The following is a 103759-nucleotide window of genomic DNA, read 5'->3' as shown; positions in this document are numbered from 1 at the left end:
ACCAAGCCGGGCAGCACGAACTCGTTCATGCGTTGAACCTCCCAAATTCCGGGAGATTTTAGGGTGGTAGCCGCGGCTACGCGCGGGGCCGTGAGGTGTGACTGCTACCGAATACCGGAGAGGTCGGCCGTGTCGGTCGCCCCGCCCGCCGCGGCCAGCACGGCATCCAGGCCGGTATCGTTCAGGATGGGATAGAGGCCGGGCTGCCGCACCTCCCCGGTCAGCAGCACGCTCTGGTCCAGCAGGAAGGGCAGCAGCGTCGGGTAGTCGAGGAAGATCTGCGGGCAGGCTTGCCGCCCGTAATCCGGGAAGCCGGCGGCGCGGGCATGGGCGAAGCGCTGGCGGGAGGCCTGGGCGGCGACCGTCAGCTGCGTCAGGGCCGGGCAATCCGTGGCGGGCTGGCCAGGCGGGGGCGCCGCGGCGCCGGGCGGCGCGCCCGGCATGCCGGCGGCGGCCGGCAGCGGCTGGGCGGCGACCGGCGACGCGCCCAGCTCCGGCGCGTCGCCGCGCAGCGCCTGCTGCACGCCGGGGCTCGCCAGGAACAGCACATCCGCAAGGCCGAGCAGGATGACCTCATCCCCCTCCGCCAGCGGCAGGTCCGCCTGGCCCTGCAGCGCCCGGCCGAGGTCGAAGGGGAGGAATTGCCGCGTCCGCGTCCGCGGATCGGTCCGCCAGACCACACCGAGCCGGGCATAGGGGTCCGCCCGCACCAGCCGCGGGTCGGAGAGCAGCCCGCGCAGCGTCCGCGCCCGCCCACCGGCCGAACGCAGCACCGGCGCCACCACGTGCCCGGCCAGCCGCAGGTCCTGCGCCATGACATCCGAGCCGGGCTCCACCCGCAGCGCGTCACCGCGGTGCAGCGCGTCCCGCGGGCCGATCTCGCGCAGGCTGCGGCGCCCCTCGGCATCCGTGCCGTGCAGCAGGAAGCGGTTGCCGGCGGGGCGCAGCGGCTCCCCGGCCAACCGCAGCAGCGCGGCGAGCGGCGCCTGGCCGGCGCCCGCGGGCAGTTCGTAGATGCCAGGGCGCGTCACCTCCCCGCCGATCGCCACCACCCCGCCGAGCGGCGGCACGAGGATCCGCTCCCCCTCCCGCAGCCGGAGGTCCGGGGCCGTGCCGTCGCCGGCGATGACGGGGTAGAGGTCGATGCTGCGGCGGCCCCCGGGGCCCTCCACCCGGATGGCGCGGAGCGAGCCGGTGCGGCGCACCCCGCCGGCCGCGACCAGCGCATCCAGCACCGAGGCCATGGAGGTCAGCGGCTGCAGCCCGGGCCGCGCCACCTCCCCGCCCACGAAGACCGCGATCTGCCGCACCTGGCCGATGGAGACGAAGACCTCGGAGCCGCCGAGTTCGCGCTGTGCGCGGGCCTCGAGATCGGCGCGCAATTCCCGGAGCGTCCGGCCGGCGGCGGGGACGGGGGCGAGGTCCGGGACCAGCAGCATGCCGTCGCGCCCGACGCGCAGGCTGAGGGTCTGCCGGGCGCGGCCGCGGAAGGCCAGCACCACCTCGTCGTCCCGGCCGAGCAGGTAGTCCTCTGGCAGGGCGCCGAAGCCGATCCCGGCGGGCTGCCCGGCCGGCAGCCCGCGCAGGCTGTCATAGCCGAATTGCCGCAGCGGCGCGGGCGAGCAGGGGGCGGGCTGGCAGGTGGCGGCGGCGCCGCGGGCGGTGAAGAAGGCCTCGGCCGGGGAGAGCGGCTCCTCCGGCATGGATGGCGGCAGGCCGGGCAGGGGGGGCGCGACCGATGGGGCGAGCGGTGGCGACGGCGCCGGGCTCGGGACCGGCCGGCCGGCACCGGCATCCAGGATGCGCTGCAGGATGTCGTGCTGGCTGGCCTGCGGCAGGCTCGTCACCGGCAGGCCGCCCGGCAGGGTCGAGGGCAGGGAGGGTGGGGAGAGGAACGGGCTGGGGGCAGGCGCCTGCGCCGCCGCCGGGTGTGGCAGGAGGAGGAGTGGCAGCAGCATCGCCAGGAGGCGGCGAGACAGGGGAGAACCGGGGCGGCGTGTCAGGGTGACCCCCCTTCTTCTGGGTCCGTGACCGAATCGACGATGCTTGGTTGCATCCACCCTACATGATTCTCTACTCGTATGCGAAATGGCATATCGGGTCCCGATCCCAGCCCGCGCGAAGCCTGACCGGCGGCCAGGACTGACGGCTGAGGTCGCGCAGGCGGCCGGCACCAAGCAGCGCGCTGCCGGGCCCCAGGGAACGGCGCCGGTGCTTGGGGCCGCAGGCATGCGTCAGCATTGATGCGGGACAGCATGACGGCCCGCCTGGTGGATGCCGCCTGGCGGCTCGGGCCACGGCCAGTGCTGCTGGCGGCGTGGCATCGCGGGCCGGGGCGGGCGCTCGCGCGGCGGGCATTGGCCGATGCCGCGCGACCGCAGGGCCCCGTCCTGCCCGCGGCCGCGCCAGCGCCGCCGGACCTGCCGGCATGGCACCGCGCTGCGGTGCTGGGCCGTGCCGCGGGGGTTGCGCCGCCGGACTGGCACGGCCCCTTCGCGGCGATGGCGCATGCGCTCGATCTCGATCTCTTCCGGCCCGGCGACATCCGCCCGGTCTGGGAGCGCAACCGCTGGGCGGACCTGCCGCTGCTGGCCCAGGCGGCACGGCTCGAGCCAACGGGCGGGCACCTGGCGCGGGCGGAGGCGCTGCTGGCCGACTGGGTGGCGGCGAACCCTCCCTTCCGCGGACCCAACTGGGCCTGCGGGCAGGAAGCCGCGCTGCGCGTCCTGCATCTCGGCCTGGCGCTGGCGCTGCTCGGGGCGGAGCGCGGGCCGCCGCCCGGTGCCCGGGCGCTGCTCGCCCTGCATGGGCGGCGCATCGCCGCGACGCCTGCCTATGCGCTGGCGCAGGACAACAACCACACCGTCTCCGAAGCCGCCGGGCTGCTGGCCTGCGGCCTGCTGCTGGAGGAGGGGCGCTGGGCCGCGGACGGGGCAGGGCGGCTGGAGGCGGCCCTGCTGCGGCTGGTCTCGCCGGACGGTGCCTTCGCCCAGTTGTCCACCGGCTATCACCGGCTGCTGCTGGACGTGCTGGCGGCCGTCGTCTGGCTGGCCCGGCGCCTCGATGGCCCCCCCCTGGGCGCGGAGGCGCTGGCGCGCGCTGGCGCCGCCACCCACTGGCTGCACCGCCTGGCGGACCCGGGAACCGGCGCCACACCGCGCCTCGGCCACCAGGACGGCTCCGCCTTCGCCGATCTGGCGCTGGCCGGCGCCGAGGATGCGCGGCCGAGCCTGGAGCGGGCGGCGCGGCTGTTCTGCGCCGCCTCGGCCGGCCTGGCGGAGGAGCCGGGCTGCGCCTGGCTCGGCCTGGCGGCCGGCGCTGGCCTGCCACCGCCGCCCGCCGTCTGGGCCGGGGAGGGTCTGCGCGGCTGGCACGCGGCGGGCGCTCGCGCCGTCCTCCGCACCGGCCCGCTGCGCTTCCGCCCCGGCCAGGCGGACCTGCTGCATATCGATCTCTGGGACGGGCCGCGCGCCCTGCTGCGGGATGGCGGCACCGGCGCCTACAACCCGCCGCCCGAGGCCGCCTGGTGGCACGCCCATTTCACCGGCACGGCGGCGCACAACACCATCGCCTTCGATGGCGAGGACCAGATGCCGCGCCTCTCGCGCTTCCTCTTCGCCCGCTGGCCCGCGACGGGCACGCTGCCGGAGGGCGGCTGGCTGCGGGACTGGCGCGGCCGGCGGCATGAGCGCCGGGTCCGTCCCGAAGGCCGGCGCTGGGTGGTGGAGGACCGCATCGGCGGCCCGTTCCGGGAGGCGGTGCTGCGCTGGCGCCTGGCGCCGGGTGAATGGCGCCCGAGGGCGGACGGGGTGGAGGGACCGCTCGGGCACATCAGCATCATCGCCGATGCCTCGGCCGGCATCGCGCTGGTGCAGGGCTGGGAGAGCCCGGCCTATGGCGTGGTCCGGCCCGTTCCCGTGCTGTACGCCAGGGTCACGCCGCCGATCACGAATCTCACAACTGTGATCGAGTTGGTGCCTCAACCAAGGATTGAATAACCATCTTTTGTGTACAAATGACTCCCGCGTGAACCTGCGGAGGTCGTCATGCCTCTGGACCAGCTGCTGCGGGGAGTGTGGGAGAGGCGGTGGCGCGTGGCGCTGCTCTCCCTGTTGCTCTTCGCCCTCGGCGCAGGGGTCCTGTTCCAGCTGCCGCGCCGCTATGTCGCCCAGGCCGTGGTCGCGCCGGCGGAGACCACGGGCATCGCCACCTCCACCCTGCTCTCGCCCGTGCCGCTGATGGCGGGCGGGCTGCTGGATGACCGCTCCTCCGGCAATTTCGCCATCTACCTGGATGCGCTCCGCTCGCCCGAGGCGGCGGCGATGCTGGCGCGGGAGACCGGGCTGCTCGGCCACCTGACCGCGCTGCGCGGCGCCGGGCCCACCGGCTGGGTCCGTCGCACCCTCGGGCTGCGGCTGGAGGCCGACCTGGACGATGCCATGGCCTGGCTGGCACGGAGCCTGGCCGCCACCCAGAACATCGCGACCGTCACCGTGACCCTGACGCTGGCGCACCGGGACCGGGAAGCGGCGCTGGACGCGCTGCGCCGCCTGCATGCGCTGGCGGAAGCGAAGGTGCGGTCGGACTTGGCCGAACTCGCCCGCCGGCGCATCGCGGTCATCGAGGCCCGGCTGGCCGTCGAGCGCGATGTCTTCCTGCGGAACGCGCTCTACGAGTTGCTCGGCCAGCAGCAGCGCGGCGCGCTGGTGGTGGCGGCGGATGAGGCGGTGGCGGCGCGGCTGGTCTCGGCGCCGATGGTGGAACTGCGCCCCTCCCTGCCGAACCGGCCGCTGCTGCTGGTGCTGCTGGCCATCGCGGCGCCGCTGGCGGCCTTCGCCGGCGTGGCGGCGCTGGTGCTGCTGCGGCTGGCGGGGCGGGAGCGCCGGGAGGCGGCGCCGGCCCTGCCGCTCTCCCACGCCATGCGGATGGGGGCGGATTGATGCCCTCCCGCCGCCTTGCCGCCCTTGATGGCCCCGCGCTCGGGGCGGTGAAGCAAGCGGCAGGCGCCCGGCCCGCCGCCCTGCTTCCGATGGGTCCTCCTGGGCAGGGGAGCCGGGGTGCCGCGCCGCTCGCGGCCGGTGCCGGGCTGCTGGCCGCGACGCTGCATTTCGCCGGCGCGCTGAAATCGGTGCCGGGTCTCGCCGCGCTGCCGATCGATCTCACCCTCCTCGCCGCCCTGCTGCTGCTGCCGGTGCTCGGCCTGTTGCTGTTGGCCAGGGCCTGGGAGGTACGGCCGGCCCTGGCCGGGCCGCTGCTGGCGGCCGCCCTGCTGCTGCTCTGGCTGGTGCTGGCGGGCGGCTGGAGCGCCTCCCGCGCCGTGCTGGCGGAGAAGCTGCCGCAGCTTGTCCTGCTCGGCCCCGCCATGCTGCTGGCTGGTGTCCTGGTCGGGGCGGATGGCCCGACCCTGCGGCGCTTCTCGGCGGCCGTCATCCTGATCGGGCTCACGGTTGGCGCGGCGACCGCCTGGGGGCTGCTGACCGGCCAGGTGGTGCTGGGCGGCGCGGTGGGGGCGGATCCGGCGAAGCTGCGCGTGCAGTACCAGCTCGCCGGACTCGCCATCGCCTGCGCGGCCGGCCTTGCCGCGCTGCGGGCGATGGAGGCGCGGGGGGCGGTCCGGCTCGGCTGGGTCCTCGTCACCCTCGCCCTCGCCCTGGCCGTGTTGCTGCCGGGCGGCCGGGCGGCGCTGCTCGGCCTTCTGCTGGCCGTTGCCGGGGCGCCGGCGGTGCTGCTCTGCCTGCGGGGGCGGCCGGGGGCGGCGCTGGCCTGGCTGACCCTGGCCGCGGCGCTTGGCCTCGCCGGGCTGGTGGCGCTGCGGTCCATGCCGGGGGCCGATCTCGGTCTGCGGACGCTGGAGCGGCTGTTCGGCGACCCCGCCACCGCCACGCCCGCCCGGCTGATCCTCTGGGGGGAGGCGCTGCGCTGGGGCGGGCTGGCGGCGCCCTTCGGGCTCGGCACCGGGGCCTTCACCCTGGCGGCCGGCAGCGGCGATGCCCGCGCGCTGCATCCGCACAACCATGCGCTGGAGGCGCTGGCGGAGGGCGGCCTGCCCGGCCTGCTGCTCTGGGGCGCGGCCTTCGGCGGCGGCGTCGCCGTCGCGCTGCGGGAGGCGCGGCGGGTGGCGCCGGGGCGGGTGGCGCGCATCGCGGCGCTCACCCTGCCCATCGCGCTGACCACCATGGTCTCGACCGATCTCGGCAACCGGATGGTCTGGTTCGGCCTCGGCCTGCTGCTGTCGCTCGCGGTCGAGGCGCGGCCGCGCGGCGCGGCGGAGGGACGCCGGCCTTATGTATGAACGCTGGGGCAAGCGGGCCTTCGACATCACGGGCGCGGTGCTGCTGCTGCTGGTGACGGCGCCGCTGCTCGCGCTCGCGGTGCTCGGCGTGCTCTGCGTGCTCGGCCGTCCCGTGCTGTTCCGGCAGGTGCGGACGGGGCGGGACGGGGCGCCTTTCCTGCTGCTGAAGCTCCGCAGCCTGCGCGAGGGGCCGGGCGATGACGCGGCGCGGCTCGGCCGTTTCGGCCGGGTGCTGCGGGCGAGCGCGATGGACGAACTGCCGCAGCTCGTGAATGTCCTGCGCGGGGAGATGAGCCTGGTCGGGCCGCGGCCGCTGCTGCCGGACTACCTGCCGCGCTTCACCCCGGCGCAGCGGGCGCGGCTGCGCGCGCGGCCGGGGCTGTGCGGCTTGGCCCAGGCGGCGGGGCGGAATGCGGTGCCCTGGGGGGCGCGGCTGGCCCTGGATGCGCGCTATGCCACGGCACGGCCGACGCTGCCGGGCGACCTGCTGATCATCGCGCGCTGCGCCCTCGTGCTGCTGCGCGGCGAGGGTGTTTCCGCGCCCGGCCATGCGACGATGCCGGCCTTCCCTGGCCCGGCCGGGCGGGCCATCGCGGTCCGGGCCGGGGCCAGGAAGGCGCGGCGCAGGACGGCGGATTGCATTCATGTCTGACCGCCGCACCGCCTCGGATCCTTGTGTGTGGCGCGGAGTCTCGCTCCCCGAGGACGGGGGCAGCGCTGGCTTATGTCCTGCAAAGCCCGCGAGGTGCCCCGTTCCCGCCCTTTCGCGATCCGCTGGTGCTCTTTAATTTTCGAGCGGATTCATCCTCCCGGGCGTTCACGCCCGTCCGCGATCCGCTCTACCCGCCGCGCGCGATGGCGCGCAGTGCCTCGACCTGCACCTTCCCGAGCGCGGTCCGCGGCAGCGCCTCGACCGCCACCACGTCCCGCGGATGCTTGAAGCGGGCGAGCTGCCCTTCGAAATGGCGCAGCACCGCCGCCGCATCGAAGCCCTCGCCCGGCACCACGACGGCGACCGGCACCTCCCCCCAGCGCGGGTCGGGCCGGCCGCAGACCGCGCCCTCCAGCACCCCCGGCGCCGTGCGCAGCACGCGCTCCACCTCGGCCGGATAGATGTTCTCGCCGCCCGAGATGATCACGTGCTTCAGCCGGTCGGTGAACCAGAAGCGGCCATCGGCATCGCGCCGGCCGACATCGCCGGAGGCGAACCAGCCATCCCGGAAGGCGGCCGCCGTCGGGTCCGGCGCCCCCCAGTAGCCGCGCGCCAGATGCGGGCCGCGGAGCTGGATCTCCCCGGCCTCGCCGGGCGGCAATTCGCGCCCGGCCGGATCGACCACCCGCGCCTCCCCGTGCAGCGCCGGCTGGCCGAGGCTGCCGGGCGCGGCCAGCGCCTCGCCCCGCGTCTGGCAGATCGCGACCGGCCCGGTCTCGGTCGCGCCATAGACCTGCTGCACCGGGATGCCGCGCGCGTGGAAAGCCTCGATCAGCGGCAGCGGCACCTCCGAGGAGCCGGCGCCGATGGCGCGGAGCGAGGAGAGGTCGGCCGCCTGCCAGCCGGGATGCGCGACGAGGGCCTGCATCACCGCCGGCACCAGCAGGGTGAGCGTCGGCCGGTGCTCGGCGATGGCGGCGAAGAAGGTGGCCGCGTCGAAGCGCGGCAGCAGCACCACCTCGGCGCCCGCCAGCAGCGCCGGCATGGTCTGGATGTTGAGCCCGCCGACATGGAAGAGCGGCAGCAGGGTCAGGACCCGGTCGGCGGCCGTGAGGCCGAAGGCGTGGATGGCGTTCAGCGCGTTGAACAGCACCGCCTGCTGGTCCAGCACCGCGCCCTTCGGCCGGCCCGTGGTGCCGGAGGTATAGACCAGCAGCACCGGATCATCGGCCTCTCCGGTCGGGGGCGGCATCGGCGCGGCGGGCCAGGTCGCCTCGGCCTCCAGCACCGTGCAACCGGCGGGCGCGGCGAAGCGGGCGGCCTCGCGCATCTCCTGCGTCGCGGCGAGGGCGACGGCGCCGCTGTCCTCCAGGATGAAGCGCAGCTCCGGCGCGGCCAGGCGCCAGTTCAGCGGCACCTGGATGGCGCCGAGCCGGGCGCAGGCAAAGAGCAGGATGAGCTGGGCCGGATGGTTCAGCCCGAGGAAGGCGATGCGGTCGCCATGGCCGATGCCCTGCGCCGTGAGCATCGCGGCGGCCGCGGCGATGCGCCGGTCGAGCGCGGCATAGCTGAGGCGCTGCGCCTCGAAGCCGAGGGCGGGGGCATCGGGCGTATGCGCGGCATGGCCCTGGATCCAGCGGCGGATCATGACCTGCCACGGTCCGGGCGCGCCGGTCCGGCCCGCCGCGACCCGCGGCTTTCCAGTCTGCCGCGGCGCCGCGGCCGGCGGGCCGCCTCAATCATCCGCCTCGCCCTTCTCATAGAGCGCCTCGCGCCCGAGCCGGTCGATGCAGAGCTCCGCCGTCCAGGGCAGCATCAGGCTGCCGCAGCGGGCGTCGCGGTAGATGCGCTCGAGCGGCAGGGACTTCAGCATGGACTGGCCGCCGCAGGTGCGGACGGCCTTGGCCGCCAGCGCCGCGGCGTTCTCCATCACGGTGTGCTGCGCCGCCCAGGCGCGCAGCACCTGTTCCTTGCTCGGGTCGAGCCCCGCATCGGTGATGGCCTGGAACCAGAGCGCCTTGGTCTGCTCCAGCATGACGCGCATCTCGGCGACGGCGATCTGCTTGGTGGGGTACATGCGGCGCTTCACCGGCGGCATGCCCGGCCATTCGCCGCGCAGGTACTTCACGGTGAAGTCGTAGGCCGCCTGCGCCAGGCCCATATAGGTGGGGCTCAGCGTCATGAACATGTGCGGCCAGCGCAGCGCCGCCTGGAAGTAGAGGCCGGGCGGCATCAGCGCCGCGTCCTCCTCGACGAAAACATCGCGGAAGACCAGGTTGCGGGAGACGGTGCCACGCATGCCCAAGGGGTCCCACTCCCCCTCCACCGTGACGCCCGGCGCGTCCTTCGGGATGGCGAGGTAGAGCGTGTCGCGCCGGGAGAGCTTCTCGTCCCCCTCCCGCACTTCCGTGCAGAGCACGCCGTAGAAATCCGCATGGCCGGCGAGACTTGCGAAGATCTTCTTCCCGTTGATCAGGAAGCCGCCCGGCACCCGCTTCGCCGTGGTGCCGAAGGCGACGCCGCCCGCCGCCGCCGCGCCGCCCTCGGAGAAGGGCTGCGAATAGACTGCGCCGTCCCGCAGGATGCGGTCGTAATGCCGCTGCCGGCGCGCGCGGTGCACGGCCCGCGCGACCGGGGCCAGGTCCAGGTCCTCGGTCAGCGCGCCGGTCCAGAGCGTGCTGCAGACATGCATGTTCCAGGTGAGCGCGGTCGCGCCGCAATACCGCCCCATCTCGGCCGCTGTCAGGCAATAGGCGCGGAAGCCGGCGCCGAGCCCGCCTTCCTCGGCGGGGATGCAGATGCCGAGCAGCCCTGCCCGATGCATGTCGCGGTAGTTGTCGGTCGGGAAGCTCGCCTCCCGGTCCCAGCGCGCCGCGCGCGGGGCGAGCACGGCCTGGCCGAAGGCGCGGGCGCGGGCGGTCAGCGCCGCTTCCTGTTCCGTCAGCCGGAAGGCGGCGGGGTCGAAGATCGGCGCGTCGGTGCCGGCGGCGGCAGGCAGCGCGTCCATCCTCAGCCCTCCTTCACGCCGCGCAGGAAGCCGCGGACCGCGGCGTTGAAGCCGGCAGGGTCCTCCAGATGCGCCAGGTGCCCGCAGCCGGGCAGTATCGCCAGCCGCGCGCCGCGGATGGCATCGCGCATCCGCTCCAGCGTCCTGGGCGGGGCCAGCGGATCCGTCTCGCCGCCGATGACCAGGGTCGGGGCGGCGATGCGGCCGAGATCATCGCGCCGGTTGAAGGTGGTCAGCGTCCGGACGGTGGCGCGATAGGCGGCCTCGGGCACCGCCGCCATGGCCGCCACCGCCTCCCGCACCAGGGCCTCCGGCGTGCCGGCGCGGAGCATGGGCGCGATGCTCTCCTCCGCCAGCGCCGCCATGTCCCGCCCCTCGTCGAGCGGCGCCAGGCGGTCCCGCAGGAAGGCCTCGGCGAAGGAGGGATCGCGCCCGCCGAAGGCCGGCGTGGTGGCGTAGAGCACCAGGGCGCGGACGCGTTCAGGGAAGCGCAGCGCGAATTCCTGCGCCAGCATGCCGCCGATGGAATGCCCGAGCAGGTCGATGCGCGGGATGTCCTCCCGGTCCAGCCTCTCGCGCAGCGCCTCGGCCCAGGCGGCAAAGCTCGTCCCGGCCAGCATCGGGCTGCCGCCATAGCCGGGCAGGGGCCAGTCCAGCACGGCGGCGGGGGCGAGGGCGGGGAGCACCGGGCTCCAGCTGGCGCCGCCGATGCCGTGCAGCAGGGTGATCGTGGTCACGAAGCGAGCCTCCCCTCCACCACCACCGGCTCACCGTCCAGTGCGATGGTGCAATTGCGGACCGGAATGTCGAAATGGCCCTCGGTGAAACGGCCGGCGAACTCGTTGGCGCCGGTCGAGAACAGGAAATTGCCGGCGAAGGCGCGCAGCTCCGTCCCGTTGGTGTCGCGCCTGTCGTACATGGCCAGCGCTTCATACCGCGCCCGGGGGTTCATGCCCCAGCCGACATGGGAGACGGCATAGGCCGCGCGGTCACCCCAGGCGGCGAGGTAGCGGCGCATCAGCTCCGCATCGGTGCCGTCGCCCTCGATCGAAACGATATGGTCGTCCTGCAGGGTGAGCCGGACTGGACGTTCCAGGTAGCGCTTGAATGTCAGGTTGGCGTCGCCGGCATCCAGGACCAGGGTGCCGTTCACGCTGCCGGCACGCGGAAAGGACACCACGACCCCGCCCGGCCAGTGGGCGACGGTGCCCGGCCGGTCGGTCCAGCCCCAGACGCCGGCGGTCGCCGCCCCTTCCATCGCAATCGTGAGATTGGTGCCGGCCTCCGAGACGACGGTCATGCGTTTCGCGGCACGGGCCCGCTTCACCGCGGCCTTCACCGGTGCTTCGTCCTCTGGTCGCGGCACAAGCCGGGCGAGCGCCTCGGGGTGCTCGTTCGAGACCATCATGACGCGGCTGCCGGCCTTGAGAATTCCAGGCAATTCCGGCGCGTGCAGCAGCCCTTCCAGAGTGAGGTCGAGGATGAGGGGAGAGGCCTGCAGCGCGGCGAGCGCGCCCGGATGGCCCTGCAATGCGCGCGAGGCGCCGGTGGAGCGGACCGGCACCGGGGCGCTCTGCGGCGGGGTCGGGACCACCACCCGGAAGGGGCGGCAGCCCAGCCGGAGCGCGGCCAGTTCCGCGAGATCGAGGTTCACCGCGCGGGACTGGCTTTCCGCCAGGAGACAAACCGGCAGCCCCGGCTCCGCCCGGCAGAGCCGCAGCACGGTCTCGAAAGCCTCGATCCAGGGGGCTTCGATGCGGTCGCTCAACATGCCTCGTCTCCTCTCGCGGGAGCCTAGCATGGCCGAAGTTTATATGAAAACGCATTAATCCCTTGCACGATATATTTTGAGAGCATTCAGAAATGGATTCGCATATGATGCCAAAAAGAGCCATGTGACCGGACCGCTGCCGTGATGCCCCAACCTCCCGCCTCGACCGCCCAGCGCTTCATCGACGACTACCTGCTCTACCTCATGGCGCGGGCCTCCCATCTCATATCCTCGGAATTCCACGACCTGCTGCGCCGGAGAGGGATCAGCGTGCCGGTCTGGCGGGTGCTCGCCAGCCTGGTCGGCAGCCAGGGGGAGACCGTGACGGGCCTTGCCGAGACCTGCCTGCTGCAGCAGCCTACGATGACCAAGCTGCTGGACCGCATGGTGCGGGACGGGCTGGTGAAGCGGATGCAGGATACCCGCGACCGCCGCGTGGTCCGCGTCGCGCTCACCACGCGCGGGGAAGTCATGGCGACCGAGCTGGTGCAACTGGCCAGGCAGCATGAGGCGGAGGTGCTGGCCCGCCATCCGGAGGCAGAAGCCATGGCGATCAAGTCCCTGCTGCGCGGGATCGTGGCCCGGCAAGCCAAGCCTCGCCGGGGGTGAGCCGGGCCATGCCGTCCCCGCACACCCTGCAACGCATCATCCTCGTGCTGCTGGCGGTCGTGCTGGTGGTACAGGTGGTCCGTCTCATGCTCGGCTAGAGCGGATCACGGACGGGCGTGAACGCCCGGGAGGCTGATTTTGCTCGTTCTGCTCAAAAAACAAGAAGCGGATCGCCGGGGGGCGTGAACGGCCGGACGCATGACCTCGCCGGTCGGAGCAAGGCCAGCCGGCTTGCGCCCTGACCTGCAGCCTCGATCGGTGGCCGAGGCCGCGCACAGGCGCCGGCATGTCCACGGGGCAGCCAAGGCCGGCTGCCGATTGCTGCGCAGTCGGGCCGGGAAAGCCCGCCGCCCCGGACACGCTCCGCCGCCGGCCTCGTCCTGGCCGAAGCTGGCCCTTGGAGCCTGGCCACGGCCCGGGGGCCAGGCGCGCTGCCCGCGGCGGCCGGATTCGCCGCCCTGCCCTGGCGCCGCGCCGCAAGGCGCCTCGGCCGGAGCCGCCACCGACGCGATTCTCGCGTGCCGGCCGCGAAGCGCCGCGCCTTGCGCGCCGACGCGCCGAACCGTAAGGCCGCCGCGAAGGAGCCCGCCCCGATGTCCGAGACCCCGCCCGTCCCGAACGGCGCCGCCGCTGCCGGCCAGGCGCTGCCGCCGCTCTACCGGTCGCTCGACCCGCTGACTCCGGAGCGGCATGGGCGGCTGCGGGTGCGGGATGCCGGCTATGGCTTCGCCGCCACCGCCAATGCCATCCCCCTGGCAGCCGAGGAATTCCCCGCGGCGGCGCGCAGCCTGCCGATCGTCTTCGGGGCGCAGGCGCCGCACCTGCCCGTGGCCCTCACCGGCCTCGCGCCCGGGAGCAACCTCTATGTCTCGGAGACCGGCACCTGGCGGCCCGGTGCCTATGTGCCGGCCTATCTCCGCCGCGTTCCCTTCTTCCTGGTGCGCGCGGCGCAACACTCGGACCAGCTCGTCCTCTGCATCGACAGCCTCGCGCCGCAGGTGAGCGAGACGGAGGGCGAGCCGCTCTTCACCGCCGAGGGCAAGCCGACGCCGCAATTGGAGCGTGCCCTCGCCCTCACCCGGGCTGTGGAGGAGGCGATCCTGCGCACCCGGGCGATCACCGGGCGCCTGCACGAGCTCGGCCTGCTGAAAGCCGCGGTGGTGCAGTTCCCCCATCATGGCAAGGCGCTGCGGGTCGACGGGTTCTTCGCCGTCGATCGCCCGGCCTTGGCGGCCCTGCCGGCCGGGGAGCTGGCGGAACTGCGCGACAAGGGCTGGCTTGAGGTCATCTACGCCCACCTGCTCTCGATCGGCGGGCTGCCGGGCCTGGCGCGCGACCTATCCGTGCCGGCCTGAGGGCAGCCGCGCGCGGAGCCGCCTTCGGGCGAGGAAGTGGGGCGGTTGCGCGGGGCATGACCGGTCCCCGGGCGCCCCGGACGACATTGACCCCTGCGGGAGGAACCCATGCCGCAACGCCGTCACCTGCTGGCGGCCCTGGGCGGCCTTGCCATCGCCGCCCGCGCCGGCGGCGCCGTGGCGCAGCAGCGCGTCCAGAGCCTCTACATGTTCATCCCGGCCGGCCCCGGCGGCGGCTGGGACGGGCTCGGTCGCGCCATCGAGCAGGTGGCGCGCCAGGCGGGCCTCGTGGCCAATTTCCAGTTCGAGAATGTCGGCGGCGCCGGCGGCACGGTGGGGCTGCCGCGCTTCGTCGGCCAGCGCCGCGGCCGGCCGGACAGCCTGATGGTGGCGGGCTCCGTCATGGTCGGCGCGACGCTCACCAACAGGACGCCGGTCGGGCTGAAGGACGTGACGCCGATCTCCCGGATGACGGAGGAGGTGGGCGTGGTCGTGGTGCCCGCCAGTTCCGAGATCAAGGACCTGCAGGGCCTGCTCGACGCGCTGCGCGCCAATCCCGGCGCTGTCTCCGTCGCCGGCGGCTCGGCCGGCGGGACGGACCACATCACCCTCGGCCTGATCCTGAAGGCGCTCGGCCGCTCGGCCAGGGAAGGTTCCTATGTCGCCTTCGCCGGCGGCGGCCCGGCCAATGCCGCGATCCTCGGGGCGCAGGTGAAGGCCGGCATCTCCGGCATGTCCGAATTCGCCGAGCAGATCCGGGCCGGCCGGATGCGTGCCCTGGCGACCACCGGGGAGACCCGCTCCGACCCCGGCATCCCGACGCTGAAGGAGAGCGGCGTGGATGTGGTGATGACGAACTGGCGCGGCGTCTTCGCGCCCCCCAGCCTGCGTCCCGATGCGCGGGAGCGGCTGGTGGCGCTGATGACCGAGATCCACGCGCTGCCCGCCTGGAAGGAGATGCTGGAGACCCGCGGCTGGCAGGATGCCTTCCTGACCGGCGATGCTTTCACCGGCTTCCTGGAGAAGGACCAGCAGCAGACCGAGGCGGTGCTGAAGGAGATCGGGCTCGCGTGAACGCCATGCGCACGCGGCCGGGCCGCGGCAAGGAGGCCGACCTCATGGTGGGCCTCTTCGTGCTGCTGCTCGGCGGCCTGGCGCTCTGGCAGGCGGCGGTCATCCCGGCCTCCCCGCTCTATGCCCAGGTCGGGCCGAAGGCGGTGCCCTATGCGGTCGGTGCCGGGCTGCTGGCGCTGGGGGCGGGGCTGACCGTGAGCGCGCTGCGCGGCGGCTGGTCCTGGACGCTGGAAGAGGTGCAGGAGGCGCCGCCGACCAATTGGCGCGCCCTCGGCCTGCTGCTGGCGGGGCTGGCGGCGAATCTCGCGCTCATCGGGCCCTTCGGATTCTCCGTCGCGGCGAGCGCGCAATTCGTGCTGGTGGCGGCCGCCTTCGGCTCGCGGAAGCTGCTGCGCGACCTGGTGCTGGCGCTGGTGCTGACGCTCGCGGTCTGGTTCGGCTTCGTCGAGGGCCTGGGCGTCAATATCGGCGCCGGCCTGCTGGAAGGGCTGGTGCTGCAGGCGCTCGGGAGGGAGGTTTTCTGAATGGATCCGATCGCCGGCCTCTCCCTCGGCTTCTCCCATGCGCTGACGCCCGGCAATCTCGGCTGGGCGCTGCTGGGCTGCTTCCTCGGCACCGCGGTCGGCGTGCTGCCGGGCATCGGGCCGGCGCTGACCATCGCGCTGCTGCTGCCGATCACCTTCCAGGTCCCCGCGACCGGTGCCTTCATCCTGTTCTGCGGCGTCTTCTACGGCGCGATGTATGGTGGCTCCACCACCTCCATCCTGCTGAACACGCCAGGCGAGAGCGGCTCCATCATTACCGCGCTCGAGGGCGCGAAGATGGCGCGCAACGGCCGGGCCGGGCCGGCGCTGGCGACGGCGGCGGTCGGCAGCTTCGTCGCCGGCACCATCGGCACGCTGGGCATCAGCTTCCTCGGGCCCGTCGTCGTCGAACTCGCTCTCAATCTGGGGCCGGCCGAGTATTTCTCGCTGATGGTGCTGTGCTTCGTCACCGTCTCCGCGGTGCTCGGCGGCTCGGCTTTGCGGGGGCTGACGAGCCTGTTCTTCGGCCTGGCGCTCGGCCTCGTCGGCATCGACCTGCAGACCGGCCAGCCGCGCATGACCTTCGGCATCCCGGAACTGCTGGACGGGGTGAATGTGGTCCTCGTCGCCGTCGCGCTGTTTGCGGTGGGGGAGACGCTGCATCTCGCCTGGCGGCATGTGGAGGGGAAGCAGGAGGTGCGGCCGGTCGGGCGCATCATGATGTCGCGCTCGGATGTCCGGCGCAGCCTCGGGCCCTGGTTCCGCGGCTCGCTGCTCGGCTTTCCCTTCGGCGTGCTGCCGGCGGGCGGGACCGAGATGCCGACCATGCTGAGCTACTATGCCGAGCGGAGGCTCGCCTCCGCCGAGGCGAAGCGGGAATTCGGCACGACCGGCGCGATCGAGGGCGTGGCGGGGCCGGAATCCGCGAACAATGCCGCCGCCGCCGGCGTCCTCGTGCCGATGCTCACCCTCGGCCTGCCGACCAGCGCCACGGCGGCGATCATGCTGAGCGCCTTCCAGAGCTATGGCATCAATCCCGGCCCGCTGCTGTTCGAGCAGCAGGGCGACCTGGTCTGGACGCTGATCGCCAGCCTCTACATCGCCAACCTCATGCTGGTGGTGTTGAACCTGCCGCTGGTCGGCCTCTGGGCGCGCATCCTGAAGATCCCGCAGCCGCAGCTCTATGCCGGCATCCTGGTCTTCGCCACCATTGGCACCTATGGCATCAGCAACAGCGTGACCGACCTGGTGCTGCTCTATGCCATCGGGATCCTCGGCATGTTCATGCGGCGCTTCGACTTCCCGACGGCGCCGGTCGTCATCGGCATGATCCTCGGACCCATGGCGGAGCAGGCGATGCGCCAGGCGCTGACCATCAGCCAGGGGGACTGGACGACCTTCCTGACCCGGCCGGTGAGCCTCGTGATCCTGCTGCTGGCGGTGCTGGCGCTGGCGGGGCCACGGCTCTACGGGGCCTGGGTCAGGCGGGCGGCAAGGTAGGATAGAGCAGATCGCCGGAGGCCGTGAACGACCGAAGGCGTGAATCTGCTCGAAAAGACAAAGGTCTGCAGCGGATTGGCGTTCATTTCCGAACGCCAATCCGCTCTAGCCGGACCGCCGGCTGCCTGGCGCATGACGTCCGGACCTGCGGTCCGCCGCCGGTGCGGCGCAGCCAAGGCCCGCGGGGCCGCCGGCGCCTGAGCGCGACACGCGTCAGCATGTCATGAGCCAGGCATCAGCCGCTTTTCCCCGGTGCCGCAGACCTGCCGGGCCGGAAGGCGACAGCGGAAGCGCGTTCAGGACCGGATGCCCAGCCGTTGCAGCCGGCTTGGCTGCCTTCGCGGACGCTGCCTTCACCGCGGACATGCACGACGTGCAGCCGAGGCCTGGCGAGCGGGGGAGGGTTCCCTTCCTGCGGCCATGCAGGGATGGCCGTGCCCATGGCCGGGCATCCCTGGCGCGGCGACTGCACCGGAGGGCGCATGGGGGCGGCAACCGCCGGCATATCGCCCCCGTGCGCCGGAGCACAGAATGCCCTCAGTATTTTTGCGTTTCATGTCCATGCCAGCCGACGGAACAAGCAGAAACGGCCAGAGCGGCCTGATCTGCGGCTTCCGAAGATCAGCCGGCTCCATGGCCTGCAAGCGGGCAGTGGATATTACAGGATTAAGCGCAAAGGATTTGATGAGGATGGCCCCGTAAGCCCACAAAATCACGAACCAACAAACGCCGTCTTGTTCCGATCGCATTGTGCAGGGACACGGACAGCTCTTTCAACGCCGGTTTTTGCATTCGCATTCCAGGAGAGAGACAATGGCCACTGTGCATGGTAGCATCTTCAGCGAAACGCTCAACGGCACCAATGTTCAGGATTTCATCTACGCCTATGGCGGAAATGACGTCATCTATGCCTACAACGGTAATGACTACGTCGATGGCGGCTATGGCAACGACACCATCGTGGGTGGCCTGGGCTCGGATGGCCTGACCGGCGGACCGGGGGCCGACGTCTTCAAGTACAACAGCGCGGCCGAAACCACCGGGGACGCGATCTGGGACTACAAGTGGTGGGAAGGCGACAAGATCGACCTGCGCGGCATCGACGCCAAGGAATCCGTCTGGTGGAACCCGACGACCTGGGGCGACCAGGCCTTCAGCTGGAAGGGCAATGTCGCAACCAAGGCGCTCTATGCGGGTGAACTCGGCTATGTCCATTCCGGCGGCAATACCTATGTCTACGGCAACACCGATGGTGACGGTACCTATGAGGTCAATCTGAAGGTGGCTGGGGTCGTGCACTTCATCGCCAGCGACTTCATGCTTTGAACCTGAACTGCCGCCCTGCGGCACGGCGCGCGGTCGCTGGAATCATCCAGCGGCCGCGCAAGTCTTCGCCGATGCCCTGCGGCGGTCCCGTCAGACGCTGACGCCCAGCGCCTCATGGATAGGCCGCCTGACTTCCGGCGGCAGTTCCAGCGCCGTGGCGAGCCGCGCGAGGTAGTCGCGCTCTGCCACGCTGTCGATCTCGATGGCGGTGAGCGAGGCGGCATAGAGTTCCGCCGCCTCCTGTTGGTCTTGCGCCTCTCGCGCCAGGGCCTCGGTATCGACCGGCCGGTTCATCTCCTGCAACACGATCTGCCGGGCCTCGTCGCTCTCCCCGGCCTCCGCCAGCTTGCCCATGATCCGCTGCATCTCGCGCTCGTCGATCTGGCCGTCCGCCTTGGCCGCCTGGATCATGGCGCGCAGCAGCAGCATGGCCTTGCGCTGCACCGCGGCGGCATCCGCATAGGCCGGCGGTGCCGCCTTTGCGCCCTGTTCCTGCAGCGCCGCATAGGCCAGGCTGCCGAGCACCGCGAGCATCCCGCCGCCCACCGCGCCGCGCCCGCCGCCGAGCAGCGCGCCGGCGAGGGCGCCGAGCCCGCCAATGGCGGCCGGGTTGTTGCGCCGCACCTCCTCCGCCGGCGACTGCGCCGCGCGCTTCGCCATCTCGGTGGCCGATTCCAGCATCTCGCCGAAGCCGCGCCCGCCGCTGCCCTGGCCGAACAGCCCCGCCAGCATCCGGGGCAGGTCGCCGCCGGCCTGGCCCAGCGGCCCGCCGGCGCCGCGCTGCACCGCGCCGCGCAACCGGTCCTGCGCGGAGGGCGTGGCGCCCTGCTGCAGCAGCGACCCGAGGAGCTTCACCGCGTCGATCATGGCATCCCTCCCATTCCCGCCCTCCGTGGGGAGAGCGGGAGCGAGGGGCAAGGAAAAGCGCGCCCTCCCTCCGCTGTTGTGATCCCGCCCGCGCTGCGCCTCTACTCCGCGGCCATACGCGGCTGCCAATCCCCGCGCGTCGCGCGCGCCAGGCCAAGATGGTCGCGCAGCGTCGGCCCCGTGTAGTCCTTGCGGAACAGGCCGCGCCGCTGCAGTTCCGGCACCACGTGCCGCACGAAATCGGCATAGCTCCCGGGCACCACGCAGGCGCCGATGACGAAGCCGTCGCAGGCCCTGGTGGCGAACCATTCCTCCATCCGGTCCGCGACCTCCTTCGGGCCGCCGACCATGTCCATGGGGGGCTTGCCGCGGCCGCTGCCCACCATGAAGTCCCGCACCGTCGGGTTCTTCTTGCCGGTGTTCCTGACGACGCGGTCGCGGATCGCCTGCAGGCCCTGGATGCCGGCCATCTCCTCGTCGGTGAAGGGCTCGTCCATGCCCTTGCTGGCGAAATCGAAGTTCAGCGCCTCGCTCAGCAGGGACAGGGCATCGATCTCGAGCGGCAGCCTGGCGATCAGCGCCGCCTTGTCCTCCGCCTCCGCCCTGGTCGCGGCGCAGATCGGGTAGCAGAGCGTGGCCACCTTCACCGCCTCCGGGTCGCGACCGGCGGCCGCGACCATCGCCTTGAACTCGGCATAGTCCTGCCGGCCGGAGGCGACATCGTGATAGGCGACGAAGACCAGTTCCGCCCAGCGGGCGGAGAAGCGCTTGCCGCGGCCGCTGCTGCCGGCCTGGATCAGCACCGGCCGCCCCTGCGGGCTGCGCGGCACGGTGAAGGGCCCGCGCGAGTGCAGGAAGCGCCCCTTGAAGTCGAGGCGATGCACCTTGTCGCCGTCGCCGAAGCGCCCGCTCGCCTTGTCGATGATGAGGGCGTCATCCTCCCAGGAATCCCAGTGGCCCAGCACGACCTCGACGAACTCGTCGGCGCGGTCGTAGCGCCGGTCATGCTCCATCATCTCGGCATGGCCCATATTCGCCGCCTCCCCGTCATTGAGGGAGGTGACGATGTTCCAGGCCGCGCGCCCGCCGCTCATCAGGTCGAGCGTCTGGAAGCAGCGCGCGACATGGAAGGGCTCGTAATAGGTGGTGGAGGCGGTGGAGCCGAGGCCGAGCCGCGAGGTGACCGCGCCCATCATGGTCAGCGTCACGATCGGGTCGAGCTTCACGCAGCGGATGCCGTGCTCGATGGTGTGGTGGTGGTCGGAGCCGAAGCGGTCCGGCATGGAGAGCCGGTCGTCGAAGAAGCCGAGGTCGAATTTCCCCGCTTCCAGGATGCGGGCGATCTCCTGGAAGTAGTCGGACGTGAGGAAGTCCGTTCGGCTGTCCGGGTGCCGCCAGGAACTGGCGAGGGTGGTGCAGTTCTGCGCCTGCAGGAAGCCGACCAGGTGCATCTGTCGCATGGATGTCTCCTTCCCCTTTGGCGCGAAGCTTCCGCCCCACCCCGGCGCCCGTCAACGCCGGCCCCGGCGACCGCTGATGCTCTTCGTTTTTCGAGCCGATTCACGCCTCCGGTCGTTCACGGGCTCCCTCGTTCTGCTCTAGCATCCGGCGGTCCGGCGCGCAGAGGCCGGCCCGGGAAGGAGACGCCATGACCATCGGACGACGCACGCTGCTCGGCGCCGGACTGCTTGCCGCCCCCGCCCTCGCGCGGGCGCAGGGGCAGGGACCGGCAACGGGCTCCTGGCCGGACCGGCCCATCCGCTACGTGCTCGGCGGCGCGGCGGGCGGCGTCTCCGACATCTTCCTCCGGATCATGGAAAGCCGGCTGCGGGAGAAGCTGGGCCAGCCCCTGGTGATTGACCCGCGGCCGGGCGCGGGCGGCATGGTGGGGGCGGAGGTCACCGCCCGCGCCACGCCGGACGGCTACAGCTTCTATGTCAACCACATCGCCTCGCACGGCATCGGGCCGAGCCTCTACAAGCGGCTCTCCTTCGACCCGCTGAAGGACCTGCCGGGCGTCGCGCGGCTGGCCTTCCTGCCGAACGTGCTGATCGTGAAGGGCGACAGCCCGCACCGGACGGTGGCCGAACTGATCGCCTTCATGCGGGCGAACCCCGAACGCGCCACCTTCGCCTCGGCCGGCACCGGCACCTCCTCCCACCTCTCCGGCGTGCTGCTTGGCCTGCGCACCGGCGTGGAGGTGACGCATGTGCCCTATCGCGGCACCGCGCCCTCCATGGCGGCGGTGATGAACGGGGAGGTGCTGTTCGCCATCGACAATGCCCCGGCCTCGCGCCAGCAGGTGCTGGCGGGCATGCTGCGGGCGCTCGCGGTCAGCACCGCGGCGCGCGCGGCCACCATGCCGGAACTGCCGACATTGCAGGAGGCGGGCGTGCCGGATTTCGACGTCTCCTCCTGGTACGGCATCGCCGCCCCGGCCGCGACGCCGCGGCCGATCCTGGAGCGGCTGGGGGCGGAGATCGTCGCGGCGCTCCAGGACCCGCCGATCGCGCAGCGCATCCGCGACTACGGCGCGGAACCGGCGCCGCTCGGCCCCGCCGAATACGACACCTTCATGCGGGCCGAGGTGGCGAAATGGGCGCCGGTGGTGCGCGCCTCCGGCGCCTCCATCGATTAGAGCGGATCGCGGAAGGCCGTGAGCGACCGGAGGCGTGCCTCTTCTCGAGCAACAAGGAGCGACAGCGGATGGCATTCGGCCTTGAACGCCATCCGCCGCGGGCGGCCCGCATGACGATGCATGCCAAGAGCCGGGCGAGGGGAGGGGAGCCGGGGATGATCTTCGCCTCGCCGCGGGCCTGACCGCATGCTGAAGGGCAAGCCCGCCAACCTCGCCCTCATCGTCGTCGCGCAGGTCCTGGCGCTGGCGCTCTGGTTCTCCGGCACCGCCGCGGGGCCGGCCATGGCGCGGGAGGCAGCGCTGCCGCCGGGCTTCCTCGCCTGGCTCACCGGCGGCGTGCAACTGGGCTTCGTGCTGGGCACGCTGGCGAGCGCGGCCCTGGCCCTGCCGGACCGGCTGGACCCGCGGCGGCTGATCGCCGCCGCCGCGCTGCTGGGGGCGGCGGCGAATGCGCTGATCCTGGCGCTGCCGGTCGGCGACCCGCTCGCCATCCTGGCGCGCGGCGCGACGGGCCTCGCGCTCGCCTGCATCTATCCCGTCGGCATGAAGCTCGCCGCAGGCTGGGCGACACGCGCGGATGCCGGGCTGGTGGTGGGGCTGCTGGTCGGCGGCCTTACCCTCGGCTCCGCCTCCCCGCATCTGGTCAATGGCTTCGGCGGGCTCGACTGGCGGGTCACGGTCGGTGCCGCCTCGGCGCTCGCGGTGGTGGCGGCCGGGCTGATCCTCGGGACAAGGCTCGGCCCGGGCCATGCGCCGGCGCCGCCCTTCCGCCCGGGCTTCGCCCTGCTGCTGTTCCGCACGCGCGGCACCAGGCTCGCGACCCTCGGCTATCTCGGGCATATGTGGGAACTCTACGCCATGTGGGCCTGGATCGGGGCCTATCTGGCGGCGAGCTTCGCGGCCGCCGGGCGCGCCGGCGCGCCGGGGCAGGCGGCGCTGGCCACCTTCGCGGTGATGGGCGCCGGCGCTATCGGCTGCGTTGCCGGCGGGCTGATCGCCGACCGGATCGGCAAGGCCAGGCTCACCATCTGGGCCATGGCCGTCAGCGGCGCCTGCTGCCTGCTGGCCGGGCCGGCCTTCGGGCTGCATCCGGCGGTGACGGTCGCGCTCTGCCTGGTCTGGGGCGCCACCGTGGTCGCGGATTCCGCGCAGTTCTCGGCCAGCGTCGCGGAGCATTCCCCGCCCGGCCTCGCCGGGACGATGCTGACGGTGCAGACCTGCCTCGGCTTCGCCCTCACCCTGCCGGCGATCCACCTGATGCCGGTGCTGGCGGAGCGCTTCGGCTGGGGAGGCGCCTTCGCGGCGCTGGCGATCGGCCCGGCGCTCGGCTGCCTGGCCATGGCGCGGCTGCTGGTGCCCGCCACCGCGACGCGGCCCGCCGCCCGCTGAGGCGCAACCCGCCGCGCATCATGCCGTGCAGGCCGTGTGCCGCTGTTCCGCTGCCGAGGCCGTGCTCACCACATGCGCCGTTCCTGGTCGACCACGGTGTCGAGCCGCGCCGCCAGATGCGGGTGCCCCGCGCTGCGGGCATAGGCGGCCGCGCTGCGGCCGGCGGCGTCGCGCCGCGCGGGATCGGCGCCGCATTGCAGCAGCAGCTCCACCGCCGCCTCGTTCCCGCAGGCGGCCGCGGCCATCATCGGCGTCATGCGGTTGGATGGTTCGAGCGGGCCATCCGCCGCCGAGCCGCCGGCGGGGTTCAGCATGCTCCGCAGTTGCGTGACATCGCCTGCGACCACCAGCGCAAGCAAATCGCCCGTGTCGGCGCGGGTCATGGCCGGGTTCCTCCTTCCCTGGCACCTCTGCCGCCCGGGCGTCGCCCTGCCATCCGTCCGGCCCGGCGACGCCCTCCTTGTGGAGTGTTCGGAGTGGGACGATGCCCGCCGCCGGTGCCGCCCCTGGGGCCGATTCGCCATCCCGCGGGCCTGCGTCATGCTCTCCGATCAGTATAAGACCCGGTGGCCGCGCCTGCTCCGCCGCGCAATGAAACGAGCGGAGCGGTCCGGGCCGCGAGCGGAGGCGGCGAGCCGCCCCGGCCCGTGTCATGCCGGGGCGGTGGGGCCGTTGGGAATACCGGCGCTGTCGCGAGGCATCCCATTGCCTGTGGGCGGCCTGCGACCGCTGCGGCGAAGGGCTGATCCTGGCACCCACAGCGGGCCGTTCTTCAACTGACCCCGGCATAATACCACCGGCCATGATCATCGACCCCTGCAGCGCGGGCGCGAGCCCGTGCCGAAGCGGCTTCTGCCGCCCGCCGCAACTGCGGCGCTCCTGCCCGGACGCGGTCACGCATCCGGACCGATGGCGTAAGCCCTGACGTGCGGCCGCCATCGGCGGCTGAGGCGTGGATGCGGCCCGCGGCCTATGCCGCGCAGTGAAGCCGCCGCAGGCGGCGCCGGCGCCGGCGCCGGATGCAGCAGACCTGCGTCAGCATGTCATGCGCCGGGCATCAGGCGGCGGCGCGCGTGCCGCTGCGGGCGCTGGCCTTGATCATCTCCGCCGCCCGCTCCGCCGTCATCAGCACCGCCGGATGGATGTTGGAGGAGGGCACCAGCGGGAAGACCGAGGCATCGACCACCCGCAGCCCCTCCACGCCGCGCACCCGCAGCTCGGTATCCACCACCGCGCGGTCGTCGGTGCCCATGCGGTTGGTGCCGCAGGGGTGGTAGACCGTGGTGCCGGCGGCGCGCAGGTAGTCCAGGAAATCGTCATCGCTCTGCGTCGCCGGGCCGGGCGAGAGCTCCTCCTCCACCAGATCGGCGAAGGGCCGCGTCACCGCGATCTTCCGCGCCAGCTTCGCCGCTTCCAGCATCACCCGCACATCCGTCGGCGCGGTCAGGTAGTTCGCCAGGATGCGCGGCTTGTCCTCGACCTTGGGGGAGCGCAGGGTCAGCTCGCCCCGGCTGTCCGGCCGGCACTGGCAGAAATTGAAGGTGAAGCCCGGATGCTTCGCCAGCTTGCTCGCCGACATCGCCTGGTTGCTGGTGTCCAGGCTGAAATTGACGAACTGGAACTGCACCTCGGCTTCCTCCGAGCCCGGCAGGACGCGGGCGAAGAGGCTCGCCTCGGAGGCGCCGATGGTCATGTGGCCGCGCTGGCGCAGCGCCCAGTCGAGGCCCATCTTCGCGGTCCTGATCGGGTTCGCCAGCGCCTCGTTCAAGGTATCCGCCGGCTTGGTGCGGAAGGCGAAGCGGACCATGAAGTGGTCCTGCAGGTTCTTTCCCACCTCCGGCGCATGCACGCGCGTCTCCAGCCCCAGGCCCTGCAGCGCCGCGCCGTCGCCGATGCCGGACAGCATGAGCAGCTTCGGGCTCTCGATCGCGCCGGCGGAGACGATCACCTCCCGCCGGGCCTTCCAGCTTTCCTCCCGCCCGTCCGCGGTGCGGACCACCACGCCGGTCACGCGCTGGCCCTCGAAGACCAGCCTGAGGCCGAGCCGCTCCGTCTCCACCCGCAGGTTGGGGCGCTTGAGGGCGGGGCGGAGATAGCCGACCGCCGGGCTCCAGCGCCGCCCCTTGTGGACATTGAGCTGGTTGGGCGCCACGCCCTCGAACCACTCGCCATTGTTGTCGCGGTTGCGCGGGAAGCCGAGCGCCTCGCAGGCCTCGAGAAAGGCCCGGCAGCCGGTGGTCGGCTCCGGCACCTCGGCGATCTGCATCGGGCCGGACTTGCCGCGATACTGGCTGTCCGGGCCGTGGAAGGTCTCCAGCTTGCGGAAGGCGGGCAGGCAGTCCTCATAGCTCCAGCCGCGCGCGCCGAGCTGCGCCCAGCGGTCGTAGTCGCGCGGGCTGCCGCGCAGGAAGACCAGGCCGTTGACGCTGCCCGAGCCGCCGATGACGCGCCCGCGCGGCCAGTAGACGCTGCGGCCGTTCAGCTCCGGCTCGCTCTCGGTCTGGTAGTTCCAGTCGAATTTGCGGGTGACGTAGAGCCGGGCGAAGCCCATCGGGATATGGATCCAGGGGTTCCGGTCCCAGGGCCCGGCCTCCAGCAGGACCACCCTGGTGTTCGGATCCTCCGAGAGCCGCGCCGCCAGCACGCAGCCGGCCGAGCCGCCGCCGAGGATGACGTAGTCCGCCTCTTGCATCCCTGTTTCCCCCCGCCTGGTCGTTCGGGTGCTATCAGGGCATGCGCGGCCGAGGGGAGCAAGACGGAGGGCGGCAAGGCGGCACGGGGAGTGTGGGGCAGGGGCCGAACCTGCCGGGCGGCCGGCCCATGCGCCGCGCGGTGGGAGGAGGCGCTGACCGCCCGGGGCGGCGTGGGCCGCATCGGCGGCGGCACGGCGCAGCAGACGCCTCCCGCGCCTTCGCCGCATGGCGGGGAAGGGCCGGGCCGCCTTGCCCTGCAGCCAGGACAGGTCGTGCAGGGGCGTGAACGCCCCGGAGCGAGGCACTCCTCCGCCAGCCATGGCGCGCCGGGGGTTGGCGTTCAGACCGGAACACGGGACGCCGAAGGGGGGCGCCTGACAGGCGGTCCCGGCGGGCACGTCGCCCCGGCATCCGGCATGCCCCGAACTGCTATGCGGGGTCGGACAGCTTCATGAGCAGCAGGCCGCTCACGATCAGCAGGGCGGCCACCACGCGTGTCCCGTTGGCCGTCTCCCCGAGGAAAAGGATCCCGGCGACGAACGCGCCCACCGCGCCGATTCCGGTCCATACCGTATAGGCGGTCCCGAGAGGGAGCGACCGCATCGACCAGGAGAGCAGGCCGAAGCTCACCAGCATGGCGGCCAGGGTGACGGCGGTGGGCCAGAGGCGCGTGAAGCCCTCCGACTGCTTCATCGAAAAGGCCCAGACGACCTCGAACAGGCCGGCGATGACGAGAATGAGCCAGGCCATGGCAGCCTCCTCCGAACAAGCTGCCGGGCCGTCCCGGACTTATACCCGCGGAGGGGGCAGGACGTGGCCTCGCACGGCTCACTTAAGCCGGGGAAGGGCAAGGGTCAACGCCGCCTTCCCGTTCGAGGCCGGCCTCGGCCCGGGTGCCGCGCATGGAAGCCCGGCCGCTATCCCCGCCAGGGCCGCAGCGTCCACAGCGCGTGCAGCTGCGCATCCACCTGCGACGCCATCTGCCGGTACTCGTTGCCCACCAACGGCCGCAGCGGCATGTGCTGCCGCGCCGCCTCCCGCAGGAAGCCGGGATCGGCCAGGGCGCCGCGGAAGGCCTCCTGCAGCCGTGCGGCGACGGCGGGCGGGATGCCGGGCGGGCCGATGATGCCGCGCGCCGCGGCGGCGACGATGTCGAAGCCCAGCTCCCGGAAGGTCGGCACCTCCGGCAGCTCCGGCAGGCGCTGCAGGCTCGCCACGGCCAGGCCGCGCATCTTCCCCTCGCGCGCGAGGGTCACGAGCTCCGTCGTGTTCCCCACCGCCGTCGCCAGGTGCCCGCCCAGCAATTGTGGAAGCAGCGGCGCGACGCCGGCGAAGGGCACATGCGTCATGGGCGGGATGCCGGACAGCGCCTCGAAGGCCAGCATCATGATGTGGTCGTCGCTGCCGATGCCGGTGGTGCCGTAATCCAGGCTGCCGGGCCGGGCCCTGGCCTGCGCCACCAGCTCGGCGAGGGAGCGGATGGGACTCTCGGCCCGGACATAGAGGCAGTTCGGGTCCTCGACGATATTGGCGAGGAAGGTGAAGTCGAGCGCGCGGTAGCGCGCGGGCCGCTCGATCGGGATGGCGCTGTGCGCGGGGGTGGAGGTGGCGCCCAGCGTGTAGCCGTCCGGCGCCGCATTGAAGGTCGCCTCCAGCCCGATCTGGGAGGCGGCGCCGGGCCGGTTGGTGACCACCACCGTCATGCCCGGGATGCGCGCCGCAACCAGCGGCATGATCAGGCGCGTCATGATGTCCACGCCGCCGCCCGGGGGGAAGGGGACGATGACCTCCACCGGCTTCTCCTGGGGCCAGGCGGGCTGGGCCTGGGCCCGCCGCCGGGCGATGGCCGGCGCGGCGACCGCGGCCGCCAGCAGCATGCGGCGCTGCAGCATGGGTTCCTCCCTGTCCTGTTGCACCCATCTGGCCATGCGTGGGCGGCCGCCGGCAAGCGCCGGGCGCCCGGACCGCCTGCGCAATTTCGCCATCCTGCCCCGCGAGACTGCCCCCCGTGCCCGACCTGCCCCTCGCGCTTCGCCGCCTGCTCTTCGCCCTGCTCGGCCTTGGCCTCACCACGCTGCTGCTCTGGCTGGCGGCGCGGGTGCTGGCGCCCGACGGCTGGACGGTGTGGGAGGTGCTGCTCTTCCTCTGCTTCGCCGGCACCGCGCCCTGGACCGCGCTCTGCGCCGCCAATGCGCTGGTCGGCCTCGGCATCCTGCTGCGGGCGCCGAGCCCGCCGGCCGCCGTGCTGCCGGCGCTGCGCCACGCCCGGCCCGGCGCGCCCGCCGCATGCACCGCCATCGCGGTCTGCATCCGCAATGAGGACATGGCGCAGGTGCTGCCGCCGCTGGGGCGGCTGCTGGAGGGGCTGGCGGCGGCCGGGGCGGCGGACCGCTTCACCCTCTGGTTCCTCTCCGATACCCAGGACCCTGCCCTGGCCGCCATGGAGGCGCTGGCAATCGAGGAGTTCCGCGCCCGTCGCGCCGCCGGCATTCCGGTGGGCTATCGCCGGCGTGCCGAGAACACCGGCTTCAAGGCCGGCAATGTCATGGAATTCCTCGACCGCCATGTCGGCCAGGCGCAGCTGATGCTCTGCCTGGACGCGGACAGCGAGATGACGGCGCCGGCCGTGCTGCGCCTGGTGGCCTGCATGGAAGCGGACCCGCAGATCGCCATCCTGCAGCAACTCATCGTCGGCCGGCCGGCGACGGCGGCCTTCCCGCGCCTGTTCCAGTTCGGCATGCGCGCCGGCATGCGCGCCTGGGCGACCGGCCAGGCCTGGTGGCAGGGGCCGGAGGGGCCGTACTGGGGCCACAACGCCGTCCTCCGCATCGAGCCCTTCCGCCGCCATTGCCGGCTGGAGGCGCTGCCGGACGGCCGGCCCATCCTCAGCCATGACCAGGTGGAGGCCGTCCGGCTGCATGCCGCGGGCTGGAAGGTCTGCTGCCTACCGGTCGAGGAAGGCTCGATGGAGGGCAACCCGCCGGCGCTGCCCGAATTCATGGCGCGCGACCTGCGCTGGGCGGCGGGCAACATGCAGTACTGGGACCTTCTCCGGCTGCCCGGCCAGACCTGGATGGGGCGCTGGCAGCTGGTGCAGGCGATCCTGCTCTTCCTCGGCGCGCCGCTCTGGGTGGGCGTGTTGCTGTCCGGCGCGCTGAATGCCGCGACCGGCGGGGCGGCGGGGACGCCTTCGGGCTGGCTGCTGGCGCTGATGCTGGCGACCTGGGCGATGCTGCATGCGCCGAAGCTCTCGGGCTATGCCGAGGTGCTGCTCAGGCCGCAGCTGGCCACGCGCTACGGCGGGCGCGCCGCCTTCCTGCGGGGTGCGCTGGCCGAGATCGGCTTCACCACGCTGCTCGACCCGATCAGCGTGTTCAACAAGGCGGTCTTCCTGCTGGCGCTACCCTTCGGCGGGCGCCGTGCGGCATGGGCGCCGCAGAACCGGGCGGATCGCGGCGTCGCCTGGGGCGATGCGGCGCGGCTGCTCTGGCCGCATACGCTGTTCGGCCTGCTGGTCTTCGGCCTGCTCTGGGCGGCGGCACCGGAGGCTCTGGCCTGGGCCCTGCCCTGGGCAGGCGGGCTGCTGCTGGCGGTGCCCTTCTGCGTGCTCACCGCCTCGCCGCGCGTCTCGGCGCTGCTGCGCGACACCCGGCTGGCCGCGACGCCGGAGGAACTGGCCGCGGCCTGAGGGCCGCTTCGCCGCGCCGCCAGGGGCCGGGCCTCGCGGCGGGATGCACCTGCCGCAGGCCATCACCAGCCCGAACCGGGCATCTCCGCCATGGCGGCGTAGTCCGGCTCCTCCGTCGCACCCAGCCCCGGCACGTCGAGGGAGCCGAGTTCCAGCACCCCCTCCCGGATCCGCAGCCTTGGCCCGCGCGGGGTGTCGGCATAGAGATCCGGATGCGCCTCGAGAAAGCGCACCGCCTCCGTCTTCGGCCGTCCGGCGAAGCCCGCGACGAAGTGGTGGCCGTTGCGCTCGACATGAGCGAGGCCGAGCAGCGCGGCCAGCGCCAGATCCTGCTGCAGGCAAACCCCCGGCAGCGTCGTCAGGTCCTCGCCCGAGAGGAAGAAGCGCTCCCCCGCCGCATTCCAGGCGCGGCAGCGCGCCAGGTTGATCAGGCTGCGCCAGATACCCTTGCAGGATTTGCTCGAGACGCCGGCGTAGCCGAGCGCGCGGGCCTGCACGAAGGCGTCGAGCGGGCCGTCGCTCTCGTCGATGATGACGGGGCGCGCCGCGGCGAGCGCCGCGATGCCCGCCTCCAGCGCACGCGCCCGGCGCACCGGCTGCTCGACATAGAGGATGGAGGCGGCAAGGCGGGCGAGGCGCGGCTCCGCCTCGATCGCGCGCCAGAGCGCGGCCGCGCCCTCGGCATCCGCATATTGCTCGTTGCCGTCGAGCGTCGCGTGGTAGCCGTGCAGCCGGTCCAGCACCGCAGCGATGCGGCAGAGCCGGTCGAGATCCGCCGCGATATCGCCCGAGACCTTCAGCTTCCAGTACCGATGGCCATAGGTGGCGGCCACCTCCTCCAGCGTCTCCGGCAGGCCATCCCCGACGCGGTCCGCCTGGTCCGCGGCGGTGATCGGATCGACCAGCCCGACCGTGTGGCGGGCATGGATGCGGCGCGCGGGCCGCAGCGCTGCGAGCATCGCGGCGAGATCGAAGCCCGCGAGGTCCGGCGCCACGGTATGTGGCGCGAGGCCGCCGAGATTGGCGCGCATGCCGGCGAAGAACGAAAGGCCGTTGAGCTTCAGCAGCGCATCCAGCGCGGCGCTATCCACCAGCGCGCGGCCATAGCTGGCGATGAGCGGGTTCAGCCCCTCGCGCGCGCAGGCGGCGAGGTGGCCGGCATAGCTGTCGGCGAAATGCCCGAAGGCGGTGTTGTGGCCGGCGACGAGGGAAGCCTCGCAGGCCAGTTCCAGGGCGCGGCGAAGCTGGGCCTCGTTCTGCGCGTCGGTCAGGCCCGGGGCCTTGTCGAACCACTTGGCCGCCAGCGTCTCGGCGGCCACGCCCCAGCCCTCCCGCCCGCCTTCATCCCGGATGCGGACCCGCAGCACCGCCTGCCGGCCCTGGGTGATGGTGACCGCGCCGAAGCGGAAGGGCAGCCGCAGGGTGAAGGGCCATTCGCGGCGTTCGGCGGCGACGATGGTGAAGCGCATGGGCGATCCCCCGTTTGCCGGGGGTGTACCACGATCATGCGTGCCCAGACCCATACCGGTCCAGGCCGGGTTCCGGCCTGGCGGGTGGGGTCCGGGGAGGGCAGGGCCCTCCCCGGTCGTCAGGCCGCCGCCTCGGCTCCCTCGGCGAAGAGCGCCGCGAAGGTCGCCTGCTGGCGGCGCAACTCCTGCGCCAGCGGCGCGTGCACCACGCGGCGGCCCTGCCGCACCTCCATCTCCAGCAGCCCGTTCGGGCAGTAGCGGTCGTCGTCCCAGCCGGGATGGCTGAGCACGGGGTAGAGACAGATGCCCTCCACCGGCGTGCCGGCCTGGATGGCGCCGATCACCTCATCCGCCACGTAGCGCAGCCAGAGGGCACGGCGATGGTCCTCGATGCTGGTCTCCGCGACGAAGACCGGGCGGCGGTAGCGGCCGTGCACCCGCGCCAGCAGGTCGCGCAGCGGCACCCAGCGCTCGTCGAAGACGGAGAGCGGGGCGGCGTCGTGCCCCTCATGCAGCCACCACTGGTTGTTCCAGTAGAAATTCACCCCGATGGCGTCGAGCACCTCCTCCGAGCCGCCGAGCTCCGGGTCCTGCCGGCCGAGCAGCATGTCCCAGGCTTCCCACATGCCGGCATTGCGGCGCTCGGCCGGCTCGATATCGGCATCCACGCCCGGGCGGGGGACCGTGTTGATCAGCGGCTCGACGGCAAAGGCCCGCGTGCCGGGAACCGCCTGCCGCATGGCGCGGATGCCGGCCAGCGTCGCGGCAACCGCCTGGCGCTTCACCTCCGGCCCGCGGCCATTGGTGCAGGGGTTGAAATGGCCGGTCTCCCCGCCGGCCCAGGCGAGGAAGGAGATCTCATTCAGCGGACAGAGGGTCGGCGCCTCGCCGGTCTCGGCCTTGCACAGCCTGGCGAAGGCGGCGGCGTAGTCGGCGAAATGCTTCGGGAAATCGGGGGAGAAGAAGTCCAGCCAGTCCGGCCAGCCATAATGGCAGAGGTCCCAGACCACCTGGGTCCCGGTGCGCGCGGCGGCCCGCAGCAGGGGCAGGACCGGGGTCCAGTCATGCTGCCCGGGGCCGGCGGCCTGCACCAGGTGCCAGCGTACGCCGTCGCGGACTGCGCGGATCCCGTGCTCGGCGACCTGGCGGTAATCCTCCTCGGCCCGCAGGTCATGATGCGTCGAGGCGATCAGGTCGAGCCGGCGGCCATCCTTGCGGACATGCGTCGAGCATTCGAAGCCGCCGAGGAAGAAGCTGCGGAACAGGCTGGGTCGGAAGGTCACGCGGCAATCCATCCTTGGTGAAGGGGGCGGTCCGGAGAAGGGGGCGTGCGGCGCCCGGTGTGGTTTTTCACCCCTCGGTTGCCCATTCCTTGCCCGACAAGGCAGGGTGGTCCGGCTTGGCCGCCGCCCTGGCCGAGGGGGATGCCGTGGCGCACCCGACTGGACCTGCAGGCACGGCCCCCTCTCCCCGCTGTCGTGCAAACCGAAACGGGAAAAGCCTGGGGGCGGCCGGCGTTCCCGCGGGGCGGAGCCACGCCGGCGAGGTTGAGGCGCGGTGGGGAAGGCCCCGGGCGACGACGTGAAGTCAGCGCAGGACTGCACGCCCGGTGGCTGGCGCTGTCAGGCTTGCCGTGACCCGCCTGTTGCGCTGCTGACGCTCTGCCGCGCCGATGCATGGGCCACTGGCTGCGCGCGAGCGATCAGCCCATCCACGGAGGGTGGCCCGAGGGGGCGCCCGCTATCCGAGCAGCCGCCCGATCACCCGTGCTGTGTAGTCCACCACCGGGATCACCCGGCCGTAGTTGATCCGCGTCGGCCCGATCACGCCGATGGCGCCCACGATCCGCTCCTGCCCGTTGCGGAAGGGGGCGACCACCATGGAAAGGCCCGCGGTATCGAACAGCCCGCTCTCGGCGCCGATGAAGATCTGCACGCCCTCGCCGCGCTGGGCGAGTTCGAGCAGGCGCAGCACCGTCTCCTGCGCCTCCAGCCGCTCGAACAGCGCCTGGATCTCCTGCACACGGGCGAGCTGGTCCAGGTTCTCCAGCAGCCGGGCCTGGCCGCGGACGATCAGGCTGCCGGCGCCGCCGCCCGCCCAGGTGGCGATGCCCGCCTCCACCACCTGGTTGGTCAGGGCGTCGAGGGCGGTGCGGTTGGCGGTGATCTCCTCGCTCACCTTGGCGCGCGCGTCTTCCAGGCTGCGGCCGGCGAGGCGGGCATTCAGGTAATTGCTGGCCTGGACGAGGGCGGAGGGCGGCAGGCCGGCCGGCACCTCGATGACGCGGTTCTCCACCTGGCCGTCATCGGTCACCAGCACCACCAGGGCGCGACCGGGGCCGAGGGCCACGAATTCCATGTGGCGGACGCGCCCCTCGCTCTTCGGCGCGACCACCAGGCCGGCGGCGCCGGCGAGGCCGGAGAGCATCTGCCCGGCCTCCGCCAGCGTCTCCTGCAGGGAGCGGCCGGAGGCAGCGCAGCGGGCGGCGATCGCCTCGCGCTCCTTCTCGCCGAGGTCGCCGAATTCCAGCAGCCCATCAACGAAGAGGCGGAGGCCGCGATCGGTCGGCAGGCGGCCGGCCGAGGTATGCGGGGCGTAGAGGAAGCCGGCTTCCTCCAGATCCGCCATCACATTCCGGATGGAGGCGGGAGAGAGGCCCAGGGGAAGGCGGCGCGAGAGGGTGCGGGAGCCCACCGGCTCACCGGTCAGGACATAGAGTTCGACCAATTCCCGCAGGATGGTCGCGCTCCGGCTATCGAGGCCGGCGAAGGAGGCCCCGGCAGCGCCGGCAAGCGCTTTCGGCGAGGTCATCATCGGGCGGCTCGGGTCAAAAAGTGACACCAGTGAAGGCTAGGGAGGGGGTGACCGAGCGTCAACCGCCACCTTGCCTGGAGGGGGCGGGAGCGCCTATAAGCGGGTCACGGCTGCGGGCGTAGTTCAGAGGTAGAACGTCAGCTTCCCAAGCTGAATGTCGTGGGTTCGATTCCCATCGCCCGCTCCAGTTATCCAAGCATCTGGCGCGGATCGGCCTGCTGGGGCGGGGTGCCTCCTGGCATGCGGGGCACGAATCGCCGGTGCTCAAGTGGTGGATGGCAACCCCGGCACGGCGACCATCCCCTGTGCAGCGCTATCGTCGCTTCGGGACGGCTACTCCCCGACTGTTCCCGCCACCTGCATAGGATTGCGCCCCAGGGATGGTCGTCAGCGCCACTCGGCATGCATCAGCGACACCTGTGCGGAACCGGCGCGATGAGGGATCATACCGGCGCGCATCAAACCCTGTTGCAGCGAGAATAGGTCTCGGGCTTTCCCTTTACCTTGGGCGTGTGGGCCGCCGCGGCGTCCTGGGCGTCGGCGGTCCAGAGGCTGGCCGAGGCGATGCGGCGCTGGCCCTTCCCGGCATGGACCAGGGGGGAGTGGGCGCAATGCACGCGGCACCGCTGCCGTTTCGCCCGCAGCACCTCAGCCAGGCGGCCGTCAGACCCTCATGTGCATCGGAGATGACCAGTGCGACGCCAAGGCAGGCCGCGGCGCGCCAAGGCGCGTAGGAAGTCTCGCCAGAACGCCGCCGCCTCGGAGGGGCCGATGGCCATGCTGAGGACCTCGCGCCGTCCGTCGGCATTGACACTGACCGCGATGGGGACGGTGACAGGGATGATGCGGCCCGCCTCGCGCACCTTCACAGAGGTGGCGTCGAGCCAGAGATAGGGCCAGTCGCCCTCGACGAGCCGGACGAGGAAGTTGCGCACCCGCTCGTGGCTGCGTTCGCTGTGCGCGGCGCCGCACAGCCCCTCCGCCTCCAGTTCCAGCAGCCGCTGCGCGGCAGAGCCATCATCTCGCGGAGGAAGGTTGCGTCGGAGCCCTTCTCCAGGAGCTCACGAAGGGCATCCTGTCGTCGGTCATCGCGGTCGTTCCGAGGTTCGAGTTGCTGGTCTCGTCAACCCAACCCGCCCAGGGATCACCGTGAGGGCCACCCCGCTACGGGCGGCCCCCTACGCCACCACCGGGGTACGGCCACGTCTGTTCTTCTGCCATCACCGCCTCTCGCCGGATCAGTCACCGAGCAGACATGAAGTTCGGGATGTGCCTTGAAGTGCCCGGGTAGTAATGGGGCCTGTCTCGAGAGTGGCAGGGCAGAATTCCGCCCGCGAGTTCGTCTCGCGCCTGCTGTAAGGCATTATCCCTGCAGGTGTGCCGATGACCGTCGATGCTCATGCAAGGCCGTCAGGCCGGTATGGGCGACGGGCCAACCCATGAGGGGAGTTCGTGGCTGCGTTGCAGGCTCCCGCGGGCCAGCATCGCCCGGCCGCGGCCGGAAAAGTGATGCGCGTTCTCCTTTCCGTGTCGTTACGTGCAGTACATGTAACATTTACCCTCGCGCAATCTGTCGTCTGTTGATGCAACCGGACCAGGTCCGGTTGCCGAGGGGAAAGCGCAGCATGTCGCTCTCACTGCCCGGCTCGGTGGCAAACCTCCGGCCCGCATCGGTTCTGGGGCATGTCAGCGCTGCATGCGTCACAGTTCTTGCGATGGCGATTGCAGCGTCGTTTTTGCTCAAGGATGATGTCGCGTGGCTGCTCTATGTGGCTGAGCAATGGCTCGACGGCCGCCGTCCCTATGTGGCCCTGATCGAGATCAACCCGCCACTGATCATCTGGCTTTCTGTCCTGCCGGCCGCCATCGCGCGTATCCTGAACGTGCCATCATTGCTCACTGCGCCGCTTTTCTTCGCCACGCTCCTGCTCGGATGTGTCTGGTGGGCGGCAGGTATCCTGCAGCTTCGTGACAGGCGCTACGATCGCAGCCTGACATTCGCGATTGTCTCCGCCGTTCTCCTTCTCGCTCCGGGGGTGGAGTTCTGGCAGCGGGAGCACCTGATCGCCGCTGCGGCGCTGCCGTATCTGGCACTTCGCGTGGGGGAGCGTGCCGAGAAAGGGCAGCGGAAGGCGGCATTCCGGACAACCGCGTTCCTCGCGGGGGTTCTTGTCGGCTTCTGTTGCGCCATGAAGCCTTGGTACGTGCTGCCTTTCGTCCTGGTGGAATGGGTCGCGGTAGCAGGCGGCGCGCGGTTTCTGCGCGAGGCGGTGCTGGGCGCCTGCACGACCGGCCTGCTCTATGTCGCGGCCGTCGCGATGCTGCATCCCGAGTACTTGACGGAAGTGATCCCCTTGGCCCTTGACCTGTACAATTCCGGGGACAGGGCCTGGCATGAGATACTGACAGCCAGCCGCCGCCTCCCGATGGCGCTCGCTGCGGCCGCTCTGCTGTGGTGGATTGCGCCTCGTCCCCTGCCGGACGGTGGAGCAACCAGGATCCTCCTGGTCTTCGCGATCGGCGCGACGATCGCTTACCTGCTGCAGGGCAAAGGGTACTGGTATTATCAGCGCATTCCGGCCGTCGTGGCGGTCCTGCTCGTTCTGTTGAGCCTGGTTGCAGCGCTGCTGCGTGATCCCTCGCTTTCACGCTTCTCGGCAGGCCGCCTTGTCCTATGCTTCGTCGCGGCAATCGCGTTCCTTGGGCTGGCTGCGCCCGGTGCCTTCCAACTGAAGCTGATGGCCCAAGGGGTCGCCGCGACGCCTGCGCAGCGCATACAAGCACATCTCGTGGAGGTGCTGCGGTCCAGCAATGCGCGAAGCTATCTTGCTTTCAGCAGCAGCCTGGAACTCGGCTTTCCGATCGTTAATCAGACGGGGGTGGTCTGGGCATCGCGCTTTCCCAGTACCTGGGCACTTTACAAAGCCCATTCCCATTCACCGGACGATGAATCAGCGAAGAATGTCTCTCGACCGGTGGTCCGCTGGTTCATTGAGGATTTTACCGCGGTTTGCCCCGATATCGTCGCAGTGGATACGCGCGACAGGATGGATTACCTGAGCACATTGCAGGGATTCGATGCAGGTTTCGCGCAGGACTGGGACGCCTATCGACTCATGTCCTCATTCGAAGGCATCCGTATCTATGGACGCATCCGCCCGGCCTCGTCGGTGAATGGGTGCGGCTAGCCTCGCCGGCAACCGTGTCGCCAAGCTGAATGGCGTGGGTTCGATCCCCATTGCCCGTTCCATCCCTTCGTATGGCCTGGTCAGTCCTTGCCGGCCGCCTCGCGGCCCAGGCGGTGGGCGCTTCGGGCAGGCGCCGCCCATGCCCCGGCCCCACCATCGCCGGCCGGCAGGCGCGCCGGACGACGGGCAACCTCCCCGCAGCCAGGATGCCCCGCTCGGCGGAGGCCGCCTTCAGGGAGGCCGTCCTGCTTCGACGGCATACAGGTTCTGACGGGACCTGCCACCCACCGGTTTGCAGGGCCCGGAGTTTCCGGTCGCCGACGCGCGAGCGCCCGCAAGCCCAGGCGGCTGGCCGCTGGCGGATCCGGCGCGACCCGATCGGCGCCGAGCGAGCCTGATCGGCCTTGGAACCACAAAGGTTCCGGCGCGGCGCAACCCCGCTGGGTCCCATAGGTTCTGTTGGTGCAACACATGGGTTGGGAGGGGTCATGCCTGCCGGAAACCTGCTGTATTGGGCGCTTGTTGCCCTGGTCGTGGCCGTCATCGCCGGTGTCCTCGGATTCGGCGGCGTGGCGGGCACGGCTGCGGGCATCGCCAAGATCCTCTTCTGGATCTTCCTGGTGGTGTTCCTGGTCGTGCTGGTGATGAACTTCCTCGGCAGGAGCCGGGGGCCGACGGTCTGACGCGAGGCTCGATCGTCAACATGCCATGACCGGGGCGGCCCGGCGGGCGCGTTGCCGAAGGAACGCCGTGACCCGGATGTCGGTCCAGGTCCGGCGCGGGCGCGCGCCGGCCGGCCAGCGGCGCGGACGAAGCCGTGGCGGCGCTGCCTCTCGCACGGGGGGCGAGCGGCACGGTGCCCAGCCGGGCTGCCGCGCGCCCATCATTGTCCTGGATGCCGGCGGTGTGAAAGGCGCGGCCGCCGGGGCTGCACAGCGTGGTCCTTCTCCGGTCGAGGCGGACATCCCGGTCCGGCCGGATGAAGGTCGGGTCCGGTGGAGGCGGCCGCCTCATGTGCCGGCTGCCCCGGTGCCGGACCGCCTGGCGATGCCCGGCCTGCCGCAGGCGGGAGGCCGGGCGCCCCCCTCGGACCTTGCGCATCGGCGCATGGCCGGCCGCTCGATCCTGGCCTGTTCCGGGGCACTGCTGAAGCAGACCGAACGCCCTTGCCGCGGGAAATTCCACGGCCGGGGATGGCCAGGCATGGAGCCGGCCTGCATCATGGCGCACCAAGAATCGAACCTGCCCGGGAGAGAACGGTCCACCCATGCTACGTCGTCATGCGCTTACGCTCGGTGCCGCGCTCGCGGCCGGTCCCTTCGCCGCGCGCGCGCAGAACCAGGGCGGGGCCGAGGCCTGGCCAGGCCGCCCCATCACCATTCTCGTGCCTTTCGTGGCGGGAGGTCCCTCGGACACCGTGGCCCGGGTGATCGCCCAGTATGCCGGCCCGTCCCTCAGCCAGCCCGTGGTCGTCGAGAACCGCGCCGGCGCCAATGGCGAGGTGGCGGGCCGCCTGCTGGCCCGCGCCCAGCCGGACGGTCACACGCTGCTGGTCGGCTCCATCGGCGTCTTCGCCATCAACGCCGCGCTGCGCCCGAATCTCGGCTATGATCCGTTGGCCTTCACGCCCATCACCCTGGCGGTCACCACGCCCAATGTGCTGGTCGTGAACCCGGACAAGGTACCGGTGACCGACCTGCGCGGCCTGATCGAATGGCTGAAGCAGAATCGCGGCCGCACGAGCTATTCGACCAGCGGCGTCGGCTCCTCGGACCAGATGACGATGGAGCTCTTCAAGCAGCTCACCGGCACCGACCCGACCCATGTGCCCTATGCCGGCGGCGCGGCCGCGGCCACGGACCTGATCGCCGGCAATGTGCAGCTGAGCTTCCAGAATCTCGGGACGGTGGCGGGCCATATCCAGGGCGGGCGGCTGCGCCCGATCGTGGTCACCAGCCAGGAACGCCACCCACTGGTGCCGGATGTGCCGACCGCCGCCGAGGCGGGGCTGAAGGATTTCGTCGTCACCTCCTGGCAGGCGCTGATGGCGCCCGCGGGGATGCCGGCCCCGCTCGTCCGGCGCGTGCACGCGGTGACCGCCGAGGCGATGCGGCACCCGGAGGCGCGGCAGCGGCTGGAGCAGATCGGCTTCACCGTGGTGGCGAACACGCCGGAGGAATACGCCGCCTTCCAGCGCGCGGAAGTGGAACGCTGGCGCGGCGTGATCCGGACCGCCGGCATAACGCCCGACTGATCCTCCCGCCGGACTACGCCGCGCGGCGCCGGAGGGCCGCGGCCTGCTCCGCCGCCTCGCCGGCCGGTCCGACGCCCCAGGCAGGCCGTCGCGTCCCGGGCGTCCGCCGCCCCGGACCAGCCGGTGACGTCCTGCCATGCGCCGGCACGCCGCGGCATCGCACCCCATCCAAGACATCGAGACCCGCATGATCGACCTGTCCGCCAAGCGCCTGAACGGGCCCGTCATCCGATTGCATCCTGCCGACAACCTCGTGGTCGCGCGCCTCGACATGGCGCCGGGCACCCCCATCCCGGGCGAGAACATTATCGCCCGCGACCAGGTGCCGGCGGGCTACAAGATCGCCACGGCGCCTCTGCGCCGCGGCGACCCGATCCTGAAGTACCAGGTGGTGATCGGCTTCGCGGCCGATGACATCCCGGCCGGGACCATGCTGCACAACCACAATATCGCGTTCCGGGAGTTCGACCGGGATTATGCGATCGGCCAGGACTACCGGCCGGTGGAGCCGGTGCCGGAGGCCGCGCGCAAGACCTTCCAGGGAATCCTCCGGGCCGATGGGCGCGTCGGCACGCGTAATTTCATCGCCGTGGTCTCCACGGTGAACTGCTCCGCCACCGTGGCCCATGCCGTGGCCGACTGGTTCACGCAGGAACGCCTGGCGGCCTTCCCCCATGTCGATGGTATCGCCGCCTTCACCCACAGCACGGGCTGCGGCATGGAACTCTCGGGTGAGCCGATGCAACTGCTGCGGCGGACGCTCGGCGGCTATATGCGCCATGCCAATGTGGCGGGCGTGCTGGTCATCGGCCTTGGCTGCGAGCGCAACCAGATCGCCGGGCTGCTGGCGGAGCAGGGGCTGTCGCCCGGCCCGCTGCTGCGCAGCATGGTGATGCAGGAGGTCGGCGGCACTCGGAAGAGCATCGAGGCCGGCATCGCCGCGGTGCAGGAGATGCTGCCCGAGGCGAACCGCGCCACCCGCAGCACCGTGCCGGCGAGCCACCTGATGGTCGGCCTGCAATGCGGCGGCTCGGATGGCTTCTCCTCCATCACCGCCAATCCGGCGCTCGGCGCGGCGGTGGACCTGCTGGCGCGCCACGGCGGCACCGCCATCCTGTCGGAGACGCCGGAGATCTACGGCGTCGAGCACACGCTGACGCGCCGCGCCGCCAGCCGGGAGGTGGGCGAGAAACTGATCGAGCGCATCCGCTGGTGGAAGGACGAATACGCTGCCGGGCGCGACACCCAGATCAACGGCACGGTCAGCCCGGGCAACCAGAACGGGGGGCTCGCGAACATCTTCGAGAAGTCGCTGGGCTCCTCGATGAAGGGCGGCACCGGACCGCTGATGGCGGTGTACCGCTATGCCGAACCGGTGACGGAGCGTGGCCTCGTCTTCATGGACACGCCGGGTTTCGATCCGGTGGCCGCCACCGGACAGGTCGCGGGCGGGGCCAACCTGATTGCCTTCACCACCGGGCGCGGCTCCATGTACGGCGCGAAGCCGGTGCCTTCGGTGAAGCTCGCCACCAACACGCCGATGTACCGCCGGCTTGAGGAGGACATGGACATCAATTGCGGCGAGATCCTGGATGGCACCGCGACCATGCAGGAGATGGGCGAGCGCATCCTGGACCATATGCTGCGCATCGCCTCCGGCGAGCCGACCAAGAGCGAGGCGCTGGGGCTTGGCAAGCACGAATTCGCGCCCTGGCAGATCGGGATCACCGGCTGATACGGGCGGCGGACGCCCCGATCTCTGCCGCCCGGTCTCCGCGCGCAGGGCCGGTAGCGCGGCTGCGCGCCCGGCAGCAGGATCGTGCCTGTCCGTGTCCGGGCAGGCATGATGCCGCGGCTGCGTGACGGTAGCGGCGGCCTGCTCCGGAAGGGTCGCGACAACATGCCCGAGATCCGGTACAAGGTTGCACGCCGGCGTTTCCGGCTGGTCCGGCCGATGTTGCCCGCCAGGACGGGGACGATTATGCCCCCGGCGATTCAGGCAAATATGCCGGCAAATCCAGCGCGTTCCGGTGCCGACCTCTGGCCGCGCGCAGGAAGGCGGCCCGCTGTGCCTAGCCCGGTGCGGCGGGGCTGGATTGGAAGGGCCTGCCGCCAAGCGCGAGCCGCCGCGCGTGACGAGGGTTCACCTTCGCCCGGGCGCTTGTCTTCGGCATCCTCCTCCTCCTGTCGGCCCGCGGTTTCGGTACTTCCTTTCGAACCAATCGGTCCCGCTTGCGTTTGCAGTGCCGATTGGCTCCCCATCCTGCGGACCGCTCGGGTAACGTTTGGTAATCGCCTTCGGCTATTTTCTCCACCGAGCACCGTGCAGGCATGAAGCAACCGGGGCCAGTAAATCAGCGCAGACGGAAACATATGTCCGACGCAGAAAACGTCTTTCCGCGCCATGAGGAAGGCCGGGTACGATCGCAGGCTACCGAAAAGCGCTTCATCGTCGCGTCTCAGCGACGTGGCGGCTTGGGCAGGAACCGTGTCGTCGAGGTCGTGCATGTTCGACGGGACGGGCCGTCAACACGGCAGGAGCAAGCCCGCCCCGCCGCATGGAGTGTGCGGGCCGAGACCTGGCCGGAGGGTTTCGCCGCGAAATCCGCCCCGGCATTTCCGCCAGAGCTTCCTCCGGTTGCCGCGCCGGAACCGGCGCAGCCCGTGACTCATGTCGTCCCGATGTGGACCCCGACCTGCCCACAGCCCGCCGCGCCGGTCCGATCGCCCGATGGCAGTCCGGCGGCATCCGGGGCCAGTGAGCCCCGTCGCCGGAGCGCCCCGGGACGGGGGAAGGGGATTGAGCGCTGTTTCGCCGATCCCTTTGCGGAGGATGACAGCGGCGCCAACTGCCTGCGATGCGGCTATCTCGTCGAGCCAGCCCGTGAGAAACGTGGCCTGATGACCTGCTCGGCCTGCGGCTGACGATCCTGCCGGACCGACAGCGCCCCGCTTCGCATCGGCAGGTCTGCCCCGGGGCCTGGCAGGGCCGCCACCGTTGCCATGGAGAATGGAGGAGGGCAGGGCGCCCTGCGCCGACGGGACCGGCCCCGCAACCCGGCGCCGGTGCATCGGCACCCGGCGGGATCGGGCATTGCTGGTGAAGGCATCACGCCCGGGCCGGAAACAGATAGGGGGAGGCGCAACCGCACCTCCCCCTCGGCGTTGACAGCACACGTCCGATTGGTTTTATATTGCAGTGCAGCAAGTGGTTTTCCCGCGAGCTGCCTTTCTTGGACGTTTCCTCCCTAAACTCGGCGGCGCCATTTGGCGCCGCTTTTTTTTGCGCAGGCAAGGTTTCATGGCCTTGCCTTCCCTGCAATCCATTTTTCTGCGGCGATGGGTGGCCTCGAGCGCCCGCGCCAGAAAGGGCGGGCGGCCGCCATCGGTTCAGGCTTCGCCGCCCGCCCCGCCCGTGAACTCGACCACGAGCTGCACGCGGGGGCGCTGGAGGCCCGGCACCATGCCGCTCACGCGCGCCGTGGCCGAGGCGCCCGTGCCGAGCATATCGGCCACGAACTCGGCATCGCCCGAAGGAAGATAGCCGAGCGCGCGGCCGTCCTCCGCCTGCACCTCGACCAGGCTCCGGCCACCCTGGCCGAGCCGCGGCCGCCGCCCGAGCCGGAGGGCCAACCGCGCACCCACCTGCAGGGAGGTCAGCGCCCCAGGATCGGCCAGTTCGCCTGTACCGGCGAGGAAGGTGCCGATCACTGCCGCGGCTTCGCGCCGGACTTTGCCAAGGCGGGTACGGCAGCCGGCATCCCGAACGCCGCGGCGCCAAGGGATTGCGCCGCGCCGAGCGCCTCGCCGCAGAGGGCCAGGGCGCGCTGCGGGGCGGCCCATGCGGCGGCGCCATCGAGGGTGGAGAGCGCGACCCGGGCGGTGGCAAAGGCCAGATCCTGCTGGCGGAGCGCGGCGCTGCGGATAGCGTCCTGCTGCCGCAGCGCGGCCGCACGGAGTGCCGCGGCCGCCACCTGGTTGGCTTCGAGCATGGCGCGCTGGATCAGCAGGATCCCTTCCGCCGCATCCCGGGCAGCGGCAGGAAGCGGCCCGGCCCTGTCGGCCCATTGCCCGGTCCAGAGGTCGAGCGGGCGGATCCAGGCAGCCGCAAGCCCGGCCAGTGGAGCCCCTGGGGAGGCATCTGCCGTCGGCAGGCCGGGCTCGGTCGCGGCGGGCGTGTCGGGAAGGGCGGTCATGATGTGCTCTCGTCGGTATGCGATCTTGCGGCCAGGCAGGTGAGGCGGGCCTGCTCCGCGCGGATCGCCTTAGCGGGTGTCTTTCAAAATGAAACATCACGAATTTGCGATCTACGGAAACCATGATGAATGCATAATAGCATGCCGGCGCAGCAGGACCGGTTGCATCCTCCCTCACAACCGGATCTGCCCCGATGGTCGAAACCACCCCGCCCCCCGCGCCTTCAGGCAGCGAGCCGCCGGACCGCATCCTTGCCGAGGCCGTCGCCGCCCTGCACCTCCTCGCGCTGCGGCGGCAGTTCGATGCCATCCGGCAGGTCTATGGCGAGGCTCCGCCGCACCGCGCCCGTGAGGCGCTCTGGGTCGCGCTCGAGGTGGTTCTCGCCCATCACCGGGGTGAGCGCATCGCCCTGCGGGACCTGGTGGCGCGTGCCGAGGGGTTGGTCAGCGGGCCGACCCTCTCGCGGGTGGTGGCCGAATTGGAGCGGGATGGCCTGCTGGTGTCAGAGCCGCTGCCGGGAGAGGGCCGCCTGAGGCTGCTGCGCCCGACGGAGCGCAGCCTGCGCGTCCTGGCCGGCCGCGCCGAGGCCGGCTTCGCCGAATTCGCGGGCATCCTGCGCGAAGCCGAGCGGCGGCTGGCTGCCGCGCACCCGCAGGAAGCCGAGCGCTGCGCCGCAGGCCCCGCACGGCCGAACCCCTGAGCCCCTGCGACAACGGGGAGGGCGGCAGCGGATCGGCGCGCGGGTGTGAATGCAGTCGTTTGGCATGACCGTGCCGCCGATATCCTGAATGGCGCTGCTGCCGGCGGCGCCTTGCAGCGGGGCGGGCGATGCGGCGCTCGCCGCTACCAGGTCGGATGCGGGATGACGCCTTCGGCCGTTGCGCCGTGACGACGGTTCGGATTTGTCATTGCAGCCGTCCGATCGCTCGCGTTAGCGTCGCTCTCGCGCCGATGCCGGGAATGCCCGCCGCATGAGCAAGCACGTCGTCGCTACCGTCGCTGACCTGCCGCCAGGAAGCCGCAAGCTGGTGACCGTGAAGGGCCGGCCCATCGCGGTCTTCAACCTTGGTGGTGAGTTCTTCGCCCTCATCAACCGCTGCCCGCATCAGGGCGCCGGGCTGTGCGAAGGCGAGGTCACCGGCCTCGTGACCGCCGACGGGCCCGGTACCTACCGCCTCACCCGGCCCGGGGAAATCGTCCGCTGCCCCTGGCATGGCTGGGAATTCGATATCCGCACCGGCCAGTCCTGGTGCGAGCCATCACGCATCAAGGCGAAGCAGTATCCGGTCGAGGTTGCGCCCGGCACGGCGCTGGTGAAGGGGCCCTATGTCGCGGAGACGGTCGGGGTGACCGTCGAGCAGGACTACGTCGTGGTCGAGGTCTGAGTCGCCGGCCACGCAGGGAAGGAGACGCCCCGGCACGCATCGGGGCGCGCCGAGGGAGGATGCATGAGCGACGGCACGAGGCTCGCTCGCCGACCATTCGCCTTCGCGCCGAGCCCGGCGGGACGCGCCGAGGCGATGCGCGGGCGCAGCCTGTCCCTGGACCGCTGGTTCACGCCGCTCGCCGTGCTGCCGACCTTCGTCGTGATGATCGGCATCTTCGGCCTGCCGCTGCTCTTCTCGCTCTATCTCAGCTTCACCGGCTGGGCGCCGGGGCGGGACCTGCTGGGCGGGGAGTTCGTCGGCCTGGCGAATTACGAGGACCTGCTGGCCGATCCGGTCTTCCTCGGCAGCCTCGGCATCACCTTCGGCTATACCGCCGCCGCCGTCGCGGCCCAGCTTGCGCTTGGCCTCGCCATCGCGCTGCTGCTGAATGTGGACCTGCCGCATATGCGGGCCTTCCGCACCGCGCTGGTCCTGCCGATGATGGTCACGCCGATCGTCGGCGCGCTCTGCTGGAAGCTGCTCCTCGATCCCAGCCACGGGGTGATCAACCACTGGATCGGGGAGCGCATCGTCTGGCTGGGCCAGCCGGGGACCGCGCTGGCCGCGGTCTGGGTGGTGAATGTCTGGCACAGCACGCCCTATGTCGCGCTGATCCTGCTGGCCGGGCTGCGCTCCCTGCCCAGCGAGCCGGGCGAGGCGGCGGCCATCGATGGGGCGAGCCGCTGGCAGATGTTCCGGCATGTGACGCTGCCGCTGCTGCGGCCCTATCTCCTGGTCGCGCTGCTGCTGCGGACCATCTTCGAATTCCGCGCCTTCGACAACATCTACGCCATGACGGGCGGCGGGCCGGCGAATTCGACCATGGTGCTGTCCATGTTCACCTACCTGACCACCTTTGTGCGTTTCGACTTCAGCCTCGGCGCGGCGGCCTCCTGGCTGATGCTGCTGATGGCGATGCTGATCTGCCTGTTCTTCATCGCCGTCATCCGCCGCAGGGACGCGCACTGATGGCCATCGTCACCGGATCCCGCCGCATGCGGCGCGTCGAGGCCGTGCTGGTCTATCTGGCGCTGGCCGCGCTCACCGCCGCCTTCCTCTTCCCGCTGGTCTGGATCCTTGGGCTGTCGCTGAAGTCGCGGCCGCAGATCTTCGCCAGCCCGCCGCTCTATCTGTGGTGGCCGACGCTCGAGCACTATCTGGACGTGCTGGGGCGGTCCGACTTCCTGAGGGCCTTCCTCAACACGCTGATCGTCTCGACCAGCGCCGTGCTGCTCTCGCTCGCCGTCGGCCTGCCGGCGGCCTATGCCTTCGCCCGCTTCCCCTTCCGCGGCCGGTCCTTCCTGTTCTTCTCGCTGCTCGTGATGCGCATGCTGCCGCCCATCGCCGTGCTGGTGCCGATGTATGTGCTGCTGAACCAGGTCGGGTTGACCACCACGCATCTCAGCGTCGTGCTCGCCTACACCACCTTCAGCCTGCCGCTGGTGGTCTGGATCATGCGCGGCTTCTTCGAGGACCTGCCGCGTGAACTGGAGGAATGCGCCTGGATCGACGGCGCCACCCGGCTGGTCACCTTCTGGCGCGTGGTGCTGCCGCTGGCGCGGCCGGGCATGGTGGCGGCCGGCATCCTGTGCCTCCAGCTTGCCTGGAACGATTTCCTCTTCGCCGCGGTGCTGACGAACAACGCGACGCAGACCCTGCCGGTGTTGATGGCAGGGTTCTCCGGCGGGGATTCCGGCGTGGACTGGGGGGCGATGACCGCCTCCGGCATGCTGGTGATCCTGCCGGTCATCATCTTCTCCTTCGCGGCGCAGAAGCATCTCGTCGCCGGGCTCTCCTCCGGCGCGGTCAAGGGATGACGGGCCACGGGGCAGGCAACAACTGGGAGGAATGGCCATGATCGGACTGAACCGGCGACAGGCGCTGCAGGCCACGGTGGCGGCAGGTGGCCTGCTGGCGGCCCCCCGCATCGGCCTGCGCGCGCAGGGCAAGCCCGACAAGCTGGTCTATATCGGCGAGAACCAGGGCGGCTGGAAGCGCGTGCTGATGGAGGAGGTGGCGCCGGCCTTCGAAAAGGAGACCGGCATCCGCGTGGAGTTCACCATGCTGCCGGTGGATGCCTGGCGCGCCCGGCTCAAGACCGAACTCGGCGCGCGGTCGAGCGGCATCGACATCGCCCAGTGGTCGGTCGGCATGGCCGGCTATATGTCGCCGCACCTGCTGGACCACGAGGAGGTGGTGGCGAAGATCAGCGCCCGCGACCCGGACTTCGACTGGGGGGACTTCCTCGGCGGCAGCAAGCGGGCCGCGACCTATGACGGGAAGCTCTCCGGCATTCCCTACCGCATCACCACCGGCATCCTGCATTACCAGAAGCCCTTGCTGGAGCGTGCCGGATTCACCGGCGCGCCGGGCACCTTCGAGGAATTCCTCAAGGTTGCGCAGGCCGTGAACAGCCCGCCGGACCGCTATGCCGTCGGCATCATGGGCAAGCAGGGTTCCGGCAGCTACACCAGCTTCGCCTCCTGGCTCTTCTCCGCCGGCGGGCAGCTGGTGGACTTCAGGACCGGCGAGATCTTCATCAACCAGCCGAAGGCGGTCGAGGCGCTGCAATTCTACGGCGACCTGATGGCGAAGCACAAACTCGTGCCGCCCGAGGCGACGACCTGGGAGTTCGACGAGATCATCGCCGGCGGCCAGCGCGACCGCTACGTCATGGCGCAGACCTTCGCCCCCTATGGCACGCTGATCAACGACCCCGCCAATTCCAGGACGGCAGGGAATTGGGCCTGGGATGTCGTGCCCGGCCACACCGAGAAGGAGCAGAGCCGCACCTGGATCGACGGCCATTTCATGGCCGTGCCGCGCTATACCCGCAATGCGGACTGGTCCATGGAGTTCATCCGCATGGCCTGCAGCAAGGACTGGATGCGCCGCTCCATGGAACGGGGCAATGCCCCGCCGCGCGGCTCCGTGCTGCGCAACCCCGACCTGGTGGCGAAGCTGGGCTGGCCACCCGTCGCGGCCTCGGCCATCGAGACCGGCATCCCGACCCCGGCGCATCCGGCCTGGGACACGCTGGAACATGCGCTGCGCACCGGCGTTTCCGCCACGTTGCTCGGGCAGAAGAGCGCGAAGGAGGCGCTGGACGAGGTGGCCGCCGATTGGCGCCGCAGCCTGCGCCGCGCAGGAGTCGGCCGATGAATGCCTTCACACGCGGCGCCATCGACTGCGACATCCATCCGGGCGTGCCGGGCATCCGCACCCTGCTGCCCTATATGAACAACTACTGGAAGGACGCCTTCATCCGCCGCGGCGCCGATGATTTCGACCTGGCGAGCTACCCGCCCGGCGCCCCCATCACCTGCCGGCCCGACTGGCGCCCGGAGAAGGGCAAGCCCGGCACGGATATGGCGCTGCTCTGCGCCCAGGCGCTGGATGCCTTCGGCACGCGCCATGCCATCTGCAACACGCTCTATGGCGGGCAGGTGGCGGTCAGCGAGACCATGGGGGCGGCGATCTGCTCCGCCATCAATGACTGGATCGCGGCGGAATGGCTCTCGCGCGATGCGCGGCTGCGCGCCTCCATCGTGGTGCCGGCCCAGGCGCCGCATCTGGCGGTGGAGGAGATCGAGCGGCTGGCCGGTGACCGGCGCTTCGTGCAGATCCTGCTGCCGGCGGCGGCCGAACTGCTCTATGGCAAGAGCTATTACTGGCCGATCTGGGCGGCGGCGGAGAAGCACGGGTTGCCGGTCGGCATCCATGCCGGTTCCATGTTCCGCTACGCGCCGACCTCCAACGGCTGGCCCTCCCACTACCTGCATGACTATGTCAGCCAGTCGCAGGCCTTCGAGGACCAGCTCCTCAGCCTGGTCTCGGAAGGCGTTTTCGCCCGTTTCCCCAACCTGCGCATCGTGCTGCTGGAATCCGGCGTGAGCTGGCTGCCCGGTTTCCTCTGGCGTAGCGTCAAGACCTGGCGCGGCGTACGCTCCGAGGTGCCCTGGGTCACCCGGCCGCCGGCCGAGATCATCCGCGACCATGTGCGCCTGACCATGCAGCCCTTCGACAGCCCGCCCGATCCCGCGATCGTCGGGCAGGTCCTCGATCAGCTCGGCTCGGAGGAGCTGCTACTCTTCGCCACCGATTACCCGCACTGGCAGTTCGAGCCGGAGGAGGGCGCGGTGCCGCCCGGCTTCCCGCCGGCGCTGCTGCGCAAGGTAATGGTGGAGAACCCGCTCGCCACCTACCCACGCCTGCAGGAGAGCCTGGCATGAGCGAGATCCTCGAGCGGCCGCCGTCCACCGGACAGGCGACCAAGCTCCGCATCATCGACAGCGACATCCACCCGACGCTGCGCCTCGAATCTGACCTCGACCCCTTCCTCCCGGCGCGCTGGCGGCAGCACATCGCGGAATACGGCAAGCTCGGCCACGGGCCCTATGCGAAGCGCAACACCTATCCGCGCTTCCAGCCCGCCCTGTCGCGGCGCGATGCCTGGCCGCCCAGTGGCGGGCCGCCAGGCTCCGACCTCGACTTCATGCGCGCCCAGCTGCTCGATCTCTACGACATCGAATACGGCATCCTCGAGCCGCTGATGCCAAGCAACCTGGTGCGCAACCTGGAACTGGCGGCGGCCTTGTGCGGCGCCATCAACGATTGGCAGGTGGCCACCTTCACCTCGCGGGAGAAGCGGCTGCGCGCCTCCATCCTCATCCCCTTCGAGGACCCCAAGGCCGCCGTGGCCGAGATCGAGAAGCGGGCAGGGGACCGCAATTTCGCGCAGATACAGCTCACCTCCCGCAGCACGGAGCCGCTGGGCCGCCCGCGCTACTGGCCGATCTTCGAGGCGGCGGCGCATTACAACCTGCCGATCGGCATGCATATCGGCGGCGAGGCCGGGCATGCGCCCACCGCCTCCGGCTGGCCCTCCTTCTACATCGAGGACCATCACGGGCTGATCCATTCCATGCAGTGCCAGGCCACGAGCATGGTGCTGGAGGGCGTCTTCGAGCGCTTCCCGACGCTCAGGATCATCATGATCGAGGGCGGCCTCGCCTGGATCCCGAGCCTCGGCTGGCGGCTCGACCGCAACTGGCGGAAGATGCGGAGCGAGGTGCCGCATCTGAAGCGCCCGCCCTCCGACTACATGCGGCAGAATTTCTGGGTCTCCACCCAGCCGATGGAGGAGCCCGAGAACCCCGAGGACCTGCGCCGCATCCTCTCCTGGATCGGCTGGGACCGCGTGCTCTTCGCCACCGACTACCCGCACTGGGATTTCGACGACCCGCGCTACGCCTTCCCCTGCCAACTGACGGAGGCGGAGCGGCGCGCGATCTTCCGCGGCAATGCGGAGAAGGTGTACCGGCTGGACTGAGCGCGCGCCGCACCGGGTGCCCCGGCCGTGCCATGCGCGACCTGGCCCGGCCGGAGCCCCAGACCTTTCTTGGGGGACGGCGGGTCCCCGGTTTTCAGGCCGCCCGAAGTCATGTCACCCTGGCAGCGATGACCGGCGGCAAGCCGGCACCGACAGGGAGGACAGGCATGGCCGGACAGCTTCACCTCACGCGGCGGGCGGCACTCGCCGCCGGCATCACGGCGCTGGCGGCGCCCGCCGTCGCGCAGGTCCAGTGGCCCGCGGGCCCCATCCGCTTCATCGGCATCTTCCCGCCGGGCGGCGGCACCGACATCCTTTCGCGCATCTGGTGCCAGCGAATGGCGGAGATCACCGGCGAGCAATTCGTCGTCGAGAACCGCAGCGGCTCGGCCGGCAATATCGGGACGGAGGCGATCGCGCGCGCGACGCCCGATGGCCGCACCATCGGCCTCGCCTCGGTGGCGCCGCTGGCCATCGGGCCGACCCTCTACCGCCGGCTGCCCTTCGATGTGAACAAGGACTTCACCTATCTCGGCGGGCTCTGGCAGTTGCCGAACCTGCTGGTCGTGAACAACGAAGTGCCGGCAAAGACGGTGCCGGAACTGATTGCGCTGGTGAAAGCCAATCCCGGCAGGTTCAGCTACGCCTCCTCCGGCTCCGGCACCACCGTGCATCTCTCGGGCGCGATGTTCGCCACCATGGCGGGGCTCGACATGGTGCATGTGCCCTATCGCGGCGGCGCGCCGGCGCATATCGACCTGCTGGGCGGCCGCGTGCACATGATCTTCGACAACATCCCGCAGGGGCTGCAATCGGCGCGGGAGGGCAAGGTGCGCGCCCTCGCCGTCACCAGCACGGAGCGCAGCCCGCAAGCGCCGGAGATCCCGACCATGGCGGAGTTCCTGCCGGGCTTCGAGATCAACTCCTGGGGCGGCGTCATGGGGCCGGCCGGCCTCGCGCCGCCGATGGTGCAGCGCATCGCCGCGCTGACCCGCCAGGCGCTGGAGAGCCCCGAGGTGGTCGCGAGGTTCCGCGACAACGGCGCCACCATCTGGCCGGCCTCGCCGGAGGAACTGGCCAGCTTCCGCGCGGCGAATGAGCGGGCCTTCGCGCCGATCATCCGCGCTTCCGGCGCGCAGGTGGAATAGCGCAGATCGCGTGGGGGCGTGAACGAGCGCAGCGTGAATCCGCTCGCGGGCGAAAAGCCGCAGCGGAGCGACCTTCGGTTCTGGATGTCGATCACTTGTAGAACGGGCGGCGGCAGGCCGGCGGCGCGGCCGGGCCTCTTCTGCCGCGGCCGGGTCGCGCGCTATGCCGGTATGGCCTTGCCATGGGCGAAATGGCAGGCTGCGATCGCCGTCCGGGAACATGGACGGCCGGGAGGACAACACATGACCGAGACAGCCCGGACCGGCACCCCCGGATGCCTGCCGCGCCGCGCCCTGATCGCCGCGGCGCTGGCGACGCCCGCCCTCGCACGCGCGCAATCCGGCCCCGGCGCCGACTGGCCGAAGGAGACCATCCGCTACATCAATCCTTATCCGCCGGGCGGTTCGACCGACATACTCTCCCGCATCTGGTGCCAGAAGATGACGGAGATCACCGGCCAGCAATTCGTGGTCGAGAACCGCGGCGGCGCCGGCGGCGATGTCGGGGTGGATGCGGTCGCCAAGTCCCGGCCGGACGGCACCACCCTCGGGCTCGGCGGCATCGCCTCGCACGCCATCTCGCCGACGCTGAAGGCCAGCCTGCCCTTCGACCCGGCGAAGGACTTCACCTTCGTCTCCGGCCTCTGGCAACTGCCCAACCTGCTGATCGTGAACAACGACCTGCCGGTGCGGAGCGTGCCGGAACTGATCGCGCTGCTGAAGGCCAGTCCGGGGAAATACTCCTACGGCTCGGCCGGGCCGGGGACCACGCTGCACCTCTCGGGCGCCATGCTCGGGCAGCTCGCCGGGCTCGATATCCAGCACGTGCCCTATCGCGGCGCGGCGCCGGCCATGATCGACCTGATCGCCGGGCGGGTGCAGTTCATGCTGGACAACATCCCGGGCGCCATTGCCCAGGCGCGCGAGGGCAAGGTCCGCGCGCTCGCCGTCACCAGCGCGAAGCGCAGCCCGGTGGCACCGGACCTGCCGAGCCTCTCGGAATTCCTGCCGGGCTTCGACATCGTCTCGTGGACCTGCCTGATCGGCCCGGCCGGGCTGCCGCCCGCCATGGTCGCCCGGATGAATGCCCTGACGAAGCGCGCGCTGGAGAGCGAGGACCTGAAGCGCGCCTATTTCGAGCAGGGCGCGCAGGCCTGGTGGACCACGCCGGAGGACATCGCCAGCCACCGCTTGCAGCAATACGAGAAATTGCGGCCGCTGATCCTCGCCTCCGGCGCGCAGCAGGGCTGAAGGGCCAGGGGCGCCGAAGGCCCTCCCCATCGGCGCCGCTTGCTGCGATGCTCCCCGCCGGCACGGAGATGCCGGGAGGGAACGCATGCCAGTCGCAGACCACGCCGAGGGCGGCGTGGACAGCCGCTATGCCTGGATGCGGCTGGCCGCCGCGGTCTTGCTCAGCACGCTCGGCGGGGTCGGGCTCTGGTCCATCGTGGTGGCGCTGCCGGCGGTGCAGGCCGAATTCGGCACGGCGCGGGCCGATGCCGCGCTGCCCTATACCCTGACGACGCTGGGCTTCGCCGCCGGCGGCATCCTGATGGGGAAGCTGGCCGACCGCTTCGGCGTGCTGGCGCCGGTGCTGCTCGGCACGGTCTGCCTGGCGCTCGGCTACATCCTGGCGGCCCAAGCCGGCAGCATGACGCAATTCGCCGTCATCCACGGCGCGCTGATCGGGCTGCTCGGCAGTTGCGCCACCTTCGGCCCGGTGGTGGCCGATACCTCGCTCTGGTTCCGCAGGCGCCGGGGCTTCGCCGTCTCGCTCGCCGCCAGCGGCAACTACTTCGCGGGCGCCTTCTGGCCGCCTTTGGTCCAGGCCGGCATCGCCGAATATGGCTGGCGCCAGACCCATGTGATGATCGGCATCGCCTGCCTCGTGCTGATGCTGCCGCTGGCGCTGGTGCTGCGCCGGCCGGCGCCGCGGCAGGACGCGCCCATGGCGGTCGGGGGCGGTGCGCCCTCCAGCCCGCTCGGCCTCGCGCCCAATACGCTGCAGGTCCTGCTGGCCATCGCCGGGGTCGCCTGCTGCATCGCCATGGCCATGCCGCAGGTCCATATCGTCGCCTATTGCGTGGATCTGGGCTACGGGCCGGCGCGCGGGGCGGAGATGCTCTCCGTCATGCTCGCCTTCGGCGTGATCAGCCGGCTGCTCTTCGGCGTCATCCTGGACCGCATCGGCAGCGTGGCGACGCTGCTGCTCTCCTCCAGCCTCCAGGCCGTGGCCCTGGCGCTGTTCCTGCCCTTCGACGGGCTGGTTTCGCTCTATGTGGTCTCGGCGATCTTCGGGCTGTTCCAGGGCGGCATCGTCTCCACCTATGCGGTGATCGTGCGGGAGAACGTGCCGGCGAAGGAGGTCGGGGTGCGGGTCGGCATCGCCCTCTCGGCCACGCTGGTGGGCATGGCGATCGGCGGCTGGATGTCGGGCCTGGCCTTCGATCTCACCGGCTCCTACCGGGCGGCGGTGGTGAACGGCATCGCCTGGAACGGGGTGACGATCGCGATCGCCGGCTGGCTGGTGCTGCGGCGGCGGGCGCGGCCGGCCTATGCCTGACCCAGGCCGGGGCGGGCGCGGGCCGGAGGAGATCGCGGGAGGCCGTGGGCGACCGGACGCCTGAACCTGTCCGGAAGCGCAAAGAGCCGCCGCGGATTGGCGTTCGCCCCTGAACGCCGGTCCGCTTTGGATCGCCCGCCGCGGAGGCGCAGTCCACCCGCCCCGGCCATGGGGGCTGCCGTCGCATCGCTGCTGCCAGCCCCGCGATGGACGCACATGTAACCGCCGCACGCGGTCCTTGTCCCGCCCAGGCCCGCACCGCACAATATGGCGATGGCCGCCTCGCTTCCTGTCGCCCCAGCCTCCGTCCTGGGCGCCGACCCCGATCCCAGCTTCGCCGAGCTTCTCGCCGCTCGGTCGCATCTCTCCATGCATGCCCATGACGGCCTGATGGTCGAGGAGGTGCCGCTCGCCCGCATCGCGGCCGTCGTCGGCACGCCCACCTGGGTCTATTCCGCCGGCGCCCTCCGCCGCCGTGCCCGCGCCCTCAAATCTGCTCTCGATGGCGCCGGGCTCCGTGCCTCCGTCCATTACGCGGTCAAGGCCAATACCAGCCTCGCCGTCCTCAAGGTGCTGGCCGATGAGGGGCTGGGCGCCGATGTGGTCTCGGAAGGGGAGCTGCGCGCCGCCCGCGCCGCGGGCATCCCGGGCTCCGGGATCGTCTTCTCCGGCGTCGGCAAGACGGAGCGGGAGCTGCGCCTCGCCATCGCCGAGGACATCGCCCAGATCAACCTGGAGAGCGCGGAGGAGGCGGAAGCGCTCTCGGCGCTCGCCACCTCCCTCGGCCGCACCGCCCGCGTCGCGCTGCGGGTGAACCCGGATGTGGACGCCCGGACCCACGCCAAGATCACCACCGGCCGGTCCGAGAACAAATTCGGCGTGGCGATCGAGGACGCGCCCGCCCTTTATGCCCGGCTTGCTGCCCTGCCGGGGCTCGAACCCGTCGGCGTCGCCACCCATATCGGCAGCCAGATCACCAGCGGCATGGCTGCCTATCGCGCCGCCTATGCCCGGCTTGCCGAGCTGGTCCAGGCGCTGCGGGCCGAAGGCCTGCCGGTGAGGCACATCGATTGCGGCGGCGGCCTCGGCATTCCCTACCGGGACGAGCCGGCACCGATGCCCGAAGCCCTGGCCGGCGCCATCAAGGCGACGCTCGGCCCGCTTGGCCTGCCGGTGATGCTGGAGCCCGGCCGCTGGATCGCCGGCCCGCCCGGCCTGCTGCTCGCCTCGGTCGTGCTGCAGAAGCAGGGCACCAACCGCCGCTTCCTGGTGCTGGATGCCGCCATGAACGACCTGGTGCGGCCCGCCATGTACGATGCCTGGCACGGCATCCTGCCGGTCGGCCCGGTGGATTTCGTGGCGCCTGCCTCGCCGGCCGATGTGGTCGGGCCGGTCTGTGAGACTGGCGACACCTTTGCGCGCGGCCGCGCGTTGCCATCTCTGAAGCCCAGGGCGCTGGTCGCCTTCCTCGATGCGGGAGCCTATGGCGCCGTGATGAGCAGCACCTACAACATGCGGCCGTTCGCCGCCGAGGTGATGGTGGACGGCACCCGCTTCGCCGTGGTGCGCGACCGGCAGACCTATGACGAATTGCTCGGCGGCAACCGCCTGCCGGCCTGGCTCGGGGGCGCGCCCTGAGCCCCGCCGGGCCGGCCGCCCCGGGGGGCAACACCCCCCAGGGCCTGGCCGCGGCGCTCCGGCGCCGGCGCCGCCTCGCGCGGCTCGCCCTGTTCTGGGAAGCCGTCTGGCCCCGCGCCTGGCCGGTCCTCGGCGCCCTCGGCCTGTTCCTGTTCCTCGCCCTGCTCGACCTGCCGCAGCGCCTGCCGGGCCTGCTGCACATCCTCCTCCTGCTCGCTGCCGCCGGCGGCATCGGCTGGCTCGGCTGGCGGGCCTTCCGCGGCTTCCGTCCGCCGGATGACGGCGCGGCGGAGCGGCGGCTGGAGCGCAATTCCGGCCTGCGGCACCGGCCGCTCGCCGCCCTGTCCGACCGGCCCGCGGGCGACGACCCGGCCGCCCTCGCGCTGTGGCAGGTGCACCAGCAGCGTGCCGCGGCGCAGATCCGCCGGCTGCAGGTCGGCACGCCGCGGCCCGGCCTGCCGGCGCGGGACCCGCGGGCGCTGCGGGCCGCCGTGGCGCTCGCCGTCCTCGCCGCCTTCGTGGTGGCGGGCGGCGAGGCGCCGGAGCGGCTGCGCCGGGCCTTCACCCCCGCCTTCGCCGGCCCGGCGCCGGTGCCTGCCCTGCGGCTGGAGGCCTGGGTGACGCCGCCCGCCTATACCGGCGCGGCGCCGATCTTCCTCGATGCCGGCGGCGGTGCCGCCACCGTGCCGGCCGGCAGCAAGCTGCAGGTCTCGGTTTCCGGCGGCCATGGCGGCGCGCCCGAACTCCTGCTGGATGCCCAGGCCACGCCCTTCCGCGCGCTGGACGGCACCAGCTTCACGGCCGAGGCGATGCTGGAGCAGGGCGGGCGCCTCGCGGTCCGGCGGCAGGGCTCGGAACTGGCGCACTGGGCGCTGACCGTGCAGGCCGACACGCCGCCGCGCGTCGCCTTCGCCGAGCCGCCGGGACGCGCCCCGCGCGGCCTCGGCACCCGCCTGCCCTGGCGGGCGGAGGATGACTGGGGCCTCGCCTCGCTGCGGGCCGAATTGCGGCTGAAGGCCCGGCCGGAGGCGCCGCCGCTGGTTGTGGACCTGCCGCTGCCCGGCGGCCAGGCGAAGCAGGCGCGCGGCACGGCGACGCCCGACCTCTCGGCGCATCCCTGGGCCGGGCTGGACGTGCAGGCGCGGCTGGTGGCGAAGGATGGGGCGGGACAGGAGGGCGCCTCCGAGACCGCGAGCCTCGGCCTGCCGGAGCGGAGCTTCAACCACCCCGTGGCGAAGCGGCTGATCGCGGTGCGCAAGGCGCTGTCGCTCGAGCCCGAGCGCCGTGCCCCGGCGCGGCGGGAGATCGAGGACATCGCCCGCGCGCCCGAGGCCTTCGAGCACGACGTCACCACCTATCTCGCGCTGCGCGCCGCGCGCTCCCGCCTCATCGTCGACCGGCGGCCGGAGGCGGTGCCGGAGGTGCAGGAGATCCTCTGGCAGGTCGCGCTGGCGCTGGAGGAAGGCCGGGACGGCCGGACGCTGCGCGCCCTGCAGCAGGCGCGGGAGGCGCTGCGCGAGGCCCTCGAGCAGGCCGAGCAGAACCGGGCGCAGGACCCGAACGACCCCGCCACGCAGCAGCAGCGCGCCGAGCTGGAGCGCCGCATCCAGGAACTGCGCGACGCCATCCGCCAGCACCTGGAGGCGCTGGCCGAGAAGCTGCAGCGCGAGAATGCCGAGGCGATCCCCTTCGACCCGCAATCCCGGCTGATGGACCAGCGGGAAATGGAGCGCCGCACCCGCCGGATGGAGGAGGCCGCGCGCGAGGGCCGGATGGAGGACGCGAAGCGCGAGCTGGCCGAGCTGGAGGAGATGCTGAAGGCGCTGGAGGAGGGCCGCGCCCAGCGGGCCGAGAGCCCGGAGCGCCAGCAGCGCCGCGAGCGCGGCCAGCAGCAGATGGGCGTAGTGCAGGACATGGTGAAGCGCCAGTCCGACATGCTGGACCGCAGCCACCAGCGCGCTGAGGGCGAGGAGCGCGACCGCGCCGCGCGCCAGCGCCAGCAGCGCCTCAATCCGCAGGGCTTCCGCTGGCCGCCGGAGCCGCAGCAACCACCCCCGGGCCAGCAGGCGCAGCCGGACCCGCAGGAACAGGCGGAACGCGACCAGGATGGCCGCCGCCAGCGCGCGCTGCGCCGCGCGTTGGGCGAACTGATGCAGCAATTCGGCGACCTGACCGGGGAGGTGCCGGAAGGCCTCGGCCGCGCCGACCAGGCGATGCGGGATGCGCAGGAACAGCTCCGCCAGGGTGGCGATGCGCGGGATGCCCAGCAGCGCGCCTTGCAGGCCTTGCAGGAAGGCGGCCGGCAGATGGCGCAGTCCATGCAGCGCCAGTTCGGCCTGAGCCAGGAGGGTGAGGGGGAGGGCGACCCGCAGGACATGGCCGGCGAGAACCAGCCGGGCGGGGAGGGCCAGGACCAGGCCCAGGGCCAGGGCGAGGGGCGCGATCCGCTGGGCCGCCGCAGCCGCGACGTGAACGGCAACGCCGACAACGGCGCCGATACGCGGGTGCCGGAGGAGGCGGAACTGCTGCGCACGCGCCGACTGCAGGAGGAGTTGCGCCGGCGCGGGGCGGAGCGGGAGCGCCCGGCGGAGGAGCTGGACTATATCGACCGGCTGTTGCGGCGCTTCTGAGCGGGAGGCGGCCATTCTCCTCCCGGCGGATGGGGGGAATGGCGCCGCCACTGAGGACGGCAGGCCCGGCAATCCGGGAATGCGTCCGGCCGGCCTTCGGCAGGAGCGGCTTCCATGGCGGCGGGGCGGCCGATATCCGGCGGCGCCACACCGGAGGACGCGGCCGGGCGGGCCGCATGGCCTGCCTCCCAGGCGGCCTCGCTCTGGCCGGTCGGCCGGCCTGGAGGCGGCTGCCCTTCGCCCAACTCCTGCGGCCCTGGCCGGGCTCTCCCCGGCGGCGGGCAGCCTCTGCGGCCCCGCCGCCGTGGAGCCGGTGATCTGACCGCCTTCACCCTTCCGCAAGCCGCGCTCCGCTAACCCTCTGCCCCAGGGCCCCATCCGGGCTGCGGGCGGAGGGTGATGGCAAGGCTGACCGGCACCGCCGGGCATGACCTGCTGCAGGGTGATGCCGGCGACGACGTCCTGATGGGGCTGGCGGGCAATGACACGCTGCTCGCCGGCGCGGGGCATGACACGCTGGACGGCGGGCCGGGCGAGGACCGCGCGGTGGTCGACCGCAGCGTCGCCGATACGGCGCTGACCGTCTTCCTCCTCGCGCCGACGGAGACCAGCCTGGTCGCCGGCACGCGCCTGACGGGGGTGGAGCAGCTCTGGCTAAGCGCCGGCAGCGGCGATGACAGCCTGGTGGGCGGTGCGGGCGATGATTCCCTCGCCGGCGGGGCCGGCGCCGATGCGTTGCAGGGCGGCGCGGGGCGGGACACGCTGGCGGGCGGGGAGGGGGCGGATACGCTGCTCGGCGGGCCGGGCGCCGATCTGCTGACCGGCGGCGCGGGCGCCGACCGCTTCGCGCTGATGGGCCTGGCGGGCATCGAGTCCGGCCTTTCGGCCATGGACCGGATCACGGATTTCAACGCGGCCGAGGGCGACCGGCTGGTGCTCCGCGCCCAGCCGGTCGGGGCCGCGCTCTGGCTGCTGGCGACGGGAAGCTTCGCGCTGCCCGGACAGGCGCCGCTGCCCCTGGGCTGGGGCGGGACGCTCGCGCCGGTCGCCGCGCCGGTCGTCGGCCTCGCCCTGCCGGACCCGACCGGCCAGGCCGCCTTCCTGCTGCGCTGGCTGCCGGATGCCGCCGGGGCGGGCGGCTGGCTGGTGCTGGACGCGAACCGGAATGGCCAACTCGGCACCGCCGACCTGGTGGTGCGGCTCGACCTGCCCGCGGGCGCCGCCATCACTGCCGATGCCTTCCTGGCCGGGACCTTCGCCCTGGTCGGCACCGCTGGCGCCGATTCGCGGGCCGGGACCGGGGAGGGGGACCGGATCCACGGCCTGGCCGGGGCGGACACGCTGCTCGGGCTGGCTGGCAACGACACGCTGGAGGGTGGGACAGGGAATGACAGCCTTGCCGGCGGCGCGGGCTTCGACAGCCTGCTCGGCGGCGACGGCAACGATACCCTGGCCGGCGGCGATGGGCCGGATGTGCTGATCGGCGGCGCCGGCAATGACCGGCTGGAGGGTGGCGCCGGGGCCGACCTGCTGCAGGGCGGGACGGGAAATGACAACCTGCTCGGTGGTGAGGGCGATGACAGCCTGGAGGGCGGGACGGGTGCCGACACGCTGCAGGGCGGCCCGGGTGCCGACACCCTTCTGCTGCAGGCGATGGGGGAGGCGCCATGGTCCGCCCTCGGCGCGCTCGACCTGATCCTCGGCTTCTCCGCGGCCGAGGGCGATAGGCTGCGGCTCAGCGATGCCTGGTCCGGCCCCGGCGATGGCAGCGGCGCCAATGCCGGGACCTATGCCGGGACGGATGGCATCGCCCGTGCCCTGGTCTGGGGCGGAGTGACGCGGCCGCTCGCGGCGCTGCCGGCGGGCACGGCACTGCCGGCGCAGCCGCTGGGCGCGACCGGTGCCAACCAGCTCTTCTGGGTCCCGGCGCTGGCGGGCGGCACGGTGCCGGCCGGCGGCTGGCTGGTGCTCGACCTTGACCGCAATGGCCGGGTGGACGTGGCCGACCTCGTGGTCCGCATCGGCTCCTCCACCCAGCCGGTCGATATCGGCCCGGAGGATTTCGTCCCCGGCACCTTCCTCTCCCTGCTGCGCCCGGCCCTGCAGCGGGCCGGCACGGCGGGGAACGACACCCTCTCCGGCGGCAGCCTGACGGAGGTCTTCCTCGGCAGCGCCGGCAGCGACCGGATCGTGGGCGGCGCCGGCGCGGCCAACGGGCTGAGCTATGCGGCGCTCAACGGCAGCATCAGCCTGAAATTCACGGCCCATGGGACCGGGAGGGTGACGAAGTCGACCGGCGGGACCGACACCATCACCGACATCCATGCCGTCACCGGCGGCGCAGGGGCCGACCGGCTGGATGCCGCCGCGGCCGGCGCCGGCCTCTTCGTCACCAGCCTGGAGGGGCGGGCGGGCAACGACACGCTGATCGGGGCGACCAGCTCCCCCGTGCAGGCAGCCTATGGCGGCAGCCCGGCCGCGGTGCATGTCGATCTGGCGGCCGGCACGGCGCAGGATGGCTGGGGCGGGACCGACAGGCTCCTCGGCATCCGCCGCGTCGCCGTCACCTCGGCCTTCGCGGATACGGTGCTGGGCTCGACCGGGGATGACGTCTTCCTCTCCGGCGCCCAGGGGAACAAGCTGTTCGACGGCCGCGGCGGGACGGATGAATGGCGCTATGCCGGGGCGGGCGCCGTGACCGTGAACCTCGCCGCCGGCATTGCCCTGAAGCCCGGCGGGACCGACCGGCTGACCGCGATCGAGGTGGCGGCGGGCGGTGCGGGGAATGACAGCATCCTGGGCTCCGCCGGGGCCGACCGCCTGGCCGGCGCCGCGGGGAACGATACGCTGGACGGTGCCGGCGGCCTCGACATCGTCTTCTACGACTTGGTCGCGCCGGGCTCCGACCTGCCGCTGCGCGGCGCGGTGGTGGACCTGACGGCCGGCACCGCCATCGATCCCTGGGGCGGGCGGGACAGGCTGCTGAACATCGAATCCGCCTGGGGCTCCCGGCTGGGCGATGACCTGACCGGCCGCGCCGTCGCCGGCACCACCACCTTCCTGCGCGGTCTTGCGGGCGATGACACGCTGCGCGGGCCCGCGGCCGGGACCAGGGTGATGGCGGATTATGCGGGCGACCCGGCCGGGGTGGTGGTCGATCTCGCCGCCGGCACGGCGCGGGATGGCTGGGGCGGGACCGACCGGCTCCTGCTCATCGCCCATGCCCGCGGCACCCTCTTCGCCGACCTGCTCACCGGCAATGCGGAGGACAATCTGCTGCAGGCCGGCGCCGGGCAGGACACGCTGCGGGGCGGGGCAGGGAACGACACGCTGCAGCCCGGCACCGGTGCCGACCGGCTGGAGGGCGGAGAGGGCGATGACCTGTTCCTGCCCGATCCCGATCTTCGCTTCACCGGTAGCCTCACACTGAATCTCGGCGATGGCCGGTCGCAGGTGCTGGCCTTCGCCGATGTGGCGAGCTTCGCCGATACGCTGATTGGCGGCGCGGGCACCGACCGCTGGCAGGCACCCGCCGGGGGCAGTCTGCTCGATCTGCGGGTGGTGCCCGGCGCGGTCTCGGGAGTCGAGATCTTCAGCGGGGGGGGCGGGCCGGATGCGCTGCTGCTGCCCGCCGGCCTGGGGGCAGCCGTGACCCTGCGCGGTGCCGCCGGCGATGACACGCTGTCCGGCGGTGCCGTCGGCGATGTGCTGGAAGGGCAGGACGGGGCCGACCTGCTCGCCGGGCAAGGCGGCCATGATACCCTGCGCGGCGGGACGGGGAATGACACGCTGCTGGGCGGCGCGGGCAACGACTCCCTGGATGGCCAGTCCGGCCGGGACAGCCTGCTGGGCGGCGCGGGCAATGATACGCTGATCGCTGCCGACTGGGCCGTGCTGCTGGATGGCGGCTCGGGCGAGGATCTCGCCGCCGTCACCCGGACCACGGCGACCCAGGCGCTGCGGATGGAGACGGTCGCAGGAGGTCTGCGCCTGACCGATGGCAGCAGCGCGACCCTGCTGCTTGGCATCGAGCGGGCCTCGATCCTCGGCGGGGCCGGGAATGACGTGCTGGTCGGCTTCGCCGGCAGCGATACCCTGCGCGGTGGGTTGGGGAATGACAGCCTGACCGGCGGGGCGGGCGATGACGTGCTGGATGGCGGCGCCGGTGATGACCTGCTGCGCGGCGGGACGGGGAATGACACGCTGCTGGGCGGCGCGGGCAACGACTCCCTGGATGGTCAGTCCGGCCGGGACAGCCTGCTGGGCGGCGCAGGCAATGATACGCTGATCGCTGCCGACTGGGCCGTGCTGCTGGATGGCGGCTCGGGCGAGGATCTCGCCGCCGTCACCCGGACCACGGCGACCCAGGCGCTGCGGATGGAGACGGTCGCGGGAGGTCTGCGCCTGACCGATGGCAGCAGCGTGACCCTGCTGCTTGGCATCGAGCGGGCCTCGATCCTCGGCGGGGCCGGGAATGACGTGCTGGTCGGCTTCGCCGGCAGCGATACCCTGCGCGGTGGGCTGGGGAATGACAGCCTGACCGGCGGGGCAGGCGATGACGTGCTGGATGGCGGCGCCGGTGATGACCTGCTGCGCGGCGGGACGGGGAATGACACGCTGCTGGGCGGCGATGGCGCTGACAGCCTGATGGGCGGCGATGGGGCGGATGTGCTGACCGGCGGCGCGGGAGATGACATGCTGGACGGCGGCGCCGGCACGGATATGGCCATCCTCGGCGCGACACGCGGCAGCACGGCGCTGTCACGCCTGGCGGATGGCAGTTGGCTGGCGGTGGGGCCGGCGGGGACGGACCGGCTGATCTCCATCGAGGTGGTCCGCTTCACCAACGGGGATGTGGTGCTGTGAGGAGACCTGCGCACAGGTCGCCGCCGCGGCGCCTGGTGTTCGGATGCCTGCAATGACCGCAACAGCCTGTGGCTGATAGCATCCGCGCACAGGTCCCATGATACCCGGCGCATACCGGGCCGCGCCCGGCCGCAGCCTCGCTATTGGCCGGCCGGCCTCTCGCCCGGCTACAGCGGATTGCGGTCATGTCTGAACGCCCATCCGCTGGTGCTTTCTGTCTTTCGAACAAAGGCTCGCTCCCGGGCGTTCACGCCTGTCCGCGCGTCCGCGATCCGCTCCAGCCTCCGCCGGCCTTCAGCCCGGCGCCAGCCGCAGGATCCGCCCGCGCGACTCGTCAGTCAGCAGGTAGAGCAGCCCATCCGGCCCCTGCACCGTCTGCCGAATGCGGGTGCGGATGCCGGGCAGCCTTTCCTCCCCCGTCACCCGGTCGCCCTCCGTCGTCAGCCGCACCAGGCCGGGCGGGTTCAGCGCCGCAACAAAGAGGCTGCCGCGCCAGGCCGGGAAGGCCGCGCCGGTGTAGAAGGCGATGCCGGAGGGGCTGACCGAGGGCACCCAGACATGGATCGGGTCCTCCATGTCGGGGCGCGAGACGCCCTCGCCGATCCGGCTGCCGTCATAATCGACGCCATGCGTCACCACCGGCCAGCCGTAGTTCCGGCCGGGGCGGAGGAGGTTGATTTCGTCACCCCCGCGGGCGCCGAATTCCGCCGCCCAGAGGCTGCCGGTCCAGGGGTTGAAGGCCAGGCCCTGCGCATTGCGGTGGCCATAGCTGAAGATCTCGGCCCGGGCATCGGTGCGGCTGGCGAAGGGGTTGTCCGGCAGCGGCGCGCCGTTCCGCGCCAGCCGCAGCACCTTACCGGCCAGGTCATCCAGCCGCTGCGCCCGCATTTTCGTGACATAGCGATCGCCGGTCGAGAGGAAGAGCGCGCCGTCCCGCCCGAAGGCGATGCGGCAGCCAAAGTGGTTCCGCCCCTGCTCCTGCGCCGGGGTGGCGTCCAGGATCGGCGTCGCCCCTTCCAGCGCCGTGCCGTCGGGCGCGAGCCGCGCACGCACCAACCGGGTCAGGGCGCCGCCCTGCACCACCGCGGAATGGCAGAGATAGAGTTCGCGCGTATCAGCAAAATCCGGGGCGAGGGCGATGTCGAGCAGCCCGCCCTGGCCGCGCGCCTCGACCTCCGGCACCCCGGCCAGCGGCGGGGAGACCTGCCCCTCCCGCCCCACCAGCCGCAGCCGGCCCGGGCGTTCGGTGACGAGCAGCCGGCCATCCGGCAGGAAGGCGGCGCCCCAGGGCCGTTCGAGCCCCGTGGCGAAGTCCGTGACCTGGAAGGAAGCCGGCTGCGCCTGGGCGCCGCCGGCGAGGAGGAGCAGGAGAAGGGCGAGGCGGATCATGCCCCGCCAGATAGGGCGGCCCGCCGCCACCGCCAGCGCCGGGAGCGCTGCCCTGAGGAAATGTGCGCGCTGCGCCCGTGCCGACCCTCCCCCTGGCCGGCGCGGCCAGGATCAGTCGATCAGGCCCCCTCCGGACCGCATGGGCCGGGCGGGCACGGCTCCGAAATCAACCGATCTTGCTGTCGATCCATTGCTGGAGCTGGCCCTTCGGCATGGCACCGACCTTCGTGTCCAGCAGCTTGCCGTCCTTGAACAGCAGCATGGTCGGGATACCGCGCACCGAATACTCGTTCGGCGTCATCGGGTTGTCGTCGATGTTCACCTTGGCGACCGTGAGCTTGCCCTCATACTCCTTGGCGATGGCGTCCAGATGGGGGGCGACCATCTTGCAGGGCCCGCACCATTCCGCCCAGAAATCCACCAGCACCGCGCCGGGGGCCTCCAGCACGTCCTGCTTGAAGGTGTCGTCGGTGACGTTCTTGGTGAGCTCGCTCATGAGGGGTGCCTCGCTGGGCGGGGCGCACTGCCCCGGGATGGGCAGAGAGTCGGGCGGCGGGGCGGCGCGGTCAAGGACAGCGGTGGCGCAGCCCCGTCATGCGTCCGGCGCGTGCTCGTCGAGCAACCCCCCCGGCAGGGACATGAGCCGCGCGCCATAGGTCCAGACCAGCGCGCATTCCACGAGCCTTCCGGGGAAGGCCTGGCGCAGCACCGCGCGATAGGCCGCCATCTGCCGGAGGTAGAGGGGCGGGACCTGTTCCGCGTGCTCGGGCGGGGGGCGGTTGGTCTTGTAGTCCAGCACCAGCACCCGGTCGGGCGTCACCACCAGCCGGTCCACCTGGCCGGCGACAAGCTGGCCGCCGACCCGGCCGGCGATCGGCGCCTCGGCCAGGCTCCCGGGCGCGAAGGCCGCCGCCACCTCGGGCGCGGCGATCAGCCCCAGCACCTCCGCGGCCGTCTCCGCCTGTTCCTCGGGCGTCAGCCCATGGCCGGGGCGGGCGAGGAAGCGCCGGGCGGCCTCGGCCCGCTCCGCCTCCGGCCGGTCGGGCAGATGCTGCAGCAGGGCATGGATCACCCGGCCGCGGCGGAAGCGCCGGCCGCGCGGGTCCTTCTCGCCATGCGGGGCGGCGGCGGGCGTCTCGTTCTCGCCGGGCAGGGCGGAGGGGGCGATCGCGACCTCCGCCGCCTCGGGCGGGGCCGGGCGGGTCGCCCAGTCGGGCAGCGGCCCGGCCTCCCCGGCCGCGGCGGCGACCGCATCCGGGACCGGGTCCACCGCCTGCGGGCAGGTCGCCTGCCACAGCACGGCATCGCCGAAGTCGCAGGCGGCGGGGGCGCCGAAGCGCGCATGGTCGAAGGGCGCCTCGGCCGCGCCCGCCATGCGGCGGAAGCCGGCGGCGACATGCAGGTACCACTCACCCGGCTCCTTGCCCCAGCCGCAGACCAGCAGCCGGTCCTCGGCGCGGGTCAGGGCGACATAGAGCAGCCGGTTCTCCTCCTGCTGCCGCTTCGCCTCGTCCGCGGCCTTGGCGGCGAGGAAGGGGGGCGCGTGGAAGCTCTTGTTCGGCGCCCAGAGCGGCAGGTGGATGCCATCCCCTTCCAGCCAGCGGATCGCCTCCGCCCCGGTGCCGCTGCCGACATCGGGCAGGATGACGATCGGCGCCTGCAGGCCCTTGGCGTTGTGCACCGTCATGATGCGGACGGCATCGCCCGCCGCCTCGGCCTCCCGCTTCACCTCGGCGCCGCCCTGGCGCAGCCAGTGCAGGAAGCCCTGCAGGCTAGGCGGGTGCCTGCGCTCATAGGACAGCGCGGCGTTCAGCAACTCGTCCAGCACATCGGCCGCCTCGGGGCCGAGCCGCGCCAGCAGCCGCGCCCGTCCGGGGCGGCCATCCATGGAGGGCTCGCCCAGCACCTCCGCCAGCAGCGCATGCGGGGAGACGAGGTCGGCCCGTGCCGAGAGCCGCGCCAGCCAGGCGGCGGCCCGCGCCTCGGGGCCGTTCGCCGCCTCGGCCCTATGCGCCATCAGCGCGCCCCAGAGCGGGCCGGTGCGGCCATGGGCGAGGGCGAGCAGCGCCTCCTCCGAGAGGCCGATGAGCGGGCTCGTCAGCAGCGCCGCAAGCTGCAGGTCGTCCTCGGGCAGCAGCAGCACGTCGCAGAGGGCGAGCAGGTCCATGACTGCGATATGCTCGACCAGCTTCACGCGGGTGACGCCGGCGACCGGCACCTGCCGCGCCTTCAGCGCGCGCACCAGCAGCGGGACGAGCGCGACATTGGCCTGCTTGCGCAGCAGCACCAGCACGTCGCCGGCGCGCACCGCCCGGCCGCGGCTCTCCAGCCGCTCGTGCCGGATCATGTGGTCGATACGGGCCGCCAGGGCTTCCGCCATCAGCGCCTCGGCGCTCGCCACGCGCTGCGGCTCCTCCGGCACCTCCCAGGGCTGGGGTGTCGGCGTCTCCGCCGGGCGCAGCAGCGGCCAGAGCTCGACCTGGCCCGCATGGCCGGTGCGGTCGGGCAGGTGGCGCAGCACCTCGCCATCCGCCACCACGCCGTGGCGCGCCGGGCCGTCCTCGAAGACCGCGTCCACCAGCGCCAGCACCGGCGCGGTGGAGCGGAAGGAGACGTCGAGCTGCACCTGGCGGAACTCGCCGCCGCCATCCGCGACATGCCGGCTGTAATGCCCCTGCCAGGTGGCGAAGCCCGCGGCATCCGCGCCCTGGAAGCCGTAGATCGCCTGCTTGATGTCGCCGACGGCGAAGACCGTGCGGCGCGGCGAGAGCGCCTCCACCGCCGCGGCCGAGAGGCTCCGCGCCGGCCCGCGCTCCACCCCGCTGCCTGCGAAGAACTCCGCGGTCAGCGCCGCGGCAATGCCCCATTGCGCGGGGTTGCTGTCCTGCGCCTCGTCCAGCAGGACATGGTCCAGCCCGCCATCGAGCTTGTAGAGCACCCAGGCGCTGCCGGGGTCCTCCAGGATGCGGCGGACATGCTCGATCAGGTCGCCATAGCCGAGCATGCCGGCATTGCGCTGCCGGGCGCGGTAGCGGTCCAGCACCGGCGCGGCGAGGGCGAGCAGCGCGCCGGTCGCGGCGGCCAGGCGGCAGGCGGCGCGCTGCTGCTCCACCTGCAGCAGGCGCTCGCCCTCGGCCAGCAGGGCGGTGACCACCTCCTCCTGCCGCGCGCCGACGCTCTTGGTCGCCAGGTTGCGGGCGGCGCGGACGGTGCCGTCCTTGGTCAGGAAGATCTCGCACCACTCGGCGAAGCGCGCGGCGCGCATCTCCGCATCCGCGCCGATCCAGGCGGCCAGGCGCTCGGCCCGCGCCCGGTCGTTCTCGTTCTTGCTTGCGCCGAGCAGGCTCGCCGCCAGGCGCAGCGGCGCCTCCTCCACCGCGCAGGCCGTGGCCACCACCTCCGCCTCGTCCAGGCTGTCCGGCGCGCCAAGAGCCTGGGCAAGGCGGAGCCGCAGCCCCATCACGCCGTTGCAGCCATCGAGGCAGCGCGTCAGCCTCTCCCGCGCCGTGTCCTGCAGCAGCGCGCGCGTGACGTCGGAGAAGGTGTCGGCGGAGGCGATGCCAGCGAGCAGCGCCAGCTCCCGCGCCATCGCCGAGGCCTCGGCGAGCACCGCCTCCCGCGCCTCGGCCAGCATGGCGGCCGAATCCTGCTCCTCCAGCACCGAGAATTGCGGCGGCAGGTCGGCTTCCAGCGGGAAGCTGCGCAGCAGGGACTGGCAGAAGGCGTGGATGGTGGAGATGCGCATGCCGCCCGGCATCTCCAGCACCTCGACCAGCAGGGTGCGGGCGCGCCGGATCAGCCGCGCATCCGGCTCCTGCCCCGTCAGGCGCTGGATCTGGGCGGCGAGCCTCGCCTCCTCCGCCACCGTCCATTCGCCGAGGCGCCGGCGCAGGCGCGACTGCATCTCCGCCGCCGCGGCGCGGGTGAAGGTGAGGCAGAGGATGCGCCCCGGCACCTGCTCGGGGTCGAGCAGCAGCCGCAGCACGCGGTCGATCAGCACCTTGGTCTTGCCGGAGCCGGCGGAGGCGCCCACCCAGGCGGAGACCAGGGGGTCGGAGGCGGCGCGCTGCTGCGCCTCGGCGCGCTGCCGTGCGATCAGCGACCCGCTCATGCGCCCCCCCGTGCATCCTCCGCGCCCGCCCATTCGGCGAGGCGCGAGAGGTGATCGTAGTCGCTGCCCGCCGGCGCGCGCTTCGGATGCGGCCGGGCGACGAAGGCACGGTTGCCGAGCAGGAAATCGGCGATGAGGCCCATCAGCGCGGTCTGCGCCTGGTCGGCGATCTGCCGCACCAGCCAGGCCTCGGTCACGGCGGCCTTTTCCTCCCCCGGCTTCGGCCCGCCGGAGAGCTTCCAGTAGAGCAGCGCGGCGGCATCCGCGGCCGGCACGCCCTCGAAGCCGCCGGTGGCGGCGATCGCGGCTTCCAGGGTCAATTGCGGCTTGCGGCCGTCCTTCACCGAATCGGCGCTCGGCGGCTCGCCCGTCTTGTAGTCGAGGATGCGCAGACCCGAAGGCAGGATATCGATGCGGTCGGCCTTGGCGTGCAGCACCACCTCCCGGCCGTCCATGCGCAGGGGCAACTCGCCCTTCACCTCCACCACGCTCGGGATCGCGCCGGCGCCGCGGCGCAGCGCCGCCTCCTGCTCGATGACGAAGCCGCCGATGCGGTCGAGCCTCGGGGCCCAGAAGGCGGCGAGGCCGGGACGGGGCGAGGCCTCCTCCAGCGCCGCCCGCGCGGCCTCGGCCCACCATTGCCGCGCGGCGTCATCGCCCGGCCAGGGGCGGTTCGAGAGGCGCCGGACGAAGCCCGCCATCGCCGCATGCACCAGGTTGCCGTAGTCGAGCACGCCGGCATCGGCATCCAGCGGGTCGAGCGGATGGAGCCGCAGCACCTGCCGCGCATAGAAGGCGTAGGGGTCGGCGATCAGCGTCTCGACCTGCGTCACGGAGATGCGGTTCGGGCGCTGCTCGCGCGCCGGGCGCGGCGCGGGGCGGGCGCAGGGCTCGACGCGCGCGGGACGGTCGAGCTGCCCGGCCCAGGCCATGGCCGGGCTCGCCTCCAGCTTCAGCCCGTCCTGGCCTTCCAGGAAGGTCTCGATCCGGGTCAGCCAGCGGGCCGGCACGGTCGGGGCGCCGCCGCGCCGGGCGGCACGGGAGAGCACGGCGACGGGGGCGCTGCAGGCCGCCAGCAGGAAGTCGGCGCAGACACGGCCGATGCGCGCCTCCGGCTCCGGCAGGCCGAAATCGCGCCGCATGGGGCGGCTCATCCAGGGGCCGGGATCGGTCGCCAGCGGCCAGACCGTCTCGTCCAGCGCGCCGAGCACCACCCGGTCAAAGGTCAGCAGCCGCGCTTCCAGCAGGCCGAGGATCTCCACGCGCGGATGCGCCCCGTTGTCGCGCCCCCGCGTCGCCCGCAGGCTGGGGGCCGCCGCGCCCTCCATTGCCGCGTCGAACAGGGACGGCCAGGCCGCGGCGGCGACCGGCGGCATGGCGGCCATGGCCGGCTCCAGCGCCGCGAGATGGGCGGCGAGCGCCTCGCCCTCCTCGCCGGCATACAGACGGAGGCCACCCGGCATCAGGTCGGTCGCCGCCAGCGCCTCGGCGGCGGCGAGATGTGCCGCCAGCAGGTCGGCCGGCGGCCGCGCCTCGCCCTCCGGCAGAGCGGCGAAGTCGCCGAGCGCCGCCTCCAGCACATCGAGCAGCGCCATGACCTCGGCCAGCGCCTCGGCCTGCCGCTCATGCCGCAGCCCGGCGCGGGCCGCAGCGCGCAGGCCCTCGAGGCCGGGCGCCGGCCGCGCCCCGCGCAGCGCCGCCACTTCCAGCCGCCGCACCGCGGAGACCCAGCGCGGCCGCTCCCACCCTCCGGCGCAGAGCGGGTGCTTCAGCGCGGCGAGCAGCGGCACCGGCGCCAGCCCGGCGGCGGCCATGCGGGTGAGCAGCCGCAGGAAGGCGCCGGCCGGCGTCTCGCCCAGCGGCTCGCCGGCCGAATCATCGGCGGTCACGCCATGCCGGGCGAGTTCGGCCGAGACCCGGCGGGCCAGGTCGCGGTCCGGCGTGACCAGGGCGGCACGCGCCTTCGGATCCTCCAGCGCCTCGCGCAGCGTCAGGGCGATCGCCACCGCCTCGGCCTGGGCATCGGGGGCGGTGAGCTGGGAGAGGCCCTCCATCGCCGGGCGCCATTCGGAGGGGCGGCGGGACTGCCAGGCGGGCAGGCCCTCGGCCGGGCGCAGCGCCATGCCGAGCAGCACCGGGCGGCCGGCGGGCGCGGCCAGTGCCACCGCATCCTCCGGCGTGCAGCCGGGCCAGCGCTTCACGTCCTCCCGCGTCGCGCCCAGCCGGTGCAGCAGGCGCTGCTGGCCGCAGAAGGGATGCGTCGGCGCCTCGCGGATGGCGTTCCAGACCCGCTCCTCGGCGCTGCCGGCATCCAGCCCGTGCAGGACCACATGGCCGCGCGGCAACTCGGTCGCGACCACCCGGAGCAGTTCCTCGGCGGCCGGGATGGTGCCGCCGACGCCGATGCCGGCGGCGATGACGGGATCCTTCGGCGGCTCCGCCTGCCAATGGCGGGTCTGCGCCCGCAGCGCCTGTGCCCGGCGCATGCCGATATCGAGCAGCCCCTCCTGCGCCAGCCAGCCCTGCCAGGCGGCCATGACGCCGCGCAGGAAGGTCAGGGTGATCTGCCAGTGCGCCGCATGCGTCTCCGGCACCAGCGCGGCCAGGCGTTCCAGCCAATGGTCGTTCAGCGCCTCGGGCGGGCTTTCCGCCAGCCGGTCGAGGTCGGGTTCCTCGAGGGCGATCTCATCCAGCAGCGTCGCCAGGGCACCGGCCAGCGACCAGGCCTGTTCCGGCGTCGCCGGGCCGCCGCGCTCCTTCGGCAGGCGGGAGATGAAGCCGGCCAGCACCGCCTGGCGCCGCAGCGGATCGACCGCGGGCGGCAGGTCGAGCAGGGCGGGCAGGGCGAGCTCGTCCGCATCCTCGGTGGAGAGGCCGGCCAGCGCCCGCATGCGCGGCAGCAGCAGCGCCCGGCCATGGTCGTGCCCGCGCGCCTCCGGCGCGACGGCCGCGCGCAGGAAGGCGACGCGCAGCGCGCGGGCGGAGCGCCGGGTCGGCAGCAGGATGGTGACGCGGGAGAGCCGCTCCGGCGCATCGCCCGGCACGGCGCGCAGCACGCCGGCGGCGAGGCAATCCAGGAAGGGCAGGTGCGCCGGGATGTCGAAGAGGTTCATCCGCGCGGCACCGCGACAGGTGGGCAGGCGCCGCGCCCTGTCCTCAGGCGCGGGCCCGGGATGGGCGGCGCAGGCGGGGCCGGAGCGGCCCCCGAGGCGGACCGGGGGCCGACCATGACGGATGGGGATGCGACGGGACGCAGGGCGATGACGTGCCTTGTCTCAGAACAGCGCGCGGACCAGGCCCGCCCGCATCGCGGCCTCGGCCCGTTCCAGATCGGCCGGCGTCGAGAGATGGAACCAGACCCCGTCATGCACCAGCGCGTAGAGCCGCCCCGATTCGATGGCCCGATCATAGAGGATGTTGAGACTGAAAGGCCCGTCCGGAACATCGCGCACCAGGGCGGGAGAGAGGATCTGCACCCCGGCGAAGACATAGGGGGCCATCTCCCGCTCCTTCGGCCGCCGGACCCGCCCGAGCGGGTCGAGCAGGAAGTCGCCGCGGCCGATATCGCCCTCGACCTGGGCGCTGCGGACCACCAGCAGCAGCCCGTCCATCTGCTCCGGGTCGAAGGCGGCGGCCAGGCGGGCCAGGGCCTGGCGCGGCCCGTCCAGCCACATGGCATCGCCATTCACCACGGCGAAGGGCCCCTCGCCCAGCAGCGGCAGGGCCCTGGCCACGCCGCCGCCGGTTTCCAGCAGCACCTCTTCCCGTTGCAGGGTGACGCGCGGCCTGGTGCGGCCGGCCACCGCCGCCGCCACCTGGTCGGCATGCCAATGCGCATTCACCACCGCCTGCCCGATGCCGGCCGCGGCCAAGCGGTCCAGCGCATGGTCCAGCAGGCTGCGGCCATCCAGGTGCAGCAGCGGCTTGGCGGTGGTCTCGGTCAGCGGCCGCATCCGCAGGCCGAGGCCGGCGGCGAGGACCATGCCATGGGTGAGCGTGATCACGCGGCGGCACTCCGGCGTCTGGGGGCGGGAATCATGGCGCTCTCCCTACTCCCCGACCGGCCCGCCTGGAAACACCCGCGCGATGCATCGGCCATGCATCCGCCACGGTGGCGTGGCGCCGGGAGCACAGCCGGGCCGGGCTGGCCGACCGATGCGGGCTGCCGTGGCCCCTTCCTGCGTATCCGGCCGGCAGTGGGCCTCCCGGGTGGAGGATGCCCCGGCTCATCGGGCCGCCGCATCCAGGGCAGGCCGATTCGGGCGCCGGGCCAGGGCGGGCTGCAATCCTGATGGGACCTCGCACCGGCCCCCATGACATCCGGCCCGGCGCCGCCACGGCATCGGCGCATGGCGCCGACCTGCGCGCGATGCCAGTCGCAGGAAGGGCCAAGCCGGCTGCGAAAGCACCGGCCCATGAAAGCGATGCCTGCCAGGCGCGTGGGCCATCCGGTCAGCCAGGGGGCGGCCGCGGCTCCATCTCCGCCTGCAACGCCGCGGCCAGGCGCCGGAAGGTCTCCTTGCGGCCGGAACTGCGCCGCCAGGCGAGGCCGATGCGGCGCCAGGGCGCCTCGCCGGACAGCGGCAGGGCCGAGACCTCCAGCCCGCGCAGGATCCCCGCTTCCAGCGCCATCTCCGGCAGCAGGGTCACGCCCAGGCCGTTCGCCACCATCTGCACCAGGGTGTGCAGGCTGGTGCCCTGGAAGGCGGCGCTGCGCCGCCCGCCCTCCAGCGCGCAGGCGGCAAGCGCATGGTCGCGCAGGCAATGCCCGTCCTCCAGCAGCAGCAGATCCTCGGGCGCCATATCCGCGGCGCTGGCGGCCTGTGCCGAGCAGAGCCGATGGCCGGGCGGGCAGACCACCCAGAAACGGTCCCGCGCGATCTCCAGCGTCTCGACATCCTCCGTGGGGAAGGGCAGGGCCAGCACCACGGTATCCAGCTCCCCGGCATTCAGCTGCGCCAGCAGCCGGACCGTCTGGTCCTCCCGCAGGTAGAGCTTCAGCGCCGGGAAGGCTGCCCGCAGCGCCGGCATGGCGCGCGGCACCAGGAAGGGCCCGACGGTCGGGATGACACCGAGGTGCAAGGGGCCGGCCATCGGCTCCTTCGCCGCCTGGGCGGCATCCACCAGTTCCTCCGCCCCGGTCAGCAGGGCCTTGGCCCGCGCCGCGATCTCCCGCCCGAGCGGCGTCGGGACCACGCTGCGCTTCGTCCGTTCGAGCAGCGGCGCGCCCAGCAGTTCCTCCAGTTCCTGGATGCCGGCGCTGAGGGTGGACTGGCTGACGAGGCAGGCCTCGGCCGCCTGGCCGAAATGGCAGCGCTCGACGACGGCCACGAGGTAGCGGAGCTGGCGCAGGGTGGGCAGGACCTTCATGGTCCTAGATTAATCGAATTTTACGATTGATCAGATCGAAATTTTGCGTTTCTCCCGCTCACTTATTCTCGCTACGTCCGGTCCCGCCACGGACCCCGGCGGGGTCCAACCAGCGGAGACCGACATGTCCCTCATCAACACCGAAGTGCTGCCCTTCAAGGCGACCGCCTACAAGAACCGCAAGTTCATCAAGGTGACCGAGGCCGACTTCCGCGGCAAGTGGTCCGTCGTCTTCTTCTACCCCGCCGACTTCACCTTTGTCTGCCCGACGGAGCTGGAGGACCTGCAGAACAACTACGGCACCTTCCAGCAGCTCGGCGTGGAAATCTACAGCGTCTCCACCGACACCCACTTCGCCCACAAGGCCTGGCACGACACCAGCCCGGCGATCGCTAAGATCGAGTACACCATGATCGGCGACCCGACCCATGTGATCAGCCGCAACTTCGGCGTGCTGATCGAGGAGGCCGGCCTCGCCGACCGCGGCACCTTCGTGATCGACCCGAATGGCAGGATCCAGGTGGTCGAGATCACCGCTGGCGGCATCGGCCGCGACGCCAATGAGCTGCTCCGCAAGATCAAGGCCGCCCAGTACGTCCATGCCCATCCGGGCGAGGTCTGCCCGGCCAAGTGGCAGGAGGGCGAGAAGACCCTGGCCCCCTCGCTGGACCTGATCGGCAAGATCTGAGGATCAGGCGACCCCGCCGTCCATGACAGGCCCCGGGCCCGGCCACAGGCCGGGCCCGGCCGGCCGCACTCCCAAGACGCAGCTGAGAGCCATCGCCATGCTGGACGCCAACCTGAAGACGCAGTTGCAGGGCTATTTCGCCCGCATCACGCAGCCGATCGAACTGGTCGCCAGCCTCGATGACGGTGCGAAGTCGCAGGAGCTGCTGGCGCTGCTTCAGGACATCGCCTCCCTCTCGGACAACATCACCTATGTCCGCCGCGACGACGATGCGCGGAAGCCCTCCTTCGCCATCAACCGCGTCGGCACGGAGATCGGCCTCCGCTTCGCCGGCCTGCCGATGGGGCATGAGTTCAACTCGCTGATCCTGGCCCTGCTGCAGGTGGGCGGCCACCCGCCGAAGGAGAGCGCCGAGACGATCGCGCAGATCAAGGCGCTCGAGGGCGAGTTCCTCTTCGAGACCTATTTCTCCCTCTCCTGCCAGAACTGCCCGGATGTGGTGCAGGCGCTGAACCTGATGGCGGCGCTGAACCCGCGCATCCGGCATGTCGCGATCGACGGCGCGCTGTTCCAGGCCGAGGTCGAGGCGCGCCAGGTCATGGCGGTGCCCAGCGTCTACCTGAACGGCCAGCCCTTCGCCCAGGGGCGGATGAGCCTCGAGCAGATCCTGGCGAAGATCGACACCGGCGCCGAGGCCCGCGCTGCCGAGAAGCTGAAGAACGCCGCGCCCTTCGACGTGTTGGTGGTGGGCGGCGGCCCGGCTGGCGCCGCGGCCGCGGTCTATGCCGCGCGCAAGGGCATCCGCACCGGCATCGCGGCGGAGCGCTTCGGTGGCCAGGTGCTGGACACCATGGCGATCGAGAATTTCATCTCCGTCCCCCATACCGAGGGGCCAAAGATGGCCGCGGCGCTGGAGCAGCACGTCAAGGACTATGACGTCGAGATCATGAACCTGCAGACCGCGACGAAGCTCATCCCCGGGACGGATGGCTTCACGCGGGTGGAACTGGCGAGCGGCGCGACGCTGTCGGCGAGGACGGTCATCCTCTCGACCGGCGCCCGCTGGCGGCAGATGGGCGTGCCGGGCGAGGCCGAGTACCGCAACAAGGGCGTCGCCTATTGCCCGCATTGCGACGGGCCGCTCTTCAAGGGCAAGCGCGTGGCGGTGATCGGCGGCGGCAACTCCGGCGTCGAGGCGGCGATCGACCTGGCCGGCATCGTGGCGCATGTCACGCTGGTGGAGTTCGACGGCAAGCTGCGCGCCGATGCGGTGCTGCAGGCGAAGCTCCGCTCCCTGCCGAACGTCACCATCCTGGTCTCGGCCCAGAGCACCGAGGTGCATGGCGACGGCAGCAAGGTCACCGGCCTCTCCTACAAGAACCGCGTGACGGGCGAGGCGCACCGGATCGACCTGGAGGGCATCTTCGTGCAGATCGGCCTGGTGCCGAACACGGAGTGGCTGAAGGGCACGGTCGCGCTCAGCCCGCGCGGCGAGATCGAGGTGGACGCGGCCGGCCGCACCAGCCTGCCGGGCGTCTTCGCCGCGGGCGACGCGACCACCGTGCCCTACAAGCAGATCATCATCGCCATGGGCGAGGGCGCCAAGGCGGCGCTCTCGGCCTTCGACCACCTGATCCGGTCGGTGCCGGCGGACCTGCCGAAGGCCGCATGAAGCGAGGGGGGGCACTGCCCCCCCCCTTGGTCCCCCATCGCCGGGGCCGAACCGGCCCCGGACCCCTGCATGGCGAAACCTTCGCGCCGATGGGCAGGGCCCGGGCTGTTCGGCGCGCGCTCCCTGCCGGACGGGGCGGTTCGCCTCGGTTCCGCCGTCCGGCGGCGTGGTCCGGACAGGTGCGTCCCGGGCAGCCAACCCCATTGGCGCGCTGCAACTACCCCTGCTAGCCTGCCCGAACGAGGAAATCGCCGGTCCGCTTCCCGTCAGGAGAATGCCGTGACCGCACCCCACCAGGACAGCACCCCGTGAAGCGCCGCGACTTCCTTGCGGCCGCCGCGGGCAGCCTCGCTGCTCCCGGCCTCGCCCTCGCCCAGGGCGCCAGGCTGATGCGCTTCATCCCGCAGATCGATCTCTCCGTCACGGACCCGCATGGCTCGCTCGCCTATGTCACGCGCGGGCACGGCCAGATGGTCTTCGACACGCTCTACGGCATGGACAGCCATTACCGCGCCACGCCGCAGATGGTCGAAGGCCATGTGGTCGGGAATGACGGCAGGCTCTGGACCTTGACCCTGCGCGAAGGGCTGTTCTGGCATGATGGGGAGCGGGTGACGGCGCGCGACTGCGTCGCCTCCATCCGCCGCTGGTCGAAGCGCGATGCGCTGGGCGGCGCACTGATGGCGGCGACCGAGGAACTCTCGGCGCCGGATGACCGCCGCATCGTCTTCCGGCTGAAGCGGCCCTTCCCGCTTCTGCCGGATGCGCTGGGCAAGGTCGGCTCACCCATGCCGGCGATGATGCCGGAGCGGCTGGCGAATACCGATCCGTTCAGGATGGTCCCCGAGATCATCGGCAGCGGTCCCTTCCGCTTCCTGGCGCAGGAACGGGTGCCGGGTTCGCGCAATGTCTATGTCAGGTTCGACAAATACGTCCCGCGCGGCAGCGGCACCACGGATTGGCTCGCCGGCCCCAAGGTCGTGCATTTCGACCGTGTCGAGTGGACCACAATTCCGGATGCTGCCACCAAGGTTGCCGCCTTGCAGCAGGGCGAGCAGGACTGGTGGGAGAACCCGACCCATGACCTGCTGCCGCTGCTGAAGCGCGACCGCCGCGTGAAGATCGAGGTGATCAACCCGTCCGGCAACGTCAACATGATGCGCCTGAACCACCTGCAGGCGCCCTTCGACAAGCCGGAGGCCCGGCAGGCGCTGCTCTACGCCTTCAGCCAGACCGACTTCATGCAGGCGATCGTCGGCGACGACGCCGCCATGTACCACGTGCCCCATGGCGTCTTCTGCCCGAACACGCCGCTGGCGAGCGAGGCGGGGCTCGAGCCGTTGAAGGGGCCGCGCGACTACGCCAGGGGCAGGCGCCTGCTGGCGCAGGCCGGCTATGGCGGCCAGAAGGTCGCGATGCTGGTCGCCACGGACTATCCGCAGTTCAAGGCGATCGGCGAGATCGCGGCGGATGCCATGGCGAAGATCGGCATCAATGTCGACTACGTCGCCACCGACTGGGGCACCATGCTGCAGCGGCGCAGCAACCGCGGCCCGCTCGAGCAGGGCGGCTGGTCCTGCTTCAATACCGGCTGGGAGGGCGTGGACCACATCGACCCGTCCAACCACTTCGCGATGCGCGGCAACGGCAATGACCCGTCCTCCTGGCCCGGCTGGTGCGTCGACCAGAGGCTGGAGGACCTGCGCAATGCCTGGTTCGACGCGCCGGACCTGAAGGCGCAGCAGGCGATCTGCCGCGACCTGCAGGTGCAGGCCATGCAGGTCCTGCCCAGCATCCCGCTCGGCCAGTACATCCAGCCGACGGCCTACCGCACCAATGTCACCGGCGTCTCGCGCGGCTTCCCGGTCTTCTGGGGCGTGCGGAAGACCTGACCGCATCGGGGGGCGCGGCAGGCGCCCCCCTTCGCGTCACGCCGCGGTCTGCGCCTTCCCGCGCGCGATGGCAGCGGCCAGCCCGGCTTCCCGCGTGCGGCGGAACTCCTCTGTCACATGCGCCAGCTGGTGCGTGTCGAAATGCGCGTTGATTGCGTCCCGGAAGCCCTGCATGTCGGCAGCGCGGTTCAGGGAGCGCTTGGTCAGCTTGATGGCAAAGGGCGGCGCCGAGGCGATGTCCTCGGCCAGGGCCTGGGTTGCCGCCTCCAGCTCCGCCCGGGGCACCACGCGGTTCACCATGCCCACGCGATGCGCCTCGGCGGCACCCATGCGGCGGCCGGTGAAGAGGAACTCCTTCGCGGCGCGCAGGCCCATGACATAGGGATGCATCAGCACCTCGACCGCCGAGGCGGCCAGGGTCTTGCAGACCGGATCGGCGAAGAAGGCGTCCTCGGAGGCGACGATCATGTCGCACATGTTCGCCACCATGAAGCCGCCCGCGATGCAGGCGCCCTGCACGGCGGCGATGGTCGGCTTCGGGCAGTCCCAGATCCGCAAGGAGTATTCGAGGTAGCGCTTCTCCTCATAGGCCCAGCGCTGCTCCACCGAGAAGCCCTGGCGCTTCTCCTGGCCCTCCTTCAGGTCATGGCCGGCGGAGAAATGCTCGCCCTTGCCGGCGATGACGATGACGCGGACCGCGTCATCCCCGCTCGCCTCGCGCAGCGCCTGGTCGAGCTCATCGAGCAGCACGCTGCTCTCGGCATTGCGCATCTCGGGGCGGTCGTGGAACAGCCAGGCGACGGCGCCGCGCCGCTCCACGGCAATCTGGGTATAGGCCATGGGTCTCCTCCTCGCGGCCGGCAGCGCGGCCGGCTTGCTTGCGGGCCGGAGCCTGCGGCGGCGGCCGGTAATCGTCAACGGATGGCAGCCGGCCCGTTGCGGTCTGCGCCCTGCGGCGCGGGACCGCGCCCGTGCCTGCCGTGACGGGGCAAGGCGGGTAGCGGGGCTGTTCCCAACCGATGGCGCAGGCCAGCCGGGAGGCGATGGTTCCGGCCAGGCGCTGCGGCGGCACGCCGTGACCTACCGCAGTGGCCGGTGCGCGTTTTCCGGCGGCCGGGGTTGGGCCTCCTGCCGCACCGCCGTCACCGCGTTCCGAACATCCTGTCGCCGGCATCGCCAAGGCCCGGCACGATGTAGCCATGCTCGTTCAGATGGCTGTCGATCGCCGCCGTCCAGATCGGCACCTCGGGATGCGCGCCATGGAAACGCTCGATCCCCTCCGGCGCCGCCAGCAGGCAGACCAGGCGCAGGTCGTGGCAGCCACGCTCCTTCAGCCGGTCGATCGCCGCGACCGCGCTGTTGGCGGTGGCAAGCATGGGATCGAGCACGATCACCAGCCGCTCCGCCACATCCGGCGGGGCCTTGAAGTAGTACTCCACCGCCTGCAGCGTCTTCGGATCGCGGTAGAGGCCGATATGCGCGACACGGGCGGAGGGAACGAGGTCCAGCATGCCGTCCACGAAGCCCATGCCGGCGCGCAGGATGGGCGCGAAGACCAGCTTCTTGCCCGCCAGCAGCGGCGACTTCATGGGCGTGAGCGGCGTCTCGATCTCCACATTTTCGAGCGGCAGGTCGCGCGTGACCTCATAGGCCAGCAGCATGCCGATCTCGTTCAGCAGGCGGCGGAAACCCTGGGTCGAGCGTTCCACCTGCCGCATGAGCGTCAGCTTGTGCTGCACCAGCGGGTGGCGGACGACATGCACTTCCCTCATCGCGGGTCCTTCCGGGCTGGGTAGGTCAGTAAGGCATGCTGATCTAGCACCAGGGAGGAGGGAAGGGCGCGGGATTTGCCGCAGGCGCGAGGACCGAAAGAGGCCCGGAAGAGGCGTGACCTGCCCGACGAACGAACCCCGGCAGCAGAATCGCTGGCACGCGATTGCCCCCTCTCCCGGCGACAAGCGGTTGCATCCCGGTGCGTCGGCGATCAGACCCGCGCTAGGACCCGGTCCACGAAGGCCGCCGCGGCGCCGAGATAGCCGGCCGGGTCGGTCAGCCTTTCGATCTCCGCCCGCGGCAGCTTCCCGGCCACCTGCGGGTCGCGCAGCAGGGCCTCGGCCAGCGGCACGCCTTCCGCCAGGGCGACGTCGCAGGCATGGTGGACGACGTGATGCGCCTCGCCCCGGCCGATGGCAGGGGCGAGCCCCATCATCACCGCCTCCGCCACGATCAGCCCGCCGGTGCTCTCCAGGTTGCGGCGCATCCGGGCCGGATCGACCGTGAGCCCCTCGGCCAGGACCCGGGCGCAGGCGAGGGCGCCATGCGCCAGCAGGAAGGCCTGGCCCACAGCCAGCGGCTCCGCCTGCCAGGGCCCTGTCCCGCGCTCCTGGTCCTGCGCCATGGCGGCCAGCATCTGCGGCACCAGCGCATGCACGCCGCGGCTCTGGGCGATGATGTACTCGCAGGAGATCGGGTTGCGCTTCTGCGGCATGGTGGAGGAGCCGCCGCGCCCCTCCTGGTGTGGCTCCGCCACCTCCGCCACCTCGGTCTGCATCAGCAGGATCACGTCGGTGGCGATCTTCGAGAGCGACCCGCAGAGGAGGCCGAGAAAGGATACCGCCTCCGCCAGACCGTCCCGCGCGACATGCCAGGGGATGTCGGGCTGGGCGAGGCCGAGTTCCTGCGCCAGCCCCGCCTGCACCGCGAGCCCCTGGTCGCCGAGCGAGGCGAGGGTGCCGGCGGCGCCGCCGAATTGCAGCTTCTCGACGCGCGGGCGCAACTGCGTCAGGCGCTCCCGCATGGTGATGAGGGGCGAGAGCCAGACGGCCGCCTTGTAGCCGAAGGTCACGGGCAGGGCGTGCTGCAGATGGGTGCGCCCCGCCATGACGGTGGAGCGGTGCGTGCGGGCCATGCGGGCGAGGCCGCCGATCACCGCTTCCAGCTCCGCCCCGATCAGCGCCAGGCCCTCCCGCACCTGCAGCACCACGGCCGTGTCCATGATGTCCTGGGTGGTGGCGCCCCAATGCGTCCAGCGTCCGGCCTCCGGTCCCGCCAGGGCCGAGAGCTGCTTCACCAGCCCGACCACGGGGTAGCCGGTGTTGCGCGTGGCCGCCGCCAGCGCCGGCAGGTCCAGCCGGTCCACATCGGCGGCGGCGGTGATGGCCCTGGCCGCCGCCTCCGGCACGATGCCGAGCCGCGCCTGGGCGCGGGCGAGGGCCGCCTCCACCTCCAGCATGCGGGCGAGGAAGGCGCGCTCCCCCATCGCCGCACGCATGGCATCCGTGCCGTAGAGTGCGCCGAGGACGGGGCTGTCGGCCGGGTTCACGGGCATGTCGCGGTCAGCCTTCCATCTCGTTCAGCGTTTCCTTGGCGATGCGGAGGGCGGTGTTGGCGCTCGGCACGCCGGCATAGGCGGCGACCTGCAGCAGCACCTCCGCGATCTCCTCCGGCGTCACGCCGGTGTTCCTCGTGGCCCGCACATGCAGGCGGAACTCGTCATGGTGGTGCAGGGCGGAGAGGATGCCGAGGCAGAGCAGGCTGCGGTCGCGCACCGAGAGGCCCGGGCGGGTCCAGACGCGGCCCCAGACGCCTTCCAGGATGAAGTCGCGGAAGGGCGCATCCAGCGGCGTCAGCGCGGCTTCGGAGCGCGCGACATGCGCCTCCCCCAGCACGCGCCTGCGCATGACCAGGCCGGCCTCCGCCGCCGTGGCTGGCAGGGCGGTGACGGCTTCCATGTGCTGCAGGATGGCGCGAGTCATGGCGTGCTCCTGCTCGAGATTCGGGATGTGCGCGGCGTCCCTAATCGTCACCAGGGTGCTGCCGGGGATCGCTGCCTGGATTGCCTGCGCGGCGCTGGGCGGCGTCGAGGGGTCGCGGTCCCCGACCACCACGGTGGTGGGGCAGGCGATCTTCCCGAGGATATCGGCCGCCGTGCAGTCCCGGAGCGCCATGGCACAGCCGAGCCATCCCTGTGGATCGGTGCCCACCAGCATGCGCCGCAGCCCCTTGGAGGAGGCGAGGGACTGGTCGAGCACCCAGCGGCCCATGGTCATGTCCGCCACCGCACGGACGCCGCCGGCGGTCACCATGTCGATGCGTTCCTGCCAGCCGGCGGCACCGCCGAATTCCAGCGCGGTGTCGCAGGGCATGAGGGAGAGGACGCGCTGCGGTGCCATGGCCGCCATCTGCAGGGCGATGCGGCCGCCGATGGAGACGCCGCCGACATGCGCGCGCTCGATGCCGAGCGCGTCCAGCAGCGCCAGCGCGTCCTGCGCCAGCATGGCCATGCTGTAGGGACCTTCAGGGGCCTCGGTGAGGCCGTGGCCGCGCATGTCCATGCGGATGACGCGGTGGCGCCGGGCCAGTGCCGCCGCCTGCGGGTCCCACATGTGCAGCGTCGTCCCGAGGGAGTGCAGCAGCAGCACCGGCGGCGCATCGGCCGGACCCTCGACCTGCGCATGGATGGCGATGTCGCCGAGTTGGCAGAACATTCTTCCCTCCTCCCTGGACTCACGCCGGTCCAGGCCAGGTTCTGGCCTGGCCGGGGTGGTCTGGAGGGGGGGCCTGAGGCCCCCCTCCAGGCGGGCTCAGACCCGCTCGACCACCATCGCGATACCCTGCCCCACGCCGATGCACATGGTGGTCAGGGCGTAGCGCGCCTTGCGGTTCTGCAACTCCTGCACCGCCGTCTGCACCAGCCGCGCGCCGGACATGCCGAGCGGATGGCCGAGCGCGATGGCGCCGCCGTTGGGGTTCACGTGCTCCGCATCATCCGGCAGACCGAGATCCCGCGTCACCGCCAGCGCCTGGGCGGCGAAGGCCTCGTTCAGTTCGATGATGTCGATCTCGGAGAGGGTGAGCCCCGCCTTCTCCAGCACCTTGCGGGTCGCCGGGGCCGGGCCGAAGCCCATGATGCGCGGCGCGACGCCAGCGGTCGCCGCGGCGATGACGCGGGCGCGCGGCGTGAGCCCATATTTCTTCACCGCCGCCTCGGAGGCGATGATGATGCCGCAGGCGCCGTCATTCACGCCGCTGGCATTGCCGGCCGTCACGCTGCCGCCTTCCTTGCGGAAGGGGGTGGGGAGCTTCGCCAGCGCCTCCAGCGTCGTGTCGGGGCGGGGGTGCTCGTCCTGCTCCACCCGGACCGGGTCGCCCTTGCGGCGGGGGATCTCCACCGCGACGATCTCCTGCGCGAAGCGGCCGCCGGACATGGCCTTGCCGGCCCGCTGCTGGGAGCGCCAGGCAAAGGCGTCCTGGTCGGCGCGGGAGACCTGGAAGTCCTGCGCCACGTTCTCGGCCGTCTCCGGCATGGAATCGACGCCGTATTGCGCCTTCATCTTCGGGTTCACGAAGCGCCAGCCGATGGTGGTGTCGTAGATCTCCGGCGCGCGGCCGAAGGGCTCGGCCTGCTTGCCCTGGACATAGGGCGCGCGGGTCATGCTCTCGACGCCGCCGGCCAGCATGAGGTCGGCCTCGCCGGCCTTGATGGCGCGGGCGGCGATGCCCACGGCATCCATGCCGGAGCCGCAGAGGCGGTTCACGGTGCTGCCGGGGATGCTGTCCGGCAGGCCGGCCAGCAGCAGGGCCATGCGGGCGACGTTGCGGTTGTCCTCGCCGGCCTGGTTGGCGCAGCCGAAGATCACGTCCTCCACCGCCGCCCAGTCGACGCCCGGGTTGCGCTCCTTCAACGCCCGCAGCGGGATCGCCGCCAAGTCATCGGCGCGGACCGGGGCCAGGCCGCCGGCATAGCGGCCGATCGGGGTGCGGACGGCGTCGCAGATAAAGGCCTCGGCCATGGTGATACTCCTCCCGGGTAGCAGGGGTGGGGAAACTTGCGCGGCGGCCGGGGCGGGTCAATGGCCCGGGGAACGCGGCCGGCCGAGGCAAGGGGCGCATGCCCCGTTGAACAAGCCTCAGCGCCATCGCTGCCGCTTCTCTGTGGCGTCAGGCCAGCTTGGCGCCTGTGCCCCGCCATCCGGCTTGTCCAGGGCGAGGCCCGGCGGGGGGGAGGAGAAACGGAGCGCGGAGGGGGCAGGGCCCCCTCGCACGCGTCTCACCGCAGCGCGGCGTTGATCTTCTCCAGCGCCGCGGCGCCCGGCACCAGCGCCGCATCGTCCAGCCGGTTCAGCGGCAGTTCGACCGTGCCGAGATTCGAGTGCAGGTCCTCGGGGTCCGGATCGATATAGAGCAGACCGGTCACGATCTCGCCCGCTGCCTTCCGCTCATGCAGGTGGTGCATGGCGGCGACGCGGTCGGTCGGGTCGTACTCCTCATGCAGCTTGCGCAGCCGGAGGATGCTGCCGTCATGCTGCGTCACCTCCCGCACCTCGCCCGGGGCGTAATCCGTGGTGATCGGTTCCCGCCCCAGGATGACGTCGAGCTGGTTCATCGCCTCGTTGTGCTCGCGGACGAAGTCGTAGCTCTTGGTCGAGCCCTCATGATTGTTGAAGGCCACGCACGGGCTGATGCAGTCGATGAAGGCCGGGCCGGGATGCCGCAGCGCCCCCTTGATGAGCGGGACGAGCTGCGCCTTGTCGCCGGAGAAGCTGCGGGCGACATAGGTGGCGCCAAGCTGGAGCGCGATGCCGACCAGGTCGATCGCCTCGTCGGTGTTGACCGCGCCCTTCTTGGCCTTGGAACCCTTGTCTGAGGTGGCGGAGAACTGGCCCTTGGTGAGCCCGTATACGCCGTTGTTCTCGACGATATAGGTCATGTTCACGGCGCGGCGGATGCTGTGCGCGAACTGGCCGAAGCCGATGGAGGCGCTGTCGCCATCGCCCGAGACGCCGAGATAGATCAGGTCGCGGTTCGCCAGGTTGGCGCCGGTCAGCACGCTCGGCATGCGCCCGTGCACGGAATTGAAGCCGTGCGAGGCGCCGAGGAAGTAGTCCGGCGTCTTGGAGGAGCAGCCAATGCCGGACATCTTGGCGACCCGGTGCGGCTCGATCGAGAGCTCCCAGCAGGCCTGGATGATGGCCGCCGAGATTGAGTCGTGCCCGCAGCCGGCGCAGAGGGTGCTGATCGCCCCCTCGTAGTCGCGCCGGGTGAAGCCGAGCTCGTTCGTGGGCAGCTTCGGGTGGTGCAGCTTGGGCTTGGGAAGGAAGCTCATTCCGCGGCGGCTCCGATGGGGACGACCTGCATCGCCGAGGCGCGATCCGCGATCGCCGCGCGGATGAAGCGCGCGGTGATCGGCGTGCCGTCATAGTGGAGGATGGGGATCAGCCGGGCGGGGTCCACATTCCCCTCCGTCATGATCAGGGTGCGAAGCTGGGCGTCGCGGTTCTGCTCCACCACGAAGACCCGGTCATGGCGGGCGATGAAGTCCAGGACGTCGTCATGGAAGGGGAAGGCGCGGATGCGGAGCGCGTCGAGATGAATCCCGTCCTTCTCCAGCGCCGAGAGCGCCTCCTTCATCGCGGCCGAGGAACTGCCGTAGTAGATCACGCCCGTCCGGGTCGGCTCGGCGGCGCGGCGCTCCACCGGGTGCGGGACCAGGGACTTCGCCGTCTCGAACTTCTTCAGCAGCCGCTGCATGTTGTCGACATAGGCCGCGCCCACCTCGGTGTATTTGGCGAAGCGGTCGCGCGAGGTGCCACGGGTGAAGAAGGCGCCCTTGGAAGGGTGGGTGCCCGGATAGGTACGGTAGGGAATGCCGTCCCCGTCCGTGTCGAGATAGCGCCCGAAGGTGCGGCCGGCCTCCAGCTCCTCGGCCGTCATCACCTTGCCGCGGTCGAGCCTGCGGCTGTCATCCCAGGCGAAGGGCTCGCAGAGCCAGTCATTCATGCCGATATCGAGGTCGAGCAGCACGAAGACGGGCGTCTGCAGCCGGTCCGCCAGGTCGAAGGAGGCGGCGCCGAAATCGAAGCACTCCCGCGGATCCTCGGGCAGCAGGACGACATGCTTGGTGTCGCCATGGCTGGCATAGGCGGCCGAGAGCAGGTCCGATTGCTGCGTGCGGGTCGGCATGCCGGTGCTGGGCCCGGCGCGCTGGACATCGAAGATGACCGCCGGGATCTCGGCAAAATAGGCGAGACCCACGAATTCCTGCATCAGCGAGATGCCGGGGCCGGACGTCGCGGTGAAGGCCCGCGCCCCGTTCCAGGCGGCACCGATGACGACACCGATCGAGGCAAGCTCGTCCTCCGCCTGCACGATGGCATAGCGCTTCCTGCCCGTCTCGGGCTCCGTCCGCAGGCGCTTGCAGTGGCGCTCGAAGGCCTCGGCCAGCGAGGTGGAGGGGGTGATGGGATACCAGGCGCAGACCGTCGCCCCGCCATAGACGGCACCGAGCGCGGCGGCGGCATTCCCCTCCACATAGATCCGGTTGCCAACGGCATCCGCCCGCTGCAGCTGCAGCCCGAGCGGGCATTGCAGGTTCTCCAGCGCCCAGTCGCGGCCCATATGGAAGGCGTCGCGGTTCGGCTTGGCCAGCTTCTCCTTGCCCTTGTACTGCTCGGCGAGGAGCTGCTCGATCACCGCCGGCTCGATGTTCAGCAGGGCGGAGAGCGCGCCGACATACATGATGTTCTTCAGCAGCTGGCGCTGCCGGGCATCGGTGTAGTTGGCGTTGCAGATCTGGGTCAGCGGGATGCCGATGACCTGGATGTCGTCCCGGAAGCGCGAGGCCGGCATGGGTCGCGTGCTGTCGTACAGCAGATACCCGCCCGGATCGATCTCCGCGATGTCGCGGTCCCAGGTCTGCGGATTCATGGCGACCATCAGGTCCACGCCACCGCGCCGGCCCAGATGGCCCTCGCCGCTCACCCGCACCTCGAACCAGGTGGGCAGGCCCTGGATGTTGGAGGGGAAGATGTTGCGCGAGGCGATGGGGATGCCCATCCGCAGGATGGATTTGGCGAAGAGCTGGTTGGCGCTGGCCGAGCCCGAGCCGTTGACATTGGCGAATTTGACGACGAAGTCGTTGGTGGCGTCACGCGGCATCTCGGTCACTCCGCGGCCAGGGCCGGCACGGGGCGCGCGGCCTTGGCGGCTTCGAGCAGGAATTTCTGCATGTCCCAGGCGCCTGTCGGGCAGCGCTCGGCGCACATGCCGCAATGCAGGCAGACATCCTCGTCCTTGACCATGACGCGGCCGGTCTTCAGCCCGTCCTGGACATAGAGCGCCTGCTCGAGGTTGAGCGCCGGCGCCTTCAGGCGCGTGCGCAGTTCCTGCTCCTCCCCGTTCTCGGTGAAGGTGATGCAGTCCACCGGGCAGATATCGACGCAGGCATCGCATTCGATGCAGAGGCTGCTGGCGAAGACCGTCTGCACGTCGCAGTTCAGGCAGCGCTGGGCCTCCTTGAAGGCCAGCTCCCGGTCGTAGCCGAGCTCGACCTCCAGCGTGATGTCGCGCAGCGCCACCTCGTCCTCGGCATGCGGCACCTTGTACCGCAGGTCGAGCGAGACGTCGTTGTCATAGCTCCATTCATGGATGCCCATCTTCTGGCTGACGAGTTGCATGCCCTCAGGGGGACGGTCCCGCACATCCTCGCCGCGGCAGAAGAGGTCGATGGAGATCGCCGCGGCATGGCCATGCGCCACGGCCCAGATGATGTTCTTCGGCCCGAAGGCCGCGTCGCCGCCGAAGAAGACATTCGGGATGGTGGACTGGTGCGTGACCTCGTCCAGCTTCGGCAGGCCCCATTTGTCGAATTCGAGCCCGATATCGCGCTCGATCCAGGGGAAGGCGTTCTCCTGGCCGATCGCCACCAGCACGTCATCGGCCACGATGGTCACGTCCGGCTCGCCGGAGGGGACGAGCTGGCGGCGGCCCCTGGCGTCGTACTCCGCCCGCACCTTCTCGAAGACCATGCCGGTCAGGCGCCCGCCCTCGTGCAGCACCTGCTTCGGCACGAGGTAGTTGAGGATCGGGATGCCCTCGCGCATCGCGTCCTCCTTCTCCCAGGGGGAGGCCTTCATCTCCTCGAAGCCCGAGCGGACGACGACCGTCACCTGCTCCCCGCCGAGGCGCCGGGCGGAGCGGCAGCAATCCATCGCCGTGTTGCCGCCGCCGAGGACGATGACGCGCTTCCCGATCTCCTTGATATGGCCGAAGGAGACGGAGGAGAGCCAGTCGATGCCGATATGAATGTTGGCCGCGGCCTCCTGCCGGCCGGGCACGTCCAGATCGCGGCCGCGCGGCGCGCCGGAGCCGACGAAGACCGCGTCATAGCCCTCCGCCAGCAGCGCCTTCAGGCTCTCGACGCGCTGGCCGTAATGCGTCACCACGCCGCCACGGTCGGTGATGTAGCCGACCTCCTCGTCAATCACCTCGGCCGGCAGGCGGAAGCGGGGGATCTGGCTGCGGATGAAGCCGCCGCCCTGCTTCTCCCCGTCATAGACATGGACCTCGTAGCCGAGCGGGGCGAGGTCGCGCGCAACGGTCAGGCTGGCGGGGCCGGCGCCGATGCAGGCGATCCGCTTGCCGTTCCTCACGGCGGGAATCGGCGTCAGGCGCGCGCGGATATCGGCCTTGTTGTCGGCGGCGACGCGTTTCAGGCGGCAGATGGCGACCGGTTCCTCCTCCACGCGTCCGCGGCGGCAGGCCGGCTCGCAGGGGCGGTCGCAGGTGCGGCCGAGGATCCCTGGGAAGACGTTGGAGTGCCAGTTGACCATATAGGCGTCGCTGTAGCGGCCCGCGGCGATCAGCCGGATATATTCGGGGACCGGGGTGTGGGCGGGGCAGGCCCACTGGCAGTCGACCACCTTGTGGAAGTAGTCCGGGTTACGGATGTCGGTGGGCTTCAACGGACGTTTCCCTCATTGCGGGGATCTTGTGGTGCAAGCGGGGGGGCACGACGGCCTGCGCCCGGCGCCAGGACGGGTCCCGCTTCGTTCCTCCCACACCCTCTCGGGCCTGGGAAGCTTGCCCCACAACCGGGAAACCCGCAACGACCTGTCGCTGAGGTCCACTGGCCCGGCTGCAGGGCCCGGCAGTATGGATGATGGCCCCGGGCCAGGGGGGGCGCGACCCGTCCGGCGGACACGTCAGCGTGCGGGCTCCCGCAACTGGGAGATCACCGGAAACCCGGAGCCCGGCCGGGCAGGGGCGATTGACCAGGTGCCGCCTTCGTCCCTGAAATGGCCTGACATCCGGGGAGGGGGCCATGCAGGGCATGCCGCTGGCGCAGGACATCACCCAGGTCGGCATCGTGGTGCGGGACCTGGACAGGGCGCTGGCCGAATATACCCACAAGCTCGGCGTCGGGCCCTGGCGGGTCTACACCTATGCCCCGCCAAGGCTGACCGATATGCGGATCCGCGGCGTCGGGACGCCCTACAGCATGAAGCTGGCGCTCGCCTGGACGAAGGGGATGATGTGGGAGCTGATCCAGCCACTGGATGGCCCCTCCATCTACAAGGAGTTCCTGCGCGACCATGGGGAAGGCATCCACCATGTCATGGTGGACTACGGCGACCGGACGCTGGGGCAGGTGAAGGCGGAATTCGCTGCGCGCGGCTGGCCGGTGCTGATGGAGGGCAACTACCTCGGCAGCCAATTCGCCTATTTCGAGACGGAAGGCAGCCTGACCACAACGATCGAGGTGCGCTATTCCGCACCGGGCTGGCAGCGGCCGGAGCCGGAGTCCTGGTACCCGGCGGCGCGATAGACCGCCCGGCGCGCATGATGACGCGTGTCAGACGGTCCAGCCTTTTGTTTTGGATGAGCAAGCTGCGTCGCCTGAGTGGGGCCACTCAGCCGTCGTTTGCTCTGGGGGAGAGACGAGGATGGCGGATCTGAAGGGAAAGGCGGCACTGGTGACGGGCGCCAGCCGTGGCCTGGGCGAGGGCGTGGCGCGCGCGCTGGCCGGCGCGGGCGTCACGGTGATGCTGGCGGCGCGCGATGGCGAGGCGGTGGCCGCGGTGGCGAGGGAGATCGTGGCGGGCGGCGGCAGGGCCTACAGCATGGCCGCGGACGTCTCCGACTTCGCCGCGACCGAGGCGCTGATCACCGAGACACGGGCACGCTGCGGCGGCCTGGATATCCTCGTGAACAATGCCGGCGTGATCGAACCGATTGCGGAGATTGCGGATTCCGATCCTGCCGCCTGGGCGCGCAACATCGCCATCAACCTGGTCGGCCCCTACAATGCGGTGCGCGTGGCGCTGCCGGGCATGATCGCGGCGGGCGGCGGGACCATCGTCAATGTCTCCTCCGGCGCCGCCTACCGGCCGCTCGAGGGCTGGAGCGCCTATTGCTCGGGGAAGGCGGGCCTTGCCATGCTCACCCGCGCGATCGCGCTGGAGACGCAGGGGAACGGCATCCGCGCCTTCGGCTTCTCGCCTGGCACGATCGACACCGAGATGCAGGTGAAGATCCGTGCCTCCGGCATGAACGTCATCAGCCAGATCCCGCGCGGGGACCTCTCCCCGGTCGCGCATGCGGTGAAGGGCCTGGTCTATCTCTGCGGCGCGGAGGCGGATGACCTGATCGGGCAGGATGCCTCGATGCGCGACGATGCCTTCCGAGTGCGCCTCGGGCTGTAGCGCCTACCGCCGCGCCGCCTCCGCCAGCGCATGCAGCCGGAGCGCGCTGGCGAGCGGCTGCGAGGGATCGGCGCGCGCCGTGTCCACCTCGGTCACCAGCGCCGCCAGGCTGAGGCCGCGGTGGCGCGCAGCCCCCTCCAGCACCGCCCAGAATTCCGGCTCCAGCGCGACCGAGGTGCGGTGGCCCGCCAGCTGGAAGCTGCGCTTCCGGAGATGACGGGCCGCCTCCATTAGTCGCCGAGCGACGCGCCGGGCGCGATCATCGTCTCCGGCCGCACCCAGCGGTCGAAATCCTCCGGCTTGACGAAGCCGAGCTGCTCCGCCGCCTCGCGCAGCGTGAGATTCTCCGCCAGCGCCTTCTTGCCGATTTTCACCGCCTTGTCGTAGCCGATATGCGGGTTGAGCGCCGTGACCAGCATCAGCGACTTCGCCAGGTTCTCGGCGATGCGCTCCCGGTTCGGCTCCAGCTTCAGCACCATGTGCTCGGCGAAGCTCTCGGCGGCATCGGCCAGCAGCGTCGCGGATTGCAGCACGGCCTGGATGATCACCGGCTTGAAGACATTGAGCTCCAGGTGGCCCTGCGCCCCGGCGACCGTCACCGTGGTGGTATTCCCCATCACCTGGGCGCAGACCATGGTCAGCGCCTCCGCCTGCGTCGGGTTGGTCTTGCCGGGCATGATGGAGGAGGAGAGGCCGTCCGCCGGCACGATGAGCTCCGCGAGGCCCGAGCGCGGGCCGCTGCCGAGCAGGCGGATATCGTTGCCGAGCTTGTTGAGGGAGACAGCGATGACGTTCATCGCCCCCTGCAGCTCGACGAAGGCGTCATGCGCTCCCATGCCCTCGAATTTGTTCGGATTGGGGGCGAAGGCGAGGCCGGTGCGGTCCGCCACGATCTCGCAGAAGACCCGGTCGAAATCCGGATGCCGGTTCAGCCCGGTGCCGACCGCGGTGCCGCCCTGCGGCAACATCAGCAGCCGCGGCATCACCGCACGCAGCCGCTCCTGCCCCAGCTCCACCTGCTGCGCCCAGGCGGCGAATTCCTGGCCCAGCGTGACCGGCACGGCGTCCATCATATGGGTCCGGCCGATCTTGATGATCTCCGCCCATTCCTGGGAGCGCTGCCAGAGCGCCGCATGCAGCCGCCCGAGCGCAGGGATCAGCCGGCCCGAGACCGCCTCCGCCGCGGCGATGTGCATCATCGTGGGGAAATTGTCGTTCGAGGACTGGCCGCGATTGACGTGGTCGTTCGGGTGCACCGGCTTGCGGGTGCCGAGCGGCTGGCCGAGGATCTCGTTGGCGCGGTTCGAGATGACCTCGTTCGCATTCATGTTGGTCTGGGTGCCGCTGCCGGTCTGCCAGACGGGCAGGGGGAATTCCGCGTCCCGCTCGCCATCTGCGATCTCCTGCGCCGCCTGCCGGATCGGCTCCACCAGCTCGGCCGGCAGTTCGCCGAGGCGGCCATTGGCGTCGACACAGGCCCATTTGTGCAGGCCGACGGCGCGGACCAGCCCGGGCGGGAAGCGCTCCGCGCCGATGCGGAACAGCCGCCGGGCCCGTTCGGTCTGCGGGCCCCAGTAGCGCTCGGCCGGGATGTCGATGGTGCCGAGCGAATCGGTTTCGGTGCGGGTCTCGGCCATGGCTCTCTCCTGCTGCCCCGCCCGATATGGGCAGAGCATGTCTGGCCGGCCGATTCACGGCTCCGGGCGCCGGCGGCGCCCATCCGAGATCAGACGGCTAGGGGGAGTAGGAGGAAACCTCCACAAGGTTCCCCTCGGGGTCCCGGCAATAGACCGAGCCCATGGGGCCGAGCGCGCCCTGGCGGGTCACCGGCCCCAGCTCGATCCGCACGCCGCAGCCATGGAACTGGCCGATGATGTCATCGACCTTGACCGCGACGATGAAGCAGAGGTCCTGGGTGCCGGGCAGGCAGGTCTCTGCCGCCAGCCAGTCGGCCTGGCTCGCGTCATGCGGCCGCAGGTTGATCTTCTGGCCGCCGAATTTCAGCGCGACGCGGGGCGGGCTGCCGAAATCCTCGCGCTCCATGCCGAGGACGCGCTGGTACCAGCTCGCCATCATTTCGATGTCGCGGCAGTTGATGACGAGGTGGTCCAGGCGGTCGACGGCAAAACGCATATCAAAGTTGCTCCCTTCGGTCGCGGCCGACCGAGTCTGACCTGTGCAGCGAAGCCGCTCCGCTCACCGGGCGGCGGGTCCCTTGGGCAGGCGGGCGGTGACCTCGATCTCGATGCGCATCGCATCGGTCTGCAGGCCGGCATGGATCAGGGTGGAGGCGGGCTTCGCGCGGCCGAGATGGCGCTTCACCACCGGCCAGCAGGGCTCCCAATCCTCCCGCCGCGGCACGATGAAGAGCGCGCGCACGACATCGTCCAGGCCGGCCCCGGCCTCCGCCAGGGCAGCGGCGATGTTGCGGAAGGCCTGGTCGGCCTGGGCAACCACATCCTCCGCGATGGTCATCCGGGCGTAGTCGTAGCCGGTGGTGCCGGAAACCCAGACATGGTCGCCATCGACCACGGCGCGGCTGTAGCCGATCTCCTCCTCGAAGCGGCTGCCGGAGGAGATGAGGCGGCGCCCGGTCATGCGCGCTGCCTCACTGGGTCGAGCAGACCACGGCGGCGACGGCGCCGTCCGGGCCCGGATTGGTGAGGAGGACCACGCGCTGCACCACGGCAATCTGGCCGGAGGAGTCGCGGATCTCCATCCCCGGCACCGGGATCACCGGCAGCACCACCACGCCGTCGTCATACGCCGGCTCGCCCCGGTTCAGGCCATCCGGATCGAACCAGAGGCGAATGCGGAATCCCGCCATCTCAGACTCCTCCCATGGCCGGCATGCCGGGCCAGCCGCGTCCCACCCTGCCATCCCGGCCGGTGGCCGGGGACATCCTGCATCCTGCCATAAAGCCGCAGGCGGCGTGCAGCCGTCATGCCCGCCCCGCCACGGCCCGCCGGGAAGATACTCAGACCATCGGATCAGCAACAGGATGGCGCCAGACCGTCACTCCAGCCCCTCGTAGAAGTCGTTCCCCTTGTCGTCCATGACGATGAAGGCGGGGAAGTCCACGACCTCGATCCTCCAGACCGCCTCCATGCCGAGTTCGGGGTATTCCAGCACCTCGACCTTCTTGATGCAGTCCTGCGCCAGCCGGGCCGCCGGGCCGCCGATGGACCCGAGATAGAAGCCGCCATAGGTCTTGCAGGCATTCAGCACCGCCTTGCTGCGGTTGCCCTTCGCCACCATGACGAAGCTGCCGCCCGCCTTCTGGAAAGCCTCGACATAGCTGTCCATGCGGCCGGCCGTGGTCGGGCCGAAGCTGCCGGTCGGCATGCCCTGCGGGGTCTTGGCCGGGCCGGCATAGTAGACCGGGTGGTTCTTGATGTAGTCCGGCAGGCCCTCGCCGCGGTCCAGCCGCTCCTGCAGCTTGGCATGGGCGATGTCGCGCGCCACCACCATGGTGCCTGTCAGCGAGACGCGGGTCTTCACGGGGTGCTTGGACAGCGTCGCGCGGATCTGGTCCATGGGCTGGTTCAGGTCGATCTGCACGACCTCGCCGCCCAGGATCTCGTCGGTCTGCTCCGGCAGGTACTTCGCCGGATCGTGCTCCAGCTCCTCCAGGAACACGCCCTCGGGCGTGATCTTCGCCTTGATCTGCCGGTCGGCCGAGCAGGAGACTCCGATGGCGATGGGCAGCGAGGCGCCATGCCGCGGCAGCCGCACCACCCGCACGTCGTGGCAGAAATACTTGCCGCCGAACTGCGCGCCGATGCCGAGGTTCTGGGTCAGCCTGTGGACCTCCGCCTCCAGCTCAGTGTCGCGGATGGCGTGGCCGGACTTGTCGCCCTTGGTCGGCAGCCCATCCAGGTAACGCGTGCTCGCCAGCTTCACCGCCTTCAGCGCCGTCTCGGCCGTGGTGCCGCCGATGACAATCGCCAGGTGGTAGGGCGGGCAGGCGCTGGTCCCCAGCGTCTTGATCTTCTCCTCGATGAAGGCCAGCAGCTTCGGCTTGTTCAGCACCGCCCGGGTCTGCTGGTAGAGGAAGGTCTTGTTGGCCGAGCCGCCGCCCTTCAGGACGAACATCAGGTGGAACTCGTCCGCATGGTGCTCGCCCGGCGCGGCCATGATGGAGAAGTCCACCGGCAGGTTGTTGCCGGTGTTCACCTCCTCGAACATGGAGAGCGGCGCCATCTGCGAGTAGCGCAGGTTGGTCTCGGTATAGGTCTTGGCCACGCCGAAGGAGATCGCCTCCTCCTCGTCGCCCTCGACCCAGACGCGCTGGCCCTTCTTGCCGAAGACGATGGCGGTGCCGGTGTCCTGGCACATCGGCAGGGTGCCGCCGGCGGCAATCGCCGCGTTCTTCAGCAGGTCGAGCGCTACGAAGCGGTCATTCGCGCTCGCCTCCGGGTCCTTCAGGATGTTGGCGAGGCTCTGCAGATGGCCGGGGCGCAGCAGGTGGGAGACGTCCTTGCAGGCCTGGAAGGCGAGCTGCTCCAGCGCCTCGCGCCTGACCTTCAGGACCGTCTTGCCCTCGACCTGGATGGTCGAGACGCCCTCGATGGGCAGCTTGCGGTAGGGGGTGGTGTCCTCCGCCAGCGGGAACATCGGGCTGTAGAGGAAGCCGGCGGGGCGGCTGGGCTGCGTCACCGGGCCGGCATCGACGTCGAGGGGTGGGGTCACGGGCGGTCTCCGCGCGCTGGCGCCGCGGGCCCGTGCCGGGTGCAGGGGCGGTCGGGCGGCGCCGTCAAATCCCCGCCGGATTACTCCAGCACGCGCGTGAAGCCAACCGCCGGGGCAGAACGGGGGGAGGGCGGAACGACGGCACGACAGGTCTCTGCCCCGTTCTGCGCGGGCATGGAGTCCCGGCGGGGCGTGGTCCGTACATCGTGGCGTGGCGACAATGCCAGCGGCGCCGACAACCGGGATGGCCGGGATAAGCCTGGCCAGGGTGGTCCCTCCGGTCGCCGGTCCCAGTCCAGCTGTCCCCTAATCCCGCTTGCGGCGGAAAGCGTCCAGGCTGACCACCTGCGGCTTCGGGTCGGCCGGTTCCGTGGCCGGCTCCTCGGCCTGGGGCAAAGGCGCCACCTCGGCGGGCTCGGGCGCCGGGAAGCGAAGCCCGAAGCGCGCCTGCGGGTCGGCGAAGGCGGTCAGCGCCTTGAACGGGACCACCAGGGTCGCCGGCACGCCCCCGAAGGACAGCCCGACCGAGAAGCTGCCCGCCCCCCGATCCGCCTTCAGATCCCAGAATTTATGCTGCAGGACGATCGTCATCTCCTGCGGGTAGCGCGCCTTGAGATGCCCCGGGATCGAGACGCCGGGAAAGCCCGTCCGGAATGTCAGGTAGAAATGGTGATCCCCCGGCAAGCCGTTCTTCGAGGCATGGTCGATGGCCTCGACCACCACGGCGCGCAGCGCCTCCTCGGCCCAGGCTGAGTAGGGCAGCAGACTCTCGGCGGGTGCAATGGTCTCGTTCATGATCCAACCCTATCCCCCTTAAATAGGGGAGAGGATGAACTCACGGAAGTGGGAGGATTCGTTAACGTCGGTCAAATTCGATAACGGCGCCGTGAAGTGGGGGGCTTCTGTTGCCCGGTGCCCCCCGAACCGCGCTTATCACTGCTTACGCAGCAACAGCGAGTGCGTCGTTGTCGTTCGCACTTAGAATCGGCCCGATAACGGCGGAACCATGCCGGGCAAAAACGGCCCCATTACCACGCGCGTCGAGCCTGTTTCGCCCCCCTGCCACCCCGAAGGGTGATGGTGGAGGCGCCGGGCACTGCCCCCGGGTCCGCAACGCTTATCTCGAGCCGCGTTTATCACCATAGTCACCGAAGTGACGAGCCTCATATAGCGCATCCCCGCGCCGATTTCGAGGGGGGGTATCGGATTATGCCGCCTCGCCCCGCGGCAGGCCCCGCTCCACCACCCGGGCGAACAGCCCCGCGCCATAGGGAATCGCCGCGTCGTTGAAGGCATAGCGCGGATTGTGCAGCGAGGCGCTGTCCCCGTTGCCGAGCTGGATATAGGCTCCCGGCACCTTCTCCATCATGAAGGAGAAATCCTCCGAGCCCATGCCGGCGGGCTTGTCCCGTGCCACCCTGGCCTCGCCCACCAGTTCCGCCGCAGCGGCGGCCAGCGCCTCGGTCTGCTCCGGATCGTTCACCGTCGGGGCGAAGATCAGCCGCCAGTCGAGAGCCGCGGTCGCGCCGAAGCCGGCCGCCACGCCCTCCGCCATGCGGGCCAGGCCCTGCTCGATCTGCGCCGCCACCTCCCGGCTGAAGAAGCGGGCGGTGCCGGAGAGGGTCGCGGTTTCCGGGATGACGTTGTAGGCCTCCCCGCCCTGCACCTTCGTCACGCTGACCACCGCCTGGTCGCGCGGGCTGAGGTTGCGGGAGACGATGCTCTGCAGGGCGGTCGCGATGTGGCAGGCGGTCAGCACCGGGTCGATGCTCGCCTCCGGCCGTGCGCCATGGCTGCCCTTGCCGGTCACGGTGATGTCGAAGAAGGCGCCGCCTGCCGCGGTCGGCCCCGGGCGGATGGCGTATTCGCCAACCGGCATGCCCGGCCGGTTGTGCATGGCGTAGATCGCATCGCAGGGGAAGCGCTCGAACAGCCCGTCCTCCAGCATCGCCAGCGCGCCGCCGCGGCCTTCCTCGCCCGGCTGGAAGATGAAATGGACGATGCCGTCGAAATTCCGGGTCTCCGCCAGGTATTTCGCGGCGCCGAGCAGCATGGTGGTGTGGCCGTCATGGCCGCAGGCATGCATCACGCCCCTGGCCGTGCTGCGGAAGGGGAGGTCGGTCAGCTCCTCCATCGGCAGGGCGTCCATGTCGGCCCGCAGCCCGATGGCGCGGTTGCCGCGGCCGGCGCGGAGCACGCCGACCACCCCGGTCCCGCCGACGCCCCGATGGACCTCGATCCCCCAGGCCTCGAGTCGCTGCGCCACTACCTCCGCGGTCCGGTGCTCGGCCATGCCCAGTTCCGGATGGGCATGCAGGTCCTGGCGGATGGCGGTCAGTTCGGCCTGGTGCCGGCGGATGGCATCAAGGGGTGACATCGAAACTCCTGGGCAGCGACAGGGAAGGGAACAGGCGGGCATCCTGCGCCCGGTTCCCCGGCGGCACCAGGGGCCGGGAATTGCATCGACCCCGACCGCCGCCCGGTCTAGAAGGCCGCCCGCGGCGGCCCATACCTCCGGCCCTGCGAGTCCCTGGAGCGGTTTCACGCTGGCTGCGCAGCGGAAAGCCGCTCCATCCTATTGATTGTCGAGCAGATCCACGTCTCCGGGCGTGTCCACCCGCAGGCAGCTGCTCTAGGGGTCCGAAGGATGGCGCTGACCGACGCACAACAGCAGGAGATCGAGGCCGCCCGCGCCGCGGAGGGCCGCACCCGCCGCCCCGTGGCGCCGGGGCTGGAAGCGCTGCTGTTCCAGGCCATCCCGGTGCTGGACCACGGCTTCCTGCGCGTGATCGACTATATGGGCGACGATGCCGCGGTGGTGCAGGCCGCCCGCGTCTCCTATGGCCGCGGCACCCGCGCGGCGAATGAGGACCGCGGCCTGATCCGCTACCTCATGCGCCACCGCCACTCGACGCCCTTCGAGATGTGCGAGATCAAGTACCATGTGAAGCTGCCGATCTTCGTGGCGCGGCAGTGGATCCGCCATCGCACCTCGAACGTGAACGAGTATTCGGCGCGCTACTCCATCCTCGACCGCGAATTCTACATCCCCGCGCCGGACCAGCTGGCCGCCCAGTCCAGCAGCAACCGCCAGGGCCGCGGCGCGGTGCTGCAGGGGGCGGAGGCGGCGCGCGTCCTCGACCTGCTGCGGCAGGACGCCATGCAGACCTATGACCACTACGCCTGGATGCTGAACGAGGACGAAGCGGGCAACACGCTCGACCAATCCCGCCAGGGCCTGGCGCGCGAGCTGGCGCGCATGAACCTGACGCTCAACACCTATACGCAGTGGTACTGGAAGACCGACCTCCACAACCTCTTCCACTTCCTCTCGCTGCGCGCCGACAGCCATGCGCAATATGAGATCCGGGTCTATGCCGAGGCGATGCTGCGGACGGTCGAGGCCTGGGTCCCCGCCTGTTTCGAGGCTTTCCGGGACTACCGGATGGGCGCGGTGACGCTCTCCGCCGGGATGCTTTCGATCGTGAAGCGCATGCTGGCCGGCGAGCCGGTGGAGCAGGCGGGCAGCGGCCTCTCGAAGCGGGAGTGGCGCGAGCTGATGGAGGTGCTGGGCCGCGAGCCGGCGGCCTGACCCCATGGGCTGGATCCTGCTCGGACTGCTGCTGGTCTTCGGCCTGCCGCTGGTCCTGGTCCTCATGGGCGTGGCCCTGGCGCTCTGGGTGACCCTGGCCGTCGCCGGCCTGGTCTGGAGCATCCTCACCTTCGTCCTTGGCTGGCCCCTGCCGGGCATCCTCCTGGCGCTGGCGGCCGGCATCGCCATCGGCCGCGGCGCGGCCCGGCCGGGCCGGCCCTAGGAGAGGGGCGGATGGACCCGGCCCGCATCGAGGCGATGCTCGACTTCCTCGCCCTGGCCGACCGGCTGAAGACGGTGGAGCGCCGCGGCCGCGTGCCGCTGCCAGACGGCACCACGCGGCGCGAGAACAGCGCCGAGCATTGCTGGAACCTCGCTTTGGTCGCCCTGCTGCTGCACCGGGAGGTGGCGGCGGAGATCGATCTCGGCCGCGTCCTTTCCATGATCGCGGTGCACGACCTGGTCGAGATCGAGGCCGGCGATACCTACGCCTACGACCCCGCCGCGCGCCTGACCCAGGCGGCGCGCGAGGCCGCGGCCGCCGAGCTGGTCTTCGGCGCCCTGCCGCCCGATCTCGGCGCCAGGCTGCGGGCCTTGTGGGAGGAATTCGAGGCCGGCGAGACCGCCGAGGCGCGCTTCGCCATGGGCTGCGACCGCCTGCAGGGCTTCCTGCAGAATGTCCTCAGCGAGGGCCTGGCCTGGAAGGAGCATGGCGTGACGCGGGCCGACACCGCGCCGCGGATGCAGCCCGCCATGGCGGCGGACCCCGCCTTCGCCGCGCTGATCGGCGCGCTCTATGCCCGCGCCGCCGCCGGCGGGATGCTGCCGGAATGAGCGGCAGCACCCGCACGCGCCATGCGCCGAAGCCCCGGCCCGCATCCCGCGCCACCTCGCGCCCGGCCCCCATCCGTGCCACGGCCTCGCCGCTCTCCGGTTGGCGCCGCTGGCGCTGGGTGGCGATCCTGGTGATCGTGGGCCTGATCGGGCTGCCGCTGGCGCATGCGATCCTCGGGGAGGTGGCGGCGCTGCTCGGCGCCATCTTCCTGCTCGGCTTCCTGATGGGGCGTTGGACGGCAGGCTGACGGCGGCAGCCCGATCGGCTCGACACCGCCGGCGGCGATACCGGCGGCACGGGGCCAGGCCTGGTCGCTTCCGGCCGGCCGGCGATTCTCTGCCATGGCCTGCAGAGCGGAGTCTCGCCCCTCCGCCACCCCTTGTGGCTCTTTTGCTGTCCGGGCGGAGTCATGCGTCCGGTCATTCACGCCCATCCACGATCTGCTCTAGGCTCGCGGCATGACGACGACCCCGCACCGCCCGGCCCCCTCGCGGGAGCCCTTCGCCTGGGTTCCGCCGGCCGTCCCGCCCCTTGCCTGCGCCGCCACCGCCGGCCTGCTCCGCGACCGGCGGCGGCGCGCGGCCTGAGCCGCCGGGCCACCATGTCCGTCCTCGTCTTCGGCTCCGTCGTCGCCGACCTCGTCTTCGCCCTGCCGGCGCTGCCCGCGCCGGGTGTGACCGTGCTCGGGCCCGGCTATGCCGCGCTGCCGGGCGGGAAGGGGGCCAACCAGGCGGTCGCCGCGGCGCTGGACGGCGCGGCGACCGCCTTCGCCGGCGCGGTCGGGGCCGATGCGATGGCGGAGGTCGCGCTCGCCGGGTTGCGCGGCGCCGGGGTCGATCTCTCCCGCCTCGCCACCGTGGATGCGCCGACCGCCTGCGCCGCGGTCTGCGTGGACCCGCAAGGCCGCAACCAGATCGCCGTCGGCAGCGGGGCCAACCTGCTGGCGCGGGCGGCGCAGGTGGAGGCGGCGGCGCTCTCCCCCGGGGCCGTGCTGCTGCTGCAGATGGAGGTGCCGCCGGCGGAGAATGCCATGCTCATCCGCCGCGCCCGGGCGCGCGGGGCACGGCTGCTGCTGAATCTGGCCCCGGCGGGCGAGCTGCCGCCGGAGGCGCTGCGCGCCCTCGACCTGCTGATCGCCAATGAGCATGAGGCGGCCTGGCTCGCCGCGCGGCTTGGCTGCGGCGCGGAGGCCGCGGCGCTGCACCGGGCGCTCGGCATCGGCGTGGCGGTGACGCTGGGGGAGGCGGGGGCGGAGGCCGTGACGGCCGAGGGCCGCTTCCGCGTGCCGGCCTTCCCGGTGCGGGCGGTGGACACCACCGGCGCGGGCGATGCCTGGTGCGGCGTGCTGGCCGCCGCGCTCGATCGCGGCCTGCCGCCGGAGGCCGCGATGCGCCGGGCCTCGGCTGCGGCGGCGCTTGCCTGCACCCGGCCGGGTGCCGCGGCGGCGATGCCGCGGGCTGCGGAGACGGACACGCTCCTGCGATAGGCATGACATCGCATCCACAAGGTGTGGTGGCGCACAGCCCGGGCCAGCGCCGGGGAGTAGGATCCGCAGCGCCGGGCAACCCGTGGATTCGAGATGCCCCATGACAGAATTCGTCATCGTGGTCGCCGCCCTGGCGAGCCTCGCCACGGCCGGCCCTGTCACGCCCGGCACGCCGTCTGTGATCCCTGACCGGACGCCGACCGTCGGCTTCCGCACCTATCCGGGCGCCGCGGCCTGCGAGGCAGCGGCGGCGCAGCTCACCGCCCGGCCCGGCACGCGGCTGGTCTGCCTGCCGGTCGAGGCACAGCTCGGCGAGCTCGCCAGCGCCTATTGACGGCGGGTCGGGTGCCGGAGCGCCGCCACGCCGATCTGCGGCGTGCGGGCGCTCCAGGCCTTCGATGGGCGGGCGGGTATATGCCTGCCGGCCTTTCCGCGCGGCCGTGCTCCTCGGTGGGTCATTGATTGCAGGGTGGATTTCCGCTGCCGCGCGATGAGATCCCCGCTGACCCTGCTCCGCAAGGCCCGCGAGGGGCCCCGCTCGCGACCGTCCGCGATCTGCCCTATTCCACCACGATGCGCGGCCCCGCCGCCGCGCCCGCGCCCTGCAGCTTCTCCCACAGCCGCGCGGCGATGCGGCGATAGGCCTTGGCTTCCTCCGTCTCCGGCCGCGCTGCGACGATCGGCGTGCCGGCATCGGCGAGCTGGCGGATCTCGAGCTTCAGCGGCAGCTCGCCGAGGAACTCGACCCCGGTCTTCGCCGCCTCCGCCCGCGCGCCGCCATGGCCGAAGACATCGGCCCGGTGCCCGCAATTCGGGCAGCAGTAGTAGGACATGTTCTCGATGAGGCCGAGCACGGGGACGTTCACCCGCTCGAACATCTTCACGCCGCGGCGGGCATCGAGCAGCGCGACATCCTGCGGCGTGGAGACGATGACGGCGCCGGCCAGCGGCACGCGCTGGGACATGGTGAGCTGCGCATCGCCGGTGCCGGGCGGCATGTCCACCACCATGACGTCGAGGCTGCCCCAGGCCACCTGGCCCATCAGCTGCTCCAGCGCGCCCATCACCATCGGGCCGCGCCAGATCATCGGCGTCTCCTCATCGACCAGGAAGCCGATGGACATGGCCTTCAGCCCCCAGCGCTGCAGCGGGATGATCCGCTGGCCCTCGGTCCGCGGCTTCTCCCGCGCGCCGAGCATCTGCGGCAGGGAGGGGCCGTAGATATCGGCATCCAGCAGCCCGACCGAGAGGCCCTGCGCTGCGAGCGCGACCGCCAGGTTGACCGCGGTGGTGGACTTGCCGACGCCGCCCTTGCCGGAGGCGACGGCGATGATCTTGCCCACCTCCGGCAGCAGCATCTGGCCCTGGCCCGCGGGCGCATGGGGGGGCTGGCCGGCCGGGGCCCTCGGCGGATGCGCATGGCCGGCCGGCGGCGGGCCGGCGCGGCCCGTGCCGCCGGGCTTCGGACCCTTCATCTCCCCCTGGGACTCGCGATGCGCCGTCAGGACGGCCGTCGCGCTCAGAACACCGGGAGTGCTGGCGGCGGCCTTCTCCGCCGCCTGCCGCAATGGCTCCATCTCCCGCGCCCGCTCGCGCGGCACGGCGATGGCAAATTGTACGAGGCCGTCGCGTGCGGCCAGACCCTGCACCATGTCAGCTTCCACCACGTCCCGACCGCTGATCGGATCGCGCACGGATCGGAGTGCCTGCCGCACCGCCTCGACCAGAGACTCGCCCATCGCTTGAAAAGCCCCCTCAACCCGACAATATCGCCCGCGCCCGGGATTCGCCGACCGGGGCGCGGTTCCCCTGCGCCCCGGTCGGTGTTGTGATATGGCCGGGCACCGCCGTGGCATCCAGCCCCACCCCGGGGAGAACACACGGCGGGTTCAAACGATTTTTTGGTGGAGGCCGGCTCGATCCATGGCGCTGAACAACGGCGGACCCAGCCCCTGGGGAAATCCCCGACCGGGCGGGCCATGGGGGTCGCCGCCGCCGACCCCTCCCGGAGGCGGCAGCCGCGGTCCCGGCCCCGACCTGGATGACCTGATCCGCCAGGCGCAGGAGGCGGTGCGCCGCATCGTCCCGACGGGTGGTGGCGGAAAGGGCCTCGCGATCCTTGGCCTGATCGTGGTCGCGCTCTGGGCCGCGAGCGGCTTCTACCGCGTCCAGCCGGACGAGGAAGGCGTGGTGCTCCGTTTCGGCGCCTTCAACCGCACCGCAGCGCCGGGCCTGAACTACCACATCCCCTGGCCGGTCGAATCCGCGGAGACGCCGCGCGTCACGACCGAGAACCTGGTGTTCATCGGCTTCCGCTCAGGCGATGCCGCGCCGGTACGCGGCCAGGCCGCGCGGGACGTGCTGGAGGAGTCGCTCATGCTGACGGGCGACGAGAACATCATCGACATCGATTTCGTGGTGCGCTGGCGCATCCGCGACGCCGGCGACTACCTGTTCAACACCCGCAACCCCGAGCCGACGATCAAGTCAGCGGCCGAGAGCATGATGCGCGAGGTGATCGGCCGCACGCCGATCCAGCCCGCCCTGACCGAGGCGCGCGGCTCGATCGAGGACCAGGTGCGCTCCGGCACCCAGGCGATCATGGACCAGTACCGGGCGGGCGTCGCGATCACCCAGG

82 protein-coding genes, 1 tRNA gene, 1 other RNA gene and 1 pseudogene (1 of these 85 cut by a window edge) are annotated in these 103759 nt (G+C 71.6%); 44 read left to right on the top strand and 41 right to left on the bottom strand.

The features are described from left to right. Positions 1-104 precede the first annotated feature (104 nt). Positions 105-1958, bottom strand: a complete 1854-nt coding sequence (locus LHA35_RS02475; protein ID WP_226604035.1) for a polysaccharide biosynthesis/export family protein — start codon at positions 1956-1958, stop codon at positions 105-107. Between the two features lie 285 nt (positions 1959-2243). Between LHA35_RS02475 and LHA35_RS02470 the strand changes: the two genes are divergently transcribed. The 4 genes from LHA35_RS02470 to LHA35_RS02455 all read left to right on the top strand — a co-directional run bounded on the left by LHA35_RS02470 (position 2244) and on the right by LHA35_RS02455 (position 6944). Next, positions 2244-3998 (top strand): heparinase II/III domain-containing protein, encoded by a 1755-nt coding sequence (locus LHA35_RS02470; protein WP_226604033.1) that lies wholly within the window; start codon positions 2244-2246, stop codon positions 3996-3998. 48 nt (positions 3999-4046) lie between these two features. Next, positions 4047-4940, top strand: a complete 894-nt coding sequence (locus LHA35_RS02465; protein ID WP_226604030.1) for a Wzz/FepE/Etk N-terminal domain-containing protein — start codon at positions 4047-4049, stop codon at positions 4938-4940. Between the two features lie 89 nt (positions 4941-5029). Beyond that, entirely contained in the window at positions 5030-6292 is a 1263-nt protein-coding gene (locus tag LHA35_RS02460) for an O-antigen ligase family protein (RefSeq protein ID WP_226604027.1), read from the top strand. Further along, complete coding sequence (locus tag LHA35_RS02455) at positions 6285-6944, top strand: sugar transferase (protein WP_226604024.1); 660 nt, start codon at positions 6285-6287, stop codon at positions 6942-6944. Before LHA35_RS02460 ends, LHA35_RS02455 begins: the two co-directional genes overlap by 8 nt. A 187-nt stretch (positions 6945-7131) precedes the next feature. Here LHA35_RS02455 and LHA35_RS02450 read toward each other — a convergent pair whose 3' ends face one another. The 4 genes from LHA35_RS02450 to LHA35_RS02435 form a co-directional block, all read right to left on the bottom strand. Further along, complete coding sequence (locus LHA35_RS02450; protein WP_226604020.1) at positions 7132-8592, bottom strand: AMP-binding protein; 1461 nt, start codon at positions 8590-8592, stop codon at positions 7132-7134. Between the two features lie 87 nt (positions 8593-8679). After that, the gene (locus LHA35_RS02445; protein ID WP_226604017.1) at positions 8680-9951 is read right to left on the bottom strand and encodes an acyl-CoA dehydrogenase family protein; all 1272 of its coding nucleotides are present in this window, start codon (positions 9949-9951) and stop codon (positions 8680-8682) included. Between the two features lie 2 nt (positions 9952-9953). Then, entirely contained in the window at positions 9954-10688 is a 735-nt protein-coding gene (locus LHA35_RS02440; protein WP_226604014.1) for an alpha/beta fold hydrolase, read from the bottom strand. Beyond that, entirely contained in the window at positions 10685-11722 is a 1038-nt protein-coding gene (locus LHA35_RS02435) for a M29 family metallopeptidase (protein ID WP_226604010.1), read from the bottom strand. The genes LHA35_RS02440 and LHA35_RS02435 overlap by 4 nt, the downstream gene beginning before the upstream one ends. Positions 11723-11866: 144 nt before the next feature. On the opposite strand from LHA35_RS02435, the gene LHA35_RS02430 reads away from it, so the two are divergent. The 6 genes from LHA35_RS02430 to LHA35_RS02405 all read left to right on the top strand — a co-directional run bounded on the left by LHA35_RS02430 (position 11867) and on the right by LHA35_RS02405 (position 18110). Further along, on the top strand, positions 11867-12331 hold the full coding sequence (locus LHA35_RS02430) for a MarR family winged helix-turn-helix transcriptional regulator (RefSeq protein ID WP_226604007.1): 465 nt from the start codon (positions 11867-11869) through the stop codon (positions 12329-12331). 593 nt (positions 12332-12924) lie between these two features. Beyond that, complete coding sequence (locus LHA35_RS02425) at positions 12925-13686, top strand: SapC family protein (RefSeq protein WP_226604004.1); 762 nt, start codon at positions 12925-12927, stop codon at positions 13684-13686. Positions 13687-13794: 108 nt separating this feature from the next. Further along, entirely contained in the window at positions 13795-14760 is a 966-nt protein-coding gene (locus tag LHA35_RS02420) for a Bug family tripartite tricarboxylate transporter substrate binding protein (protein ID WP_226604001.1), read from the top strand. 5 nt (positions 14761-14765) lie between these two features. Then, positions 14766-15284, top strand: coding sequence for a tripartite tricarboxylate transporter TctB family protein (locus LHA35_RS02415; RefSeq protein ID WP_226604054.1), 519 nt, complete (start codon positions 14766-14768; stop codon positions 15282-15284). Next, the gene (locus LHA35_RS02410) at positions 15285-16784 is read left to right on the top strand and encodes a tripartite tricarboxylate transporter permease (protein WP_226603998.1); all 1500 of its coding nucleotides are present in this window, start codon (positions 15285-15287) and stop codon (positions 16782-16784) included. It begins immediately after the preceding gene. Between the two features lie 813 nt (positions 16785-17597). Further along, entirely contained in the window at positions 17598-18110 is a 513-nt protein-coding gene (locus LHA35_RS02405) for a calcium-binding protein (protein WP_226603995.1), read from the top strand. A 90-nt stretch (positions 18111-18200) separates the two neighbouring features. Here the strand turns inward: LHA35_RS02405 and LHA35_RS02400 are convergent, their stop codons facing one another. Together LHA35_RS02400 and LHA35_RS02395 are read right to left on the bottom strand one after the other, a co-directional pair. After that, positions 18201-18977 carry a tellurite resistance TerB family protein gene (locus tag LHA35_RS02400; protein ID WP_226603993.1) on the bottom strand — a complete coding sequence of 259 codons (777 nt, stop codon included), beginning with the start codon at positions 18975-18977 and terminating at the stop codon, positions 18201-18203. 101 nt (positions 18978-19078) lie between these two features. After that, positions 19079-20437 (bottom strand): LLM class flavin-dependent oxidoreductase, encoded by a 1359-nt coding sequence (locus LHA35_RS02395; protein ID WP_226603991.1) that lies wholly within the window; start codon positions 20435-20437, stop codon positions 19079-19081. Between the two features lie 188 nt (positions 20438-20625). On the opposite strand from LHA35_RS02395, the gene LHA35_RS02390 reads away from it, so the two are divergent. Both LHA35_RS02390 and LHA35_RS02385 read left to right on the top strand, forming a co-directional pair. Continuing rightward, positions 20626-21615, top strand: a complete 990-nt coding sequence (locus LHA35_RS02390) for a Bug family tripartite tricarboxylate transporter substrate binding protein (protein WP_226603989.1) — start codon at positions 20626-20628, stop codon at positions 21613-21615. Between the two features lie 186 nt (positions 21616-21801). Continuing rightward, a complete protein-coding gene (locus LHA35_RS02385; RefSeq protein ID WP_226603987.1) occupies positions 21802-23004 on the top strand; it encodes an MFS transporter in 1203 nt (400 codons plus the stop codon). Between the two features lie 65 nt (positions 23005-23069). Here LHA35_RS02385 and LHA35_RS02380 read toward each other — a convergent pair whose 3' ends face one another. The 4 genes from LHA35_RS02380 to LHA35_RS02365 form a co-directional block, all read right to left on the bottom strand. Continuing rightward, positions 23070-23387 (bottom strand): ankyrin repeat domain-containing protein, encoded by a 318-nt coding sequence (locus tag LHA35_RS02380; protein ID WP_226603985.1) that lies wholly within the window; start codon positions 23385-23387, stop codon positions 23070-23072. 674 nt (positions 23388-24061) lie between these two features. Then, positions 24062-25696 (bottom strand): GMC family oxidoreductase, encoded by a 1635-nt coding sequence (locus LHA35_RS02375; RefSeq protein ID WP_226603982.1) that lies wholly within the window; start codon positions 25694-25696, stop codon positions 24062-24064. A 430-nt stretch (positions 25697-26126) separates the two neighbouring features. Then, positions 26127-26447 carry a quaternary ammonium compound efflux SMR transporter SugE gene (gene sugE, locus LHA35_RS02370; RefSeq protein WP_226603978.1) on the bottom strand — a complete coding sequence of 107 codons (321 nt, stop codon included), beginning with the start codon at positions 26445-26447 and terminating at the stop codon, positions 26127-26129. A 167-nt stretch (positions 26448-26614) separates the two neighbouring features. After that, on the bottom strand, positions 26615-27589 hold the full coding sequence (locus tag LHA35_RS02365; RefSeq protein ID WP_226603975.1) for a tripartite tricarboxylate transporter substrate binding protein: 975 nt from the start codon (positions 27587-27589) through the stop codon (positions 26615-26617). 116 nt (positions 27590-27705) lie between these two features. Between LHA35_RS02365 and mdoH the strand changes: the two genes are divergently transcribed. Next, positions 27706-29385, top strand: a complete 1680-nt coding sequence (gene mdoH, locus LHA35_RS02360) for a glucans biosynthesis glucosyltransferase MdoH (protein WP_226603973.1) — start codon at positions 27706-27708, stop codon at positions 29383-29385. A 62-nt stretch (positions 29386-29447) separates the two neighbouring features. On the opposite strand, the gene LHA35_RS02355 is transcribed toward mdoH, so the two are convergent. From LHA35_RS02355 to hrcA, 3 genes are all read right to left on the bottom strand, one after another. Further along, a complete protein-coding gene (locus LHA35_RS02355) occupies positions 29448-30854 on the bottom strand; it encodes an enolase-like domain-containing protein (protein ID WP_226603968.1) in 1407 nt (468 codons plus the stop codon). Between the two features lie 119 nt (positions 30855-30973). Next, positions 30974-32137, bottom strand: a complete 1164-nt coding sequence (locus LHA35_RS02350) for a glycoside hydrolase family 1 protein (RefSeq protein WP_226603966.1) — start codon at positions 32135-32137, stop codon at positions 30974-30976. Positions 32138-32594: 457 nt separating this feature from the next. Beyond that, positions 32595-33668, bottom strand: a complete 1074-nt coding sequence (hrcA, locus tag LHA35_RS02345; protein WP_408902301.1) for a heat-inducible transcriptional repressor HrcA — start codon at positions 33666-33668, stop codon at positions 32595-32597. 112 nt (positions 33669-33780) lie between these two features. Between hrcA and LHA35_RS02340 the strand changes: the two genes are divergently transcribed. Then, positions 33781-33855, top strand: a tRNA-Gly gene (locus LHA35_RS02340). 328 nt (positions 33856-34183) lie between these two features. Here the strand turns inward: LHA35_RS02340 and LHA35_RS02335 are convergent. Beyond that, positions 34184-34757, bottom strand: a pseudogene (locus LHA35_RS02335) (transposase); the annotation flags it as partial. Positions 34758-35293: 536 nt separating this feature from the next. Here LHA35_RS02335 and LHA35_RS02330 point away from each other — a divergent pair. The 4 genes from LHA35_RS02330 to LHA35_RS02315 all read left to right on the top strand — a co-directional run bounded on the left by LHA35_RS02330 (position 35294) and on the right by LHA35_RS02315 (position 40845). After that, on the top strand, positions 35294-36856 hold the full coding sequence (locus LHA35_RS02330) for a hypothetical protein (protein WP_226603963.1): 1563 nt from the start codon (positions 35294-35296) through the stop codon (positions 36854-36856). 488 nt (positions 36857-37344) lie between these two features. Next, positions 37345-37539 carry a DUF1328 domain-containing protein gene (locus LHA35_RS02325; RefSeq protein ID WP_456316070.1) on the top strand — a complete coding sequence of 65 codons (195 nt, stop codon included), beginning with the start codon at positions 37345-37347 and terminating at the stop codon, positions 37537-37539. A 584-nt stretch (positions 37540-38123) separates the two neighbouring features. Further along, entirely contained in the window at positions 38124-39110 is a 987-nt protein-coding gene (locus tag LHA35_RS02320) for a Bug family tripartite tricarboxylate transporter substrate binding protein (protein WP_226603960.1), read from the top strand. Positions 39111-39297: 187 nt separating this feature from the next. Beyond that, positions 39298-40845: a UxaA family hydrolase gene (locus tag LHA35_RS02315; protein ID WP_226603956.1), complete on the top strand. Its 1548-nt coding sequence runs from the start codon at positions 39298-39300 to the stop codon at positions 40843-40845. A 1655-nt stretch (positions 40846-42500) separates the two neighbouring features. Here the strand turns inward: LHA35_RS02315 and LHA35_RS02310 are convergent. Together LHA35_RS02310 and LHA35_RS02305 are read right to left on the bottom strand one after the other, a co-directional pair. After that, positions 42501-42821 (bottom strand): hypothetical protein, encoded by a 321-nt coding sequence (locus LHA35_RS02310; RefSeq protein ID WP_226603955.1) that lies wholly within the window; start codon positions 42819-42821, stop codon positions 42501-42503. Then, positions 42818-43306 carry a hypothetical protein gene (locus LHA35_RS02305; protein WP_226603953.1) on the bottom strand — a complete coding sequence of 163 codons (489 nt, stop codon included), beginning with the start codon at positions 43304-43306 and terminating at the stop codon, positions 42818-42820. Before LHA35_RS02305 ends, LHA35_RS02310 begins: the two co-directional genes overlap by 4 nt. Positions 43307-43500: 194 nt before the next feature. Here LHA35_RS02305 and LHA35_RS02300 point away from each other — a divergent pair, with 194 nt between their 5' ends. From LHA35_RS02300 to LHA35_RS02240, 13 genes are all read left to right on the top strand, one after another. Continuing rightward, the gene (locus tag LHA35_RS02300; protein ID WP_226603951.1) at positions 43501-44007 is read left to right on the top strand and encodes a helix-turn-helix domain-containing protein; all 507 of its coding nucleotides are present in this window, start codon (positions 43501-43503) and stop codon (positions 44005-44007) included. 271 nt (positions 44008-44278) lie between these two features. Beyond that, positions 44279-44692 (top strand): Rieske (2Fe-2S) protein, encoded by a 414-nt coding sequence (locus tag LHA35_RS02295; RefSeq protein ID WP_226603949.1) that lies wholly within the window; start codon positions 44279-44281, stop codon positions 44690-44692. Between the two features lie 63 nt (positions 44693-44755). Next, the gene (locus tag LHA35_RS02290; protein WP_226603948.1) at positions 44756-45703 is read left to right on the top strand and encodes a carbohydrate ABC transporter permease; all 948 of its coding nucleotides are present in this window, start codon (positions 44756-44758) and stop codon (positions 45701-45703) included. Next, positions 45703-46551, top strand: a complete 849-nt coding sequence (locus LHA35_RS02285; RefSeq protein WP_226603946.1) for a carbohydrate ABC transporter permease — start codon at positions 45703-45705, stop codon at positions 46549-46551. The genes LHA35_RS02290 and LHA35_RS02285 overlap by 1 nt, the downstream gene beginning before the upstream one ends. Before the next feature lie 37 nt (positions 46552-46588). After that, complete coding sequence (locus tag LHA35_RS02280; protein ID WP_226603944.1) at positions 46589-47896, top strand: extracellular solute-binding protein; 1308 nt, start codon at positions 46589-46591, stop codon at positions 47894-47896. Beyond that, positions 47893-48966: an amidohydrolase family protein gene (locus LHA35_RS02275; RefSeq protein WP_226603941.1), complete on the top strand. Its 1074-nt coding sequence runs from the start codon at positions 47893-47895 to the stop codon at positions 48964-48966. Before LHA35_RS02280 ends, LHA35_RS02275 begins: the two co-directional genes overlap by 4 nt. Next, positions 48963-50066 (top strand): amidohydrolase family protein, encoded by a 1104-nt coding sequence (locus LHA35_RS02270; protein WP_226603939.1) that lies wholly within the window; start codon positions 48963-48965, stop codon positions 50064-50066. The genes LHA35_RS02275 and LHA35_RS02270 overlap by 4 nt, the downstream gene beginning before the upstream one ends. A 167-nt stretch (positions 50067-50233) precedes the next feature. After that, on the top strand, positions 50234-51214 hold the full coding sequence (locus LHA35_RS02265) for a Bug family tripartite tricarboxylate transporter substrate binding protein (protein ID WP_226603937.1): 981 nt from the start codon (positions 50234-50236) through the stop codon (positions 51212-51214). A gap of 243 nt (positions 51215-51457) precedes the next feature. Beyond that, positions 51458-52465: a Bug family tripartite tricarboxylate transporter substrate binding protein gene (locus tag LHA35_RS02260; protein ID WP_226603935.1), complete on the top strand. Its 1008-nt coding sequence runs from the start codon at positions 51458-51460 to the stop codon at positions 52463-52465. Positions 52466-52550: 85 nt separating this feature from the next. Then, entirely contained in the window at positions 52551-53777 is a 1227-nt protein-coding gene (locus LHA35_RS02255; RefSeq protein ID WP_226603932.1) for an MFS transporter, read from the top strand. A gap of 273 nt (positions 53778-54050) precedes the next feature. After that, entirely contained in the window at positions 54051-55415 is a 1365-nt protein-coding gene (gene lysA, locus LHA35_RS02250) for a diaminopimelate decarboxylase (protein WP_226603930.1), read from the top strand. Then, positions 55367-58045 carry a TIGR02302 family protein gene (locus tag LHA35_RS02245; protein WP_338050837.1) on the top strand — a complete coding sequence of 893 codons (2679 nt, stop codon included), beginning with the start codon at positions 55367-55369 and terminating at the stop codon, positions 58043-58045. Before lysA ends, LHA35_RS02245 begins: the two co-directional genes overlap by 49 nt. A 399-nt stretch (positions 58046-58444) precedes the next feature. Next, entirely contained in the window at positions 58445-62911 is a 4467-nt protein-coding gene (locus LHA35_RS02240; RefSeq protein WP_226603928.1) for a beta strand repeat-containing protein, read from the top strand. Positions 62912-63205: 294 nt separating this feature from the next. Here LHA35_RS02240 and LHA35_RS02235 read toward each other — a convergent pair whose 3' ends face one another. The 6 genes from LHA35_RS02235 to LHA35_RS02210 form a co-directional block, all read right to left on the bottom strand. Further along, positions 63206-64300: a PQQ-dependent sugar dehydrogenase gene (locus tag LHA35_RS02235; protein ID WP_226603925.1), complete on the bottom strand. Its 1095-nt coding sequence runs from the start codon at positions 64298-64300 to the stop codon at positions 63206-63208. Between the two features lie 166 nt (positions 64301-64466). Beyond that, a complete protein-coding gene (gene trxA, locus LHA35_RS02230; protein WP_226603922.1) occupies positions 64467-64796 on the bottom strand; it encodes a thioredoxin TrxA in 330 nt (109 codons plus the stop codon). Positions 64797-64892: 96 nt separating this feature from the next. Further along, complete coding sequence (gene addA / locus LHA35_RS02225; RefSeq protein ID WP_226603919.1) at positions 64893-68411, bottom strand: double-strand break repair helicase AddA; 3519 nt, start codon at positions 68409-68411, stop codon at positions 64893-64895. After that, positions 68408-71524, bottom strand: coding sequence for a double-strand break repair protein AddB (gene addB / locus LHA35_RS02220; RefSeq protein WP_226603915.1), 3117 nt, complete (start codon positions 71522-71524; stop codon positions 68408-68410). The genes addA and addB overlap by 4 nt, the downstream gene beginning before the upstream one ends. A 162-nt stretch (positions 71525-71686) precedes the next feature. Beyond that, positions 71687-72415, bottom strand: coding sequence for a nucleotidyltransferase family protein (locus tag LHA35_RS02215; protein ID WP_226603912.1), 729 nt, complete (start codon positions 72413-72415; stop codon positions 71687-71689). A 448-nt stretch (positions 72416-72863) separates the two neighbouring features. Then, positions 72864-73781, bottom strand: coding sequence for a hydrogen peroxide-inducible genes activator (locus LHA35_RS02210; protein ID WP_226603909.1), 918 nt, complete (start codon positions 73779-73781; stop codon positions 72864-72866). Between the two features lie 124 nt (positions 73782-73905). Between LHA35_RS02210 and ahpC the strand changes: the two genes are divergently transcribed. The 3 genes from ahpC (at position 73906) to LHA35_RS02195 (ending at position 78033) form a co-directional block, all read left to right on the top strand. Continuing rightward, positions 73906-74469 carry an alkyl hydroperoxide reductase subunit C gene (gene ahpC, locus LHA35_RS02205; RefSeq protein WP_226603906.1) on the top strand — a complete coding sequence of 188 codons (564 nt, stop codon included), beginning with the start codon at positions 73906-73908 and terminating at the stop codon, positions 74467-74469. 97 nt (positions 74470-74566) lie between these two features. After that, positions 74567-76141 carry an alkyl hydroperoxide reductase subunit F gene (gene ahpF / locus LHA35_RS02200; RefSeq protein ID WP_226603904.1) on the top strand — a complete coding sequence of 525 codons (1575 nt, stop codon included), beginning with the start codon at positions 74567-74569 and terminating at the stop codon, positions 76139-76141. A gap of 308 nt (positions 76142-76449) precedes the next feature. Next, positions 76450-78033 carry an ABC transporter substrate-binding protein gene (locus LHA35_RS02195; protein ID WP_226603901.1) on the top strand — a complete coding sequence of 528 codons (1584 nt, stop codon included), beginning with the start codon at positions 76450-76452 and terminating at the stop codon, positions 78031-78033. A gap of 36 nt (positions 78034-78069) precedes the next feature. Here LHA35_RS02195 and LHA35_RS02190 read toward each other — a convergent pair whose 3' ends face one another. The 8 genes from LHA35_RS02190 to LHA35_RS02155 form a co-directional block, all read right to left on the bottom strand. Then, positions 78070-78873, bottom strand: a complete 804-nt coding sequence (locus LHA35_RS02190) for an enoyl-CoA hydratase (RefSeq protein ID WP_226603898.1) — start codon at positions 78871-78873, stop codon at positions 78070-78072. 302 nt (positions 78874-79175) lie between these two features. Further along, complete coding sequence (gene upp / locus LHA35_RS02185; protein ID WP_226603895.1) at positions 79176-79805, bottom strand: uracil phosphoribosyltransferase; 630 nt, start codon at positions 79803-79805, stop codon at positions 79176-79178. A gap of 212 nt (positions 79806-80017) precedes the next feature. Further along, positions 80018-81361: a 3-carboxy-cis,cis-muconate cycloisomerase gene (pcaB, locus tag LHA35_RS02180; protein ID WP_226603893.1), complete on the bottom strand. Its 1344-nt coding sequence runs from the start codon at positions 81359-81361 to the stop codon at positions 80018-80020. 7 nt (positions 81362-81368) lie between these two features. Beyond that, positions 81369-82520, bottom strand: a complete 1152-nt coding sequence (gene pcaDC / locus LHA35_RS02175; protein ID WP_226603891.1) for a bifunctional 3-oxoadipate enol-lactonase/4-carboxymuconolactone decarboxylase PcaDC — start codon at positions 82518-82520, stop codon at positions 81369-81371. Between the two features lie 96 nt (positions 82521-82616). Next, the gene (pcaF, locus tag LHA35_RS02170) at positions 82617-83825 is read right to left on the bottom strand and encodes a 3-oxoadipyl-CoA thiolase (protein WP_226603890.1); all 1209 of its coding nucleotides are present in this window, start codon (positions 83823-83825) and stop codon (positions 82617-82619) included. A 257-nt stretch (positions 83826-84082) separates the two neighbouring features. Next, positions 84083-85138, bottom strand: coding sequence for a 2-oxoacid:ferredoxin oxidoreductase subunit beta (locus tag LHA35_RS02165; RefSeq protein ID WP_226603888.1), 1056 nt, complete (start codon positions 85136-85138; stop codon positions 84083-84085). Next, the gene (locus LHA35_RS02160) at positions 85135-86970 is read right to left on the bottom strand and encodes a 2-oxoacid:acceptor oxidoreductase subunit alpha (RefSeq protein ID WP_226603887.1); all 1836 of its coding nucleotides are present in this window, start codon (positions 86968-86970) and stop codon (positions 85135-85137) included. The genes LHA35_RS02165 and LHA35_RS02160 overlap by 4 nt, the downstream gene beginning before the upstream one ends. A 5-nt stretch (positions 86971-86975) precedes the next feature. Beyond that, positions 86976-88775, bottom strand: coding sequence for an FAD-dependent oxidoreductase (locus LHA35_RS02155; protein WP_226603885.1), 1800 nt, complete (start codon positions 88773-88775; stop codon positions 86976-86978). Positions 88776-89134: 359 nt separating this feature from the next. On the opposite strand from LHA35_RS02155, the gene LHA35_RS02150 reads away from it, so the two are divergent. Next, the gene (locus tag LHA35_RS02150; protein WP_226603882.1) at positions 89135-89638 is read left to right on the top strand and encodes a VOC family protein; all 504 of its coding nucleotides are present in this window, start codon (positions 89135-89137) and stop codon (positions 89636-89638) included. A 118-nt stretch (positions 89639-89756) separates the two neighbouring features. Then, positions 89757-90515 carry an SDR family NAD(P)-dependent oxidoreductase gene (locus tag LHA35_RS02145; protein ID WP_226603879.1) on the top strand — a complete coding sequence of 253 codons (759 nt, stop codon included), beginning with the start codon at positions 89757-89759 and terminating at the stop codon, positions 90513-90515. 3 nt (positions 90516-90518) lie between these two features. Here the strand turns inward: LHA35_RS02145 and LHA35_RS02140 are convergent, their stop codons facing one another. From LHA35_RS02140 to LHA35_RS02100, 9 genes are all read right to left on the bottom strand, one after another. After that, complete coding sequence (locus LHA35_RS02140; protein ID WP_226603876.1) at positions 90519-90746, bottom strand: ribbon-helix-helix domain-containing protein; 228 nt, start codon at positions 90744-90746, stop codon at positions 90519-90521. After that, positions 90746-92152: a class II fumarate hydratase gene (locus tag LHA35_RS02135; RefSeq protein ID WP_226603874.1), complete on the bottom strand. Its 1407-nt coding sequence runs from the start codon at positions 92150-92152 to the stop codon at positions 90746-90748. The genes LHA35_RS02140 and LHA35_RS02135 overlap by 1 nt, the downstream gene beginning before the upstream one ends. A gap of 97 nt (positions 92153-92249) precedes the next feature. Beyond that, positions 92250-92648: a VOC family protein gene (locus tag LHA35_RS02130; RefSeq protein WP_226603870.1), complete on the bottom strand. Its 399-nt coding sequence runs from the start codon at positions 92646-92648 to the stop codon at positions 92250-92252. Between the two features lie 63 nt (positions 92649-92711). Then, positions 92712-93113, bottom strand: a complete 402-nt coding sequence (locus LHA35_RS02125) for a RidA family protein (protein WP_226603867.1) — start codon at positions 93111-93113, stop codon at positions 92712-92714. Positions 93114-93123: 10 nt separating this feature from the next. Next, on the bottom strand, positions 93124-93342 hold the full coding sequence (locus tag LHA35_RS02120; protein ID WP_226603863.1) for a hypothetical protein: 219 nt from the start codon (positions 93340-93342) through the stop codon (positions 93124-93126). Positions 93343-93531: 189 nt separating this feature from the next. Continuing rightward, the gene (locus LHA35_RS02115) at positions 93532-95133 is read right to left on the bottom strand and encodes a fumarate hydratase (RefSeq protein ID WP_226604045.1); all 1602 of its coding nucleotides are present in this window, start codon (positions 95131-95133) and stop codon (positions 93532-93534) included. Between the two features lie 381 nt (positions 95134-95514). Continuing rightward, positions 95515-96003 carry an SspB family protein gene (locus tag LHA35_RS02110; RefSeq protein WP_226603860.1) on the bottom strand — a complete coding sequence of 163 codons (489 nt, stop codon included), beginning with the start codon at positions 96001-96003 and terminating at the stop codon, positions 95515-95517. A 95-nt stretch (positions 96004-96098) separates the two neighbouring features. Next, positions 96099-96405: a transfer-messenger RNA gene (gene ssrA, locus LHA35_RS02105) on the bottom strand. Between the two features lie 10 nt (positions 96406-96415). After that, the gene (locus tag LHA35_RS02100) at positions 96416-97585 is read right to left on the bottom strand and encodes a M20 aminoacylase family protein (protein WP_226603857.1); all 1170 of its coding nucleotides are present in this window, start codon (positions 97583-97585) and stop codon (positions 96416-96418) included. Between the two features lie 270 nt (positions 97586-97855). On the opposite strand from LHA35_RS02100, the gene thyX reads away from it, so the two are divergent. The 7 genes from thyX (at position 97856) to LHA35_RS02070 (ending at position 101455) form a co-directional block, all read left to right on the top strand. Next, complete coding sequence (thyX, locus tag LHA35_RS02095) at positions 97856-98800, top strand: FAD-dependent thymidylate synthase (RefSeq protein WP_226603854.1); 945 nt, start codon at positions 97856-97858, stop codon at positions 98798-98800. A gap of 4 nt (positions 98801-98804) precedes the next feature. Next, complete coding sequence (locus tag LHA35_RS02090) at positions 98805-99023, top strand: hypothetical protein (protein ID WP_226603851.1); 219 nt, start codon at positions 98805-98807, stop codon at positions 99021-99023. Positions 99024-99034: 11 nt separating this feature from the next. Then, positions 99035-99634 (top strand): HD domain-containing protein, encoded by a 600-nt coding sequence (locus LHA35_RS02085; protein WP_226603847.1) that lies wholly within the window; start codon positions 99035-99037, stop codon positions 99632-99634. Beyond that, positions 99631-99882 carry a hypothetical protein gene (locus LHA35_RS02080; protein WP_226603845.1) on the top strand — a complete coding sequence of 84 codons (252 nt, stop codon included), beginning with the start codon at positions 99631-99633 and terminating at the stop codon, positions 99880-99882. The genes LHA35_RS02085 and LHA35_RS02080 overlap by 4 nt, the downstream gene beginning before the upstream one ends. A 211-nt stretch (positions 99883-100093) precedes the next feature. After that, the gene (locus LHA35_RS28570) at positions 100094-100222 is read left to right on the top strand and encodes a hypothetical protein (protein WP_264185203.1); all 129 of its coding nucleotides are present in this window, start codon (positions 100094-100096) and stop codon (positions 100220-100222) included. Positions 100223-100236: 14 nt separating this feature from the next. Next, the gene (locus LHA35_RS02075; RefSeq protein WP_226603841.1) at positions 100237-101121 is read left to right on the top strand and encodes a PfkB family carbohydrate kinase; all 885 of its coding nucleotides are present in this window, start codon (positions 100237-100239) and stop codon (positions 101119-101121) included. 100 nt (positions 101122-101221) lie between these two features. Further along, positions 101222-101455 (top strand): hypothetical protein, encoded by a 234-nt coding sequence (locus LHA35_RS02070; RefSeq protein WP_226603838.1) that lies wholly within the window; start codon positions 101222-101224, stop codon positions 101453-101455. Positions 101456-101681: 226 nt separating this feature from the next. Here the strand turns inward: LHA35_RS02070 and LHA35_RS02065 are convergent, their stop codons facing one another. Next, the gene (locus LHA35_RS02065; protein WP_226603836.1) at positions 101682-102860 is read right to left on the bottom strand and encodes an Mrp/NBP35 family ATP-binding protein; all 1179 of its coding nucleotides are present in this window, start codon (positions 102858-102860) and stop codon (positions 101682-101684) included. Positions 102861-103191: 331 nt separating this feature from the next. Between LHA35_RS02065 and hflK the strand changes: the two genes are divergently transcribed. Then, positions 103192-103759, top strand: the 5' portion of a protein-coding gene (gene hflK, locus LHA35_RS02060) for an FtsH protease activity modulator HflK (RefSeq protein WP_338050836.1). Its footprint extends 464 nt past the window's final position; only the first 568 of its 1032 coding nucleotides appear in the window; its start codon is at positions 103192-103194; its stop codon lies beyond the right edge, outside the window.

Origin of the sequence: Roseicella aerolata, assembly GCF_020523605.1 — a bacterium.
Classification (GTDB): domain Bacteria; phylum Pseudomonadota; class Alphaproteobacteria; order Acetobacterales; family Acetobacteraceae; genus Paracraurococcus; species Paracraurococcus aerolatus.
This window is presented reverse-complemented; position numbering and strand designations above follow the sequence as displayed.

Excerpts from the sequence above, each read along its gene's own strand:
- LHA35_RS02475 (WP_226604035.1), bottom strand. The coding sequence starts at position 1,958 with ATGCTGCTGCCACTCCTCCTCCTGCCACACCCGGCGGCGGCGCAGGCG.
- LHA35_RS02470 (WP_226604033.1), top strand. The coding sequence starts at position 2,244 with ATGCGGGACAGCATGACGGCCCGCCTGGTGGATGCCGCCTGGCGGCTC.
- LHA35_RS02465 (WP_226604030.1), top strand. The coding sequence starts at position 4,047 with ATGCCTCTGGACCAGCTGCTGCGGGGAGTGTGGGAGAGGCGGTGGCGC.
- LHA35_RS02460 (WP_226604027.1), top strand. The coding sequence starts at position 5,030 with ATGGGTCCTCCTGGGCAGGGGAGCCGGGGTGCCGCGCCGCTCGCGGCC.
- LHA35_RS02455 (WP_226604024.1), top strand. The coding sequence starts at position 6,285 with ATGTATGAACGCTGGGGCAAGCGGGCCTTCGACATCACGGGCGCGGTG.
- LHA35_RS02450 (WP_226604020.1), bottom strand. The coding sequence starts at position 8,592 with ATGATCCGCCGCTGGATCCAGGGCCATGCCGCGCATACGCCCGATGCC.
- LHA35_RS02445 (WP_226604017.1), bottom strand. The coding sequence starts at position 9,951 with ATGGACGCGCTGCCTGCCGCCGCCGGCACCGACGCGCCGATCTTCGAC.
- LHA35_RS02435 (WP_226604010.1), bottom strand. The coding sequence starts at position 11,722 with ATGTTGAGCGACCGCATCGAAGCCCCCTGGATCGAGGCTTTCGAGACC.
- LHA35_RS02430 (WP_226604007.1), top strand. The coding sequence starts at position 11,867 with ATGCCCCAACCTCCCGCCTCGACCGCCCAGCGCTTCATCGACGACTAC.
- LHA35_RS02425 (WP_226604004.1), top strand. The coding sequence starts at position 12,925 with ATGTCCGAGACCCCGCCCGTCCCGAACGGCGCCGCCGCTGCCGGCCAG.
- LHA35_RS02420 (WP_226604001.1), top strand. The coding sequence starts at position 13,795 with ATGCCGCAACGCCGTCACCTGCTGGCGGCCCTGGGCGGCCTTGCCATC.
- LHA35_RS02415 (WP_226604054.1), top strand. The coding sequence starts at position 14,766 with ATGCGCACGCGGCCGGGCCGCGGCAAGGAGGCCGACCTCATGGTGGGC.
- LHA35_RS02410 (WP_226603998.1), top strand. The coding sequence starts at position 15,285 with ATGGATCCGATCGCCGGCCTCTCCCTCGGCTTCTCCCATGCGCTGACG.
- LHA35_RS02405 (WP_226603995.1), top strand. The coding sequence starts at position 17,598 with ATGGCCACTGTGCATGGTAGCATCTTCAGCGAAACGCTCAACGGCACC.
- LHA35_RS02400 (WP_226603993.1), bottom strand. The coding sequence starts at position 18,977 with ATGATCGACGCGGTGAAGCTCCTCGGGTCGCTGCTGCAGCAGGGCGCC.
- LHA35_RS02395 (WP_226603991.1), bottom strand. The coding sequence starts at position 20,437 with ATGCGACAGATGCACCTGGTCGGCTTCCTGCAGGCGCAGAACTGCACC.
- LHA35_RS02390 (WP_226603989.1), top strand. The coding sequence starts at position 20,626 with ATGACCATCGGACGACGCACGCTGCTCGGCGCCGGACTGCTTGCCGCC.
- LHA35_RS02385 (WP_226603987.1), top strand. The coding sequence starts at position 21,802 with ATGCTGAAGGGCAAGCCCGCCAACCTCGCCCTCATCGTCGTCGCGCAG.
- LHA35_RS02380 (WP_226603985.1), bottom strand. The coding sequence starts at position 23,387 with ATGACCCGCGCCGACACGGGCGATTTGCTTGCGCTGGTGGTCGCAGGC.
- LHA35_RS02375 (WP_226603982.1), bottom strand. The coding sequence starts at position 25,696 with ATGCAAGAGGCGGACTACGTCATCCTCGGCGGCGGCTCGGCCGGCTGC.
- sugE (WP_226603978.1), bottom strand. The coding sequence starts at position 26,447 with ATGGCCTGGCTCATTCTCGTCATCGCCGGCCTGTTCGAGGTCGTCTGG.
- LHA35_RS02365 (WP_226603975.1), bottom strand. The coding sequence starts at position 27,589 with ATGCTGCAGCGCCGCATGCTGCTGGCGGCCGCGGTCGCCGCGCCGGCC.
- LHA35_RS02355 (WP_226603968.1), bottom strand. The coding sequence starts at position 30,854 with ATGCGCTTCACCATCGTCGCCGCCGAACGCCGCGAATGGCCCTTCACC.
- hrcA (WP_408902301.1), bottom strand. The coding sequence starts at position 33,668 with ATGATGACCTCGCCGAAAGCGCTTGCCGGCGCTGCCGGGGCCTCCTTC.
- LHA35_RS02330 (WP_226603963.1), top strand. The coding sequence starts at position 35,294 with ATGTCGCTCTCACTGCCCGGCTCGGTGGCAAACCTCCGGCCCGCATCG.
- LHA35_RS02325 (WP_456316070.1), top strand. The coding sequence starts at position 37,345 with ATGCCTGCCGGAAACCTGCTGTATTGGGCGCTTGTTGCCCTGGTCGTG.
- LHA35_RS02320 (WP_226603960.1), top strand. The coding sequence starts at position 38,124 with ATGCTACGTCGTCATGCGCTTACGCTCGGTGCCGCGCTCGCGGCCGGT.
- LHA35_RS02315 (WP_226603956.1), top strand. The coding sequence starts at position 39,298 with ATGATCGACCTGTCCGCCAAGCGCCTGAACGGGCCCGTCATCCGATTG.
- LHA35_RS02305 (WP_226603953.1), bottom strand. The coding sequence starts at position 43,306 with ATGACCGCCCTTCCCGACACGCCCGCCGCGACCGAGCCCGGCCTGCCG.
- LHA35_RS02300 (WP_226603951.1), top strand. The coding sequence starts at position 43,501 with ATGGTCGAAACCACCCCGCCCCCCGCGCCTTCAGGCAGCGAGCCGCCG.
- LHA35_RS02295 (WP_226603949.1), top strand. The coding sequence starts at position 44,279 with ATGAGCAAGCACGTCGTCGCTACCGTCGCTGACCTGCCGCCAGGAAGC.
- LHA35_RS02290 (WP_226603948.1), top strand. The coding sequence starts at position 44,756 with ATGAGCGACGGCACGAGGCTCGCTCGCCGACCATTCGCCTTCGCGCCG.
- LHA35_RS02285 (WP_226603946.1), top strand. The coding sequence starts at position 45,703 with ATGGCCATCGTCACCGGATCCCGCCGCATGCGGCGCGTCGAGGCCGTG.
- LHA35_RS02280 (WP_226603944.1), top strand. The coding sequence starts at position 46,589 with ATGATCGGACTGAACCGGCGACAGGCGCTGCAGGCCACGGTGGCGGCA.
- LHA35_RS02275 (WP_226603941.1), top strand. The coding sequence starts at position 47,893 with ATGAATGCCTTCACACGCGGCGCCATCGACTGCGACATCCATCCGGGC.
- LHA35_RS02270 (WP_226603939.1), top strand. The coding sequence starts at position 48,963 with ATGAGCGAGATCCTCGAGCGGCCGCCGTCCACCGGACAGGCGACCAAG.
- LHA35_RS02265 (WP_226603937.1), top strand. The coding sequence starts at position 50,234 with ATGGCCGGACAGCTTCACCTCACGCGGCGGGCGGCACTCGCCGCCGGC.
- LHA35_RS02260 (WP_226603935.1), top strand. The coding sequence starts at position 51,458 with ATGACCGAGACAGCCCGGACCGGCACCCCCGGATGCCTGCCGCGCCGC.
- LHA35_RS02255 (WP_226603932.1), top strand. The coding sequence starts at position 52,551 with ATGCCAGTCGCAGACCACGCCGAGGGCGGCGTGGACAGCCGCTATGCC.
- lysA (WP_226603930.1), top strand. The coding sequence starts at position 54,051 with ATGGCCGCCTCGCTTCCTGTCGCCCCAGCCTCCGTCCTGGGCGCCGAC.
- LHA35_RS02240 (WP_226603928.1), top strand. The coding sequence starts at position 58,445 with ATGGCAAGGCTGACCGGCACCGCCGGGCATGACCTGCTGCAGGGTGAT.
- LHA35_RS02235 (WP_226603925.1), bottom strand. The coding sequence starts at position 64,300 with ATGATCCGCCTCGCCCTTCTCCTGCTCCTCCTCGCCGGCGGCGCCCAG.
- trxA (WP_226603922.1), bottom strand. The coding sequence starts at position 64,796 with ATGAGCGAGCTCACCAAGAACGTCACCGACGACACCTTCAAGCAGGAC.
- addA (WP_226603919.1), bottom strand. The coding sequence starts at position 68,411 with ATGAGCGGGTCGCTGATCGCACGGCAGCGCGCCGAGGCGCAGCAGCGC.
- addB (WP_226603915.1), bottom strand. The coding sequence starts at position 71,524 with ATGAACCTCTTCGACATCCCGGCGCACCTGCCCTTCCTGGATTGCCTC.
- LHA35_RS02210 (WP_226603909.1), bottom strand. The coding sequence starts at position 73,781 with ATGAAGGTCCTGCCCACCCTGCGCCAGCTCCGCTACCTCGTGGCCGTC.
- ahpC (WP_226603906.1), top strand. The coding sequence starts at position 73,906 with ATGTCCCTCATCAACACCGAAGTGCTGCCCTTCAAGGCGACCGCCTAC.
- ahpF (WP_226603904.1), top strand. The coding sequence starts at position 74,567 with ATGCTGGACGCCAACCTGAAGACGCAGTTGCAGGGCTATTTCGCCCGC.
- LHA35_RS02190 (WP_226603898.1), bottom strand. The coding sequence starts at position 78,873 with ATGGCCTATACCCAGATTGCCGTGGAGCGGCGCGGCGCCGTCGCCTGG.
- upp (WP_226603895.1), bottom strand. The coding sequence starts at position 79,805 with ATGAGGGAAGTGCATGTCGTCCGCCACCCGCTGGTGCAGCACAAGCTG.
- pcaB (WP_226603893.1), bottom strand. The coding sequence starts at position 81,361 with ATGCCCGTGAACCCGGCCGACAGCCCCGTCCTCGGCGCACTCTACGGC.
- pcaDC (WP_226603891.1), bottom strand. The coding sequence starts at position 82,520 with ATGTTCTGCCAACTCGGCGACATCGCCATCCATGCGCAGGTCGAGGGT.
- pcaF (WP_226603890.1), bottom strand. The coding sequence starts at position 83,825 with ATGGCCGAGGCCTTTATCTGCGACGCCGTCCGCACCCCGATCGGCCGC.
- LHA35_RS02165 (WP_226603888.1), bottom strand. The coding sequence starts at position 85,138 with ATGAGCTTCCTTCCCAAGCCCAAGCTGCACCACCCGAAGCTGCCCACG.
- LHA35_RS02160 (WP_226603887.1), bottom strand. The coding sequence starts at position 86,970 with ATGCCGCGTGACGCCACCAACGACTTCGTCGTCAAATTCGCCAATGTC.
- LHA35_RS02150 (WP_226603882.1), top strand. The coding sequence starts at position 89,135 with ATGCAGGGCATGCCGCTGGCGCAGGACATCACCCAGGTCGGCATCGTG.
- LHA35_RS02145 (WP_226603879.1), top strand. The coding sequence starts at position 89,757 with ATGGCGGATCTGAAGGGAAAGGCGGCACTGGTGACGGGCGCCAGCCGT.
- LHA35_RS02140 (WP_226603876.1), bottom strand. The coding sequence starts at position 90,746 with ATGGAGGCGGCCCGTCATCTCCGGAAGCGCAGCTTCCAGCTGGCGGGC.
- LHA35_RS02135 (WP_226603874.1), bottom strand. The coding sequence starts at position 92,152 with ATGGCCGAGACCCGCACCGAAACCGATTCGCTCGGCACCATCGACATC.
- LHA35_RS02130 (WP_226603870.1), bottom strand. The coding sequence starts at position 92,648 with ATGCGTTTTGCCGTCGACCGCCTGGACCACCTCGTCATCAACTGCCGC.
- LHA35_RS02125 (WP_226603867.1), bottom strand. The coding sequence starts at position 93,113 with ATGACCGGGCGCCGCCTCATCTCCTCCGGCAGCCGCTTCGAGGAGGAG.
- LHA35_RS02120 (WP_226603863.1), bottom strand. The coding sequence starts at position 93,342 with ATGGCGGGATTCCGCATTCGCCTCTGGTTCGATCCGGATGGCCTGAAC.
- LHA35_RS02115 (WP_226604045.1), bottom strand. The coding sequence starts at position 95,133 with ATGTTCCCGCTGGCGGAGGACACCACCCCCTACCGCAAGCTGCCCATC.
- LHA35_RS02110 (WP_226603860.1), bottom strand. The coding sequence starts at position 96,003 with ATGAACGAGACCATTGCACCCGCCGAGAGTCTGCTGCCCTACTCAGCC.
- LHA35_RS02100 (WP_226603857.1), bottom strand. The coding sequence starts at position 97,585 with ATGTCACCCCTTGATGCCATCCGCCGGCACCAGGCCGAACTGACCGCC.
- thyX (WP_226603854.1), top strand. The coding sequence starts at position 97,856 with ATGGCGCTGACCGACGCACAACAGCAGGAGATCGAGGCCGCCCGCGCC.
- LHA35_RS02090 (WP_226603851.1), top strand. The coding sequence starts at position 98,805 with ATGGGCTGGATCCTGCTCGGACTGCTGCTGGTCTTCGGCCTGCCGCTG.
- LHA35_RS02085 (WP_226603847.1), top strand. The coding sequence starts at position 99,035 with ATGGACCCGGCCCGCATCGAGGCGATGCTCGACTTCCTCGCCCTGGCC.
- LHA35_RS02080 (WP_226603845.1), top strand. The coding sequence starts at position 99,631 with ATGAGCGGCAGCACCCGCACGCGCCATGCGCCGAAGCCCCGGCCCGCA.
- LHA35_RS28570 (WP_264185203.1), top strand. The coding sequence starts at position 100,094 with ATGACGACGACCCCGCACCGCCCGGCCCCCTCGCGGGAGCCCTTCGCC.
- LHA35_RS02075 (WP_226603841.1), top strand. The coding sequence starts at position 100,237 with ATGTCCGTCCTCGTCTTCGGCTCCGTCGTCGCCGACCTCGTCTTCGCC.
- LHA35_RS02070 (WP_226603838.1), top strand. The coding sequence starts at position 101,222 with ATGACAGAATTCGTCATCGTGGTCGCCGCCCTGGCGAGCCTCGCCACG.
- LHA35_RS02065 (WP_226603836.1), bottom strand. The coding sequence starts at position 102,860 with ATGGGCGAGTCTCTGGTCGAGGCGGTGCGGCAGGCACTCCGATCCGTG.